Origin of the sequence: Novosphingobium sp. (assembly GCF_041905565.1) — a bacterium.
Lineage (GTDB): Bacteria > Pseudomonadota > Alphaproteobacteria > Sphingomonadales > Sphingomonadaceae > Novosphingobium.
In genome coordinates, this window is sequence record NZ_JAYRKX010000011.1 from 1 (window position 1) to 111712 (window position 111712).

Annotated in this window: 109 protein-coding genes, 3 tRNA genes, 1 pseudogene and 2 riboswitches (1 of these 115 cut by a window edge); of the genes and pseudogenes, 61 read left to right on the plus strand and 52 right to left on the minus strand. The window is 67.3% G+C overall.

Features of this window, described 5'->3' with window-relative positions:
* The first annotated feature begins 125 nt into the window (after nt 1-125).
* Both ACE3N9_RS10055 and ACE3N9_RS10060 read left to right on the plus strand, forming a co-directional pair.
* Nucleotides 126-500, plus strand: coding sequence for a GFA family protein (locus ACE3N9_RS10055; protein ID WP_374283428.1), 375 nt, complete (start codon nt 126-128; stop codon nt 498-500).
* A gap of 106 nt (nt 501-606) precedes the next feature.
* Nucleotides 607-2931, plus strand: a complete 2325-nt coding sequence (locus ACE3N9_RS10060) for a putative bifunctional diguanylate cyclase/phosphodiesterase (RefSeq protein WP_374283660.1) — start codon at nt 607-609, stop codon at nt 2929-2931.
* A gap of 206 nt (nt 2932-3137) precedes the next feature.
* Here ACE3N9_RS10060 and purQ read toward each other — a convergent pair whose 3' ends face one another.
* The 4 genes from purQ to ACE3N9_RS10080 form a co-directional block, all read right to left on the minus strand.
* Nucleotides 3138-3809 (minus strand): phosphoribosylformylglycinamidine synthase subunit PurQ, encoded by a 672-nt coding sequence (gene purQ / locus ACE3N9_RS10065; protein WP_374283662.1) that lies wholly within the window; start codon nt 3807-3809, stop codon nt 3138-3140.
* 5 nt (nt 3810-3814) lie between these two features.
* Nucleotides 3815-4051 (minus strand): phosphoribosylformylglycinamidine synthase subunit PurS, encoded by a 237-nt coding sequence (gene purS / locus ACE3N9_RS10070; protein ID WP_374283430.1) that lies wholly within the window; start codon nt 4049-4051, stop codon nt 3815-3817.
* A 118-nt stretch (nt 4052-4169) separates the two neighbouring features.
* Nucleotides 4170-4889 (minus strand): N-acetylmuramidase domain-containing protein, encoded by a 720-nt coding sequence (locus tag ACE3N9_RS10075; RefSeq protein ID WP_374283432.1) that lies wholly within the window; start codon nt 4887-4889, stop codon nt 4170-4172.
* Nucleotides 4890-4990: 101 nt separating this feature from the next.
* A complete protein-coding gene (locus tag ACE3N9_RS10080) occupies nt 4991-5662 on the minus strand; it encodes a winged helix-turn-helix domain-containing protein (RefSeq protein WP_374283434.1) in 672 nt (223 codons plus the stop codon).
* A 262-nt stretch (nt 5663-5924) separates the two neighbouring features.
* Between ACE3N9_RS10080 and ACE3N9_RS10085 the strand changes: the two genes are divergently transcribed.
* The 12 genes from ACE3N9_RS10085 (at nt 5925) to ACE3N9_RS10140 (ending at nt 19377) form a co-directional block, all read left to right on the plus strand.
* Nucleotides 5925-8297: a TonB-dependent receptor gene (locus ACE3N9_RS10085; RefSeq protein WP_374283436.1), complete on the plus strand. Its 2373-nt coding sequence runs from the start codon at nt 5925-5927 to the stop codon at nt 8295-8297.
* 110 nt (nt 8298-8407) lie between these two features.
* Nucleotides 8408-9616 carry a parallel beta-helix domain-containing protein gene (locus tag ACE3N9_RS10090; RefSeq protein WP_374283438.1) on the plus strand — a complete coding sequence of 403 codons (1209 nt, stop codon included), beginning with the start codon at nt 8408-8410 and terminating at the stop codon, nt 9614-9616.
* Nucleotides 9613-10602: an SO2930 family diheme c-type cytochrome gene (locus ACE3N9_RS10095; protein WP_374283439.1), complete on the plus strand. Its 990-nt coding sequence runs from the start codon at nt 9613-9615 to the stop codon at nt 10600-10602. Before ACE3N9_RS10090 ends, ACE3N9_RS10095 begins: the two co-directional genes overlap by 4 nt.
* Nucleotides 10599-11561 (plus strand): alpha/beta fold hydrolase, encoded by a 963-nt coding sequence (locus tag ACE3N9_RS10100; protein WP_374283441.1) that lies wholly within the window; start codon nt 10599-10601, stop codon nt 11559-11561. Before ACE3N9_RS10095 ends, ACE3N9_RS10100 begins: the two co-directional genes overlap by 4 nt.
* Nucleotides 11562-11635: 74 nt before the next feature.
* Entirely contained in the window at nt 11636-12331 is a 696-nt protein-coding gene (locus ACE3N9_RS10105; RefSeq protein WP_374283443.1) for an aspartate/glutamate racemase family protein, read from the plus strand.
* A gap of 8 nt (nt 12332-12339) precedes the next feature.
* A complete protein-coding gene (locus ACE3N9_RS10110; protein ID WP_374283445.1) occupies nt 12340-13500 on the plus strand; it encodes a deoxyguanosinetriphosphate triphosphohydrolase in 1161 nt (386 codons plus the stop codon).
* Nucleotides 13493-14176, plus strand: a complete 684-nt coding sequence (locus tag ACE3N9_RS10115; RefSeq protein WP_374283448.1) for an NAD(P)H-binding protein — start codon at nt 13493-13495, stop codon at nt 14174-14176. The genes ACE3N9_RS10110 and ACE3N9_RS10115 overlap by 8 nt, the downstream gene beginning before the upstream one ends.
* A gap of 75 nt (nt 14177-14251) precedes the next feature.
* Nucleotides 14252-14345: riboswitch (glycine riboswitch) on the plus strand.
* Nucleotides 14346-14449, plus strand: a riboswitch (glycine riboswitch).
* 33 nt (nt 14450-14482) lie between these two features.
* On the plus strand, nt 14483-15616 hold the full coding sequence (gene gcvT / locus ACE3N9_RS10120; RefSeq protein WP_374283450.1) for a glycine cleavage system aminomethyltransferase GcvT: 1134 nt from the start codon (nt 14483-14485) through the stop codon (nt 15614-15616).
* A gap of 12 nt (nt 15617-15628) precedes the next feature.
* Nucleotides 15629-16000 (plus strand): glycine cleavage system protein GcvH, encoded by a 372-nt coding sequence (gcvH, locus tag ACE3N9_RS10125; protein ID WP_374283452.1) that lies wholly within the window; start codon nt 15629-15631, stop codon nt 15998-16000.
* Between the two features lie 4 nt (nt 16001-16004).
* A complete protein-coding gene (gene gcvPA, locus ACE3N9_RS10130) occupies nt 16005-17363 on the plus strand; it encodes an aminomethyl-transferring glycine dehydrogenase subunit GcvPA (protein WP_374283454.1) in 1359 nt (452 codons plus the stop codon).
* Nucleotides 17360-18922, plus strand: coding sequence for an aminomethyl-transferring glycine dehydrogenase subunit GcvPB (gene gcvPB / locus ACE3N9_RS10135; RefSeq protein WP_374283456.1), 1563 nt, complete (start codon nt 17360-17362; stop codon nt 18920-18922). Before gcvPA ends, gcvPB begins: the two co-directional genes overlap by 4 nt.
* A complete protein-coding gene (locus ACE3N9_RS10140) occupies nt 18919-19377 on the plus strand; it encodes an ABA4-like family protein (RefSeq protein ID WP_374283458.1) in 459 nt (152 codons plus the stop codon). Before gcvPB ends, ACE3N9_RS10140 begins: the two co-directional genes overlap by 4 nt.
* Before the next feature lie 6 nt (nt 19378-19383).
* Here ACE3N9_RS10140 and ACE3N9_RS10145 read toward each other — a convergent pair whose 3' ends face one another.
* On the minus strand, nt 19384-19518 hold the full coding sequence (locus ACE3N9_RS10145; protein WP_374283460.1) for an entericidin A/B family lipoprotein: 135 nt from the start codon (nt 19516-19518) through the stop codon (nt 19384-19386).
* A gap of 69 nt (nt 19519-19587) precedes the next feature.
* Nucleotides 19588-20493 carry a DMT family transporter gene (locus ACE3N9_RS10150; protein WP_374283462.1) on the minus strand — a complete coding sequence of 302 codons (906 nt, stop codon included), beginning with the start codon at nt 20491-20493 and terminating at the stop codon, nt 19588-19590.
* Nucleotides 20494-20512: 19 nt separating this feature from the next.
* Between ACE3N9_RS10150 and ACE3N9_RS10155 the strand changes: the two genes are divergently transcribed.
* Entirely contained in the window at nt 20513-20758 is a 246-nt protein-coding gene (locus ACE3N9_RS10155) for a hypothetical protein (RefSeq protein ID WP_374283464.1), read from the plus strand.
* 42 nt (nt 20759-20800) lie between these two features.
* Here the strand turns inward: ACE3N9_RS10155 and ACE3N9_RS10160 are convergent, their stop codons facing one another.
* The 6 genes from ACE3N9_RS10160 to ACE3N9_RS10185 all read right to left on the minus strand — a co-directional run bounded on the left by ACE3N9_RS10160 (nt 20801) and on the right by ACE3N9_RS10185 (nt 27947).
* Nucleotides 20801-22324 carry a CpaF family protein gene (locus ACE3N9_RS10160; RefSeq protein WP_374283466.1) on the minus strand — a complete coding sequence of 508 codons (1524 nt, stop codon included), beginning with the start codon at nt 22322-22324 and terminating at the stop codon, nt 20801-20803.
* A gap of 132 nt (nt 22325-22456) precedes the next feature.
* Entirely contained in the window at nt 22457-23254 is a 798-nt protein-coding gene (locus ACE3N9_RS10165) for a methyltransferase domain-containing protein (RefSeq protein WP_374283469.1), read from the minus strand.
* A complete protein-coding gene (locus tag ACE3N9_RS10170) occupies nt 23254-24402 on the minus strand; it encodes a glycosyltransferase (protein WP_374283471.1) in 1149 nt (382 codons plus the stop codon). Before ACE3N9_RS10170 ends, ACE3N9_RS10165 begins: the two co-directional genes overlap by 1 nt.
* Nucleotides 24399-25295 carry a hypothetical protein gene (locus ACE3N9_RS10175; protein WP_374283473.1) on the minus strand — a complete coding sequence of 299 codons (897 nt, stop codon included), beginning with the start codon at nt 25293-25295 and terminating at the stop codon, nt 24399-24401. The genes ACE3N9_RS10170 and ACE3N9_RS10175 overlap by 4 nt, the downstream gene beginning before the upstream one ends.
* A 1-nt stretch (nt 25296) precedes the next feature.
* Nucleotides 25297-26949 (minus strand): hypothetical protein, encoded by a 1653-nt coding sequence (locus tag ACE3N9_RS10180; RefSeq protein ID WP_374283475.1) that lies wholly within the window; start codon nt 26947-26949, stop codon nt 25297-25299.
* Nucleotides 26946-27947 (minus strand): glycosyltransferase family 2 protein, encoded by a 1002-nt coding sequence (locus ACE3N9_RS10185; protein ID WP_374283476.1) that lies wholly within the window; start codon nt 27945-27947, stop codon nt 26946-26948. The genes ACE3N9_RS10180 and ACE3N9_RS10185 overlap by 4 nt, the downstream gene beginning before the upstream one ends.
* A gap of 146 nt (nt 27948-28093) precedes the next feature.
* Here ACE3N9_RS10185 and ACE3N9_RS10190 point away from each other — a divergent pair, with 146 nt between their 5' ends.
* From ACE3N9_RS10190 to ACE3N9_RS10200, 3 genes are read left to right on the plus strand one after another with little or no spacing between them, the layout of a single operon-like run.
* Nucleotides 28094-28993: a DMT family transporter gene (locus ACE3N9_RS10190; RefSeq protein WP_374283477.1), complete on the plus strand. Its 900-nt coding sequence runs from the start codon at nt 28094-28096 to the stop codon at nt 28991-28993.
* Nucleotides 28994-29052: 59 nt separating this feature from the next.
* Complete coding sequence (locus ACE3N9_RS10195; protein WP_374283664.1) at nt 29053-29292, plus strand: HNH endonuclease; 240 nt, start codon at nt 29053-29055, stop codon at nt 29290-29292.
* Between the two features lie 55 nt (nt 29293-29347).
* Complete coding sequence (locus tag ACE3N9_RS10200; protein ID WP_374283479.1) at nt 29348-30658, plus strand: sulfatase-like hydrolase/transferase; 1311 nt, start codon at nt 29348-29350, stop codon at nt 30656-30658.
* Here the strand turns inward: ACE3N9_RS10200 and ACE3N9_RS10205 are convergent.
* The 7 genes from ACE3N9_RS10205 to ACE3N9_RS10235 all read right to left on the minus strand — a co-directional run bounded on the left by ACE3N9_RS10205 (nt 30655) and on the right by ACE3N9_RS10235 (nt 37326).
* Nucleotides 30655-32127 carry a hypothetical protein gene (locus ACE3N9_RS10205; protein ID WP_374283481.1) on the minus strand — a complete coding sequence of 491 codons (1473 nt, stop codon included), beginning with the start codon at nt 32125-32127 and terminating at the stop codon, nt 30655-30657. The genes ACE3N9_RS10200 and ACE3N9_RS10205 overlap by 4 nt on opposite strands.
* Nucleotides 32128-32241: 114 nt before the next feature.
* Nucleotides 32242-32499 (minus strand): ATP synthase F1 subunit epsilon, encoded by a 258-nt coding sequence (locus ACE3N9_RS10210; RefSeq protein WP_374283483.1) that lies wholly within the window; start codon nt 32497-32499, stop codon nt 32242-32244.
* Complete coding sequence (locus tag ACE3N9_RS10215; protein WP_374283485.1) at nt 32499-32765, minus strand: hypothetical protein; 267 nt, start codon at nt 32763-32765, stop codon at nt 32499-32501. The genes ACE3N9_RS10210 and ACE3N9_RS10215 overlap by 1 nt, the downstream gene beginning before the upstream one ends.
* A 59-nt stretch (nt 32766-32824) precedes the next feature.
* Nucleotides 32825-34315, minus strand: a complete 1491-nt coding sequence (atpD, locus tag ACE3N9_RS10220) for a F0F1 ATP synthase subunit beta (RefSeq protein WP_374283487.1) — start codon at nt 34313-34315, stop codon at nt 32825-32827.
* A gap of 24 nt (nt 34316-34339) precedes the next feature.
* Nucleotides 34340-35215 carry a F0F1 ATP synthase subunit gamma gene (locus ACE3N9_RS10225; protein ID WP_374283489.1) on the minus strand — a complete coding sequence of 292 codons (876 nt, stop codon included), beginning with the start codon at nt 35213-35215 and terminating at the stop codon, nt 34340-34342.
* Nucleotides 35216-35238: 23 nt separating this feature from the next.
* A complete protein-coding gene (atpA, locus tag ACE3N9_RS10230) occupies nt 35239-36768 on the minus strand; it encodes a F0F1 ATP synthase subunit alpha (protein ID WP_374283666.1) in 1530 nt (509 codons plus the stop codon).
* A gap of 3 nt (nt 36769-36771) precedes the next feature.
* Nucleotides 36772-37326, minus strand: a complete 555-nt coding sequence (locus tag ACE3N9_RS10235; RefSeq protein WP_374283491.1) for a F0F1 ATP synthase subunit delta — start codon at nt 37324-37326, stop codon at nt 36772-36774.
* Between the two features lie 159 nt (nt 37327-37485).
* Here ACE3N9_RS10235 and ACE3N9_RS10240 point away from each other — a divergent pair, with 159 nt between their 5' ends.
* From ACE3N9_RS10240 to ACE3N9_RS10260, 5 genes are all read left to right on the plus strand, one after another.
* Nucleotides 37486-38166: a dienelactone hydrolase family protein gene (locus ACE3N9_RS10240; protein WP_374283493.1), complete on the plus strand. Its 681-nt coding sequence runs from the start codon at nt 37486-37488 to the stop codon at nt 38164-38166.
* A 1-nt stretch (nt 38167) separates the two neighbouring features.
* On the plus strand, nt 38168-38893 hold the full coding sequence (locus ACE3N9_RS10245) for a type 1 glutamine amidotransferase domain-containing protein (protein WP_374283495.1): 726 nt from the start codon (nt 38168-38170) through the stop codon (nt 38891-38893).
* Nucleotides 38894-38959: 66 nt separating this feature from the next.
* Nucleotides 38960-40009 (plus strand): bifunctional transcriptional activator/DNA repair enzyme AdaA, encoded by a 1050-nt coding sequence (locus ACE3N9_RS10250; protein WP_374283497.1) that lies wholly within the window; start codon nt 38960-38962, stop codon nt 40007-40009.
* Nucleotides 40010-40061: 52 nt separating this feature from the next.
* Nucleotides 40062-40961 carry a lysostaphin resistance A-like protein gene (locus tag ACE3N9_RS10255; protein ID WP_374283499.1) on the plus strand — a complete coding sequence of 300 codons (900 nt, stop codon included), beginning with the start codon at nt 40062-40064 and terminating at the stop codon, nt 40959-40961.
* Nucleotides 40958-41458, plus strand: coding sequence for a hypothetical protein (locus ACE3N9_RS10260; RefSeq protein ID WP_374283501.1), 501 nt, complete (start codon nt 40958-40960; stop codon nt 41456-41458). The genes ACE3N9_RS10255 and ACE3N9_RS10260 overlap by 4 nt, the downstream gene beginning before the upstream one ends.
* Nucleotides 41459-41568: 110 nt before the next feature.
* Here ACE3N9_RS10260 and ACE3N9_RS10265 read toward each other — a convergent pair whose 3' ends face one another.
* Nucleotides 41569-43734, minus strand: coding sequence for a primosomal protein N' (locus ACE3N9_RS10265; RefSeq protein WP_374283503.1), 2166 nt, complete (start codon nt 43732-43734; stop codon nt 41569-41571).
* A 90-nt stretch (nt 43735-43824) separates the two neighbouring features.
* Here ACE3N9_RS10265 and fsa point away from each other — a divergent pair, with 90 nt between their 5' ends.
* From fsa to ACE3N9_RS10305, 8 genes are all read left to right on the plus strand, one after another.
* A complete protein-coding gene (fsa, locus tag ACE3N9_RS10270) occupies nt 43825-44475 on the plus strand; it encodes a fructose-6-phosphate aldolase (protein WP_374283505.1) in 651 nt (216 codons plus the stop codon).
* Between the two features lie 71 nt (nt 44476-44546).
* Entirely contained in the window at nt 44547-46361 is a 1815-nt protein-coding gene (gene cobT / locus ACE3N9_RS10275; protein WP_374283508.1) for a cobaltochelatase subunit CobT, read from the plus strand.
* Between the two features lie 132 nt (nt 46362-46493).
* Complete coding sequence (locus tag ACE3N9_RS10280; protein WP_374283510.1) at nt 46494-47201, plus strand: hypothetical protein; 708 nt, start codon at nt 46494-46496, stop codon at nt 47199-47201.
* A gap of 79 nt (nt 47202-47280) precedes the next feature.
* Nucleotides 47281-47958: a nitroreductase gene (locus tag ACE3N9_RS10285; protein ID WP_374283512.1), complete on the plus strand. Its 678-nt coding sequence runs from the start codon at nt 47281-47283 to the stop codon at nt 47956-47958.
* Nucleotides 47959-47967: 9 nt separating this feature from the next.
* On the plus strand, nt 47968-48639 hold the full coding sequence (locus tag ACE3N9_RS10290) for a nitroreductase (protein WP_374283514.1): 672 nt from the start codon (nt 47968-47970) through the stop codon (nt 48637-48639).
* Nucleotides 48640-48687: 48 nt separating this feature from the next.
* On the plus strand, nt 48688-50157 hold the full coding sequence (gene cysS, locus ACE3N9_RS10295) for a cysteine--tRNA ligase (RefSeq protein WP_374283516.1): 1470 nt from the start codon (nt 48688-48690) through the stop codon (nt 50155-50157).
* Nucleotides 50154-50654 carry a DUF3828 domain-containing protein gene (locus ACE3N9_RS10300; protein ID WP_374283518.1) on the plus strand — a complete coding sequence of 167 codons (501 nt, stop codon included), beginning with the start codon at nt 50154-50156 and terminating at the stop codon, nt 50652-50654. Before cysS ends, ACE3N9_RS10300 begins: the two co-directional genes overlap by 4 nt.
* Before the next feature lie 52 nt (nt 50655-50706).
* Complete coding sequence (locus tag ACE3N9_RS10305; protein ID WP_374283520.1) at nt 50707-51645, plus strand: D-2-hydroxyacid dehydrogenase; 939 nt, start codon at nt 50707-50709, stop codon at nt 51643-51645.
* A 135-nt stretch (nt 51646-51780) separates the two neighbouring features.
* Here ACE3N9_RS10305 and ACE3N9_RS10310 read toward each other — a convergent pair whose 3' ends face one another.
* Together ACE3N9_RS10310 and ACE3N9_RS10315 are read right to left on the minus strand one after the other, a co-directional pair.
* Nucleotides 51781-52164 carry a hypothetical protein gene (locus ACE3N9_RS10310; protein WP_374283521.1) on the minus strand — a complete coding sequence of 128 codons (384 nt, stop codon included), beginning with the start codon at nt 52162-52164 and terminating at the stop codon, nt 51781-51783.
* Nucleotides 52154-52342 carry a hypothetical protein gene (locus ACE3N9_RS10315; RefSeq protein WP_374283668.1) on the minus strand — a complete coding sequence of 63 codons (189 nt, stop codon included), beginning with the start codon at nt 52340-52342 and terminating at the stop codon, nt 52154-52156. Before ACE3N9_RS10315 ends, ACE3N9_RS10310 begins: the two co-directional genes overlap by 11 nt.
* Before the next feature lie 115 nt (nt 52343-52457).
* Here ACE3N9_RS10315 and ACE3N9_RS10320 point away from each other — a divergent pair, with 115 nt between their 5' ends.
* Together ACE3N9_RS10320 and ACE3N9_RS10325 are read left to right on the plus strand one after the other, a co-directional pair.
* Complete coding sequence (locus tag ACE3N9_RS10320; RefSeq protein WP_374283523.1) at nt 52458-53108, plus strand: helix-turn-helix transcriptional regulator; 651 nt, start codon at nt 52458-52460, stop codon at nt 53106-53108.
* A 41-nt stretch (nt 53109-53149) separates the two neighbouring features.
* Entirely contained in the window at nt 53150-53818 is a 669-nt protein-coding gene (locus tag ACE3N9_RS10325) for an MBL fold metallo-hydrolase (RefSeq protein WP_374283525.1), read from the plus strand.
* Between the two features lie 40 nt (nt 53819-53858).
* Here ACE3N9_RS10325 and ACE3N9_RS10330 read toward each other — a convergent pair whose 3' ends face one another.
* Nucleotides 53859-54251 carry an MAPEG family protein gene (locus tag ACE3N9_RS10330; protein WP_374283527.1) on the minus strand — a complete coding sequence of 131 codons (393 nt, stop codon included), beginning with the start codon at nt 54249-54251 and terminating at the stop codon, nt 53859-53861.
* 166 nt (nt 54252-54417) lie between these two features.
* Between ACE3N9_RS10330 and rpmF the strand changes: the two genes are divergently transcribed.
* The 6 genes from rpmF (at nt 54418) to ACE3N9_RS10360 (ending at nt 58985) form a co-directional block, all read left to right on the plus strand.
* A complete protein-coding gene (gene rpmF, locus ACE3N9_RS10335) occupies nt 54418-54597 on the plus strand; it encodes a 50S ribosomal protein L32 (protein ID WP_374283529.1) in 180 nt (59 codons plus the stop codon).
* 30 nt (nt 54598-54627) lie between these two features.
* Entirely contained in the window at nt 54628-55683 is a 1056-nt protein-coding gene (gene plsX / locus ACE3N9_RS10340) for a phosphate acyltransferase PlsX (RefSeq protein WP_374283531.1), read from the plus strand.
* Nucleotides 55680-56648 carry a beta-ketoacyl-ACP synthase III gene (locus ACE3N9_RS10345; protein WP_374283533.1) on the plus strand — a complete coding sequence of 323 codons (969 nt, stop codon included), beginning with the start codon at nt 55680-55682 and terminating at the stop codon, nt 56646-56648. The genes plsX and ACE3N9_RS10345 overlap by 4 nt, the downstream gene beginning before the upstream one ends.
* A 108-nt stretch (nt 56649-56756) precedes the next feature.
* Complete coding sequence (locus ACE3N9_RS10350; protein WP_374283535.1) at nt 56757-57053, plus strand: integration host factor subunit alpha; 297 nt, start codon at nt 56757-56759, stop codon at nt 57051-57053.
* Entirely contained in the window at nt 57050-57487 is a 438-nt protein-coding gene (locus ACE3N9_RS10355; RefSeq protein ID WP_374283537.1) for a MerR family transcriptional regulator, read from the plus strand. Before ACE3N9_RS10350 ends, ACE3N9_RS10355 begins: the two co-directional genes overlap by 4 nt.
* Nucleotides 57488-57551: 64 nt before the next feature.
* Nucleotides 57552-58985 carry an NAD-dependent succinate-semialdehyde dehydrogenase gene (locus ACE3N9_RS10360; protein ID WP_374283539.1) on the plus strand — a complete coding sequence of 478 codons (1434 nt, stop codon included), beginning with the start codon at nt 57552-57554 and terminating at the stop codon, nt 58983-58985.
* 11 nt (nt 58986-58996) lie between these two features.
* On the opposite strand, the gene ACE3N9_RS10365 is transcribed toward ACE3N9_RS10360, so the two are convergent.
* Nucleotides 58997-59539: a histidine phosphatase family protein gene (locus ACE3N9_RS10365; protein ID WP_374283541.1), complete on the minus strand. Its 543-nt coding sequence runs from the start codon at nt 59537-59539 to the stop codon at nt 58997-58999.
* Nucleotides 59536-62247: an ATP-dependent DNA helicase gene (locus ACE3N9_RS10370; RefSeq protein ID WP_374283543.1), complete on the minus strand. Its 2712-nt coding sequence runs from the start codon at nt 62245-62247 to the stop codon at nt 59536-59538. The genes ACE3N9_RS10365 and ACE3N9_RS10370 overlap by 4 nt, the downstream gene beginning before the upstream one ends.
* A gap of 86 nt (nt 62248-62333) precedes the next feature.
* Here ACE3N9_RS10370 and ACE3N9_RS10375 point away from each other — a divergent pair, with 86 nt between their 5' ends.
* Complete coding sequence (locus ACE3N9_RS10375) at nt 62334-63347, plus strand: adenosine deaminase (protein ID WP_374283545.1); 1014 nt, start codon at nt 62334-62336, stop codon at nt 63345-63347.
* On the plus strand, nt 63344-63901 hold the full coding sequence (locus ACE3N9_RS10380; RefSeq protein WP_374283547.1) for a phosphoribosyltransferase: 558 nt from the start codon (nt 63344-63346) through the stop codon (nt 63899-63901). Before ACE3N9_RS10375 ends, ACE3N9_RS10380 begins: the two co-directional genes overlap by 4 nt.
* A 143-nt stretch (nt 63902-64044) precedes the next feature.
* Here the strand turns inward: ACE3N9_RS10380 and ACE3N9_RS10385 are convergent, their stop codons facing one another.
* The 3 genes from ACE3N9_RS10385 to ACE3N9_RS10395 all read right to left on the minus strand — a co-directional run bounded on the left by ACE3N9_RS10385 (nt 64045) and on the right by ACE3N9_RS10395 (nt 66886).
* The gene (locus tag ACE3N9_RS10385; protein ID WP_374283549.1) at nt 64045-64344 is read right to left on the minus strand and encodes a GIY-YIG nuclease family protein; all 300 of its coding nucleotides are present in this window, start codon (nt 64342-64344) and stop codon (nt 64045-64047) included.
* 222 nt (nt 64345-64566) lie between these two features.
* Nucleotides 64567-65178 (minus strand): hypothetical protein, encoded by a 612-nt coding sequence (locus tag ACE3N9_RS10390; RefSeq protein ID WP_374283551.1) that lies wholly within the window; start codon nt 65176-65178, stop codon nt 64567-64569.
* 4 nt (nt 65179-65182) lie between these two features.
* The gene (locus ACE3N9_RS10395; protein ID WP_374283553.1) at nt 65183-66886 is read right to left on the minus strand and encodes an amidohydrolase; all 1704 of its coding nucleotides are present in this window, start codon (nt 66884-66886) and stop codon (nt 65183-65185) included.
* A gap of 142 nt (nt 66887-67028) precedes the next feature.
* On the opposite strand from ACE3N9_RS10395, the gene ACE3N9_RS10400 reads away from it, so the two are divergent.
* From ACE3N9_RS10400 to ACE3N9_RS10410, 3 genes are all read left to right on the plus strand, one after another.
* On the plus strand, nt 67029-67826 hold the full coding sequence (locus tag ACE3N9_RS10400) for a hypothetical protein (RefSeq protein ID WP_374283554.1): 798 nt from the start codon (nt 67029-67031) through the stop codon (nt 67824-67826).
* Between the two features lie 184 nt (nt 67827-68010).
* Nucleotides 68011-68835, plus strand: coding sequence for a flagellin (locus ACE3N9_RS10405; RefSeq protein ID WP_374283556.1), 825 nt, complete (start codon nt 68011-68013; stop codon nt 68833-68835).
* Nucleotides 68836-69072: 237 nt separating this feature from the next.
* Nucleotides 69073-70665 (plus strand): lysine--tRNA ligase, encoded by a 1593-nt coding sequence (locus ACE3N9_RS10410; RefSeq protein WP_374283558.1) that lies wholly within the window; start codon nt 69073-69075, stop codon nt 70663-70665.
* Here ACE3N9_RS10410 and ACE3N9_RS10415 read toward each other — a convergent pair.
* Both ACE3N9_RS10415 and ACE3N9_RS10420 read right to left on the minus strand, forming a co-directional pair.
* Entirely contained in the window at nt 70662-72482 is a 1821-nt protein-coding gene (locus ACE3N9_RS10415) for a DUF885 family protein (RefSeq protein WP_374283561.1), read from the minus strand. The genes ACE3N9_RS10410 and ACE3N9_RS10415 overlap by 4 nt on opposite strands.
* A 7-nt stretch (nt 72483-72489) precedes the next feature.
* A complete protein-coding gene (locus ACE3N9_RS10420) occupies nt 72490-73197 on the minus strand; it encodes a prolyl hydroxylase family protein (RefSeq protein ID WP_374283563.1) in 708 nt (235 codons plus the stop codon).
* Nucleotides 73198-73284: 87 nt separating this feature from the next.
* On the opposite strand from ACE3N9_RS10420, the gene ACE3N9_RS10425 reads away from it, so the two are divergent.
* Nucleotides 73285-73842, plus strand: a complete 558-nt coding sequence (locus ACE3N9_RS10425; protein ID WP_374283565.1) for a cytochrome b — start codon at nt 73285-73287, stop codon at nt 73840-73842.
* 76 nt (nt 73843-73918) lie between these two features.
* Here ACE3N9_RS10425 and ACE3N9_RS10430 read toward each other — a convergent pair whose 3' ends face one another.
* Nucleotides 73919-74941, minus strand: a complete 1023-nt coding sequence (locus ACE3N9_RS10430; protein WP_374283567.1) for an RcnB family protein — start codon at nt 74939-74941, stop codon at nt 73919-73921.
* 131 nt (nt 74942-75072) lie between these two features.
* Complete coding sequence (gene ettA, locus ACE3N9_RS10435) at nt 75073-76746, minus strand: energy-dependent translational throttle protein EttA (RefSeq protein WP_374283569.1); 1674 nt, start codon at nt 76744-76746, stop codon at nt 75073-75075.
* 307 nt (nt 76747-77053) lie between these two features.
* Here ettA and ACE3N9_RS10440 point away from each other — a divergent pair, with 307 nt between their 5' ends.
* Nucleotides 77054-79708, plus strand: coding sequence for a TonB-dependent receptor (locus tag ACE3N9_RS10440; protein WP_374283572.1), 2655 nt, complete (start codon nt 77054-77056; stop codon nt 79706-79708).
* A gap of 110 nt (nt 79709-79818) precedes the next feature.
* Entirely contained in the window at nt 79819-81153 is a 1335-nt protein-coding gene (locus ACE3N9_RS10445; protein ID WP_374283574.1) for a M28 family peptidase, read from the plus strand.
* Nucleotides 81154-81166: 13 nt separating this feature from the next.
* On the opposite strand, the gene ACE3N9_RS10450 is transcribed toward ACE3N9_RS10445, so the two are convergent.
* From ACE3N9_RS10450 to ACE3N9_RS10470, 5 genes are all read right to left on the minus strand, one after another.
* Complete coding sequence (locus ACE3N9_RS10450) at nt 81167-82189, minus strand: hypothetical protein (protein WP_374283576.1); 1023 nt, start codon at nt 82187-82189, stop codon at nt 81167-81169.
* Nucleotides 82190-82264: 75 nt separating this feature from the next.
* Nucleotides 82265-82975, minus strand: coding sequence for a trans-aconitate 2-methyltransferase (locus tag ACE3N9_RS10455; RefSeq protein WP_374283578.1), 711 nt, complete (start codon nt 82973-82975; stop codon nt 82265-82267).
* A 69-nt stretch (nt 82976-83044) separates the two neighbouring features.
* Nucleotides 83045-84202, minus strand: coding sequence for an efflux RND transporter periplasmic adaptor subunit (locus ACE3N9_RS10460; RefSeq protein WP_374283580.1), 1158 nt, complete (start codon nt 84200-84202; stop codon nt 83045-83047).
* On the minus strand, nt 84199-86562 hold the full coding sequence (locus tag ACE3N9_RS10465) for an ABC transporter permease (protein WP_374283581.1): 2364 nt from the start codon (nt 86560-86562) through the stop codon (nt 84199-84201). The genes ACE3N9_RS10460 and ACE3N9_RS10465 overlap by 4 nt, the downstream gene beginning before the upstream one ends.
* Nucleotides 86559-87299 carry an ABC transporter ATP-binding protein gene (locus ACE3N9_RS10470; RefSeq protein ID WP_374283583.1) on the minus strand — a complete coding sequence of 247 codons (741 nt, stop codon included), beginning with the start codon at nt 87297-87299 and terminating at the stop codon, nt 86559-86561. Before ACE3N9_RS10470 ends, ACE3N9_RS10465 begins: the two co-directional genes overlap by 4 nt.
* Nucleotides 87300-87427: 128 nt before the next feature.
* On the opposite strand from ACE3N9_RS10470, the gene ACE3N9_RS10475 reads away from it, so the two are divergent.
* Together ACE3N9_RS10475 and ACE3N9_RS10480 are read left to right on the plus strand one after the other, a co-directional pair.
* Nucleotides 87428-88915, plus strand: coding sequence for a thymidine phosphorylase family protein (locus ACE3N9_RS10475; RefSeq protein ID WP_374283585.1), 1488 nt, complete (start codon nt 87428-87430; stop codon nt 88913-88915).
* Nucleotides 88912-89805, plus strand: a complete 894-nt coding sequence (locus ACE3N9_RS10480; protein WP_374283587.1) for a ribose-phosphate diphosphokinase — start codon at nt 88912-88914, stop codon at nt 89803-89805. The genes ACE3N9_RS10475 and ACE3N9_RS10480 overlap by 4 nt, the downstream gene beginning before the upstream one ends.
* A 262-nt stretch (nt 89806-90067) precedes the next feature.
* Here ACE3N9_RS10480 and ACE3N9_RS10485 read toward each other — a convergent pair whose 3' ends face one another.
* From ACE3N9_RS10485 to ACE3N9_RS10500, 4 genes and pseudogenes are all read right to left on the minus strand, one after another.
* The gene (locus ACE3N9_RS10485; RefSeq protein ID WP_374283589.1) at nt 90068-90619 is read right to left on the minus strand and encodes a hypothetical protein; all 552 of its coding nucleotides are present in this window, start codon (nt 90617-90619) and stop codon (nt 90068-90070) included.
* Nucleotides 90620-90723: 104 nt separating this feature from the next.
* A complete protein-coding gene (locus tag ACE3N9_RS10490) occupies nt 90724-90909 on the minus strand; it encodes a YezD family protein (RefSeq protein ID WP_374283591.1) in 186 nt (61 codons plus the stop codon).
* A gap of 109 nt (nt 90910-91018) precedes the next feature.
* Nucleotides 91019-91255: pseudogene (locus ACE3N9_RS10495) on the minus strand (pyridoxal-phosphate dependent enzyme); the annotation flags it as partial.
* Nucleotides 91252-91902 carry an RBBP9/YdeN family alpha/beta hydrolase gene (locus tag ACE3N9_RS10500; RefSeq protein WP_374283593.1) on the minus strand — a complete coding sequence of 217 codons (651 nt, stop codon included), beginning with the start codon at nt 91900-91902 and terminating at the stop codon, nt 91252-91254. The pseudogene ACE3N9_RS10495 and the gene ACE3N9_RS10500, both read right to left, overlap by 4 nt.
* A gap of 412 nt (nt 91903-92314) precedes the next feature.
* On the opposite strand from ACE3N9_RS10500, the gene ACE3N9_RS10505 reads away from it, so the two are divergent.
* Nucleotides 92315-92503, plus strand: a complete 189-nt coding sequence (locus ACE3N9_RS10505) for a hypothetical protein (RefSeq protein ID WP_374283595.1) — start codon at nt 92315-92317, stop codon at nt 92501-92503.
* Between the two features lie 12 nt (nt 92504-92515).
* Here the strand turns inward: ACE3N9_RS10505 and ACE3N9_RS10510 are convergent, their stop codons facing one another.
* Complete coding sequence (locus ACE3N9_RS10510) at nt 92516-93496, minus strand: rhodanese-related sulfurtransferase (protein WP_374283597.1); 981 nt, start codon at nt 93494-93496, stop codon at nt 92516-92518.
* A 98-nt stretch (nt 93497-93594) separates the two neighbouring features.
* On the opposite strand from ACE3N9_RS10510, the gene ACE3N9_RS10515 reads away from it, so the two are divergent.
* A complete protein-coding gene (locus ACE3N9_RS10515; RefSeq protein ID WP_374283599.1) occupies nt 93595-93855 on the plus strand; it encodes a hypothetical protein in 261 nt (86 codons plus the stop codon).
* 25 nt (nt 93856-93880) lie between these two features.
* On the opposite strand, the gene ACE3N9_RS10520 is transcribed toward ACE3N9_RS10515, so the two are convergent.
* From ACE3N9_RS10520 to ACE3N9_RS10535, 4 genes are all read right to left on the minus strand, one after another.
* Nucleotides 93881-93957, minus strand: a tRNA-Pro gene (locus ACE3N9_RS10520).
* 42 nt (nt 93958-93999) lie between these two features.
* A tRNA-Ile gene (locus ACE3N9_RS10525) sits at nt 94000-94075 on the minus strand.
* Nucleotides 94076-94129: 54 nt separating this feature from the next.
* The gene (locus tag ACE3N9_RS10530; RefSeq protein ID WP_374283600.1) at nt 94130-95134 is read right to left on the minus strand and encodes a polysaccharide deacetylase family protein; all 1005 of its coding nucleotides are present in this window, start codon (nt 95132-95134) and stop codon (nt 94130-94132) included.
* A gap of 24 nt (nt 95135-95158) precedes the next feature.
* Nucleotides 95159-96913 carry a sensor histidine kinase gene (locus ACE3N9_RS10535; protein WP_374283602.1) on the minus strand — a complete coding sequence of 585 codons (1755 nt, stop codon included), beginning with the start codon at nt 96911-96913 and terminating at the stop codon, nt 95159-95161.
* Nucleotides 96914-97116: 203 nt separating this feature from the next.
* Here ACE3N9_RS10535 and ACE3N9_RS10540 point away from each other — a divergent pair, with 203 nt between their 5' ends.
* Nucleotides 97117-97581: an Lrp/AsnC family transcriptional regulator gene (locus ACE3N9_RS10540; RefSeq protein WP_374283604.1), complete on the plus strand. Its 465-nt coding sequence runs from the start codon at nt 97117-97119 to the stop codon at nt 97579-97581.
* 69 nt (nt 97582-97650) lie between these two features.
* Here ACE3N9_RS10540 and ACE3N9_RS10545 read toward each other — a convergent pair whose 3' ends face one another.
* Nucleotides 97651-99045 carry a serine hydrolase domain-containing protein gene (locus ACE3N9_RS10545; protein ID WP_374283606.1) on the minus strand — a complete coding sequence of 465 codons (1395 nt, stop codon included), beginning with the start codon at nt 99043-99045 and terminating at the stop codon, nt 97651-97653.
* 175 nt (nt 99046-99220) lie between these two features.
* On the opposite strand from ACE3N9_RS10545, the gene ACE3N9_RS10550 reads away from it, so the two are divergent.
* Together ACE3N9_RS10550 and ACE3N9_RS10555 are read left to right on the plus strand one after the other, a co-directional pair.
* Nucleotides 99221-99868, plus strand: a complete 648-nt coding sequence (locus ACE3N9_RS10550; RefSeq protein ID WP_374283608.1) for a DUF47 domain-containing protein — start codon at nt 99221-99223, stop codon at nt 99866-99868.
* 27 nt (nt 99869-99895) lie between these two features.
* Nucleotides 99896-100894, plus strand: coding sequence for an anion permease (locus ACE3N9_RS10555; RefSeq protein ID WP_374283610.1), 999 nt, complete (start codon nt 99896-99898; stop codon nt 100892-100894).
* 203 nt (nt 100895-101097) lie between these two features.
* Here the strand turns inward: ACE3N9_RS10555 and ACE3N9_RS10560 are convergent, their stop codons facing one another.
* The 3 genes from ACE3N9_RS10560 to ACE3N9_RS10570 are packed head-to-tail and all read right to left on the minus strand — an operon-like array spanning nt 101098 to nt 103753.
* On the minus strand, nt 101098-102504 hold the full coding sequence (locus ACE3N9_RS10560) for an SPOR domain-containing protein (protein ID WP_374283612.1): 1407 nt from the start codon (nt 102502-102504) through the stop codon (nt 101098-101100).
* Between the two features lie 24 nt (nt 102505-102528).
* A complete protein-coding gene (locus tag ACE3N9_RS10565; RefSeq protein WP_374283614.1) occupies nt 102529-103017 on the minus strand; it encodes a hypothetical protein in 489 nt (162 codons plus the stop codon).
* Between the two features lie 16 nt (nt 103018-103033).
* Nucleotides 103034-103753: an AAA family ATPase gene (locus ACE3N9_RS10570; protein ID WP_374283616.1), complete on the minus strand. Its 720-nt coding sequence runs from the start codon at nt 103751-103753 to the stop codon at nt 103034-103036.
* A gap of 243 nt (nt 103754-103996) precedes the next feature.
* Here ACE3N9_RS10570 and ACE3N9_RS10575 point away from each other — a divergent pair, with 243 nt between their 5' ends.
* Both ACE3N9_RS10575 and ACE3N9_RS10580 read left to right on the plus strand, forming a co-directional pair.
* Nucleotides 103997-105127 (plus strand): SPOR domain-containing protein, encoded by a 1131-nt coding sequence (locus ACE3N9_RS10575; RefSeq protein ID WP_374283618.1) that lies wholly within the window; start codon nt 103997-103999, stop codon nt 105125-105127.
* 4 nt (nt 105128-105131) lie between these two features.
* A complete protein-coding gene (locus ACE3N9_RS10580) occupies nt 105132-106373 on the plus strand; it encodes a DUF418 domain-containing protein (protein ID WP_374283620.1) in 1242 nt (413 codons plus the stop codon).
* Here ACE3N9_RS10580 and der read toward each other — a convergent pair.
* Nucleotides 106363-107736, minus strand: a complete 1374-nt coding sequence (der, locus tag ACE3N9_RS10585) for a ribosome biogenesis GTPase Der (RefSeq protein WP_374283623.1) — start codon at nt 107734-107736, stop codon at nt 106363-106365. The genes ACE3N9_RS10580 and der overlap by 11 nt on opposite strands.
* A 148-nt stretch (nt 107737-107884) precedes the next feature.
* Between der and ACE3N9_RS10590 the strand changes: the two genes are divergently transcribed.
* The gene (locus tag ACE3N9_RS10590; protein WP_374283625.1) at nt 107885-108502 is read left to right on the plus strand and encodes a CHAP domain-containing protein; all 618 of its coding nucleotides are present in this window, start codon (nt 107885-107887) and stop codon (nt 108500-108502) included.
* A gap of 4 nt (nt 108503-108506) precedes the next feature.
* Here the strand turns inward: ACE3N9_RS10590 and ACE3N9_RS10595 are convergent, their stop codons facing one another.
* A complete protein-coding gene (locus ACE3N9_RS10595; protein WP_374283627.1) occupies nt 108507-108794 on the minus strand; it encodes a DUF3297 family protein in 288 nt (95 codons plus the stop codon).
* 76 nt (nt 108795-108870) lie between these two features.
* Between ACE3N9_RS10595 and ACE3N9_RS10600 the strand changes: the two genes are divergently transcribed.
* From ACE3N9_RS10600 to ACE3N9_RS10615, 4 genes are all read left to right on the plus strand, one after another.
* Nucleotides 108871-108945 (plus strand) — tRNA-Val (locus ACE3N9_RS10600).
* 52 nt (nt 108946-108997) lie between these two features.
* Entirely contained in the window at nt 108998-110275 is a 1278-nt protein-coding gene (serS, locus tag ACE3N9_RS10605; RefSeq protein WP_374283629.1) for a serine--tRNA ligase, read from the plus strand.
* Nucleotides 110275-111036 carry a 5'/3'-nucleotidase SurE gene (gene surE, locus ACE3N9_RS10610; RefSeq protein WP_374283631.1) on the plus strand — a complete coding sequence of 254 codons (762 nt, stop codon included), beginning with the start codon at nt 110275-110277 and terminating at the stop codon, nt 111034-111036. The genes serS and surE overlap by 1 nt, the downstream gene beginning before the upstream one ends.
* On the plus strand, nt 111036-111712 hold the 5' portion of the coding sequence (locus ACE3N9_RS10615; RefSeq protein WP_374283633.1) for a peptidoglycan DD-metalloendopeptidase family protein. It continues 166 nt past the right edge of the window; the window shows 677 of its 843 coding nt (coding positions 1-677); it begins with the start codon at nt 111036-111038; its stop codon lies beyond the right edge, outside the window. Before surE ends, ACE3N9_RS10615 begins: the two co-directional genes overlap by 1 nt.

Here is a 111712-nt window from a genome sequence, read left to right on the forward strand (position 1 = left end):
GTCCACCCGCTGATCGCGCCGCTGGTCTATGCCGTGCCGGTGCAACTGCTGGCCTATCACGTCGCCTGCGTGAAAGGCACCGACGTCGACCAGCCGCGCAACCTGGCCAAATCGGTGACCGTGGAATGAAGGTTGCGGGCGGCTGCCACTGCGGCGCAGTGCGCTTTGCCGCCGAAGTCGCGCCGGATGCTACCTTGCTCGATTGCAACTGCTCGATCTGCGACAAGACCGGATTCCTGCATCTGATTGTTCCGCATGGCGATTTCACGCTGCTGTCGGGGGCGGAGGCACTGGCGTCCTACCGCTTTGGAACCGGCGCGGCGGAGCACCTGTTCTGCCGCCACTGCGGGATCAAGAGCTTCTACCAGCCGCGCTCGCACCCTGATGCGTGGAGCGTCAATTTCCGCTGTCTCGATCACGGTCATGGGCTGGTTCCGGCAGTGCGCCGCTTCGATGGCCGCAATTGGGAAGCGGCGCGCGCCGGGCTGCAACCGGGCTAGGTATTTCGCCCCATGCTTTACGCGGCGCTAACACTTTGCCGCTAGTCCTGCGCGGGTGAACAAAGCCACGTCGCCTTCCCATGCGCTGCCGCGCGATCTGAAGACCATGGCCGTGCTGGGCCTTGCCGACCCCGTCGACGGGGATTGGGGGCGCCTGCGCGGCATGCAGTATTCCAGCCTGGCCCGCGTCACCCGGCTGCGCATTGCCGCGCATGCGGTGGCCGCGCTGGGTGTGTTCAGGCTCTATTTCAGTTCGGTGCACATCGCCGGGCTGCTCGGCTGGCTGATCCTGCTGGGCGCCAGCCTGGTGCACGGCGCACGGATCGATTCGGCCCTGGTCGATGCCGACCGCCGCCGGATGTCGCGCGACGAAGTCAACAAGCAGAGCATCAGCTCGATCTTCAATGCCCTGATCTGGGTCGCGCCGATGGCCTTCTTCGCGCCTTATGGCGGGCCGACCGAACAGCTTGAGCTGTGGGCGATCAGCGCCATGCTGATGACCATGGCGGCGGTGGTGATGCCGGCCGTGCCGCTTTCGAACCTGATCTTCGCGGGGATCGTGGCGAGCGGCTCGCTGGTCGCCTTCCTGCTGGACGGCGCGTTCGAAATGGCGCTGGTGTCGCTGCTGTTCGGCGGGCTGGTGGTGCTGGGCGCGGTCGAGAATGCCCGCGCCTTCTTGATCGCGCGGATTGCCGAAGCAGCGATGGCCGAACGCAACGAGGTCGTCTCGCTGCTGCTCAAGGAATTCGAAGAAGGCGAAGCTGACTGGCTGTGGCAGATCGACACTTCGCGCAGGGTCCGCTCGGTCAGCCCGCGCTTTGCCTTTGCGCTGGGCAAGTCGGCCGAGGAAATCGACGGCAAGCCGTTCATCCAGATGATCGCCGGACCGGCCTGGGAAACGGGCCAGTTCCCTTCCAGCCTGCATGACCTGGCCGAACGGCTGAAGCGCCGTGAAAGCTTTTCGGAACTGCTGGTGCGGGTCCACATCAACGGCGAACAGCGCTGGTGGGAGCTTTCGGGCACCCCCAAGCTGGACGAGAACGGCAATTTCGAAGGCTTCCGCGGGGTCGGCTCGGACGTGACCGAGCAGCGCGAAAGCAGCGAAAAGATCGCGCACATGGCGCGCTATGACACGCTGACCGGCCTGCCCAACCGCATGATGGTGACCGAGGCGCTGGGCGAGGCGATGCGCTATGCCGATCAGTGGCGCACGCGCTGTGCCTTCCTGATGATCGACCTCGACCGCTTCAAGGCGGTCAACGATACCCTGGGCCACCAGGTGGGCGACCAGTTGCTGGCGCGCGTGTCGGAACGGCTCAAGGGCCTGGTGTCTAGCAACGAGCTGTGCGGCCGGCTGGGCGGGGACGAGTTCGCAGTGGTGATCCGCGATGCGTCCGATCCGACCCGCGTGACCCGTGTTGCCCAGGCGCTGATCGAGCTGCTCAGCCGGCCCTACGAGGTCGACCACCACACGCTCTATATCGGCGCCTCTGTCGGTTCGGCGATCGGCCCGCGCGACGGTTCGACCGTCGAGACGCTGATGCGCAACGCGGACCTCGCGCTCTATCGCTCCAAGGAGGAAGGGGGCGGGATGCATTTCGGCTACGAGCCGACCCTGCATGCCCATGCCGAGGAACGCCGTAAGCTGGAATTCTCGCTGCGCCGCGCGCTCGAAAAGAACGAATTCGTGCTCAACTACCAGCCGGTGGTCGATGCCAAGGATGAAACCGTGGTCAGCTTCGAGGCGCTGCTGCGCTGGCACAGCGACGAGCATGGCTTCGTCAGCCCGGCAAAGTTCATTCCGCTCGCCGAGGACACCCGCCTGATCGTGCCGATCGGCGAATGGGTGCTGCGCGAAGCCTGCCGCGAGGCGACCCGCTGGCCCTCGACGGTCAAGGTGGCGGTCAACGTGTCGGGCGAACAGCTGCTCGATCCGGGGTTCATTCCCAGCGTCGTCGGTGCGCTCAGTTCCAGCGGGCTGCCGGCGCAGCGACTGGAAATCGAAGTTACCGAAAGCATCTTCGTGCGCGATGCCACGGCCGCGCGCCAGGCGTTGGAACAGATCATGTCGCTGGGCTGCGGGATCGCGCTCGACGATTTCGGCACGGGCTATTCCAGCCTGGCCTACATCCGCAACCTGCGCTTCTCGACGATCAAGATCGACCGCACCTTCGTGCAGGGCGCGGCGGCCGACAACCCGGAAAGCCTGGCGATCATCCGCGCCGTGGTGGCCATGGCCGAAAGCCTGGAAATGTCGACCACTGCGGAAGGCGTCGAAACCGAACGGGAACTGGGGATCATCCGCGGCCTGGGTTGCCGCAAGATCCAGGGCTACTACTTTGGCCGCCCGATGCCGGCCGCCGATGCGCTGGGGCTGTTTGCCAAGCCGCAGATGCAGGCCGTGCGCGTGGTGGGCGGCAACGCGGCCTAGCTTTCCGCCTGACGGCGGTGCGGCAAAGCCATCCGGCTTTTCCTGGCCTGGCCGGCCCACTCCCCCGGCCCAACCACCCGTTCAAGGTACCCTGTGGGTGGTTGGGCCGGGGGAGTGGGCCGGTCAAGCCAAGCCCTTTGCGGAGGCAAAGGGCGCACCCAACAAGAAATCCGGACGGCCTGTCCGCATTGCCGTGAGGCGGAAAACTACGCCCCGATCAGGCCCTTGATCGCGCTTTCGAACAGCGCGCGGCCGTCGCTGCCGCCCTGTTCGGGCTCGATCATGCGTTCGGGGTGGGGCATCATGCCCAGCACGTTGCCGGCATCGTTCAGCACCCCGGCGATGTCGCGGGCCGAGCCGTTGACGCTTTCGGCATAGCGGAAGGCGACGCGGCCTTCGCCTTCGAGCCGGTCGAGCGTGGCGTCATCGGCGAAATAGTTGCCATCGTGGTGGGCAACCGGCACCGTGATCTGCTGGCCCTGCGTATAGCCGCTGGTGAACAGGCTCTGGCTGTTGGCGACGGTCAGCTGCACGTCGCGGCAGACGAAGTTCATGCCCGCGTTGCGCAGCAGCGCGCCGGGCAGCAGGCCGCTTTCGGTCAGCACCTGGAAGCCGTTGCACACGCCCAGCACCGGCACGCCGCGGTTCGCGGCTTCGATCACCGCGCGCATGATCGGGCTGCGCGCCGCCATCGCCCCGCTGCGCAGGTAATCGCCATAGGAAAAGCCGCCGGGCAGGGCGATGAAATCGAGCCGGTCTGGCAGCGCGGCATCGCCGTGCCAGACCCGGTGCGGCGCAGTGCCGGAGATCTTCTCGAGCGCGTCCGCCATATCGCGGTCGCAGTTCGAGCCAGGGAAGGTGATGACTGCGGAGCGCAGGCCGCTCATGCCGCGACCCTTTCGATCCGGTAGTTTTCGATCACCATGTTGGCCAGCAGCTGGCGGGCCATGGTGTCGAGCTGGTCGTCGGTGACGGTATCGTCGACTTCGAGTTCCAGCATCTTGCCGGCGCGCACGTCCTTGACGCCGTGGATGCCCAGGCCTTCGATCGCGTGATGGATCGCGCGGCCCTGCGGGTCGAGCACGCCGTTCTTGAGGCTGACGAAAACGCGGACCTTCATGGCACGGGCCTTTCAAGGAATGGGGCAGGGGATTCGACCGCGCCTATGCCGCCACTCGCGCGCGGGAGCAAGGCGGAACGGGCCGCACTGCACAGGATTCGGGCCGGGTGGGGCTGGTTCAGTCGCGCGGCAGGGCCAGCAGCGCATCCTGCTGGCCCCATGCGTCGGCCAGCCGGGGACCCAGGCTCTCGCCATCGGCGCCAATCGCCAGGGCGAACTTCTTCCACTGGTGACCGCGCACCAGGTCAAGCCAGCCGTTCGATTCGGCGTAGTCGAACAGGCCCAGCACCTGCCAGCGTTCGTCGGCATTGAACGCGGCGTGCAGCGCTGCGGCATCGCCATAGCCGCAATCGGCGTGGTTGAAGCCCAGGATCTGCGCCGCGCCCAGGCGGCTGGCCATCGCGGCCGCATCGGTCCCGCCCAGCCGCGCGGCCAGGGCGAAGGCAGCCCGCTCGCGCGGCTGGCCGGAATGGACCGCGCGCCATTCGGCCCCGGCGGATTCGCGCATCCGGTGATTGGCGGCTGCCCGCCCGCTTGTGCCGGCGTGCCCGCCGAACTGGAAATGAGCGTCGAACGCGGCCGTGTTGGCGCGGCCCCAGCGGCGGAAGAACTGGTCCACTTCGAACCGCAGCGCGGCCTGGCCCGGCACGAAGGTGCGCCCGGCACTGGTCACGTGCCAGGCTGCCAGCAGCGCGGCCGCGTCAATCGCGGTCACGCTGGACAGCTGCTGAAGCAAGCCGCCGACCCGGTTGTAGCTGCGCGCCAGCGCCCCCGCGGGACTATCCGGCAGCGGCAGGCGATAGGGCCTGGCGGGAACCAGCGGTGCTGCGATCAGCAAGGGCTGATCCTTGAAATACATGGACAATCCGATCCGGCAGGGGCTTGGCGGATCGAACCTAGCACCTGTGCCGGGTGGGCGAAGTGACGCAGGTCACAGTTTCAGCCGGGCAGCGAATCCAGCACATAGCCCAGCGAGCGTACGGTGCGCAGTGGGTCGGGCACGCCCTGTGCGGCCAGCGCCCGGCGCAGGCGGCCGATCCACACGTCGACCGTGCGATCGTCGATCCCGGCGGTGTCCTTGCCGATTCGCTCGATCAGGGCGGCGCGGCTGAACACCTGGTCCGGATGCGCGATGAAATGGGCCAGCAGGCGAAATTCGTTCGGGCGTAGCGGCACGGGCGCGCCGCGCCAGCGGGCCTGGTGGGCGGCCAGATCCAGCGTCAGCCCGCCGTGGGCCAGACGCCGCGCCGTGGGTGAGGGCACGTCGCGAACCTCTGTCCGGTCGATCCGTTCGACCAGCCGGGCGGGGCTGAGCGGGCCGACCATGTAATCATCCGCCCCGGCGCGCAGCGCGCGGCGCTTGTCCTCGGGATCGGGGGCTTCCAGCACCATGGTGATGTGGCCGTGCCGGGTGGCGCGCGCTTCGCGCAGGCGGCGGACCATCTCCAGCCCGGAAATGTCGGGCAGCAGCCAGTCGACAAAGCACCACAGCGGCCCCTCCAGCGGCTCGCCCGGCAATTCGCTGCCCAGCGGCACAGCGCGAAGGTCGGGCCGCGCCCGGGCCAGGCCGCCCAGCAGTGCGGGATCGGGAGAGGTGAGAAGGACAGTCATCGGCACGGTCGCAGCAGGCAAGTGGACGGGAAACGGCACCCTCGATGGGCGCTTTCCATGACGCTTTGATGACGTCCGCGCGTCAGCCCCTTGTTGTCATGCCGACGTCGCAGGCGTGTCGTCATACTGTCAGAAAAGCGTCGTGGCACTGCAACTCGCCGGGCCTAGCCGCTGCCCCGGCAACCGACACATTGCGCGACTCACTTCGGAGCGCGCCACCATTGCCCGGCTGCTGTGATGCATACCAATGAGGGACCCAATAATGACCCGCTCCGTTTCCAGGACTTCCGTTTCGCTCGGTGCGCTGGCGCTGCTTCAGGTGGCCACTGCCGCCCACGCCAGCGCGGTCGAAGAAGCCGCCGCCGAGGGCGCGATCGACAACACCGGCCTGACCGAAATCGTTGTCACCGCGACCAAGCGCGAAACCAACCTCCAGCAGACCCCTATCGCCATCGCGGTGATGGATGACGAGATGATCAAGAAGCGGCACGTGCAGAGCCTGCTCGACCTGGCCGATGGCGGCGTGCCCAGCCTGCGCATTGCGACCTACGAATCGCGCCAGTCGGCGCTGACTGTGGGGATTCGCGGGATCGTTCCGGGCGATGCCAACCAGCCGGCGCGCGAACAGGGCGTGGGTGTCTATATCGACGGGATCTACCTGGGCCGCCAGCATGGCTTGAACGCCGCGCTGTTCGATGTCGAGCGGATCGAAGTGCTCAAGGGCCCGCAGGGCACGCTGTTTGGCCGCAACACCGAAGGCGGCGCGCTTAACGTGGTGAGCAAGGCCCCGACCGGCGAATTCGGCGGGCGCGTGGCTGCGGGTGTCGGCAACTTTGGCAGCTATAGCGGCGCCCTGCATGTCAACCTGCCCGAATTCGCTGGCCTGTCGTTCAAGCTGGATGGGGTGGTCGATCACCAGGACGCGACCACCCGGAATCCGCTGCAGGGGCAGCTGGGGTGGAACTACCACCACCGCTATGGCGGCCGCGTTGCGGCGCGCTGGAAGCCGGCCGACAACTTCACCGCCGACCTTGCCTTCGACATCAGCCAGGACGACAACACGCCGTTCTACAGCCAGCTGATCAATTACAATCCCAACAACTATCCGGTGGCGACGCTGGCGGAAATCGTGGCCAACGGCAATCGCCTTCCCAGCGGCAAGATCGCTCCGCTGCCCGGTCTGGTCACCGTGACCGCCGACCGCGTCGACAGCGCCGATATCGGCGTGCCGCAGCAGGCCAGCGTCGACAAGGCCAAGGGCTTTTCGGCCAACCTGCGCTGGAAGGTGGCTGACGGGATCGAGCTGCGCTCGCTGACGGCGTGGCGCACGGTCAAGGCCGATCAGTGGGACAATTCGGGCGGCGCGCACCGCAGCCCGGCGTTCCTGCCGAACGGCAACTTCGCGCGCTACAGCCTGTCGGTACTCGACCAGAACCAGTTCAGCCAGGAACTCCAGGCGGTCGGCGGCTTCGGCAATGTCGATTACGTGTTCGGGCTCTACTACTACAACGAGAACGCCGGCGAGGTGGCCGCCACGCCCAACACCAACAAGTGGAATGCGACCGGTACGGGTTACACGATCAACGACGCGAACACCTGGCAGTCGGCCAACTGGTCGATCTCGCGCGCGACGCGGGCCAATTCGAAGAGCTATGCCGCCTATGGCCAGATGACCTGGACCCCGGTGGAGCGTGTGCACCTGACCGCCGGCGGGCGCTTTACCCGCGATGAAAAGGATGGCGCGCTCTACAAACTCAACAACGCCGCTTCGAATTTTCCCTTCGTGTTCAAGGACAACCGCTTCGATCCGCTGGTGATCGCGGCGTGGGATGCGGCTGACGGGGTCAACCTCTATGCCAAGTATGCCACCGGCTACCGGGCGGGCGGGGCCAGCTCGCGATCGGTCAACTTCCGCAGCTTCGGCGCGGAATCGGTGCAGTCCTACGAAGTGGGCGCCAAGACCGAATTCCTTGATCGAAAGGTCCGCCTGAACCTGGCCGGCTACGTGATGGACCGCAAGGACAGCCAGTTCGACTTCGACTATTATATCGTCCAGTCGAACGGCACGGTGCGTCATACCCTGGAAACGGTCAATGCCGCCGGCAAGACCAAGATCCGCGGCATGGAAGCCGATCTGACCGTGCGGCCCACCGACGAGCTGTCGATGGGGCTGTCATATGCCTACACCTGGTGGAAGGTTCCGCCGACCCCCAACCCGCTGGTGGCCGGCAACCCGCTGCAGCCGCTGTTCATCGTCTATACCCCGGCGCATGCGCTGTCCGGTTCGATCGACTATGAATTGCCGCTCAGCGCGTCGAGCGACATGGCGCTCAAGTTGCACCTCGACGGCAACTATTCGTCTCGCGCCTATACCTTCGACAACGAGCCGGTGCAGGCCCAGCCCAGCTTCCTCGTCAATGCCCGCCTCAGCCTGGCGGACATCCCGATGAGCGATGCCGGGCAGAAGCTGACCGTTTCGCTGTGGTCGCGCAACCTGTTCAACGAACAGCACATCTACCGCCGTTCGAATGCCAACCGCGATCCGATCGACGGCAACTATCTGACCGTGCTCGGCGATTATGCCAACTACAACGCGCCGCGCACCTTCGGCGTCGAGGCGACGATCAACTTCTGATCGGCACGCCAATCCCTTCCTCCCTGTGGGGGCGGACAGGTTATCCTGTCCGCCCCTTCTTTTTTGGGCAAAGATTGACTTACACGATTGTCAGTCCATCATCCGGGGCGATGAGGATGACTGCTTTCACGCTCGCTGCGGGCTCGGCGCTGGCCCTGTCCGCTCCCGCCTTTGCCAGGACCATCGATGTTGCGCCGGGCGAGGGGGCGCAGGCGCGCCTGCAGGAAGCGCTGATCGTGGCCCAGCCGGGCGACGTGGTGCAACTGGCCGCAGGCCGCTATGTATTGACCGACGGACTGTCGCTCGACGTTGATGGCGTCACGCTGCGCGGCGCCGGGATGGACGCGAGCGTGCTGGATTTCACCGGCCAGCAGGGCGCGGGCGAGGGGCTGCTGGTGACGTCAGACCAGGTCACCCTGCGCGACTTCGCGGTTGAGAACACCAAGGGCGACGGGATCAAGAGCAAGGGCGCGGACAACGTGGTCTATTACCGCGTCCGCGTGACCTGGACCGGCGGTCCCAAGGAAACCAACGGCGCCTATGGCATCTACCCGGTGTCGAGCACGGGCGTGCTGATCGACGGGTGCAAGGTCTCGGGTGCATCCGACGCGGGGATCTATGTCGGGCAGAGCAAGGCGATCACCGTGCGCCACAACTATGTCGAGCAATCGGTCGCCGGGATCGAGATCGAGAACAGCCGCCAGGCGCTGGTCACCGACAATCTGGTCACCCGCAACACCGGCGGGATCCTGGTGTTCGACCTGCCCAACCTGCCGGTGATGGGCGGCGGTGAAACGGTGATCGCGCATAACCTGGTCGTGGCCAACGATACCGCTAACTTCGCGCCCAAGGGCAATATCGTGGCGGGCGTCCCGCGCGGCACCGGGGTGATGGTGATGGCCAACGATACCGTGCTGGTGAAGGACAACCTGCTGGCCGACAATCCCACCGCGCAGGTGATGGTGGTCGCCTATCCCAACGCGTTCACCGACACGCGCTACAACCCCCTGCCGCGCCGGGTGGTGATCGGCGAAAATCGTATCGTCGGCGGCGGTAACGATCCCGCGCTGGCCGGCGGTGACCAGCTTAAGGCGGCCTTTGGCGGGGCCTTGCCCCCGGTGGTCTGGGACGGGCTGGGCGGCGCAGCCGCGTTGGCGCTGGTTCCGTCGGGGAAGGTGCTGTCGCTGGGGCTGACGAAACAGGGTGAGGGTTTGGACAAGGCGCAGCCCGCGCTGGTCGAAGTGAAGACCGCGCGAGAACTGGTCCTGCCCGGTGCGGGTGGTGCGCCGCCAGCCCTGGCGGCGCGGATCGCGCGGTGAAGGCACTGCTTGCGGCGGCGCTGCTGGCGGGCGCGGCAATTGCCGCGGCCCCGCCGGGCGCGCCGCCGGTCAATGACGCGGCAATCACCGGGGCAGGCTTTCCCGCAACGCTGGCGGACTATGGCTTCTTCGCCGATGGCGCGGCGCAGCGCCCGGCGGCGGGTGTAACCCCTTACCGCCTGCAAACGCCGCTGTGGTCGGACGGCGCCGAGAAGCTGCGCTTCGCCTATGTGCCCAAGGGTGCGCAGGCCCGCGCGCAAGGCGCTGGATTGCTGGATTTTCCAGTCGGTTCGGCCCTGATCAAGTCCTTCAAGCTGGGCGACAAGCTGGTTGAAACCCGCGTGCTGCTGCACCGCGCGGACGGTTGGGTGGCCTTGCCCTATCAATGGAACGCCGATCAGACCGAGGCGCGGCTGGTGCTGGGCGGGGCGCGTCTGCCTTTGACCGCGCCGGGCGGTCAGGCGATTTCCTATGCCATCCCCAATAAGAACCAGTGCAAGGAATGCCATGCCGTCGATGGCGCGGTGACGCCGATCGGGCCGAAGGCGTGGAACCTGTCCGCCGAATGGCTGGCCGGGTTCGCGCGCAGTGGGCGGCTTGATGCGGTGCCCACCGTCGCCCGCCGCGTGCCCTTGTGGGAAGACCGCGACAAGGCCCCGGTGGCGATGGCCGCGCGCGGCTACCTCGAAGCGAACTGCGCGCATTGCCACAATCCGCGCGGGGCAGCGTCCAATTCCGGCCTGTATCTCGGCTGGGACGTGACCGATCCGGTCCAACTGGGGGTGGGCAAGCGCCCGGTCGCGGCGGGACGCGGCGCGGGTAATCTGGAATTCGATGTGGTGCCGGGCGATCCGGCCCATTCGATCCTGGCCTATCGCATGGCCAGCCTGGAAGGCGGCGTGGCCATGCCCGAAGTGGGGCGCAGCGTGGTCGATTCGGCCGGGCAGGCCGTGGTCGAACGTTGGATCAGGGAGATGAAGCGGTGAAGTCGTTCCTGAAGTTCCTTGGCTGGCTGCTACTGGTCACCCTGATCACGCTTTACACCTTCCGCACGCCGGATACCGATCCCAAGGCGATGATCGCCAAGTACGGCGCGGCGCCGTCAAAGTTCCTCAAGCTGCCGGACGGGCTGGTGGTTCACATGCGCGACGAAGGACCGCGCGATGCGCCGGTGCTGCTGCTGCTGCACGGCTCCAATGCCGATCTGCACACCTGGACGCCGTGGGTTGATGCGCTCAAGGATCGCTACCGGGTGATCCGGATCGACCAGATTGGTCACGGCCTGACCGGCACGGATCCCAGGGGCGATTACTCGCCCGCCGGCTTCGCCAATCGGCTGGCGCAAGTGGTCGATGCGCTGGGCCTGCAGAAGTTCGCGCTGGGCGGCAATTCGATGGGCGGAGGCGTGGCGATCCGCTATGCGCTTGACCATCCCGGCCGACTGACCGCGCTGGTGCTGGTCGATGCCGCTGGCGCGCCGGTGACCGAACCGGTCAAGGGCAACATCGGCTTCAAGCTGGCCCGGATGCCCGGCGTGAACCTGATTGCCAAGCAGGTTACCCCGCGCTGGATGATCGAGAAAAGCCTGCGCCAGACGGTTGCCAACCAGGCGGTCGTGACCGACGCGATGGTCGATCGCTATTGGGAATTGCTGCGCTTTCCCGGCAACCGCGCGGCAACCTTTACCCGCATGGCCCTGCCGCGCGTGCCCTACAGCCAGCAGCAGTTCGCCAGCCTGAAGCTGCCGGTGTTGGTGATGTGGGGCGAGCAGGACGCCCTGATACCGCTTTCGTCGGGCAAGCTGATGGCCAGTCTGATCCCCGGCGCCACGCTGATCGCCTATCCCGGAATTGGTCATATCCCGATGGAGGAAGCCGCGCAGCGCAGCGCGGGCGATCTGGTCGGCTGGCTTGCGGCGCACGGGGTGCCGGGCAAGCCCGGCTGAACTGGACGGAAACGCTGCCTTTCTCTAAGGCCCTGCCCGGACAGGGGATGTCATCTCCCGGGGAGTAACGGACTTTGCGCAAACTTGGCCTGATCGGCGGCATGAGCTGGCTGTCGACCCGTACCTACTACGAGCACATCAACAAGCTGGTCCAGGCCCGCGCCGGCCAGCGCGCCAGCGCGCCGCTGCTGATCGAAAGCCTGGATTTCAGCGACCTGGCTCGGCTCTCGACGGCCGAGGAATGGGCCCATGCGGCCGAAGTGCTGGCGGACATCGCAAAGCGGCTGGAAGCGGCCGGGGCGACCGCACTGATCATCGGCGCGAATTCGATGCACAAGGTCTATGACAAGGTCGCCGCCGCCGTCTCGATCCCGATCATCCACATCGCCGAATGCGTTGCCGCTCGGCTGGAAACCAACGGGGTGAAGAAGGCCGCGCTGATCGGCACCCGCAACGTGATGATCGAAAGCTTCTACCGCCAGAAGCTGATCCAGCGCGATATCGAGCTGCTGCCGCCGGAAATGCAGTTTGTCGAAACGCTCGACCGGATCATCTATGATGAACTGCTGCTGGGCAAGGCGTCCCGTCAGGCCGAACGCGAATTGAAGACGATCCTGACCAACCTGCAGCAGGACGGCGCCCAGGCAGTAGTGCTGGGCTGCACCGAGCTGGAAATGATCGTCGACGTCGATGCCAACGTCCTGCCGATCTACGATTGCACCCGCATCCACGCCGAAGCGGCGGTGGACTGGATCATGGGCGAGCACTGAGCGGCACCTTGACCTACGCCCCATACGCCTGTGATCCGGCCAAGTCGCGCGGCCGGGAATTCCCGATCGAGCAGTCGCTCGCGCGCGGGCCGCGTTCGGCCTATCAGCGCGACCGTGACCGGATCGTCCATTCGATCGCCTTTCGCCGGCTGCGCCACAAGACCCAGGTGTTCATCGCGCCCGATGGTGATCATTACCGCGTCCGGCTGACCCACAGCCTGGAAGTGGCCCAGATCGGCCGGGTCATCGCCCGCGCGCTGGGGCTGGACGAGGACCTGACCGAAGCACTGTGCCTGGCCCACGACATCGGCCATCCCCCATTCGGCCATGCCGGCGAGGATGCGCTTGACGCGGCGCTGCACAAGGCTGGCGGGTTCGATCACAACGCCATGGCGCTGCGCACGCTGATGCGGCTGGAAAGCCCTTATTGCGAGCATGAAGGGTTGAACCTTACCTGGGAACTGCTTGAAGGGCTGGCCAAGCACAACGGGCCGCTGGGCATGGTCAACTGGGCCCTGGCGGAACTGGACGCGGCCTATCCGCTGCATCTGACCGAATGGGGCTCGCTGGAAAGCCAGGTCGCGGCGCTGGCCGATGACATCGCCTATGACAACCACGACATCGACGATGGCCTGCGCGCCGGGTTCCTCCAGCTCGACGAGTTGCTGACGCTGGACTTCGTCGCCGATCACTGGCGCGCGATCGAACGCAAATTCCCTTACGCGCCGCAAGACCGGCGCCTGCGCGAACTGGTGCGCAGCCAGATCGGCTGGATGGTCAACGACGTGCTGGGCGAAACCGCCGCCCGCGCGCGGGGGATGACCAGTCCGGCCGACGTGCGCGGGGCAGGGCGGGCCACGGCCGCCTTCTCCACCGCGCTGGCCGAGCAGGAGCGCCGGCTCAAGTCCTTCATGTACGAACGGCTGTACCACCACCCCCAGCAGCTCGCGACGGCCGAGCGCGCCCGCGCGGTGATGGCCGAACTTTATGCCGCCTATGCCCAGGATCCCGGCCTGATGGAGGGTGACTGGCAGGCCCGCCTGCCGGCCGAGGAACCGGCGCGCAGCCGTCACATCGCCGATTACATCGCCGGGATGACCGACCGCTTCGCCATTTCCGCCTTTGCGCGGATCTATGGTCGCATGCCGGAAGGGCTCAGCAATGTCTGACGTGACCCGCATCGCGCTGGTCGGGACTTCGGGGCTCATCGGGCAAAGTCTGATCCGGCTGGCCGTGGGCCGCCGCGACATCCGCATCATCGCCGTCGCCCGGCGCGAAGTGCCGCTGCCGCCTGGCGCGCGGATGGAAGTGCTGGTGGCCGATCCGGCCAACTGGGCCGATGCCATCGCTGCGACCAATGCCAGCGTGCTGGTCAGCGCGCTGGGCACAACCTGGCAGAAAAGCGGCAAGGACGAGGCCGCGTTCCGCAGTGTCGACCAGGATCTGGTGCTGGCCTGCGCCCGCGCCGCCAAGGCCAGCGGGATGCGCCAGATGATCGCGGTCAGCTCGGTCGGGGCGGATGCCGGGGCGAAGAACTTCTACCTGCGGGTCAAGGGCGAGGTTGAGCAGCAACTGGGCAAGGTTGGCCTGCCCCGGCTCGACGTGATCCGCCCCGGTCTGCTGCGCGGCCCCCGCGCCGAACTGCGCCCGGCGGAACGCATCGGCATGGTGCTCAGCCCGCTGGCTGACCTGCTGATGCTGGGCAAGTACCGCAAGTACCGCTCGGTCAAGGCTGACGTGGTGGCGCGGGCCATCGTCGGCCTGAGCAAGGAAAAGGCCGCCGGCCGCTTCGTGTTCGAACACGATGCGATCCTGCGCGCCGCGCGGCGCGGCGAAGCGGCGTAACCGGGCCGCCGTCCGGGGAGGAAATGCCTCAGCCCATTGACTCCACCCGGCGGGCAAGCCATCGCGGCCTCAGTCGCTGACCGCGCGGGAGAGTTCCGGTGATTCGTCACCGGGCGCCGAAGGAGCAACCGCCCCGGAATCTCTCAGGCAAAAGGACCGCGTGGGTCGATAGCGACGCTCTGGAAAGTGTTCCTGCCTTGGCAGGAGCCGCCGAAGGGGTAACCTCGCGTCAGCGGGGGAAAGCTCTCAGGTTTCCGTGACAGAGGGGGCGCCGAATGGCGCCATACCTGTACGGGACCAAAATTAGTGAGCGACACTTACCAAATTGATGAAGCCGAAGCCCCGCAGACCGAGGTGCTGCCGCTGGATGCCTGGCACCGCGCACGCGGCGGCCGGATGGTCGAATTCGCCGGCTACTGGATGCCGGTGCAGTATGAAGGCATCCTGGCCGAACACCTGTGGACGCGCGACAGCGCCGGGCTGTTCGACGTGTCGCACATGGGCCAGCTGTTCGTCAGCGGCGAACATGTGGAAGCCGCGCTGGAAGCAGTCCTGCCGATCGACCTGGAAACGCTGAAGCCGTTCGCCCCGCGCTATTCGATGCTGCTGAACGAGGATGGCGGGATTCTTGATGACCTGATGGTCACGCGCTGGAATTCCGGCTTCTACCTGGTGGTCAACGGCGCAACCAAGTGGGATGATATCGGTCACCTTCGCGAGCATCTGCCCGATGAAGTGACCCTGTCCCACCTCGATGACAATGCCCTGCTGGCGCTGCAGGGGCCCAAGGCCGCCGCGGCGCTGGAACGACTGGTGACCGGCGAATTTCCGCTCTCCGCGCTGACTTTCATGAAGGGAGGCCAGTTCAAGCTGGCGGGTGTCGATGCCTGGATCAGCCGGTCCGGTTATACCGGCGAGGATGGGTTCGAAATCGCCATTCCGGCGGAAAACGCGGCAGAGATTGCCGACCAGCTGTGCGCCCAGCCGGAAGTGAAGCCGATCGGGCTGGGGGCGCGGGATTCGCTGCGGCTCGAAGCCGGGCTGCCGCTCTACGGCCATGACCTGAGCGAAAAGATCAGCCCGGTCGAGGCCGACCTGCTGTTCGCGGTCAACCCGCGCCGCCGCCGCGAAGGTGGCTTCATCGGTGCGGCGCGCGTGCTGGCCGAACTGGCGAACGGCACGCCGCGCAAGCGCATCGGCCTTGCGCTCGAAGGCCGCCAGGCGGCACGCGAAGGCGCGGAAATATTTGCTGGAGATCAGGTGGTTGGCGTGGTTACATCGGGTGGTTTCTCGCCTTCGCTGAACCATCCGATCGCCATGGGCTATGTGGCCCAGGCCCATGCCGCCATCGGCACCGAGTTGTCCATCGACGTGCGTGGCAAGCGTTTGCCCGCGCGCGCCGTGTCCATGCCCTTTGTCCCCCACCGCTACCATCGCTGAGGAGCAGCCGAGATGACCCGTTACTACACCCAGGACCACGAATGGATCGAAGTCTCCGGCAGCGAAGGCACGGTCGGGATCACCGACTATGCCCAGGGCCAGCTGGGTGACATCACATATGTCGACCTGCCCGAAGCCGGCGCCGTGGTGGCCAAGGGCGATGCGCCCTGCGTGGTCGATAGCGTCAAGGCCGCCAGCGACGTCTACTCGCCGGTCAGCGGCACTGTGACCGAAGCCAACCACGCGCTGGTCGATGCGCCCGAGCTGGTCAACACGGAGGCCGAGACCGGCGGCTGGCTGTTCCGCCTGACGCTGAGCGATCCTTCCGAACTGTCCGCCCTGCTGGACCGCGCCGCCTACGACGCTTTCGTCGCGGCACTGTAAGCTGATGCGTTACCTGCCCCTGACCCCCGCCGACCGCGCCGAGATGCTTGGCGTGATCGGCGCGGCCACGGTTGACGAATTGTTCGTCGACGTTCCGGCCGAAGCCCGCCTGTCCGGTCCGATTGCCGGCCTGCCGCACCATGCCAGCGAAATGGCGGTGGAACGCCACATGGCCGCGCTTGCCGCGAAGAATGTGAGCGCCGGAGCGGTGCCGTTTTTCCTGGGGGCGGGGGCCTATCGCCACCACATTCCCGCCAGCGTCGATCACCTGATCCAGCGCGGTGAATTCCTGACCGCCTATACCCCCTACCAGCCGGAAATCGCGCAGGGCACCTTGCAGGTCCTGTTCGAATTCCAGACCCAGGTTGCGCGGTTGTTGGGCACGGACGTGGCCAATGCCTCGATGTACGATGGCTCGACCGCTTGCTGGGAAGCCGTGGCCATGGCGGCGCGGATTACCCGGCGCACCCGTGCGGTGCTGTCGGGCGGGCTGCACCCGCACTATGTCGCCACGGTGCAGACCATGGCGCGCTTTACTGGCGACGTGATCGACAGCCGCGTGCCGGAACTGTCTGCCGCGCCGGACGACGACGCGCTGATCGCGGCGATCACGCCAGACACCAGCTGCGTGGTGGTGCAATACCCCGACGTACTGGGCCGGATCCCCGATCTGGCGAAGATCGCCGCTGCCGCGCAGGGCGCAGGCGCGCTGCTGATCGCGGTGGTGACCGAGCCGGTCGCGCTGGGGCTGATCGAGGCACCGGGCCAGCTGGGCGCGGACATCGTGGTGGGCGAGGGCCAGGCGCTGGGCGTCGGCCTGCAATTCGGCGGGCCTTACCTTGGCCTGTTCGGCTGCCGCGACAAGTATGTCCGGCAGATGCCCGGACGGCTGTGTGGGCAGACCGTGGACGCCGAGGGCAAGCGCGGCTTCGTGCTGACCCTGTCGACGCGCGAGCAGCATATCCGGCGCGAGAAGGCGACCAGCAATATCTGCACCAATGCAGGGCTTTGCGCGCTGGCATTCAGCATTCACATGACCTTGCTGGGCGGCGACGGGCTGGCCCGCATGGCCCGCGCGAGCCACGCCCGCGCCCGTCAGGCGGCGGAGCGGCTGGCCAGGGTGCCGGGGGTGAGCGTTCTCAACAGCGCCTATGTCAACGAGTTTACCGTGCTGCTGCCATCCGACGCGCGCGAGGCGGTGCGCCGCATGGCTGACCGGCAGGTGCTGGGCGGGGTTTCGCTCGGCCGGCTCTATCCGGGAGCCGATGCCCTGGCGAGCGCGCTGCTGGTTGCGACCAGCGAATGCACCACGGTGGAAGATATCGAAGCGCTGGGACAGGCGCTGGAAGGAGTGCTGGCATGAACGCCCCGAACATGGCCGGATGGCGCCCGACGATGGGCGACGGCGCGGTGAGCGCCAGCCCTACCGCCAGCGGTGACAAGGCGCTGCTGCTGGAAGAACCGCTGATCTTCGAATTGGGCCGTCCCGGCACCTGCGGGGTCGACATCGACGAGGCCGACCTGCCGCCGATGGACGCCCTGGCCTCGTTCCTGCGCGCCGCGCCGCCCGCATTGCCCGGCCTGACCGAGCCCGAGGCGGTGCGCCACTACACCCGCCTTTCGCGTCAGAACTACGCGATTGACCTGGGCCCGTTCCCGCTGGGATCGTGCACCATGAAGCACAACCCGCGCCTCAACGAAAAGGTCGCGCGGCTGCCCGGCTTTGCCGACGTTCACCCGCTGGCCCCGCAGCAGACGGTGCGCGGCGCGCTGGACGTGATCAACCATCTGGCCTTCTGGCTGATCGAGCTGACCGGCATGCACGGCGTGGCGATGAGCCCCAAGGCCGGCGCGCATGGCGAACTGTGCGGCCTGCTCTGCATCAAGGCCGCGATTGCAGCGCGCGGCGAGGATCGCCACGTGATCCTGGTGCCCGAAAGCGCGCACGGGACCAATCCGGCAACTGCCGCCTTTGCGGGCTTCAGCGTGGAAAGCATTCCCGCGACCAGCGACGGTCGCGTCGATCTGGCTGCGCTCAAGGTCAAGCTGGGGCCGCAGGTGGCGGGGGTGATGATCACCAATCCCAACACCTGCGGGCTGTTCGAACGCGACATGAAGGCCATTTCCGACGCGGTCCACGCGGCGGGCGGCTATGTCTATTGCGACGGCGCGAACTTCAACGCGGTGGTTGGCAAGGTGCGTCCGGGCGACCTGGGCATCGATGCGATGCACATCAACCTGCACAAGACCTTTTCCACCCCGCATGGCGGCGGCGGGCCGGGCAGTGGTCCGGTGGTGCTGTCGGCGGCGCTCAGCCCGTTCGGTCCGCTGCCGTTCACCGCGCGCCGCGCCGATGGCAGCGTCGTGCTGATCGAGGAAGAGGACGCCGCGGCCGAACATCCCCACAGCTTCGGACGCATGGCCGCGTTCCATGGGCAGATGGGCATGTTCACCCGCGCGCTGGCCTATATCCTCAGCCACGGCGCGGATGGGCTGAAGCAGGTGGCGGAAGATGCCGTTCTGAACGCCAATTATGTCCTGCGCAGCCTGGAAGACGTGCTGGATGCGCCGTTCGGCGCAGCAGGGCCGTGCATGCACGAAGCGCTGTTCAGCGATGCCGGGCTGGCCGAAGGCTTCTCGACGCTCGACATTGCCAAGGGGCTGATCGACGAAGGGTTCCACCCGATGACGGTCTATTTCCCGCTGGTGGTCCACGGCGCCATGCTGGTCGAACCGACCGAGACCGAAAGCAAGGCCGGGCTGGACCGCTTCATCGGATCCTTGCGTCACGTGGCCGAGCGGGCACGGGCCGGGGACGACAGCCTGCACGGTGCGCCGCACTTTGCCCCCCGTCGCCGGCTTGACGAAACGCTGGCGGCGCGCAAACCCGTACTGGTCTGGAAGGATCAGGCGGGAGAATGACGATGTGGCCAGCACTGTTCAGTTTAACCAACCTGGTGGCCATGGCGGCCTGGGTGGTGCTGGCCTTTTTCCCGCGCAAGCCGCTGGCCCACAGCGTGATCCTGTTCCTGGGCGTCGGGCTGCTGTGCCTGGTCTATGCGGCGTGCTTTGCGGTGGTGCTGGGCGGTCTGGCCGATCCGGTCAGCCAACCCGGGGCGGGACAGCCGGGGTTTGGCTCGATCGCGGCGGTCCAGGCTATATTCCAGAGTCAGGGCGGCACGGTGATCGGCTGGACGCACTACCTGGCGTTCGATCTGTTCACCGGGCTGTGGATCGCGCGCGATGCCGATGCCAAGGGCTTCTCACGCCTGGTCCAGCTGCCGTTCCTGCTGGCGACGTTCCTGACCGGGCCGGTCGGGCTGCTGGCCTGGCTGGCCGTGCGCGAACGCCGCGCCCGGACCACCGGGCGCGGCTAGGCCGCCTTATTCCTTGATAACCTTTTCGCCGGCCTTGCCGACGGATTCGATGTCGCGGCCAACGCCCTTTACCGTGTTGCAGGCAGTGGCGGTCAGCGTCAGCCCGGTGAGGGCAAGGGCAGTGATCAAGGTGCGAATCATGCACGGTCTCCTTTGCCGATATATTAGCGCGCAATTCTGAACGCAGGGCAGCAATCGCGCGGCACCTGCCTATTCTCCCGCACCGGTGGTCGCAGGGGACACTGCCTTGGCGTGGAGATGTTCGCGCCAGGCGATGATCGCGCCGGCGGCAATGATCAGCGGCGCACCCAGCCAGGTGGAGGTGGGCGGCAGGTGATCCCACAGCAGCCAGCCATAGAGCGTGGCCCAGACCAGCGAGGAATAGTCCATCACCACCACGCTGGCGACCTGGCCATAGCGCAGCGCCGCAGTCAGCAACAGCTGCCCGAAGCAGCCGAGCAGCCCGCCCAGCAGGAGCAGCCCCCATTGCAGCGGGGTGTGCTGGGCTGCGAAGAATGGCAGGCCCAGCGCCAGCACCGGCGCTGACAGCGCGGCGAACCAGAACACGACCGACAGCGGTTCCTCGGTCCGGCCAAGGTCGCGCACCTGGATCGAGATGATTGCGACCATCAGCCCCGCCATCAGCCCCACCGCCGCGCCCAGCGGTGGAAAGTGGCTGTGCCCGGGCTGGGCGATGATCACCACCCCGGCAAAGCCCAACGCCACGGCCACCCAGCGCACCGGGCCAACCCGTTCCCTGAGCACTATCGCCGACAGGATCACCGCGAAGATCGGGGTGGTGAAGCCCAGTGTGGTCGCTTCGGCCAGCGGCAGCAGCAGCGGCGCGCCGAAAGTAAAGAACATGCCGGTCATGCCGGTCATCGCCCGGCGGAAATGGGTCGGCAGGCGCTGCGTCTTCAGCCGATCGAGTTGCCCGCGCGCAGCCAGCCAGCCGCCGATCAGGAACACGGTGGGGACCTGCCGCCAGAACAGCATTTCCGGAAAGCTGACCCCGCTTTCGACCGTGTACTTGACCACCGCCATCAGCGAGGCAAGCATCACCACTGCGAGCAGGCGCAGGCCAAGGGCCAGGATCGGACGCTGGACAGGATGCATCCTTCCCCCTTACCGGGGCATGATGCTGCCGCAAGGTCCGATTACCGACTTCCTGAACCACGACTGGGTGCAGTTCTGGCTGCTGCCGGGCCTGACCGCGCTGGCACTGGCGATCTGGGCCGGAATTGCCGACCGCCGGCGCCTGCGCCGCAACCGGCCCGACGCAGTGGGCTGGATGCCGTGGCAGGGCATTGGTTTCTGGAGCAGCTTTGCGGCCCTGCTGCTACTGGGCGCGGCGCTGCGCGGCTGGCTCACCACGCCGTAGCGAGCCGGTGATGCCCTGTGCCGCAACGCGCAAACGAAGTCCTTACAGGCAGGCTTCCAGGAAGGCTTGGTCGAAGCCGAACTGGCGGGCCTTTTCCAGGGTGTAGGGACGCAGGCCCGAGGCGCGGAATTCGCCGATGATCTTGCCGTCGTCGGTTTCGTCGAGATACTCGAACTTGAACAGCGACTGGGTGACGATCACGTCGCCTTCCATCCCGATCACCTCGGTGATTTCGGTGGTGCGGCGCGAACCGTCGCGCAGGCGCTTTACCTGGACGATCAGGTCGACCGATTCGGCGATCTGGCGCGAAATGGCTTCCTTGGGGATCTTGATGTCGCCCATCAGGATCATGTTTTCCATACGGCCCAGGCATTCGCGCGGGTTGTTGGCGTGCAGCGTACACATCGAGCCGTCGTGGCCAGTGTTCATCGCGGCGAGCAGGTCGAAACATTCCGCGCCGCGAATTTCGCCCAGGATGATCCGGTCCGGACGCATACGCAGGGCGTTCTTGACGAGGTCGCCGATGGTGATCGCGCCCTGGCCTTCCAGGTTAGGCGGGCGGGTTTCCAGCGGCAGCCAGTGCGGCTGTTGCAGGCGCAGTTCCGCCGCGTCCTCGATGGTCAGAACGCGTTCGCCCGGGTCGATCATCTTCGACAGGGCGTTGAGCATGGTGGTCTTGCCCGAACCCGTACCGCCCGAGATGACGATGTTCATCCGGCAGGCGCCGGCGATCTTCAGCGCGGTTGCCATCTTGTCGCTCATCGACCCGAAGTCGCGCAGCATGTCGATGGTGATCGGCTTTTCGGAAAACTTACGAATCGAGATCGCGGTGCCGCGCAGCGAAAGCGGCGGCACGATAACGTTGACGCGGCTGCCGTCCTTGAGACGCGCGTCGCACAGCGGGGTGGTCTGGTCGACGCGGCGGCCGACCTGGTTGACGATGCGCTGAGCGATCTGGAACAGGTGCTGTTCATCGCGGAACCGGATCGGCGCGATCTGCAGCTTGCCCTTCTTTTCGATGTAGGTCTGCTCGGGCCCGTTGACCATGATGTCCGACACGTCGGGATCGTTGAGCAGTTCTTCGAGCGGTCCGAAGCCGAGCAATTCGTCGATCAGCACCTTTTCCAGCGCGAACTGTTCGCGCCGGTTGAGGGTGACTTTCAGTTCCGCCAGAACTTCCATGATGATCGGGCGGAATTCCTCGGACAGTTCGTCCTTGGTCAGCGTAGCCGCCGCTTCGGGATCGACGCGTTCGAGCAGGCGCGGCAGCACCTGTTCCTTGATCTTGTGAACCGACGCTTCAAAGCCCTGCGCTTCGTAGTTCGCCTCGGCAATGCCGTTGACCCGGTCTTGCAGGCGGGTCATCGCATCGGCTTTGAGGTTATCCGCGCCGCCGCCAATCGGGGGCAGCGGCTGGGCCGCTTCCTCGCCGGGCAGGGGAGGGAACTGGTCGCCACCGGGGCGGGCGGCATCGATCCCGCCCTTCATCGGACGCGCCACGCCGAATTGCGGCCGGGCGCCCGGCGCCATGCCTCCTACTCCGCTGCGTCGACCGAATGCACTCATCGCGGTTTACCCTTGAACTGTCGTTCTTCTAGTGCCGGGGGCATGGATACCCTTCGGCTTATCGGAATGGTGAATAGGTCGGAAACTTTGAATTTTTCCTAATATGCGGACCATTCGCACAAGTCGCTGATTTCACGGCCGAGTTGCGACCATCAGGTAGCCATCGCCGAATCCCGTGCCCAGAAATGGGCGCTGCGCGAGGCAGGCGGCGGCCATGATCGCGCGGCCCACGGGCGAGCGCTGGTAACCGAACAGGCGCAGTTCGGAGCGCCGGTCGGTCCCGCTGGCGGCGGTTGCTCCGGCCATGTCCTGCGCGCCGCCGGCATAGTCCTGCCCGCGCATCGCGCGGTTGCCCAGCCAGTGCGTGAAATTGGCCAGCGGAAAGCCATAGCATTCCAGCCGCTGCACTTTCAGCCCGGCCGCCTGCGCCAGTTCCAGCATGTCGGCCTTGTCATAACGGCGATAGTGCCCGATCCACGCGTCGCGCGGGCTCCACATCGCGCGGTGGGCCGGCATTGACAACACGGCGGTCCCGCCGGGCTTCAGCCAGCTGACCCATTGCCGCAGCGCTTCCACATCATGCTCGATATGTTCGAGCACGTCGAACGACAGGAGCGTATCAAAGCTGCCTTCCCAGCCGTCCTGCGGGCCGTCGCTGATCCGCGCCCCGGGAAAGCCGGCCAGCATCTGCCCGGCCACGTCCAGCGCATCGGGCGAGGTTTCGATGCCGTGGCATTCGTGTCTTCGCACCGCCAGTTCGCGCAGCAGCGCGCCCGATCCGCAGCCGACTTCGACCACCCGGCCCACCGGCAGGTGGCGGATCGCCGCCAGCGCCCGGTCGCGCCGCAGGACAAAGCGCGGGGCGGGCACCCAGCGGCCTTCCAGCACGGCGCCGTACTGGCGGTCCACGGTTACTTGGCTGGTGGTCATCACAGGGGCTCCGTAGCCTGGCAGAACTGGGCGCGCACCGTGCGCACATCGACAATCGGCATGGCAGCCCGGGCGGCAGCGTGGATCGCCGCAGCGCCGCCCGGTTGGCGCAGGTCCCGCGCCAGGTCCGTCAGCGCAGCGGCCAGAGCTGCTGGATCGCCCGGCGGAACCAGCCGCACGGCCGGGCCGGGCTGCGCGATTTCGCGGATCGCCGGGCCGTCCATGGTTACCAGCGGGCGGCCCACGGCCAGGATCTGGAACACCTTGTTCGGGATCACCCGCGCCGCCTTGCCATCGGGCGCGAACACGCCAAGGCAGATCGCGCTCTGTTCGATCAGCGCGGGCAGATGAGCATAGTCGACCCACTCGATGCGTTCTACGCTGCGCAGACCCAGCCGGGCGATCAGCGCGTCGATCCGGGGTTGCTCCTGACCCGTGCCGACAATGGTGAAGTGCAGCGGGGGAGCGGCAGCATCCCGTTCGATCCGGGTGATCGCTTCGACGATGGTATCCAGTCCGTGCAGCGGGATGAACTGGCCATAGAACAGCACGCGCAGTGGCTCGACCGGCGGCGGCGTGGCGGCGCGGCGGAACAGGTCCTGCTCCGCACCGACCCAGAATGCGCCGAGCCTTGCGGCTGGCAGGTGGTAGAGCGCGCCGACATGATCGGCATGGGCGCGGGTATCGAGCAGCACCAGGTCGGCGGCGCGGGTAGAGAGCCATTCGCTGGCGTACAGCAACCGCGCCGCGATCCCGCCCGGGCGCAGCAGGCCCCGGTCGATCACCGCGGTGTCGTAAAGCGAAATGAACATGTCCCAGCAGATCTTTGCGCCGCGCAGCCGGGCGAACGGCCACAGCACCAGCACGTCGAGATTGCCGGGATAGGGCACCACCACCACCCGGTGCGCCGGCGCGCGCAGGTAGGCCAGGATCAGCGCCGGATAGGCCAACAGCCAGCGCAGCAACACCGCCAGCCTGGCCCGCAGGCCGCGCAGCTGGCTTTTGTCCTCGATCCCTTGCCACGGATTGCGGTGGCAGACCGGCACGTCCGGATCGTCCTGCCGCAGCGCTTCGACCAGCATCCGAACGCGCGGCTTGCCGGTATCGAAAGTGCCCCAGACCAGCCGGTGATGCGCGGGGCGGGTCATTGCGCGGGTTCCTGCCGCCAGTGCAGCGTCGCCAGCGCGAACAGGGCGCTCGCCGCCAGCAGGATCACCCGGTCGAGCCCTACGGCGAGGAACCCGGCGGCAGGCGCGACCGCGACCCAGCCGGCCGCGCCCGCGGCAAAGCTTTCGCTGATGCCCAGCCCGGCCGGGGCGATCGAAGCGGCGGAACCGGCGATATTGGCCAGCGCGAAGGGCAGCGTATCGCCGAGCGGCAAGGCCACGCCCAGGCACAGGAAAGCCAGTTGCAGCCGCACCGCCAGCAGTGCCAGTCCGGCCAGGCGGTGTCCCAGGTTGAGCAGCGCGGTGCGCCAATCGGCCATCCGCGCCAGCCCCAGGCAGGATGCAAGCGTGCCTGCCAGCCCGGCCAGCGCCAGCAGTGGCCCTCCAAAGGCGTCGTGGCCGATCAGCGTCAGCCCGCAGCCCAGCGCGGCGAGCGAAATCCACATCACCGCCGCCAGCAGCACCAGCGCCCAGCTTTGCGCCGGGCGCGCGCCGCCGGCCATCAGGGCCCCGGCGCGGACCAGCGCGCCGCCCGGGATTGGCAGGATTTCGGCCAGCGTGGCATAGCTGGATTGCGCGGTGGCGCGGCGCAGCGGGATATGCATCCCGGCACCACGCGCCAGCAGCGTCATTCCGATCCCGCCGTAGAGCAGCGACAGTGGGGTGAGCAGCAGTTGCGCCAGCAGCGGGCCAGGCCGCAGATCAGCGGGAGAGACGCCAAGGTGGCGGAACGACAGCCACGACCCGCCGATGAACAGGCCCGCACCCAGCAAGGTTAGCGGCAGCCGCCAGGCCTGCGCGCCGTCACGCAGCCGCGCGCGCCACATGAGTGCGCGCTGCGTCAGGTTGGGCAGGGCGGGGGCGCGGTCCATCATGTCAGTAGGGCAGCAGATAGGGCGGGGCGGGGGGCGGCGTGGCCGGGGCCTTGATCCGATCCCCCCACAGCAGCCGCAGGGGCGCGGTGCGCGGGGCGATGGTGTGCGGGCCGCGCGTCAGTTCGAACACCGTGCCGGGGGCGCGGGCGATGCCGTCTACCGTCACTGGTTGCGCGGCGTGGAGCGTGTAGGGGCCGGGCACTTCGACCGTGATCGTCATGCTGTCACCTGCGGGCACATCAAACCCGGCCAGCCACAGCGGCCCCCACAGGTTGACATAGACGCGGCGCAGCAGTGCCAGGTCTTGCGGCAGGAAATCGCCCACCGGCTGGCGGCTGCGCAGCGCGGCGGTGAAGGCGTCCTTGTTTTCCAGCACCAGCGGCACGGGCCGGGCGGCCAGCGTGTCGCTGAGGCTGGATTCCTGCCCTTTCAGGTACTGTTCAGTGCCCCAGGGGGTCATGAACACGTTGGCCTTGGGCATCGCGCCCAGCATGGCGAAACCGTCGAAATAGGCCGGATGCTGGGGCAGCAGGCGCTCGCCCGCGTTGACCAGTGCGCGCTGGCGCTGGATGATCGCGCGGTCTTCCACCGCCCACAGCGCGAGGGCCAGGCCGCCCAGCAGCAGCGCGATCCGCGCCGCACCGTAACGCGGCAGCGCCCGATCCAGCACGATTGCCAGCGCGGCGCAGACCGGGGCGAGCATGAACACGAAGTAATAGGGCGCGGTGTTGTGATAGAACAGCAGCGTCGCCAGCGGCAGGAACAGTCCCGCCAGGGCGGCCTTTTCCGCTGCGGGGCGCACATCACCGCGCAGCACCATGGGAAAGCAAAGCGCCAGCAGCGTGACGAGTGGCGCAATCGCCATACCCTTCAGGTGGTGCTGCCAATAGGGCGGTAGGCCAAGGCCGAACATCTTGCTGCCCGCGCGGCTGACCACGGCGCGCGCTTCGCCATCGGCGGCGGCGCCCAGCGTGCTCGCATGCAGGGCGTAGACCAGCGCGAAAGCGGCGGCAGCGGCCAGCGCAATGGCGCCCAGCCGCACCAGCATGGCCGAGCTGCGTCCCGCTTCGGTCCAGCGCAGCCAGGCAATGCCGGCGAACACCGGGGCATAGAGCACCGCCTTGATCGTCAGCACGGTGGCCGTGCCCAGCAGCAGGCCGATCGCGGCGATCGCGCTCCAGTTCAGCCGCGCGCGCAGCAGTGCCAGCGCGGCCAACATCAGCAGCGCCGCGGCCGGACTATCGAACCGGAACGAGGCGGCGTGCTGGAACACATAGCCGCCCCCGGCATAGGACAGCACGGCCAGCCAAGCGGCCTGACGGCTGGCAAAGCGGGTGGCCACGCCGAACAGGCAGGCCAGCGTCACAGCTTCGCAGCCCAGCATGAACAGGCGGATGACCACGATGTGATCGATCCCGTCGCCGGGCAGCACGGTCACCCAAGCGAAAGCGCGGGTGTAGAGCGTCTGCAAGGGTTCGGCCAAGGCCCCGGCAACCAGCCGGTGGACCTGGCTGTAATGGAAGAATTCGTCCTCGTTGATCGCGCGCTGGAACACCATGGCCAGCTGCAGCGCCAGGACCAGCGCCAGCATTACCAGCGTCAGGCCGCTGCCTTTGGCGGGCGGCGGCGCGGGGCTGGACGGCGCGGGCGTCACGCGGCCCGGTCGGTGTTCTGAACGGGGCTTGCGGGCGCTTGCGGCTCAAGCCGGGCGACCTGTTCCTCCAGCTGGCGAACGTGTTTCAGCGTCGCTTCGAGCAGCTTGCGGTTGGCGCCGATCAGGTCGGCCAGCACGCCCATCAGCCCGGTCAGGACTCCCAGCACCAGCAGCGAGCCGCCCAGCACCAGCGATTGCACGTGGCCCTGGCCATCGCCCGTGGCCCAGAAATAGAGGAAGCGCAGGATCGGCAGCAGCCCGACCAGGCTCACCGCCGCGCCGATCAGCGCGAAGGTGCGCAGCGGGTTGTAGGTGGCATAGGCCCGCGCCATGGTCATCAGCTGGCGCGAAATGAACTGCGGGATCGAAGTGAACAGCCGCGACGGGCGCACCGCCGCATGGGTGCGGATCGGCACCGAAACGATCTTCAGCCGCTTGCGCCCGGCCTGGATCAGCATGTCGGTGGTATAGGAAAACTCGGTGGTGATGGTGATGCGCTGGGCAGCGGTGCGACTGATCGCGCGGAACCCGCTGACCGCGTCGGTCACCTCGGTGCGCGACAGGCGGCGCACCACCGAACTGCCCATGCGCTGGAGCAGGCGCTTGAACGGCCCGAAATGCGCGTTGTTGGCGACGCCGCGATCTCCGATCACGATGTCCGCCTCGCGCGCGACGATCGGCGCGACCAGCTTGGCGATGTCGGCGCCTTCGTATTGTCCGTCGGCATCGGTGTTGACCACGATGTCGGCCCCGGCGGCCAGCGCGGCGTCCAGTCCGCTCTGGAACGCGGCGGCCAGGCCCCGGTTGCGGCGGTGGCGGACCACGTGCTGCACCCCGAAGCGGCGCGCGACCTCGGCGGTGCCGTCGTGGCTGCCATCGTCGATCACCAGCACTTCGATCTGGTCGACGCCCGGGATCCGCCGGGGCAGGGCCACCAGCGTATCGGGCAGGTTTTCCGCCTCGTTGAAGCACGGGATCTGGATGATCAGCTTGGTCATGGGCCCCCGCCGACGCCCTTTCCTGATGGGTGCCGGTGACACCTTGTTAAGGATAAGTCGTAAACAGCGGGTAAAGGTTTGCGCGCCCCTCTGGCATCCAGCTGCACGGCGGCCTAGGACAGCGGGCAGAGCAGGGGGAAGCTGACTTGCGCCGCGCTGAAACCACCGGATTGCTGTATGCCTTGGCGGGGTTCGCCCTGCTTTCGTGCGGGGATGCGGTGGTCAAGACCATGTCCGGGCAGTGGGCGCCGACCGCCATCGCGATGACCCGCTACGTGCTGGGCGCCGTGGGGCTGGGCGCGGTGCTGCTGTGGCGCGAAGGGCCGCGAGCGTTCATCATGCCGGCGCCCGGCGCACAGATCCTGCGCGGCGCGGCGGTGGCGCTGGCGACGGTCGGGTTCTTTTCCGCGATCTTCGTGCTGCCGCTGGCCACTGCCACTTCGATCACCTTTACCAGCCCGATGCTGACCGCGCTGCTCGCCGCGCTGCTGCTGGGCGAACCGGCGCGGCGCGAAACGGTGATCGCCTCGATCATCGCGTTCATCGGCGTGCTGGTGGTGCTGCGGCCCAATTTCCTGACCGCCGGGTGGGCGGCGCTGCTGCCGCTGCTGTCGGCCCTGGGGATGAGCGTGCTGATGATCGGCAACCGCTTCGTTGCGGGCAAGGGATCGGCGCTGGCGATGCAGTTCTTCGTCGCGGCGATCGCCTCACCGTTTCTGATCCTTGCCACCACAGGCCTGCATTTCAGCGGGATCGAGCGGTTTGCCGTGCACTGGCCGCATTGGAGCGTGCTGGCCCGCTGCGCGCTGGTCGCCTGTTCGGCCACTTGCGCGCACTGGTTGATCTTCATGGGCACGACCCGCGCCGGGGCGGCCACGGTTGCGCCGATGACCTATGTCCAACTGCTGGTCGCGACGCTGGCCGGGTGGCTGATGTTCGACAACCATCCCGATGCGATGAGCCTGCTGGGCGCGGCGATCATTATCGGCGCAGGGCTGTATCTGTGGCGGGCAGGCCGTGTGCGCGAAGTGGCAGGGACCGATTGAAGGACAAGGCCGAGACCGGCGCGCCTGCCATCAAGCGCTGCTGGCTGTGCGAACGGCCAATGGGCGCGGTGACCGAATGGCACCACCCCGTCCCGAAAAGCCGCAAGGGCCGCGATGTGGTGCGGGTCCACGCGATCTGCCACCAGGCGATCCACGCCAATTTCAGCAATGCCGAACTGCACCGTATCGGGCTCGCGGTGGAACGCCTGCGCGAACATGCCCAGATGGCAAGGTTCCTGGCCTGGGTGGCGAACAAGGATCCCGATTTCCACGCCCGCACCGCCAGCCGCCGCCGCTAACCCGCCCTTAACCATGCCGGGCTAGGCAGGCGGGGCAATTGCAGAGGCGCGTGGCTTGAAACTTCCGGTCCTTCATGGCTTCCCGTGGCTTTGGGCGCTGGCCTGGCTGGTTGTACCCAACCTTGCGGTGATCCTGATGTGGCCGGTCGGCGGGCCGCCGATGGGGCGCTATCTGCTGGGCTTCGGTCTGTTCGCGCTGGCCGCTTCGCTGCTGCCCTGGCTGGGGGCGCGCCGCGCGGTGCTGACCCTGCTGCCGCTGGCCATGGCCACGGTCTATGTCGGCGCGGTGTTCAATATCACGCTCTACAATTACGAGCTGTTGCTGCCCTTCCTGCGCGAAGTGCGCCCGCTGCGCTCGCCCGAATACGCGCTGGGCGCGCTGGTAGTGGCGGGGGCGATGGCGGCGGGCTGGTGGCTCGCACCGCGCAGTCCGCGCCTGTCTGGCCTGCGTCACTGGGCGCTGGCCCTGCTCGCCGTGCTGGGCATGACCAATATCGACAATATCGCGACCGCGCGCACCGCGGGCAGCTATGTCGGGCTGCCGCAGGCCGGCGCGCCGTTCGATTCCGCGATCCGCGCCGCCGGGCTGGACCAGCCGGGGCCGCGCCGCCGCCACCTGGTGGTGGTGCTGGTTGAAGCGCTGGGCCTGCCCACCAACCCGCGCGAACGCGCCCTGTTCGAGGCGGACTGGAACCGCCCGGAATGGCGCGGCCGCTATGATGTGACGCGCGGCAGCGTGCCCTATCACGGCTCGACCACGGCGGGTGAACTGCGCGAGCTGTGCGGCGTCTGGGCGGACTACCGCGTTACCGACTTCGACAAGATCGACTGCCTGCCAGAACGCTACGCCCGCGCCGGTTACCGCACCGAGGCGCTGCACGGCTTCGATGGCAGCTTCTTCGAACGCACCCAGTGGTGGCCCAAGCTGGGCTTCCAGCATCGCGCCTTCGGTGCGGACCTGCGGGCCGAGGGTGCGCAGGGCTGCGGCGGGGTTTTCCCGGGAGCCTGCGATGCCAGCGTGCCGCCGCTGCTGGCCCAGCGCCTGCGCACGGCCAAGGCGCCGCAGCTGCTCTACTGGGTCACGCTCAATTCGCACCTGCCGGTGCTGGCCGATCGGGCCCTGGGCACCGACAATTGCACGTTCGGCGGTGCGGCGCTGGCCGATGGCCCGCCGATGCTGTGCCGCCTGTTCCTGACCCATCACCGCGTGTCCGAAGCCCTGACCCACATGGCGTTGGACCCGGCGCTGCCGCCCACCGACATCCTGATCGTCGGCGATCACATGCCGCCGTTCTTCCAGCGCGATGCGCGGGTGAAGTTCGATGGCGCGCGGGTGCCCTGGGTACTGCTGAAAGCGCGCAACTAGCCGCCCGCGCGGCAATCGCCATGGACCTCCAGCGTGTAGGTCCGGAACACCTCGCGCCACGGACGACGCAGCCACAGCTGGCAATGCTGCGCGGCATAGGCGCGCACCAACGGTGCGGTGCGCTGGTTTTCTTCCTCGGCCGGCCAATCGGCAAACACGATCACCACGCTGGGCTGCCAGCGCAGGATGCGCTCCACCTCGGCTCGGGTGTCGAGCCGGCTGGCGTTGTCCTCGGGCGGAAAATAGAGGTGGAAGTTGTCGAGCAGGGGGCTGGGTGGATAGCTGCCCAGCCGGTTGTAGAGCGACATCGGCCCCTGGTAGACGAACAGCCGCGGCTGCGGATCGCGCGCCCGGATCTCGGCTTCCAGCGCGGCAATTGCGGCGCGTGACTGGGCGCGATCGGTAAGGTTGAAGGCCGGCCCCACCGCCAGGCAATAGAGCACCGCGAGCGCCCCTGCGCCAAGGCCCCACAACTCGTGCCGCAGCGCCCGCGCCGCTGCGATGCACAGCGGCACCAGCAGGGGCAGGGCATAGTGTTCGTAGTAATTGGGCACGGCGGCCACGCCGATCAGGCCCGCCAGCACCCAGCCGGCCAGGAAGCCGCGCCCCTCGCGCCCCGGACCGCGCGGCCAGGAGATGCCGATCGCGGCGGCCAGCACAATCGGCCAGCCCATGAACAGCAGCCGTCCGGCGCGGGCCAATTGGTCGCCGGTGGGGTTGTTCTCCTTGCGCAGGTTGGCGTCGATCATCGCGTCGCGCAGTTCCGGGAAATGACCCAGTGCGACAAAGGCCAGCGCGAACAGGGCAAAGGGCGCGATCCCCGCCAGCGCCAGCCGCGCGGCGGGCAGCAGCGCGGCCCGGCCCGATTGGCGCAGTTGCCAGACGGCCCACAGGCCCAGGAACCCGGCCTCGAACAGCGCGGTCTGCTTGTAGGTGATCGCAAACCCCGCGCTGGCCATCGCCAGCAGCGCGCCCGGGGGCGTGCGCCCTTCGCGCAAGGCTGGCCCGGCGCGCAGCACCAGCAGCGCCGCCAGCGCCATCCACAGGTTGTAGAAAACCGGGGTCTGCCCGCTGCCTCCGCCGAACATCGGCAGCGCGGCCAGATAGAGCGTCGCCCCGACCATGGCACCGGTGCGGCTGGCAAAGCGCAGCGCGATCGTGCGGATGCACCAGGCCGTGGCGGCTGCAAACAGCAGCGCGGGGATCTGGTAGGCCAGCGGCGAATTGCCGAGGGCCGCCAGCAGGTAATAGGTCAGGAACAGCCCCGGTCCCTTGCGGTCCCACACATCGACATAAGGCAGAAGCCCGTCGTGCAGGTGCTGCCCGGCGGCGAAGTAGAACAGCTCGTCATTGAAATAGCCGGCATCGCCCAATGCCGACCAGCGGGTCAGCAGGGCAAAGGCCAGCAGCCAGCCGGCTTCGGCCCATGCGGTCCAGCGCGGCGGGGGAGCGGGCGGGGCTGCGTCCATTCGTGCATGGTTGCCCGCTGCGCGGCGGGGTTTCAACCGGCGGCAAACCGTTAGCCACAAATGAAAAGGGCGGCCCCGCAAGGCCGCCCCGTTTCTTTGCCAGTGGCGCCGGGCTTAGTCGGCGACCTTTTCGGCCAGCACAGTGAGGCCATTGGCACCCACTTCGGCAAAGCCGCCCTGGACCAGGATTTCTTCCGGCTGGCCGTTCTCGGTCTTGTAGACCTTGATCGCGCCATCGCGGACGGTCGACATGAAGGGCGCATGGCCCTCCAGCACGCCGAACTCGCCCTCGGTGCCGGGGACGATCACCATGTGAACGTCCTCGGACCGCACGAGCCGCGCCGGCGTGACGAGTTCGAAGTGGAGAGCCATTATTTCTTTCCTACCGAAGCAGCTGTAGCTGCATCAATTTCACCTGTCATTCGACCGAGAAACCAGATCGCGCAATCTCGGTTCAACGCAAGTGCAGCCAAGTTAGACATGCCCTCGCGTTCTTCAAGCGCTAACAACGCCGCACCAAAGCTTTCAAGCTTTGATTGATCACTCGTCTCACGAAAAGCTGTGAGACATTTCTCAGCAACGCGGAAGCTCTGCTCTAATGACGTTTGATCTTTAATGAAGTCCGGCAACTCCTTCATTGACCCGGTGTCTGTTGGACTACCAACAGACGAGGCCAGAAGGAGAATTGCCGTTAGCATCAGGCTTCCTCGGCCAGCTTCTTGGCCTTGGCGACCGCTTCGTCGATCCCGCCGACCATGTAGAAGGCGGCTTCGGGCAGGTGGTCGTATTCGCCGTCCACAACCGCCTTGAACGAGGCCACGGTGTCTTCCACCTGGACGAACTTGCCCGGGATGTTGGTGAACACTTCGGCGACGTGGAACGGCTGCGACAGGAAGCGCTGGATCTTGCGCGCGCGGGCGACGGTGAGCTTATCTTCTTCCGAAAGCTCGTCCATGCCCAGGATCGCGATGATGTCCTGCAGCGACTTGTACTTCTGCAGCGTTTCCTGAACGCGGCGGGCAACGTCGTAGTGCTCCTGGCCGACAACGGCCGGGGTCAGCACGCGGCTGGTCGAGTCCAGCGGGTCCACCGCCGGATAGATGCCGAGTTCCGAGATCGCGCGCGATAGGGTGGTCGTGGCGTCAAGGTGCGCGAACGAGGTGGCCGGCGCAGGGTCGGTAAGGTCGTCCGCGGGAACGTAGATCGCCTGGACCGAGGTGATCGAACCCTTGGTGGTCGAGGTGATGCGTTCCTGCAACGCGCCCATGTCGGTCGCCAGGGTCGGCTGGTAGCCCACCGCCGAAGGAATACGGCCGAGCAGCGCCGACACTTCCGAACCGGCCTGGGTGAAGCGGAAGATGTTGTCCACGAAGAACAGCACGTCCTGGCCTTCCTGGTCGCGGAAGTATTCAGCCATGGTCAGGCCCGAGAGCGCAACGCGGGCACGGGCGCCCGGGGGTTCGTTCATCTGGCCGAACACGAGCGCCACCTTCGACCCATCGGGGGTCGGGTTGCCATCGGCGTCCTTGGCGATAACGCCGGCGTCGAGGAATTCGTGGTAGAGGTCGTTACCTTCGCGGGTGCGTTCACCGACGCCTGCGAAGACCGACACGCCGCCGTGACCCTTGGCGATGTTGTTGATCAGTTCCTGGATCAGCACGGTCTTGCCCACGCCGGCGCCGCCGAACAGGCCGATCTTGCCGCCCTTCGCGTAGGGAGCGAGCAAGTCGATGACCTTGATGCCGGTGACCAGAATCGCCGCTTCGGTCGACTGTTCGACGAATTCGGGGGCCTTGGCGTGGATCGGGGCGCGCATGTCAGTATCGACCGGGCCGCGTTCGTCGATCGGATCGCCGACGACGTTGAGGATGCGGCCCAGCGTGCGCGGGCCAACCGGGACCGAAATCTGCGCGCCGGTGCTCGACACCGGCTGACCGCGGGTCAGGCCGTCGGTCGCGTCCATCGCGATGGTGCGCACGGTGTTTTCACCCAGGTGCTGCGCCACTTCGAGGACCAGGCGGTTGCCGTTGTTCTCGGTTTCGAGCGCCGAAAGGATCGCCGGCAGTTCGCCTTCGAAGGTGACGTCGACGACGGCGCCGATCACCTGGCTGATCTTGCCGCTGGCGGTGCTGGCGGCGGCCTTGGGGGCAGCCTTCTTGCGGGTCGTGGTCTTGGCTTCGGTTGCCATGTCTCGTTCCTTGCCTTGGATCTCTTAGAGCGCTTCCGCGCCCGCGATAATTTCGATGAGTTCGGTGGTGATCGCGGCCTGGCGGCTGCGGTTGTACTGGATGGTCAGCTTGTTGATCAGGTCACCCGCGTTGCGCGTGGCATTGTCCATCGCGGTCATCGAGGCGCCCTGTTCGCTGGCCTGGTTTTCCAGCAGTGCCCCGAACAGCTGGGTGCGCAGGTAGCGCGGCAGCAGTTCGGCCAGGATCGCTTCCTCTTCCGGCTCGTATTCGACCACGGCGCCGGCATCGGCGGCCACGGCCTTGGGCGCGGGAACGGGGATGATCTGGACCTTGGTCGGGTCCTGGGCCAGCGCGCTCTTGAAAGTCGAGAAGAACAGGTGCGCGACGTCGAACTTGCCGGCGTCGTACAGCGCAACCAGCTCGTTCGCGATCTTTTCGGCTTCCTCGAAACCCGGTTCGCGCACGTCGGTGGTGTCGAACGAGGCCAGCACGGCGTTCAGATAGTTGCGCCGGATCACCGCGCGGCCCTTGCGGCCGACGAGGTAGAACAGCACCGTCTTGCCCGCAGCTTCAAGGCTGCGCGCCTCGGCCAGGGCGGCCTTGACGATGTTCGAGTTGAACGCGCCGCACAGCCCCTTGTCGGAGTTGGCGACCACCAGCAGGTGGACCTGGTCCTTGCCGGTGCCGGCGAGCAGCCGTGGGCTGTTTTCGCTGACGGTGATCTTGCTGGCGAGCGAGCCCATCACTTCGGCCAGGCGCGCCGCATAGGGACGCGCGGCTTCGGCATTGGCCTGCGCCCGGCGCAGCTTTGCAGCTGCGACCATCTGCTTGGCCTTGGTGATCTTCTGGGTCGACTTGACCGAGTTGATCCGCCCTTTGAGTTCCTTAAGCGAGGCCATGAAGCCTTACCCTTTCAATCGGATCAGGCGAACTGCTTCGCGAAAGCGTCGAGCGCGGCAACGGTGCCCTTCTTGGCATCATCGCCAAAGTCGCGGCTGTCGCGGATCAGCTTGAGCACATCGGCGTGCTTGTCGCGCATGAAGCTGAGCATTTCGGCTTCGTAGCGGGTCACGTCCGAGGTGGCGATGCCATCGAGGTAGCCGTTGGTGCCGGCGAAGATCGACACGGTCTGCTCTTCGAACGGCAGCGGGCTGAACTGGGCCTGCTTGAGCAGTTCCGTCAGGCGCGCGCCGCGGTTGAGCAGCTTCTGGGTCGAAGCGTCGAGGTCCGAACCGAACTGCGCGAAGGCCGCCATTTCGCGGTACTGCGCCAGCTCGAGCTTGATCGAGCCCGACACCTTCTTCATCGCCTTGGTCTGGGCGGCGCCGCCGACGCGGCTGACCGACAGACCGACGTTGATCGCCGGGCGGACGCCCTGGTAGAACAGGCCGGTTTCAAGGAAGATCTGGCCGTCGGTGATCGAGATCACGTTGGTCGGAATGTAGGCCGACACGTCGCCCGCCTGGGTTTCGATGATCGGCAGCGCGGTCAGCGAACCGCCGCCCTGGCTGTCGTTCATCTTGGCCGCACGTTCGAGCAGGCGGCTGTGGAGATAGAACACGTCGCCCGGATAGGCTTCGCGGCCCGGCGGGCGGCGCAGCAGCAGCGACATCTGGCGATAGGCGACGGCCTGCTTCGAAAGGTCGTCATACACGATCACGGCGTGCATGCCGTTGTCGCGGAAGAATTCGCCCATGGTCGCGCCGGTGTAGGGCGCGAGGTACTGCAGCGGGGCGGGTTCCGAGGCGGTCGCGGCGACCACGATCGAATATTCCATCGCGCCGTTTTCTTCGAGCTGGCGGACGATCTGCGCCACGGTCGAGCGCTTCTGGCCGACGGCGACGTAGATGCAGTACAGCTTCTTGCCTTCGTCGGTGCCCTGGTTGACTTCCTTCTGATTGATGAAGGTGTCGATCGCCACGGCGGTCTTGCCGGTCTGGCGGTCACCGATGATCAGTTCGCGCTGGCCGCGGCCCACGGGCACCAGGGCGTCAATCGCCTTGAGGCCGGTCTGGACGGGTTCGTTGACCGACTGGCGCGGGATGATGCCCGGCGCCTTGACTTCGACGCGCTGGCGCGAGGCGGCTTCGATCGGGCCCTTGCCGTCGATCGGGTTGCCGAGGGCGTCGACCACGCGGCCGAGCAGGCCCTTGCCGACGGGGACGTCCACGATGGTGCCGGTCCGCTTGACGACGTCGCCTTCGCGGATTTCGCTGTCCGAACCGAAGATCACGACGCCGACGTTGTCGGTTTCGAGGTTCAGGGTCATGCCCTTCACGCCGTTGGCGAATTCGACCATTTCACCGGCCTGGACCTGGTCCAGACCGTGGATGCGGGCGATACCGTCACCCACCGAGAGAACCGACCCGACTTCCGAGACCTGGGCGTCGGTGCCGAAGCTGGCGATCTGGTCCTTGATGACCTTCGAGATTTCAGCGGCGCGGATATCCATCATTCAGCCTTTCATCGCGTTCGCGAGAGTGTTCAAACGGGTGCGGATCGACGAATCGATCTGGGTCGAGCCGATCCTGACGACGAGGCCGCCGAGCAACTCGGGATCGACCTTGGCAGTCAGTTTCACGTCCTTGCCTTCGCGCGCCTTGAGCTTGTCGGCCAGGGCCTTGAGCTGGGCGGCGGAGAGGGGATGGGCGCTGGTCACTTCGGCGTTCACCTCGCCGCGGGCGGCGGCGGCGATCGCGGCGAAGGCGCGGATCACGTCGGGCAGCACGGCCAGGCGGCGGTTGCCCGCCAGCACGCCAAGGAAATTCTGCGTCAGCGGCGACAGCTTGAGCAGCTTGCCGACCGCTTCCATCGCCCTGGAGGCGGCATCGCGGGTGACGCGCGGATTGCGAATCAGCGCGGCCAGATCGGCGGATTCGGCGATCGCCTGACCCAGACCGGCCAGGTCGGATTCGACAGCGGTAACCTTGCCGCCTTCGCTGGCCAGGTCATACAGCGCAGAGGCGTAACGCCCTTGCAAACTTGCGGTAATGCCGCCGGAATTCTCCACGCGCCTTGGTTCCTTGCATCGGATGCGTTGACGGGGCGACCGCCACGCTGAAAGGTGACTTCGCCCCTTGAGACGGGGGCGCGCATAGCGACGATTGCGGTGCGATGCAAGCTGGGGCTAGGACATTCTCGGATACGAAAGCGGGACATGGGGATGACGATGGGCGAAACAATCCGGATCACGATGGGGGATGGCTTCGAAATGCCGTGCTACCACGCCGTTCCCGCGGGCGAGCGGCGCGGTGGCCTGGTGCTGGTCCAGGAAATCTTCGGCGTGACCGACCATATCCGCGAGTTGTGCGACGAATATGCCCAGGACGGCTATGAAGTGGTCAGCCCCGGCCTGTTCGAGCGAATCGAGCCAGGCTGCGCGCTGGGCTATTCCGGGGCGGACTGGGAACGGGCGATCAAGATCGCGCGCGAGCAGCACGACTGGGAGCGCGGGCTGGACGATACCCGCCGCGTGATCGCCTGGCTCAAGGCGCGGGGCGGCCCCACCTTCATTGTCGGCTATTGCTTTGGCGGCTCGGTTGCCTGGCGCATGGCCCAGACCTGCGAGGATGTGGATGCGGCCAGCTGCTATTACGGCGGCTACATCGCCACCCGCTTTGCCGATGAGGCGCCGCGCTGCGCCACGATCTGCCATTTCGGGCGCTACGATCCGCTGGTCGATTTCGCCCCGGTGCAAGAACTGATCGAGAAGCAGCACCAGACTGCACAGATCTTCGTCTACGAGGCCGGGCACGGGTTCAATTCCGATCGCCGCAAGGACTACCACCCCGAAAGCGCGGACCTCGCCAAGGAACGCACCTTGATGCTGTTCCGCGCGCTCGGCGGCTGAAGTGGCCGCGCTGCTGATCGTCCTGCCGCAGGCCGATTTCGATCCGGCGGAGGTTGCCTTGCCCTGGCTGGTCTGGACCCGCGCCGGGCATGACGTGGCCTTTGCTACCGAGACCGGGGCGGCGGCAGCCTGCGATCCGGTGACGCTGACCGGGGCCGGGTTGCCGCGACTGGCCCGCTTCCTGCGGGCGCGCGATTCGGCAATTGCGGCCTATGCGGAGATGATCGCGGACTCTGCCTATCTGTCCCCTCTGCGCTGGGACGCTGTGCGGCCTGGCGATTTCGCGGCGCTGCATTTTCCCGGGGGGCATGCTCCGGGGATGAAGCCCTATTGCGAATCGGGCGAGGTGATGCGGCTGGCCCGCACCGCCTTTGCGGCGAACCAGCCGGTCAGCGCGGTGTGCCACGGCGTGCTGCCGCTGGCCCGCGCCGGAGTGCTGGCCGGGCGGCGCACCACCGCGCTGACCGCGCCGCTGGAGGCCGTGGCGGTCTGGCTGACCCGCGCGGCCTTGCCGGGGCACTACCGGACCTATCCCGAAAGCGTCGAACACGAGGTGCGCCGCCTGATCGGTCCGGCCGGGCGGTTCGAGCGCGGTCCGCTGGCGCCGCGCTATGCCGATGCGGGCAGCCCTGACGCGGGCTTCGTCGTGCGCGACGGCGCTTACCTGTCGGCGCGCTGGCCGGGCGATGCCTGGACACTGGCGCGGCGCATGCTCGACCTGCTTTGAACGCAACATGCGGGACGCGCGCTTGCGGCACGCGGGATAGGGCTTGCGTCAGGAAGGAGCCCTGCAATGACTGACGCCATGATCGACCCCGACGAGTGCTGGACCGCCGTGCTGGCGCGCGACCGCAGTTATGACGGGCGCTTCGTGACCGGGGTGCTGTCCACCGGGATCTATTGCCGCCCCAGCTGCGCGGCGCGCCATCCGGCGCGCGGCAACGTGCGCTTCTTTGCCACCAGCGCCGAGGCGCGGGCAGCGGGGCTGCGGCCGTGCAAACGCTGCCTGCCTGATGACGTGGCGCGTGACGAGCGCGCCGTGCTGGCCGCCATCGCCGCGATCAAGGCGGCGGAGCAGCCGCTGGCGCTGGCCGCGCTGGCGGTGGAAACCGGCTATTCACCCACCCACTTCCAGCGCGTGTTCACCCGCCACACCGGCCTGTCGCCCGCCGCCTATGCCCGGGCGCTGATGGCCGAGCGTGCGCGCGAGGCCTTGACCGGCGAGGGGCAGGTGACCGAGGCAATCTATGCGGCGGGCTATTCCGGGCCGTCGCGGTTCTATGATGCCAACAGGGAGCGGCTGGGCATGACGCCATCGGCCTGGGCAAACGGGGGCAGGGGGGTGACGATCCACTGGGCCGTGGTGGAGACCAGTCTGGGCGCGATGCTGGTCGCCGCGACCGCCAAAGGCGTATGCCGCCTGTCGTTCGATGAAGGGCGCGCAGCGCTGGAAACGCGTTTTCCCAATGCCGAACTGGTCGAGGGCGGGGCGGACTTCGCGGCGCTGCTGGAGCAGGTGGTGGCAGCCGTGGAAGCGCCCGGCGATTTCTCGCACATCCCGCTCGACGTGAAGGGCACCGCGTTCCAGGAGGCGGTCTGGCGCGAACTGCAACGCATCCCGCCGGGCGAGACGCGCACTTATGCCGAGCTGGCGGCGGCGGCGGGCAAGCCACGCGCCGTGCGCGCGGCGGGCAGCGCCAACGGGGCCAACAACGTCGCCGTGCTGATCCCCTGCCACCGCGTGATCCGCACCGGCGGGGCGCTGGGCGGCTATGCCTATGGGCTGGAGATCAAGCGCAAGCTGCTGGAAAAGGAAGGCGCGGTCCTGCCGCTCGGCGATTGACCTGCCCGGTCCCGGCTGTATTGTTTGGGCAATACAGTTTAGGGGAGCTTTAATGACCGTGATCCAGCCGCGCCGGGGCCTGGCCCTGCGCATCCTGCGCTATCCGCTGACCTTGCTGGTGCTGGGCTTCGTGCTGTTTACAGTGATCTATGGGCTGGTCGCGGTGGGGGCGGGCACGACGCCGGGCCTGCGCGGTTCGCCGCTCCAGCCGCTGGCGGTGCTGGCGGGCGCGGCGCTGGCGGTGTGGCTCTACAAGCTGTTCCAGCGCTTCGTCGAAACGCGCGAGGATGCGGAATTCGCGCTGGCCGGGGCGGGGGCGGAACTGGGCCGGGGGCTGGGGATCGGCTTCGTGCTGTTCTGCGCGGTGGTGCTGGTCACTTGCCTGGCCGGGGGCATGCGGATCCATGGGCTGGGCCATGGGATCGGCGCGCTGTGGCCGATGCTGACGATGGCGATCATTTCCGGCCTGTTCGAGGAACTGCTGTTTCGCGGCATCGCCTTTCGCCAGCTTGAAGCGCTGCTGGGCAGCTGGGCGGCGCTGGCCCTGACTTCGGCCTTCTTTGGCCTCGCCCATATCGGCAATTCCGGAGCCAGCTGGTTCGCCGCCTTCGCCATCGCGGTCGAGGCCGGAGTGCTGCTCGGCGCGGCCTATATGCTGACCCGGCGGCTGTGGCTGGCGGTGGGGATCCACGCCGCCTGGAACTTTACCCAGGGCTGGGTGTTCTCGGTGCCGGTATCGGGGGGCAGGGCGGCCAAGGGACTGCTCGAAACCAGCTTTGCCGGGCCGGACTGGCTGACCGGCGGGGCCTTTGGCCTCGAAGCCTCGGTCGTGGCGCTGGTGCTGGCCACGGCAACCGGACTGTGGCTGCTGCGCCGCACTGTCCAAAGTGACGGGTTGATCGCGCCGGCCTGGCAGCGCAAGCTGGGGCAAAATACGGGAGAAAGCGAATGACCATGCCCTTGCCCGCCGGTGCGCCGGCCACTCTGCGCGAAGCCTTTGCCCATATCGGCACCGTCACCACGCCCAGCGTGCTGGACATGAAGGTCATGGCCCTGACCGAGGCGGCGGCGATGACGCTTTACTATAAGACCGCCGAAGGGACCGACAATGCGGCGGTCGCCGCGCTGCTTCAGGCCAATGGGCGCGAGGAATTCCTTCACGCCCAGCGCGCGGCCATGGCGGTGAAGGCGGTTTCGGGCGAGGATTTCTTCCCCCCGCTGGCTGAAGACAACCCCTATCTCGCCGATGGCGCCGCGCCGTTCGCCCCGGTGACCAAGGCTGCGCTGACCGGCCTGGCTCAGGGCGAGTTCGGCGGCGAGGCGCTGTATGAAAAGTGGGCGGCCAATATCGACAATGCCGAAGCGGCCCGCCTGTTCCGCCTCAACGGCAAGGAAGAGACCGATCACGGCAACCGCCTGATGCAGGCCGCCGCGCTGCTGCCGGATTGATCCATTTTCCCGCGTCATTGCGAGCGTAGCGAAGCAATCCAGAGCGGTGGCGCTGTTCGCCCCTGGATTGCTTCGTCGCTGCGCTCCTCGCAATGACGAGACTGTTTGCTTCAAACGAAGCTATACGGATCGATGTCCACGCCCACCCGCACGCCGGACGGGAAGGTCAGCTGTCCCAGCCAGTCGCGGATCACCTTCTGCACCTGCGCGCTGCGCCGGGCGTTGATCAGCAGGCGGTAGCGATAGCGTCCGCGCAGCAGCGCCAGCGGGGCGGGAGCGGGGCCGAGCACCATCACGTCCGGCAGGTTGGGGCGCAGCGCACCGATTGCGCGGGCGGCCTCGCGCGCTTCCTTTTCATCTTCTGACGAAACGATGATCGCGGCCCAGCGGCCGAACGGCGGCGCGCCGGCTTCGCGCCGTGCCTCGGCCTCGGCGGCGTAGAAGGCGTCGCGGTCGCCCGCCACCAGCGCGGCGATCACCGCGGCTTCGGGGTGGCGGGTCTGGATCAGCACTTCGCCCGGCTTTTCGCCGCGCCCCGCGCGCCCGGCCACCTGCGCGACCTGTTGGTAGGTGCGTTCCGCCGCGCGCAGATCGCCGCCTTCCAGCCCCAGGTCGGCATCGACCACGCCGACCAGCGTCAATTCGGGAAAGTGATAGCCCTTGGTCACCAACTGGGTGCCGATGATCACGTCGATCGCCTTGCCTTCGGCCTTGGCGACGAATTCGGCGATCTTTTCCGGGCTGTTCAGCGTGTCGGAAGTGACCACCGCCAGCCGCGCTTCGGGAAACAGTTCGGCCACTTCATCGGCGATGCGCTCCACCCCGGGGCCGCAGGCGACCAGGCAATCGGGAGTGTGGCATTCGGGGCATTCCTCGGGCACCGGCACCTGATGCCCGCAGTGGTGGCAGGCCATCCGCCGCGACAGGCGGTGTTCGACCAGCCAGGCGGTGCAATTGGGGCACTGGAAGCGGTAGCCGCAGTGCCGGCACAGCGTGAGCGGGGCATAGCCGCGCCGGTTGAGGAACAGCAGCGACTGCTCGCCCTTGAGCAGGCGGTCCTTGATCTCGTCGACCAGCCGGGGGGATAGCCAGCGCCCACGTTCGGGCGCCTCGATCCGCAGGTCGACCACTTGCACATCAGGCAGCAGCGCGCCGCCGAACCGGCTGGGCAGGTCGATCTTCCGGTAAGTGCCGGCCTCGGCCAGTTGCAGCGATTCGAGCGCCGGGGTGGCGCTGGCCAGGATCACCGGGATCTGTTCGAACCGGGCGCGGATCACCGCCACGTCGCGGGCGTTGTAGCGCACCCCGTCATCCTGCTTGAAGCTGACCTCGTGCGCTTCGTCGACCACGATCAGCCCCAGCCGGGCATAAGGCATGAACAGCGCCGAGCGCGCGCCGACCACCACTTGTGCCTGGCCGTTGACGATCGCGCGCCAGGCGCGGCGGCGCTCGCTCTGCTTCAGGTTGGAATGCCACAGCACCGGCGGCGCGCCGAAGCGCGCTTCGAACCGGCGCAGGAAATTCTCGGTCAGGGCGATTTCTGGCAGCAGCACCAGCACCTGCTCGCGCCGGCGCAGGGCCTGGGCGATCGCTTCGAAATAGCATTCGGTCTTGCCCGATCCGGTCACCCCGTCGAGCAGGAACGGCTGGAAGCCGTGGCCGTCCACCGCCGCGATGAATTCGTCCGCTGCCGCGCGCTGCTGCTCGCTTAGCTCCGGCTGGACGAAATCGGGGTTGGCGCGGGGGTAGGGCCGGTCAAGGTCGACCGTCACCGGCTCGAGCAGCCCGGCGCCCAGCATGCCGCGCAGCACGCCTTCCGAAACGCTGGCCAGTTCCGCCAGCTCGCGGATGCTGGCCTGCTCGCCGTGCAGCGCATCCAATGCGGCGGCGCGCTGCGGGGTGAGGCGCGCGGGCTCCGCCCCGGTCAGGCGGTATTCGGTAGCCGTGCCGCCGCCGCGCAGCGCCGCCATCGAGCCCAGCGCCATGCGCGCCACGGCGTTGAGCGGGGCGACATAGTAATCCGCGCACCATTCGATCAGCCGCCGCAGCGCGGCCGGGAAGGGCGGCACCGGCAGCACTTCCAGCAGCGGGCGCAGCTTGGCATCGGGCACTTCGGCGCCGTCCAGCCGGTCCGGCTCCCACACCACCCCCAGCACCTGGCGCGGCCCCAGCGGCGCGATCACCACGCTGCCCAGGTCCACCGCCATGCCATCGGGCACCCGGTAGTCGAGCACGTTCAGCACGGGATTGAACACGAGGAGTCGGACGCGGCGCATTGACTTGGGCTATATGGGGGCAAGGGGCTTGGTGCCAGCGCCGATAGGTGGCTATAGGCAGGATGAATCGCCAGCAGGAGCGCAGCCGCCGTGAAATTCTTTGCCGACACCGCCGAAATCGCCGACATCAAGGAACTGGCTGCTACCGGCCTGCTCGACGGGGTGACCACCAATCCCAGCCTGATCGCCAAGTCGGGCCGCGATTTCATGGAAGTGACGCGGGAAATCTGCGCCCTGGTCGATGGCCCGGTCAGCGCCGAAGTGGTCGCGCTCGACCACGCAGGCATGATGCGCGAGGCCGAAGTGCTGCGCAAGCTGGCCGACAACGTCTGCATCAAGGTGCCGCTGACCATCGATGGCCTGAAGACCTGCAAGGCGCTGACCAGCGACGGCACCATGGTCAACGTCACGCTGTGCTTTTCCGCCAACCAGGCGCTGCTCGCGGCCAAGGCCGGGGCAAGCTTCGTTTCGCCCTTCGTCGGCCGGCACGATGACAACGGCTTCGACGGGATGCAGCTGATCAGCGACATCCGCCTGATTTACGACAACTACAACTTCGCCACCGAAATCCTTGTCGCCTCGGTCCGTCACGGCGTCCACGTGCTCGAAGCGGCCAAGATCGGCGCCGATGTGATGACCGCCCCCCCGGCGGTGATCAAGGGGCTGTTCAAGCACATCCTGACCGACAAGGGGATCGAGGGCTTCCTGGCCGACTGGGCCAAGACCGGCCAGTCGATCTGAACGCGGTCGATTTGAAGTTGATCTGGCGCACCAACCCGGCAAAAGCGGGTCAAGGCTGACACAAGGCAGGCATGTCCGACGAATCCCCCCTCGACCGCTTCAAGAGCGTGCTGACCGGCGCCAGCCGCGCGATTGCGCACGAGCCTGAGGTCGAGGTGGCGTGGACTGCCGACAGCCCGGTGGTCAACGGCAAGAACTTTCGCATCCCCATGCCGGGCCGCAGCCTGCCGCGCGACCAGGCGATGGAAGCGCGCGGCTTTGCCGACAGCTTCGCGCTGAAGGTCAAGCACCACGACGAGGCGCTGCACGCCCGCCATGCCCCGAGCGAACCATCCGCCCGCGCCTGCTATGACGCGGTCGAGGCGGTGCGGTACGAGGCGCTGGGCGCCAATGCCTATGCCGGGATGCGCGCCAACCTCGATGCGGCGACCATGGTGCGCCTTGGCGGCGATCCGATCACCCGCGCCAGCCGCCCTGATGAAGTGCCCTTGCAGGCCGCGCTGGGGCTGCTGCTGCGCGAACACCTCACCGGCCAGCCGGTGCCCGAGGCCGCGAAGCAGGGCGTCGACATGCTGCGCGGCTGGATCGGCGACAAGGCGGGCCAGGATTTCGATGCCCTGGCGCTGTCGATCGACGATCAGCAGGCGTTCCAGAAGCTGACGCTGGACATGCTCCAGCACCTTGAACTGACCCGCGCCGATCCGATGGAGCCGGACACCGAGGAGGGCGAGGACCAGGACGGCGAGGACGACGCCGAGGACCAGCCCGACGACGGCGAAAGCCAGCAGGACCAGAGCCCGGCCGAAGCCGCCGCCGAACCGAGCGAAGGCGAGGACGACGGCGAGGGCGAGGCCGAGCGCCAGATGGAGGAGGAGACCTCCGAAGGCGAAGCCGGCGACGAGGGTGAGGAGGGGATGCTCCCCACCCGGCCCAACCGCCCGTGGACCGACCTGCCCGCCAATTTCGACTACAAGGCCTATACTGAGCAGTTCGACGAGATCATCGCCGCACAGGACCTGTGCGACGAGGACGAGCTGACCCGGCTGCGCGCTTACCTGGACGCGCAATTGAAGGGCTTGCAGGGCATTGTCACCAAGCTGGCCAACCGCCTGCAGCGCCGCCTGATGGCGCAGCAGAACCGCAGCTGGGCGTTTGACCAGGAAGAAGGCCTGCTCGATGCTGCGCGGCTGGCCCGCGTGGTGATCAGCCCCGGCCATTCGCTGTCCTACAAGATCGAACGCGACGTCGAGTTCAAGGACACCATCGTCACCCTGCTGATCGACAATTCCGGCTCGATGCGCGGCCGCCCGATCTCGATCGCGGCGATCAGCGCCGACGTGCTGGCCCGCACGCTGGAACGCTGCGGGGTCAAGACCGAGATCCTGGGCTTCACCACCCGCGCGTGGAAGGGCGGGCAAAGCCGCGAGTCCTGGCTGGCTGGCGGCAAGCCGGCGCACCCGGGCCGCCTCAACGACCTGCGCCACATCGTCTACAAGAAGGCGGACGAGCCCTATCGCCGCGCCCGCAAGAACCTCGGCCTGATGATGCGCGAGGGGCTGCTCAAGGAAAACATCGACGGCGAAGCGCTGCTCTGGGCGCACACCCGGATGCTCGCCCGGCCCGAGGACCGCCGCATCCTGATGGTCATTTCCGACGGCGCGCCGGTCGATGACAGCACGCTCAGCGTCAACAGCGCGGGCTATCTCGAACAGCACCTGCGCAAGGTGATCGACTGGATCGAAAAGCAGTCCCCGGTGCAGCTGGTGGCGATCGGCATCGGCCACGATGTGACCCGCTATTACCGCCGCGCGGTGACCATCATGGACGTCGAACAGCTGGGCGGGACGATGATCGAACAGCTGGCCAGCCTGTTTGAGGACGAATAGTCGGGTGGGATTTGGCTAAGGGCTTAGATCATTTCGTGGCCTTTTTGTGCCAGATACCAATCTTTCATTTGCATTAAACAATTACCTGATTATGCTCGTAAACTGATCTAAAATTTGATTAGTGAGGGGCTTATGCGGAATATTGCTCTGCTTGGATTGGCGATTTCAGCTGCTGGCTGCTCAAGCACTCCTGCTCCAAATTATACCCCTGTGACGGTGGCAGTGAGCTTCCCTGAAATTGGCAAGGATTCAGTTGTCTCGCTTGGGGAGGATATGCTTAAGCAGGGGTTTTATACAGAGACTGATGGTGTAGAGACTCTTGGTGAAAACAATATCAAGGGCTATAAAATTAGTTCAGGTTTCTACCCTTTGATCTCTGAAGATAAAGATAATACCTATCATTCATTTGGAATTTCAAGGGGCTTGGATGGTCAGGGGTTTCTTATTTCGGGAAATGACTTCCTGGGGCTTCCATTGGCTATTCCGCAGTCAATTCGATTTTCAAAGAGCAAGCAAGAGACGTGTGTAATAGTCGGAGGATTGAATTCTCCTGTCTGCGATACTGAGCGCAATTTCACGAGAACGAGGAAGCCTGCGCTGTCGGAGCGGGACTTTCAGCAGACTCTTATTTATAGTGGTCGAGTTGGGGGAAAAATAAAGATAGGTTATAGAGAGAATTCTGGTGGATATGCTCGAACTGCTTTCTCTAACGAGGCTGAATATGATCTCTCCATTTCGGACGAGATTGCTTATCGTGGTGCGCGAATAAAGGTGTTGGAAGCTGACAATTTGAAGATTCGGTATGTTGTTCTCTCGAATTTCAACGCGGCTAAGCGATAGGCTTGTTGTCCGGCTGGGAGTGTTGCGCAATTGAACTTTGTGTCTTGACCAAGGCATTTAATCGCCCGATTAAATCCATATGACCCAATCGACCTCTGTTACCGACGCCGTCCTGTCGCGCCGCTCCGTCCGTGCCTTCAGTGACAAGCCCGTTCCCCTCGACGTGATCCGCCAGGTGATGGACACCGCGCGGTGGGCGCCTTCGGGGTGCAACTTCCAGCCGTGGGAAGGCGCGATCCTGACCGGCGCGCCGCTGCGCGAATTGCAGGCCAAGATGGCCGCCAGCCCGCCGCAGGATCCCAAGGAATATTCGTGGAGCGATCCCGAAGTCCTGCCCGAGTGCCTGGCGCGCCTGCACCAGGTTGGCGCCGACATGTATGCCGCGCTCAACGTCGAACGTTCGGACAAGGCCGGGCGCGCCGATTTCATGGCCCGCAACACCGTGTCGTTCGATGCCCCGGCCGTGCTGATGGTCTATTTCCCGCGCGTGATGGGCGCGCCGCAGTGGTCGGACGTGGGCATGTGGCTGCAGACGATCATGCTGCTGCTGCGCGAGGCCGGGCTGGACAGCTGCCCGCAGGAATTCCTTTCCCTTCACGCCAAGCTGATCAAGGAATACCTGGGCGTTTCGGACGAAAGCCACATCTTCTTCTGCGGCATCGCCATCGGCTACCGCGACGAGGAAGACCCGGTGAACCACTTTGACCGCAAGCGCGAGCCGCTGGACGGCAAGGTCAAGTTCCTCGGTTTTGAATAAGGGATCATCATGAACGTTTCCGACGCTGTCGCCAGCCGCCGCTCGATCCGGCAGTTCCTTGACCGGCCGGTCGATCAGGCGGTGCTGCGCCGTGTGCTGGAAAAGGCGCAGAACGCGCCGTCGGGCGGCAACACCCAGCCGTGGAACGCGGTGATGATCACGGGTGAGCCGCTCGACCGGCTGAAAGCGCTGGTCGCCGATACGATCCCGCAGGGCAGCAAGGCCTATTCGGCTGAATATCCGGTCTATCCTGCCGAACTGGAAGGCCGCTATGCCGCCAGCCGGTTCGGGGTGGGCGAAGCGATGTATGCCTCGCTCGGCATCCCGCGCGAGGACAAGGCCCAGCGGCTCGGCATGTTCCGCAAGAACTTCCGCGCCTTCGACGCTCCGGTGCTGATGCTGGTCCACACCCCGCGCTACATGGGGCTGCCGCAATGGTCGGACATCGGCATGTGGCTGCAGACGGTGCTGCTGCTGCTGCGCGAGGAAGGGCTGGACAGCTGCGCGCAGGAAGCCTGGGCCGTCTACCAGAAGCAGGTCCGCGAAGTGGTGGCGCTGCCTGACGATCACATCTTCTTCTGCGGCGTGGCGATCGGCTGGGGCGACCGCGACGCGGCAATCAACGGCTTCCCCGTCCCGCGCGAGTCGCTGGACAACGTGGTGCGCTGGGAAGGGTTCTGATCCGACCCGGCTTGCCCGCGCGGGCGCGCCGACCTATGGCCTGCGGCCATGACTGACCTGCGCCTTTTCAACAGCCTGACCCGCCAAGTGGAACCGTTCCAGCCCGTCCATCCGGGCGAGGCACGGGTCTATACCTGCGGGCCGACGGTCTACAATTACCCGCACATCGGCAACATGCGCGCCTATGTCTTTGCCGACGTGCTGGGCCGCACGCTCAGCTTCAACGGCTACAAGCTGACCCACGTGATCAACATCACCGATGTGGGCCACCTGACCGACGATGCCGACGCGGGCGAGGACAAGATGGAAAAGATGGCCGCGCAGCGCGCGCAGTCGATCTGGGACATCGCCCGCCACTATACCGAAGCCTACTGGGCCGACATCAAGGCGCTGAACATCCGCCAGCCCGCGCAGTGGACCATCGCCACCGAATTCGTGCCGCAGATGATCGACTTTGCGAAGTCGATCGCCGATAAGCACTGCTACGAGCTCGACAGCGGCCTGTACTTCGACGTGTCGACCGTGGCTGACTATGCGCTCCTTGCTGGCCGGACGAAGCTAGATCAGCTTCAGGAATCCGAAGAAGCGCACATGCGAATTGATCCAGTGAAGGATAAGCGCAACGCCGCCGACTTCGCGATCTGGCGCAAGACCCCGCCGGGCGAAAAGCGCCAGATGGAATGGGACAGCCCGTGGGGCCGCGGCGCGCCGGGCTGGCATCTGGAATGCTCGGTCATGTCGGGGCAGGTGCTGGGCTTTCCGTTCGACATCCACACCGGCGGGATCGACCACCGCGAAATCCACCATCCCAACGAGATCGCCCAGAACCAGGCGTTCTGCTGCACCAATGGCCTGGACGTGCCGGCCAATTCGGGCGCGCGGATCTGGATGCACAACAACTTCCTGGTCGAACGCAGCGGCAAGATGAGCAAGTCGAGCGGCGAGTTCCTGCGGCTGCAACTGCTGATCGACAAGGGCTATCACCCGCTGGCCTACCGCATGCTGTGCCTGCAGGCGCATTACCGCAGCGAGCTGGAATTCAGCTGGGAAGGGCTGGGGGCGGCGCTGGTTCGTTTGAAGCGGCTGGTGCTGGCCGTGGCGGGCCTGCGCGGGCAGGGGGCTGAACCTGCAGCCGCGCCGGGTGCGCGCTTTGCTCCCTATCTTGAGCGGTTTGCCGCCGCCGTCGCCGACGATCTCAACACGCCGGTCGCGCTGACCGTGCTGGAGGAAGTTGCCGCGCTGAAGAAGGTCGATGCCGGGGAAAAGCTCGCCGCGCTGGCCGCGATGGACGCGGTGCTGGGGCTGGACCTGCTGGCGCTGGACCGCGCGGTCTTGCGCATTCGCCCCAAGGCCGCCACCATCACCGAGGACGAGATCGAGACCGCGCTGGCCGCCCGCAAGGCGGCGCGCGCGGACAAGGATTTCGCCCGCTCCGATGCGCTGCGCGATGACCTCGCCGCGCGCGGGGTGGAGGTGATGGACGGCGATCCGCTGGGCTGGGAATGGAAACTGGGATGATACGCACGATCAGGGCCTTGCTCTTGCCGCTTGCCGCCGCAGCCCTGATCTCCGCCAGTCCCGCCGGCCCGGCGCCCGCCCAGGTCGATGCACTGCTGCTCAAGGCCTATGGCGGGTACAAGAGTGCCAGCCTGGATGGTCCGGCCGATTGGCAGAAGCCGGTCTACAGCGCGGAAACCGCCGCGCTGATTCGGGACTGGCAGAAGCGGGTCGATGACAACCTGACCTCGCTCTCCGATTTTAGCTGGTTTTGCGATTGCCAGGACTGGGACGAGAAGAAGTTCCGCTGGACCCGCCTGTCGCTGCGCGCGCTGGGGCCGAACCGGGCCGAAGTGAAACTGCGCGTCAACGCCGGCTGGGACAACTGGTCGAACCAGCGCTTGGTGCTGGTCCGGCAGGGCGGCCGCTGGCTGATCGACGATCTGTTCAGCGACAGCGTGCCCACCGGGATCAAGGCCATCCTGCGCGAGGAACTGGCCGCCAAGCCGGGCGCATGACGCCAGCGGCGACGATACCTCCACCGATGCTCGATCAGTTCAGGAAAATGCCATGACCGTTACCGTGCTCAACGCCATGCTCAAGCCCTGGCTCGAAGGGCGGTTGCCTGATTGGGTCGAGCCGCGCTGGTATGCGAACAAGGACGAGGTCTTCGCGCTGGCCCCCGAGGCCGAAATCGGCTGGTTCGACATGTATACCAAGGCCGATGTGGTCAAGGTCGTGACCATGGCCGAACGGATGCGCTGGCTCAACACCGGCTATGCCGGGCTGGACTTCTTCCCGCTGGAGCTGATGGCCGAACGCGGGGTGCAGCTGACCAACGGGGCGGGGATCAACGCGATCACTATCGCCGAATACGTGGTCATGGGCATGCTGTCCTTCGCCAAGGACTATCCCGCCGTGCTGCGCGCGCAGGCGCGGGGCGAATGGCTCAAGGATTCGCCCGGCAAGCGCGAGCTGTTCGAAAGCAAGGCGCTGATCCTGGGGCACGGCGCGATCGGGCAGGAGATCGACACGCGGCTGGCCGCCTTCGGGGTCGAGGTGGCGAAGGTCCGCCGCACGCCCGGGCCGGGCACGCTAGGCCCGGACGAATGGCGCGCGCGTCTGGGCGAATTCGACTGGGTGATCCTGGCGGTGCCCCAGACCCCCGAAACCGAAGGGATGATCGGCGCGGCGGAACTGGCGGCGATGAAGCGCGATGCGGTGCTGGTCAACATCGCCCGCGGCGGTGTGGTCGATCAGGAGGCGCTGGTCGCGGCCTTGCAGGAACGGCGGATCGGCGGGGCGTTCCTTGACGTGACCACGCCCGAGCCGCTGCCCGAGGGGCACCCGCTGTGGAGCCTCGATAACGCGGTGGTCACCATGCACCTGTCGGGCCGGGCGCAGACCCGGATGTACGAACGCGCCGCCCAGCGCTTCCTGCGCAACCTGCCGCGCTTCCGGTCTGGCGAACCGCTGGAGGCCGAAGCGGATCTGACGCGCGGCTATTGACCCGGTGCGGTTGAACCAGCAGTTCACTGTGCAACGCAAATCCGCGAACTGCTTGCTTGGGCAGGCCACCGGCTGCACTTCGTCCGGTCAGGTCTGGCATCTTGGCTTCCAGTCTAACAGGCTGGAGCTAGCCTGTTAGGCATCCTCAAGCAGCAGCAGTTCGGTCTGCACTTCCAGCATCGGCTGGGGCAGGGCGGTGTGCTGCACGGTGATCACCGCCGCATCCGCCACCAGCTGGCGCGGAATGGTGAACTCGTGCTCGGCCAGCGCGTCGATGAAGCCTTCGCCCGCTTCGACCGCCCCGGCCCCGGTGAAGCGCAGGGTCACGCGGTGGCGCGTGCCCGCAAAAGTCGCGCTGGCCCAGGCCCGTTCGCTGTGGCTGATCAGCTCTGCCTGCCCATCGGCCAGTTCCATCAGTGCCGACAAGAGGTGCAGCCAGGTGCCGCGCCGCTTGCCCTGGCCGGTCGGGCCGGTCAGCACCTGGCGCATCGTCTGCATGGCGGCGGGATCAATTTGCACTGGCTTGCTCCTTATAGATGTTCATGAAATGTTCCACGCGCTTCGCTGTACCGGGACGGGGCACGCGGCCATTGCGCAGGTCGGCGACAAAGCGCGGGTCCTGCGCGGCGAGCCGGCCGAACTTGGTCCACGGCATTCCGGTTTCGCGCAGGAAGCGCTCGATCCGGCGAATCAACATGGGCATTTCCCTCCTGTCTCTGGCCATTCCGACGACGAATCGCCGTTGGAATAATCCTTTTGTTCCGGGTGAAATCCTACTTGTCTAGGAAAAATACATCGTGTAGCGATGATTTATGGTTACTCACGATCCACGCGCGCGTTTGCTTGAACTTGCCACCGAGCGGGGCGCCAGCCTGTCCAGCCTGTCGGAACTGATTGGCCGGAACAGCACGTATTTGCAGCAATTTATCCGCAAGGGCAGCCCGCGCAAGCTGGAGGAGACCGATCGGCGAACGCTGGCGCGGTTCCTTGGTGTGGACGAATCGGAACTGGGCGCGCCCGAGGAAAATTCTTCGCTTCCCATGGTAAAGCCGGCGCGGGGTGACTGGATCGATGTGCCGCGCCTGCCGCTGGGCGCGTCGGCCGGGCCGGGCGCGCTGGCGCTGGAGGAAGCGCCGATCGGCGCGTTCCGGTTTGCCGCGCGCTGGCTGCGCGAACAGGGGCTCGATCCGGCGATGCTCTCGGCCATCCGGGTCGAGGGCGATTCGATGGAAGCCACCCTGCGCGACGGTGACGAGATCCTGGTCGATCGTAGCCCGCGCCCCTTGCGCGATGGCATCCACGTGGTTCGCACCGGTGATGCGCTGCTGGTCAAGCGGCTCGACACCAGCCGCGCGGGCCTGCTCGCGCTGGTCAGCGACAACCCCGCCTACCGCACCATCGAACTCCCGCGCGAGGAGGTGAAGGTGATCGGCCGGGTGGTGTGGAAGAGCGGTCGGCTCTAGCCGGGATTGCAAAGCGCGCGATCCCGCGCCAAATCCTGCGCATGACCGATCAACAGAGCGAACCGCCGCTGCGCGTGGGGATCATCCCCGTCACCCCGCTGGAACAGAACTGCACCCTGCTGTGGTGCACCAAGACGATGCGCGGGGCGCTGTGCGATGTCGGGGGCGATCTCGACAAGGTGCGTGCCGTGGTCGCCAAGGTCGGCGTCACGATCGAGAAGCTGCTCGTCACCCATGGCCACATGGACCATTGCGGCGTGACCGGGATCTATGCCCGTGAACTGGGCGTGCCGATCGAAGGACCGCACAAGGACGACATCTTCTGGCTGGACCGGCTGGAAGAATCGGGCCGGCAGTACCAGATGCCGGCGGAAAACTTCGTGCCGGACCGCTGGCTGGAGGACGGCGACAAGGTCTCCGTGGGCGAGGTCGAGCTGGATGTGATCCATTGCCCCGGCCACACCCCCGGGCACGTGGTGTTCCACTATCCCGAAGGGCACATCGCGATTGTCGGGGACGTCATTTTCCAGGGCTCGATCGGGCGGACCGACTTTCCCATGGGCAATCACCAGCAGCTGATCGATTCGATCACGCAGAAGCTGTGGCCGCTGGGCAACGACACCACCTTCGTGCCCGGGCATGGTCCCAACAGCACCTTTGGCCGCGAACGGCAGACCAATGGCTTCGTCAGCGACTATGCGCTGAGCTGAGCGAACGGCCCCCGCTGCGCGAAGCGGGGGCCGAATCCCCTCACAGCTTGCCCAGCACCACCAGCACGGCGGCGATGGCCAGACCCAGCTGGGTCAGCATGGTGATGATCGTGCCGGCGGTGCGGCCGGCAGCTAGGCCGGTGCCATCCATGCCCAGGCCATGCGCGACGCGGCCCAGCATGAACACCGCGCCGACCGGCGCGAGCCAGGCGCCGCCCTTGCCGGCCAGTTCGATCCCCGCGATCAGCAGCAGCACCCACGGGGTGTTTTCCACAAAGTTGAGCTGCGCGCGCATACGGCGTTCCAGCAGATCGTTGCCGCCCGTGCCGATGCTGATCCCCGCCTTGGCGCGGACCTGGCCGCAGCGCAGCGCCAGCCAGAAGTTGATGACGGCCGCTGCGGCGGCCAGTGAAAGGGTGGTGGTCAGCAACATTGTTCTCTCCCCTGTTGGGCCAGAATGATGGCCCGGCGATGCCATTGGTCCGAGGGAGCTTGCAACGCGCCACAGAATCTGTATAGGCGCGCCTTCGCTCCGCCCGGCCCTTGTGGCCCAGCGCGGCCTTCTTAGACGTCTAGAATTTGCAGGAACAGGTGCCGCAATGGCTGTCCCCAAAAGAAAAACCTCGCCGTCCCGCCGGGGCATGCGCCGCAGCCACGATGCGCTGAAGGTCGAAGCATTCCATGAATGCCCGAACTGTGGCGAACTGAAGCGTCCGCACAACCTGTGCCCGGCCTGCGGCCACTACAACGGTCGCGAGATCGTCGCTGTCGGGCTCTAAGCCCACCGCAAGTCCCAGGGGGTTAAGCGCATGAGCCTGCCGCGTATCGCAGTAGACGCGATGGGCGGCGATGAAGGCGTGCGCGTGATGGTCGAGGGCGCGGCGCTTGCGCGTCGCCGCCACGACCGTTTCAAGTTCCTGCTCGTCGGAGACGAGGAGCGGATCAAGTCCGCGCTGGACAACCACCCGAACCTGCGTGCCGCGGCGGAAATCCTCCACGCGCCCGACGTTGTCAGCGGCGAGGAAAAGCCGACCCAGGCTTTGCGCCGCGCCAAGACCACGTCGATGGGTCTGGCGATCAACGCGGTCAAACAGGGCGATGCTGGCGCTGCCGTCAGTGCCGGCAACACCGGCGCGCTGATGGCCATGGCCAAGCTGGCGCTGCGGACCATGCCGGGGATCGATCGGCCCGCCCTGTCGGCCTTGCTGCCGACGCTGGGTGATACCGACCTGGTCATGCTCGACCTTGGCGCCAACACCGAATGCGATGCCCGCAATCTGGTGCAGTTCGCGGTAATGGGCGCGGCCTATGCCCGGATCGTCACGGGCCATGATGCGCCGCGCGTCCGGCTGCTCAACATCGGCACCGAGGAAACCAAGGGCACCGGCCAGTTGCAGGAAGCCGCCGCGATCCTCAAGAACGCGGCTGATGACCTGTCGATCCTGTTCGATGGCTATATCGAAGCGGACAAGCTGGGCCGCGGCGATGTGGACGTGGTGGTGACCGACGGATTTTCCGGCAACATCGCGCTCAAGGCCGTGGAAGGCACCGCCCGGTTCGTGGCCGACCTGCTGCGCCGCGCCTTTGCCAGTTCGCTGCGCTCGAAGTTCGGCTTCCTGGTCAGCCGTCCGGCGACCGAGTTGCTCAAGCACCACCTCGATCCCAACAACCACAACGGCGCGGTCTTCCTGGGGCTGAACGGTGTGGTGGTGAAAAGCCACGGTTCGGCCAGTGCGCTGGGTGTGGCCAATGCCGTGGCGGTGACCGCGCGGCTGCTCGAGGAAAACCTGACCGAGCGGATCACCGCCGACCTGGCGCGCCTTGGCGCCGAAAATCTCCGCAAGAGCCCGAAGGCTGCCGAATGACCCTGCGTTCCGTCCTGATCGGCACCGGCTCTGCCCTGCCGAAGCGTGCCGTGCCCAACGCCGAAATGGCGCAAATGGTCGATACCAGCGACGAATGGATCGTCGAGCGGACCGGCATCCGCAACCGTTACATCGCGGGCGAGGGGGAAACCACTTCCAGCCTTGCCACTGACGCGGCGCGGGCCGCGCTTGAAGCTGCCGGGCTCGAAGGCAAGGACATCGGCCTGATCGTGCTGGCCACGGCCACCCCGGACCAGACCTTCCCCGCCACGGCAACCATCGTCCAGGACGCGATCGGCGCGAACGGGGGCATGGCCTTCGACGTCGCCGCGGTCTGCTCGGGCTTCCTCTATGGCGTGGGGGTGGCCGATGCGATGCTGCGCAGCGGCATGGCCAGGCGCGCGCTGGTGATCGGCGCGGAAACCTTCAGCCGGATCCTCGATTGGGAAGACCGCACCACCTGCGTATTGTTCGGTGACGGCGCCGGCGCGGTCGTGCTCGAAGCGCGGGACGTCGCCGAAGACGGCCCCGGCATCCTGGCCACCAAGCTCCACGCCGATGGTGCGCACAACGAGCTGCTCTACGTCGATGGCGGCCCCTCGACCACGCAGACCGTCGGCCACGTGCGGATGAAGGGGCGCGAAGTGTTCCGCCACGCCGTGGTCAACCTGGCCGACGTGCTGGGTTCGGTGCTGGCCGAAGTCGGCCTGACCTCGGCCGATATCGACTGGGTCGTGCCGCATCAGGCCAACCAGCGCATCCTCGATGCAACCGCCCGGAAGCTGGGCCTGGCACCCGAACGGGTGGTGGTGACGGTCGATCGTCATGCCAACACTTCGGCCGCCTCGGTGCCGCTCGCGCTGGACACCGCAGTGCGCGATGGCCGGATCAAGCCGGGGGACCTGGTCGTACTCGAAGCGATGGGCGGCGGTTTCACCTGGGGCGCCGCATTGCTGCGGGTCTGAGTGGTTGATACCTGCTTTAGGAATTGCGTCGATTTCATTGCAATCGCGCGATCATTCACTATTCTCTCGACTCAGTGGTCGCGCCACTAGCATTGGGGGAAGCGCTGCATGCGCTCGATGAACACTCTGACCCGGGCCGACCTGGCCGAAGCCATCAACCGCAAGGTGGGCCTGTCGCGCTCCGAATCGCTCGGCATGGTCGAAGCGATCCTCGACATGATGTCCGGCGCCCTGGAAAACGGCGAAAACGTCAAGATTTCCGGCTTCGGCACCTTCCTGCTGCGCGACAAGGGCCAGCGCATCGGCCGTAATCCCAAGACCGGGATCGAAGTGCCGATCACGCCGCGCCGCGTGCTCACTTTCCGTGCCAGCCAGATGCTGAAAGACCGGATCGCCAAGGGGTGAGCGCAGGGGAGGACCTGTTCTCCCGTCCCGAGGAGCCCCCGCGCTTTGCCGATGGCAAGGACGAGGGGGCCCTGCGCACCATCGGCGAAGTCGCCAAGGCGCTGGGCATCCGCCCGCACGTGCTGCGTTATTGGGAAGAACAGTTCCCGATGCTGAAGCCGCTCAAGCGCAGTGGCGGCCGCCGCTATTACCGCCCCGAAGACGTGACCCTGGTCGAAACCATCGACCGGCTGGTCCACCGTGAAGGCTATACGCTGAAAGGCGCGAAGCAGGCGCTGCGAAGCGGCGCGGCCAGGGCGGCAGCCAAGCCTGCCCCGGCCACCGCCGCCGCGCCGGTGCAGGCCGCGCCCGCTCCGGCTGGAAACGCCTTTGCCTATCGCGCGCGGCTGATCGCGCTGCGGACAACCCTGGTCCAGGCGCTGCACGACAGCTGATCGGCGCTCGCCAAATCCGGTTTCACTGGTTACCACATCGCCTTGCATTCAAGTGAGGCTTGCCATGACCTACGACTATAACGCCGATCTCGCCCTGTTCATCGGCAGCGGCTGGAAGATCGGCGAAGGGCGCGATCTGTTTCCGGTGGTCGATCCGGCGCGCGGCGAAACCATTGCCGAAGTGCCGCTGGCCACGCCCGCCGACCTGGACGAGGCGCTCGCCACGGCCGATGCCAAGTTCCAAGAATGGCGCAGCGTCGCGCCCGAAGCGCGCGCCGCCGTGTTGCGCAAGGCGGCGGCACTGCTGCGCGAACGCGCCGACGTGATCGGCCGGACCCTGACGCTGGAACAGGGCAAGCCCTTTGCCGAAGCCCGCGCCGAAGCGATCAGCAGCGCCAGCTTCTTCGACTGGTGCGCCGAGGAAGCGGTGCGGATCTATGGCCGCGTCCTGCCGCGCCCCAGCGGCCAGCGCTCGATCGTGATTCGCCAGCCGGTCGGGCCGGTCGCGGCGTTCAGTCCGTGGAACTTCCCGGTCTACCTGATGGCGAAAAAGCTGGCGCCGGCGCTCGCGGTGGGCTGCTCGGTGATTGCCAAGCCGCCCGAGGAAACCCCCGGCTGCACCGGCATGTTGCTGCGCTGCCTGCTGGACGGGGGTCTGCCCGCTGGCGTGGTGCAACTGGTCCACGGCGTGCCCGATGCGGTCAGCCGCCACCTGCTTGCCTCGCCGGTGATCCGCAAGATCAGCTTCACCGGTTCGGTCCCGGTCGGCAGGCACCTGATGCGGCTGGCAGCGGACGGCTTGAAGCGGGTGACGATGGAACTGGGCGGCCATGCCCCCGTGCTGGTGTTCGACGACTGCGACCTTGAAAAGACGCTCGACATGTTGGTGCCGCAGAAGTTCCGCAACGCCGGGCAGGTCTGCGTCAGCCCGACGCGGTTCTATGTCCAGGAAGGGATCTACTCGGCCTTCGTCGAAGGTTTCGCCGCGCGCACCGCGCAGGTCACGACCGGGCACGGGCTGGATGCCGAAACGAAGATGGGCCCGCTCGCCAATGTCCGCCGTCCGCAGGCGATTGCCGCGCTGGTCGAGGATGCCGAGGCCAAGGGCGCGCGGGTCATGGCCGGGGGCAAGCGCGGGAACGCGGGTTTCTTCTTCCAGCCGACCCTGCTGGCTGACGTGCCCGACAGCGCCGACATCATGAGCAACGAACCCTTCGGCCCGGTGGCTGTGGCCGCGCCGTTCAGCACGCTGGACGATGCGATCGCCAAGGCCAACCGCCTGCCTTATGGCCTCGCCGCCTTCGCCTTTACCGAGAACATGCGCCAGGCCAACCTGCTGGGCGATGCCATTGAAAGCGGCATGGTCGGGATCAACACCTTCGCGATCAGCACGGCCGACGCCCCGTTTGGCGGGGTCAAGGATTCGGGCTTCGGCAGCGAAGGCGGACTGGAAGGGCTGGACAGCTACCTGGTGACCAAGGCGATCCACACCGCCTGAGCGCGGCTGGATCAGGCCAGCTGCGGCCCCAGCGCCGGATCAAGGTCGCGCGGGCGGACCAGGTGGACCAGCCGGGCGCAATTGTCCTTGAGATCGGCCCAGCGGTCGATGTTCAGTTCGAGCACGGCAAAGGCGGCGGTGGGGAACTTTGCCTCGACCACGTCGCGCAGCGGGCTGGAACCGTCATCGGGCACCAGGTCGAAAATCAGGTCTTCCAGCCCCGGATTGTGCCCGACCATCAGCACCGCGCCGGGATCGCCGTCCAACTCGCGCAGCAGGTCGGCCAGGGTGGCGCTGCTGGCGAGGTAGACGCGCCGGTCCCAGTTGACCGCGATCGGGCGCGCTGCTGCGGCCGAGGCGATCTCGATCGTTTCGGCGCAGCGGATCGCCGGGCTGGCGATCACCCGGTCCCAGGCCACGCCGTGATCGCGGATGTGGCGGCCCATCGTTTCCGCGCCCTTGCGCCCGCGCTCGTTGAGCGGACGGTCGAAATCGCGCGCGCGCGGATCGTGCCAGTCGGACTTGGCGTGGCGGAACAGGCCGAGGATCTTCACGGGAGACTCTCTGTGGTTGCGGGCTTGCCGTAAGCACCAGCGGACACCCGTTGTAAAGCCTCGTCCAGTGACAATCGCGTGACGGGCGTGCCCGGGGGAAATGCGGAGAGCAGGCGGCTGGGAAAGGCCGATGACAGGATCACGAAATGGCCGTGATCCTCGCGGCTGCGGATCAGCCGCCCGAAGGCCTGGGCGAGCCGCGCGCGGATGATCCGGTCGTCATAGGCACTGCCGCCACCCGCGAGCCGCCGCGCGCGGTGGAGGATCGACGGCTTGGGCCAGGGGACCTGTTCCATCACCACCAGCCGCAGCGAATGGCCCGGCACGTCCACCCCGTCGCGCAGCGCGTCGGTGCCGAGCAGCGAGGCGTGGGGATCATCGCGGAAAATGTCGACCAGCGTGCCGGTGTCGATCGGATCGACATGCTGGGCGTAAAGCGGCAGCCCGCCGCGCGCCAGCCGGTCGGCAATCCGGCCATGCACCGCGCGCAGACGGCGGATCGCGGTGAACAGGCCCAGCGCCCCGCCGCGCGAGGCTTCGATCAGGCGGCCATAGGCCCCGGCAAGCGCGGAGACATCGCCCTTGGGCACGTCGGTCACGATCAGCACTTCGGCCTGGGCGGCATAGTCGAACGGGCTGTCGAAGCTCGACAGGCGCGGGGCCAGCCCTAGCGAGGGCGCGCCGCTGCGGGTTACAGCGGCGTCCCAATCGTCCGCGTCCTTCAGCGTCGCGCTGGTCAGCATCACGCCGTGCGCCGGTTCCAGCACGACCTTGGCGAAGGGCTTCATCGGGTCGAGCCAGCGGCGGTGGATGCCGACGTCGAATTCGCGCGCATCGCCGCGCTCGACCGCCAGCCAGTCGACATATTCGGGATCGGCCGGGCCGCCCAGCCGCTCCAGCAGCGCTTCCCAGGCCGCCAGCAGGTCGATCCGCCAGGCGAGCGAGTGGCGCGCCCCTTCGATCCGGGCGCGGCCGGGGCCGTCGAGCCAGTCGGGCGGTTCGGCCATGATCGCTTCCAGCCGCAGACCCAGCCGGATCAGCGGGATGCGCAGCTCCGCCAGCGCGGCCTGGGCCGCCCCGGCGCGCTCGATGAACGCCCCGTCGAGCTGCGCGGCCTCGGTCTCCAGGCCATAGCCGGCTTCCTGCCCGCCGCTTTCGTCGCGAGCGTAAACGCAGGCGCGCACGGCGGCGAGCAGCTCCTCCAGCGGGCCGGACGCCGCGTTCTCGTTCAAGCGTTGCAGCCAGCCATCGCCGGGCAGCGCCTCGGCCGCATGGCGCGCGGCGGCAATCGCCTTGCCGCCGGCTTCGTCATAGCTGGCGACATCGGCGAGCCGCGCGGACAGGCCGCGCCGCCGCCCTTTCGCGCCGCGTTCCGGGCCGATCACCCAGCGGCGCAGCTCGATCGTTTCCGCGCCGGTCAGTGCGGCGGCGAAGGTCGAATCCGCGGCTTCGAACACGTGGTGGCCTTCGTCGAACACGATCCGCGTCGGGCGCTGGGCGGCGTCGCGTCCGCGCGCGGCGTTGACCATGACCAGCGCATGGTTGGCGATCACCAGGTCGGCCTGGGCGCTGGCCCGCGCGGCGCGCTCGATGAAGCATTTGCGGTAGTGCGGGCAGCCGGCATAGACGCACTCGCCGCGCCGGTCGGTCAGCGCGGCGATCCCGCGCTGGCGGAACAGCGTGCCGAGCCAGCCGGGCAGATCGCCGCCGATCATGTCACCGTCCTGGCTGTAGGCGGCCCAACGCGCGACCAGCTGCGCCATGATCGCTGCGCGCCCGGAAAAGCCGCCTTGCAGCGCGTCTTCCAGGTTGAGCAGGCACAGGTAGTTCTCGCGCCCCTTGCGCACCACCACGGGCAGGCTGCCATCGGCGCGGCGTTCGGCCCAGGCGCGGCGGCTTTCGCGGCGCAGCTGGCGTTGCAGCGCCTTGGTATAGGTCGACACCCAGACCGTCCCGCCCGATTGCTCGGCCCAGAGCGAAGCCGGGGCAAGATAGCCCAGCGTCTTGCCGATCCCGGTGCCGGCCTGGGCCAGCAGCAGGTGCGGCAGCGCCTCGTGGCGGCGCGGGGCAAAGACGTGGGCGGCCTCGGCGGCATAGGCGCGCTGGGCGGGGCGGGCTTCGGCCCCGCTGCCGGTCAGCTGGGCAAGGCGCGCCGCGACGGCCTCTGGATCGATCTGGACCTGCGCGGGCTGGGGGCGTTCAGGCGCTTCGTCCCATTCGGGCAGGCGGGCGAACAGCCAGCGTTCCGCCTTGTCCGGGCGGGGCAGGCGCGGGGTAAGCAGCGGCGCCCAGGGCCAGCGCAGCCGGATCAGGTTCTGCAGCGCGCTCCACGCCCCTTCGCGCGCCTGCCAGGCGGGATCGGCGCAGCAGGCCAGCAACGCTTCGGCGGCCTGTTGCAGCAGCAGCGGCACCCCGTCGTCACCCGCCGGTTCGGGCAGGTCGATCGCGTGGGCCAGCCCCTTGGGCGTCGGCACCACGAAGCGCGCGGGGTGGATGAAGGCGAACAGTTCGAGCAGGTCGAGCCCCGACAGGTCGGGATAGCCCAGCCGGCTGGCGACCAGCGGCGCGTTGAGCAGCAGCAGCGGGGTATCGGCAGCCGCGACGATCGCATCGCCCTTGCCCACGCCGCGCGTGTTGCCCGCGCCGTCGCGCAGCCAGCAGCCGCCGTGGCTGGCGTGGAGCGCGGGGAGGGGCAGGGCTTCGGCCATGGCCCAGCGTTAGAACGGAACTGGAACGCGGGGCAAGGGGCAGGCGGGCGGTTGACCACATGCGCGGCTTGGCCCAGCCTGCCCAAATGCTGACCCCCGAACTCGAATCCCTGATCGCCCGGCTGCCCAAGGCGGAACTGCACCTGCACATCGAAGGATCGCTGGAGCCGGAGCTGTTGTTTGAACTCGCCGGGCGGAACGGGGTGGAAATTCCGTTCCGGACGGTGGAGGAGGTGCGGGCGGCTTACCGGTTTTCCAACCTGCAGGATTTCCTGGATATTTATTACCAGGGCATGGCGGTGCTGCGGAACGAGCAGGACTTTTTCGACCTCACCTGGGCCTACCTTGAGCGCGCGAAAAGCGACCAGGTCCGCCATGTCGAGATCTTTTTCGACCCCCAGGGACACACCATGCGCGGCGTCGCGTTCGACACGGTGCTGAGCGGGATCGAGCGCGCGCTCAAAGCGGGCGAGCGCGAGCTGGGCATCACCTACCGGTTGATCATGTGCTTCCTGCGCCACCTGAGCGAGGAGGACGCCTTCACCGCGCTCGACGAAGCCATGCCGCACCTGCCCCGCATCCACGGCGTCGGGCTCGATTCGTCCGAGCTGGGCCACCCGCCCGCCAAGTTCGCCCGGGTCTTCGCCCGGGCGCGCGAGCTGGGGCTGCATGTCGTCGCCCACGCCGGTGAGGAAGGGCCGAGCGAATATGTGTCCGAGGCGCTGGACCTGCTGCAGGTCGAGCGGATCGACCACGGCAACCGCGCGCTGGAAGACCCCGCGCTGGTCCGCCGCATTGCCGACGCGGGGCTGACCCTCACCGTCTGCCCGCTGTCCAACCTGCGGCTCTGCGTGATCGCCGACATGGCGCATAGCCCGGTGGCGCGGATGCTGGAGCAGGGCCTGAAAGCGACGATCAATTCCGACGATCCGGCCTATTTCGGCGGCTACGTCAACGACAACTACCGCGCGGTCACGGCGGCGCTGGGTCTGTCGGCGGCGCAGATCGTCCAGCTGGCGGAAAACAGCTTTACCGGGTCGTTCCTGCCGCCCGACGATGTTGCCCGCCATCTGGCCGCCCTGCGCGAGGCCGCGCGATGAGCGTGGCCAAGACCTGGCTTTCCGCCGACGCGCTGCTGATCGACAGCTACCGCCTCGCCAACCGGATCATCGATGCGGGGTTTCGCCCCACGCACATCGTCGGCGTGTGGCGCGGCGGCGCGCCGATCGGCATCGCGGTGCAGGAACTGCTCGAATACAATGGGATCGAGGCCGACCACATCGCGATCCGCACCAGCAGCTATGCCGGGATCGACCAGCAGAAGGAAGTGCGGGTCTATGCGCTGGGCTACCTCGTCGACACGCTCAGCCCCGATGACCGCCTGCTGGTGATCGACGACGTGTTCGACTCCGGCCGCTCGATCGAAGCCTTCCTGCGCGAGCTTAAAGCCCGCTGCCGCGCCAACATGCCGCAAACGGTGAAGATCGCCACGGTCTATTACAAACCCAGCCGCAACAAGACCGCGCTGAAGCCCGATTTCTACGTCCACGAAACCGAGGACTGGCTGGTCTTCCCGCATGAGATCAGCGGCCTGAGCAAAGCCGAAATTCGCGCCTACAAGCCGGGGGCCGAGGAGATTTTGCGGGAGAGGTAGGGGGCATTCCGGCGCGGCGGTGTTGACCGCCGAAGCTAAGCTGGACCCCGGGTCAAGCCCGGGGTGACGGTGGGGAGATTCAGATTACCTCGTCACCCCGGGCTTGACCCGGGGTCCAGCTGTTCTTCCAGCGCGACGCCCGTTCAGGCGAGCTGCTCATAAAGATCCGCCCAGTCCGGGTTCGCGCGTTCGATCAATTCGAACTTCCACTCGCGGCGCCAGCGCTTGAGCCGTTTTTCATGGGCGATGCAGTCCTCGATCCTGTCGCCGACCTCGGCCCAGACCAGCCGGTCCAACTGGTGCCGCGCGCAAAAATCAGAGCCGGTGCCCTGGCGGTGCTGTTCGATCCGGGCGGGCAGGTCTGCCGTCACGCCGACATAGATGGTGCCGCGATAGCGGTTGGCCATGATGTAGACCCAGCCGCCGGTTCTGCTTCGCTCCATGGCGCGAGGAAAAGGCAAGCTGGACCCCGGGTCAAGCCCGGGGTGACGGTGGGGGGAAACGAATTGGTTGTTCTGACAATAAACCCAACATTGCCGCACTAAAACCCCGTCACCCCGGACTTGATCCGGGGTCCAGCTGTTCCTTGCGACGTTACCGTTCGCCGATAGCTTGCAGAAGAAAAGCCTGGCCCTGGGTCAAGCCCGGGGTGACGCAACAAGGAGCTATCCCCCCTCGCTCTCCGCCGCTTTCCTGGCCCGCACCGCTTCCAGCAGCAGGCGTTCCAGCCGGGCCGAATCCGGCACGCCGAGCAGGGTGAAGGCGTTGGTGCGGTGGTCGCGGCCGCGGTCGATGAACTGGGTGGTGGCGATGGTCAGGCGGCCATAGCCATCCGCGCCGTGCTGGGCGGTGATCTGGCCGACCTGTTCGATCGGCAGGGTTTCAACGCGCGATGATTTGCCCGCGTAGAGCCGGAGCACGCGCGCGTCGGTCAGGGCATAGACGGTGCTGCGCGCGCGTAGCAGCAGGCGGAAGGGCGTGGCCAGCATGCCCAGCCCGATCAGGATGAACGGCACCCCGAACATCGGGAACAGCCAGCCGAACACCCCGGTTTCCGCCCCGCTGCGCAGCGGGAGGCTGGCCAGCCAGGTCCAGCCCACCGCAAACGCGGTCCACGGGATCGCGAACAGCCAGATCAGGAACACCATCCACTGCCGGCTCGGGCGGGGCTGGGCGCGCCACAGCACGCGTTCGCCCGGCAGCAATTGCGCGCGCAGAGCAGCCTCGAACTGCGGCGGCAGGATCTGCGGCAACAGGCCGGAGGGCAGGCCGTCCATCAGCCTATTGCCCGCGCGCCCACACGGTTTGCCCTTCCTTCACCGTCCGCAGTACCTTGATGCCGCGGATCTGGCCCACCGGCGTGGTCAGCGGGTTCTTGTCGATCACCACGAAGTCGGCCAGCAGCCCGGCCTTGATCCGGCCCTTGCGGCCTTCCTCGAACACTTGCCAGGCGGGGCCGGTGGTCAGCATCTGCAGGCCCTGCCAGGCGGACAGGCGCTGATCGGCTCCGCTGACCACGCCGGTCAGCGACTGGCGGGCCATGCTGGACCACAGCTGGGTAAAGGGACCAAGCGGGGTGACCGGCGCGTCCGAATGGTTCGAGGCGTGCAGCCCGGCCTTCAGCGCCGACTGGAACGGGCTGATGAAATCGACCACTTCGGCCGGGAAATTGCTGCGGTGGATATCGGCAAAGTAATAGGTGTGGTTGCTGAAATAGGCCGGGCCGACCCCGATCCGGACATAGTCCTTCAGCTGGTCCGGGCGCTGGAACTGCGAATGGATCACCACCGGGCGGGCGTTGTCCCTGGCCTTGATCCCGGCGGCGTCGAAGCCCTTCACCGCCATGTCGATCGCCGCATCGCCATTGGCGTGGACGAACAGCTGCCAGCCCTTGGCGCGCACCTGCTTTGCCTCAGCGTTGAACTGGTCCTGGGTCATGTTCGACGTGCCGTGCCACGGGTGGTGGCCATCGGGGGCGCCGTTCCGGTAATCCTTGGTGAAATAGGCCGTGCGTGCCTGGGGCGAGCCATCGAGCACGAACTTGATCCCCTGCAGCTTCACGTGGCCGGAATAGCTGCCGAACTTCAGCTCGGGATGCTTGTCCAGCGCGGGCAGGTTCTGGCTGGTCGGCAGCATCGCCAGGTCCAGCTTGAGCCGGCTGGCCGCCGCCGCCCCGGTCAGGAACTGCACGTCGGGCCAGCTCGATGCGCCGTCTTGCATATGGGTGAAGCCATTGCTGGCATATTTCAGCTGGGCTGCGTCCATTGCCGCCAGTTTCTGTTCCTGGCTGAGCTGCGGCAGTTTCATGTAGACCGGATAGGCGGCGTTTTCGAAGAACACCCCGGTCAGCTTGCCCGCGCTGTCGCGCAGGGTGATGCCGCCCGGCGGGTTGGGCGTATCCTCGGTGATCCCGGCGGCGGCCATCGCCGCGCTGTTCACCGCCAGGCCGTGCCCGGTGAAGTGGACCAGAACCACCTTGAAATCGCCCAGCGTGTCCAGCTCGGCGCGGGTCAGGTGGCGCTTTTCGGCCAGCTTGCCCTCGTCATAGTTCCACGCCACCACCCAGCCGCCGGGCTGGATGCCGCGCTTGGCAATGCCTGTTTTCAGCGCGGCAATCACCTCGGCCACGTCGCGCACCGGCGCCTCGGGATCGCCCAGGTCCACGCCGCTGGCAACCTGCATCGCCATGGCGAAGTGCGAATGGGCATCGACGAAGCCGGGCAGCATGGTCGCGCCCTTGAGGTCGTGGTCGGCGGCGTCCTTGCCGGCAATGCGGCGGGCCTGCGCTTCGGTCCCGGCGTAGACGATCCTGCCGCCGCGTTCGACCACGGCCTGCACGGTCTGCGGGCGGTTGCCGTCCATGGTCAGGATCGGTCCGCCATGCCACAGGGAGGCCGGGGCAGGGGCGGGGGCATCCTTGGCGGCCAGCGGGGTGGACATGGCCAGCGCCAGCAGCAGGGCGCCGGACGGGATCAGCTTCGACATGGGACTATGGGCTCCTCTCCGCCCGGCACAGTGATACAGCGCGGCGCGGCGCGCAAGGCGCGGCGATGCCAAGCCCCCTTGCGGGCGGGGCGGGAATGTCCTTTCATGTGCCTGGGCGTGCTGATCAAATTCGGAGAATTGCATGCTGCGTCCCGCGCTCGCCCTGATCCTGTCCCTCTCGCTCACCGCCCCGGCGCTGGCGGCGCCGGGCACGTTCCTGCGCGAACAGCGCGCCGTGACCATCGGCGGCGCGGCCGAAACGTGGCAGCTGGTCTGGCAGGGCAAGCCGCGTTCGATCTGCGGGCCGGAAGATGTCGAAACGGCGATCACCTGTCCGTGCACCGGCTTTGCCTATGGCGAAGTGGGCAAGCTGGCGCTGGTGCGCCAGCGCGGCGGGCAGGAAGTGGACCGGATGGACCTGGGCCAGCTGTTCAGCGAGCTTCCGGCCGACAATACGGACGGGCTGGCGGCGATGCCGTGGCGGCCGGTGGCGCCGAAGGATTTCGACCGCGCGGCGGACGGCGCATCGCCCGCGTTCCTGGCCGAAGTGGCTCGCCGCCCGGGGCCGCGCGTGATGAAGCTGGCCGACTATGACCGTGATGGCACGGCCAGCGAGTTCCTGGTCCAGGTCGCCGCAGGTCCCTGCGGCCACACCGAGTTCGCCGCCGTGGGGGTAGCCAAGGCCAGCGGCAAGCTGCACGCCCTGTCGAGCAAGGCCAATCCCGGCGCGCCGCTGGTCCTGCCGGCGGCGGCGTGGCGCGCCTTGCTGGGGGCCAAGCCGGCCCGGGTGGTCAACTATCCTTGTGGCGATCACGGCGCCGAGCAGCAGGAGGAACTGGCCATTTCGGCGCGGGGCGGGACGATCAGCGCGGCGCGCGTCCTGCGCCAGTGCAGCGATTCCGGCGCGGCCGGGGCCGAACTGGCGCGCGAGCCGCTGTGACGCGAAAATATTTTCTCCTCCCTTAAACAGCGCAAGATCAGCACTTTGGCGGCGCATTTGGGGCATTTCCAAACGCGCCGTTAACCATGCGGATTAAAATCTGCCGACGCCTGCCGGTCTTTCCCCCAGCAGCGGTTCATGGCCCATACCGGCCCCACCCGCTCAACTGTGAAGGGGAAGTACAATGGCTGTCATCAACACCAATATCAGTGCCATCCGGGCGGCCAACGCCTCGGTCGCGGCTGACAAGATGCTGGGCGTCGCGATGGAGCGCCTGTCGACCGGCAAGCGCATCAACGGCGCCAAGGACGACGCGGCGGGGCTGGCGATTTCCACCACCATGACCGCGCAGGTTCGCGGCATGAACCAGGGCATCCGTAACGCGAACGACGGCATCTCGCTGTCGCAGACCGCGGACGGGGCGCTGAACGAAGTTTCCAACATGCTCCAGCGCGTGCGCGAACTGGCCGTGCAGTCGGCCTCGGGCACCTACCAGACCTCGGACCGCACCTACATGCAGTCGGAAGTCACCGCGCTGACCGAGCAGATCGACGATGTGCTGACCAACACCAAGTTCAACGGCAACGCGCTGTTTTCCAAGACGGCGGGCACGGACGTGACTTTCGACATCCAGGTCGGGGCGGATTCGGGTGAAACGATCACGCTCACCTCGCTGGCGATCGATGGCACCAACATCGACGCGACCGCGCTGGATGTGACCACCGCTGCGCTGGCCGATACGACGATCTCGAATGTCGACCTGGCCCTGGCCGACGTCAACGCCAGCCGCGCCGGGATCGGTGCGGGGCAGAACCGGCTGGAATCGGTGGTCAACAACCTGACCAGCAATTCGACCAACCTGTCGGACGCCCGCAGCCGGATCGCCGATGCCGACTATTCGGCCGAAACGACCGCGATGGCCAAGGCCCAGATCCTCAGCCAGGCCTCGACCGCGATGATCGCCCAGGCCAACCAGAGCCAGCAGAACGTGATGTCGCTGCTGCGCTAAGCGGTCTCTCCAGCAGCATCACCGGCCCGCTCCCCCGGCCCGGCCACCCGCTCAAGGTACCCTATGGGTGGCCGGGCCGGGGGAGTGGGCCGGTGATGCCCGCTTCGGCCCCGCCGAAGCACAAGTGCGCCAAACCCGGCTCTTCCCGTCATGGGGGCATGATGCCGCCGTCCCGCCCTGCGCGGGGCGGCGGTTTTGCTTGCCTTGGCGCGCCACATCGGGAAAAGGCGCGGGGCTATGACCGACGCTGAACTTCACGCCGCCGCCCAGGTGTCCAAGGCCTGGCCCTTCGAGGAAGCCCGCAAGCTGCTGAAGCGCTTCCCGGACGGGAAACCGGGGGGTGAGCCCGTGCTGTTCGAAACCGGCTATGGTCCGTCGGGCCTGCCGCACATCGGCACGTTCCAGGAAGTGCTGCGCACCACGCTGGTGCGCCGCGCCTATGACGTGCTGAGCGGCGGCGCGCCGACCCGGCTGGTCGCCTTCAGCGATGACATGGACGGGCTGCGCAAGGTGCCGGACAACATCCCCAACCAGGGGCTGCTGACGGCCTATCTGGGCCATCCGCTCAGCCGGATTCCCGATCCCTTCAACAAGTACGAAAGCTTCGCGCACCACAACAACGCGATGCTGCGCGAATTCCTTGACCGCTTCGGGTTCGACTATGAATTCGTCTCGGCCAGCGATCGCTACAATTCGGGCGGGTTCGACGATGCGCTGCGCGGCGTGCTGCGCAATTTCGGCGCGATCATGGACGTGATGCTGCCGACCCTGCGCGAGGAACGCCGCAAGACCTATTCGCCGGTCCTGCCGGTCAGCCCCAAGACCCACCAGGTGCTGCAGGTGCCGGTCGAAGTGGTTGACGCCGAAGCCGGGATCGTCCGCTTCGAGGATCACGGCGAAATGGTCGAAAGCTGCATCCTGGGCGGCAATGCCAAGCTGCAGTGGAAGGTCGACTGGGCGATGCGCTGGGTCGCGCTGGGCGTCGATTACGAGATGTGCGGCAAGGACCTGACCGATTCCGTGCGCGAAAGCGGCAAGATCGCCCGTGTGCTCGGCGGCCGCGCCCCGGAAGGCCTGATCTACGAGCTGTTCCTCGACGAGAAGGGCGAGAAGATCTCGAAGTCCAAGGGCAACGGCCTGACTATCGACCAGTGGCTGACCTATGGCAGCGAGGAAAGCCTGGGCCTCTACCTCTTCCGCGAACCCAAGAGCGCCAAGCAGCTCCATGTCGGCGTGATCCCGCGCGCGGTCGATGAATACTGGCAGTTCCGCGAAAAGCTGGCCAGCCAGCCGATCGAGCAGCAGCTGGGCAACCCGGCCTGGCACCTGCTGCGCACCAACGGCTACCACGGCGGCGCGGGTGACCGGCTGCCGGTGACCTACGGCCTGCTGCTCAACCTGGTCGGCGTGCTGGGCCGCCATGCGACCCGCGACCAGGTGTGGTCATACCTCGCCAACTATGTCGAGGATGCGACGCCCGAGGCTCATCCCGAAGTGGAAGTGCTGGTCGAAGCCGCACTCGCCTACAACCGCGATTTCATCGCCCCCACGCTGCACCGCCGCAAGCCCGATGCGAACGAGGCTCTGGCCCTGACCGCACTGGACGAGGAACTGGCCGCGACCAGCGACGATGCCACGGGCGAGGAACTGCAGAACATCGTCTACGAGATCGGCAAGGACCCGCATTACGGGTTCGAGCAGCTGCGTGACTGGTTCAAGTGCCTGTATGAAACCCTGCTTGGTTCCAGCCAGGGGCCGCGCATGGGCAGCTTCATCGCGCTGTACGGCATTGCCAACACCCGCAAGCTGATCGCCGAGGCGCTCGCTTAACTCCCGCCGCCGGCCGCGATCCAGCGGTTGAGCTTGGCTTCCAGCACCGGCAGCGGCAGTGCGCCGCTGCCCAGCACCTGGGCGTGGAACTGGCGCAGGTCGAACCGCGCGCCCAGTGCGGCTTCGGCCTTGCGCCGCAGCCGCTGGATCGTCAGCGCGCCGACCTTGTAGCTCAGCGCCTGGGCCGGCCAGGCGATATAGCGTTCCACTTCGGCGGTGGCGTCGCTGCGGCCCATGCCGCTGTTGGCCAGCATGTAATCGATCGCCGCCTCGCGGCTCCAGCCCCTGGCATGGATTCCGGTATCGACCACCAGCCGCATCGCCCGCAGCATCTCGTCGTCCAGCGTGCCCCAGTGCTGCAGCGGATCGGCATAGAGGCCCATTTCGTGGCCGAGCGTTTCGGCATAGAGCGCCCAGCCTTCGACATAGGCGTTGTTGCCGCCGAACCGCTGGAAATCGGGCAGGCTCTTGTCCTCTTGCGCCAGGCTGATCTGGAAATGATGCCCCGGCGCGCCTTCGTGCAGGTACAGCGTGGTGATCCCGGTCAGGAACCGGCTGGGCAGGTCATAGGTGTTGTAGAAGAACACGCCCGCGCGGATCCCGTCGGCGCTGCCTTCGTGATAACTGCCCCCGGCGTCATAGCGGCCGCGATAGTCGGGGTAGGGCTGGATTTCGAGCGGAGTGCGCGGCAGGCGCAGGAACAGGCGCGGGGCCTGCTGCGCCACCGCCCGGGCAACGCGAGCATAGCCATCGGCCAGGTCCTGCGTGCTGCGCGGATGATAGCGCGGATCGCTGCGAATATGTTCGAAGAAGCTCTTGAGATCGCCCGAATAACCCAGCTGCGTCTTGACCTGCTCCATCTCGCGCTGGATCCGCGCCACTTCGGCCAGGCCGAGGCGGTGGACCGCTTCGGGTTCCAGCGGCAGGGTGGTCTCTTTCTCGATCAGGCGGCGGTACAGCCCCGCGCCGCCCTTCATTGCCGACAGGCCCACCGCCTCGCGCGCGGCGGGCAGGTATTCATCGTTGAGGAAGGCGCGCAGGCGGCGATAGGCGGGCAGCACCTCGTCTTGCAGCGCGGCGGCCCAGGCGCTGCGCAGCTGGGCGCGGTGCGCTTCCGGCACGGCATCGGGGAACTGGGCGACGGGGGAATAGAGCGGTGATTGCTCAAGCGGCTGGGCCAGCAGCGCGTCGATCTGGGCGATCATGTTGCGGGTGGTCAGTTTCGTGTCGACCACGCCGCTGTCCAGCCCCTGGCGAAAGCGCAATTCGGCATTGGCGAACATCACCGGGGCCATCCGCAGCACGGCCAGGTTGCGCCAGTAATCCGCCTCGCTGGCGTAACGCACCGCGCCGCCCGCCGCCATGATCGCGGGGAATTCCACCTGCAGCCCGCCAAAATGATCCATCGGCCGAACCGCGGTCAGCGCGATCATGTCGGGCGAAAACCACTCCAGCTGCTCGCGCTTGGCATCGAGGAACACGTCATAGGAAATCTGCCGGTCGGGATTTAGCCGCCGCCGGTCGATCCGGCGCAGCGCGGCCAGGCTCTGCTGGGCCGAGGCGCGGCCCAGCCGCAGCTGTTCATCAGTGAACACCCGGCGCAGCTCGCCCGGCTGCACTTCGGCCCCCTGGTACAGCAGTTGCAGTGGATCGAGCCCCTGTTCGCGCCGCTGATCGTCGCGGAACAGCGCCAGCAGGCGAGCTTCGTCGCTGATCGCGGCCTGGGCGGCGGGCGCGCGCCGAACGTCGGCTTGCGCGGGCAGCGGGGCCAGCAGCAGTGCCGCCAGCAGCAGCCGCCAGGAGATGCGCCCCTTCACCAACCGGTCAGCCCCACCTGCGGGTGCGATACCACTTGGTGATGATATATTTGGTGCCGCGCACCACCGGCCGCCCGGCGTGGATCGTGTCCTGGTTGAGCGAGCCGTCCGGGCAGGCGTTGTTCCACACGATCAGCGCGCCCTGCTGCGGGGCGATGGTCACGCCGATGTTGGGAAAGTGGGTTTCGCCGCCTTCCTCGACATCGTTGAGGTAGATCATCGCGGTAAAGCAGCGCTGCCCACCGCGCTTGGCTTCCTGCTTCCAGTAGGGCGCCTTGGTCCAGAACCAGTCCATGTGTTCGCGAAATTCCTGGCCCGGGTCATAGCGCTGGCCCTGGATCGTCTCGCCGCATTCGTGCGGCAGGCCCAGCGTGTCGTCGATCCGGCGTTCGATCATCTGCACGAAGGGATCATTGCGGTTGACGTCGCCGGAATAGCTGGTGCGGTAGGCCCCCTCATAGCCATTGCCCTGGTCGAGCAGGTCCGATGGCCGCGCCGATCCATCGACCAGCTGGATCAGCCGGGCGCATTCATCCTGGCTGACGAATTGGGGGATGGCCCAGATCTCCGCCGCTTCCACCGGCACCTTCTGGGCCAGCGGTTCGGCTGCCAGCCGCCGGCGCACTTGCGCGCCGGCGCGCAGCAGCGCCAGTTTGTCCGGGTTGGGGCAGGGCGGATAGCGCAGCGGTTGGTAGGCGGGCGGGCTGGAAGTCATGTCGCTTCCTGACTACCGCGCGCGCCGCGCGGGGCAAGCGCAAAAGCCGCTTGCCGACCGCGCGCGATTGCGCCAGTTTCGCGCGTCATGGCAAACGATAACATTCAGGCCGCCCGCTATGGGCTTGGCGCTGTCGTCCTGCATTGGCTGATCGCGCTGGCGATCGCCGCCAACTATGTCCTGGCCTGGATGGCCGAGGATCTGCCCAAGGAAGACCGGATGGCCCTGATGGGCAATCACAAGGCGCTGGGCATCGCCATCCTGCTGCTGACGGTGCTGCGCATCGTCTGGCGGCTGGTGCACAAGGCGCCGCCGCTGGTCGAAACGCTGAAGGCATGGGAAGCGGCGCTGTCGCGGGTCACCCATGCCGCGCTCTATTTCGTCATGCTGGCAGTGCCGCTGGCGGGCTGGGGGCTGCATTCATCCGCCAGCCAGGGCAAGGCGGTGGGCATGTTCGGCCTGTTCGACTTTCCGGCCATGCCGGTTGGCTCCGACAAGCCGACCATCGGCATGTTCCATGAATTGCACGAAGTGTTCGCCACGCTGATGTTGGCGCTGATGATCCTGCACGTGCTCGCTGCGCTCAAGCACCAGTTCCTCGACAAGGATGGCACCCTGCGGCGCATGGCGCCGTGGATGCCCTGACCCGGTCAGGCCGGGAAGCGCAAAAAAGGCAAGGCCCCCGCCGCGCTGGCGGGGGCCTTGTTCGTCGGGTGAGGGCTTACCAGAAGAAGTCGTTGATCACGTCCACCACTTCGCCGCTGTAGATGTTCACCAGCAGCGCATCGTCATAGTAGCGCACCCAGCGGTAGGGGCCGTAGACATCGGGCAGGCGGTACTGCCACGGATCGTTGATCCAGTAGTTCTGGCTGAAGAACAGCGAATCCAGGAAGAACCCGATGCTCAGCCGGCGGTACGAATAACCGCGATAGGGCGAATAGTAGGGCTGCAGCCGGTAGATCTGCGGGTTGCCCCGGCGATAGCTGTGCCAGTCATACCGGCTGTTGCTGCGCCAGCGGTTGTCCCAGCGGCGGTAGTCCTGGTTGTAGCTATAGCGCGAGCCGTTCCACCCCCGGTTGCCATTCCAGGTGTTGCCGCGGTTCCAGTCGTTGCCGCGCCAGCGGTCGCCATCGCGGCTGCGCTCGCGGTTGCCGTCGCGGGTGCGGTAGTTGTCGCGATTGCCGTCGCGATTGCCGCCGCTCCAGCCGCTGCGATTTTCCGCCGGGCGGTTCCAGCCCGCGCCGCCGCGATTGTCCTGGGCGCCGTTCCAGCGCTGCTGCGGGGCAGGGGCGGGCGCCGGGGCCGGAGCGGGATCGACCCGGCCCGTGCGGCCGCCATCCCAGCCGCCGCGATTGCCGCCGCCGCTCTGGCCGTTCCAGCCGCCGCGCTGTCCCCGGTCGCCCAGGTTCGCGCCGGGAGGCGGGGCCACGACCGGCGCCGGTGCCGGAATGGGTGCGGCGACCGGGCGCGGCGCGGCTTCGGGCCGGGCCCAGCCGCCGCGGTTGCCGCCATCCCCGTTGCCGTTACCGGCCCAGCTGCGCTCGGGCATGGGCTGCGGGGCAGGGCGCTGCCAGCCGCTGGCGCCGATGTTGCCGGGCGCCTCGCGCGCTTCGCCGCCGCGGCCGCGCCAGCCGCCGCGATCCTCGCCGCCCGGTTCCGCCGCTGCGGCGATCCCCGGCAGCACCATGGCCGCCAGGGCCAGCGCGAGGGCGCTGCGGCGGCCGGTCTTTGCAAGCTTGTTCACGGCCATGGCCGCATCTCCATCCACTGCGCCGCACCAACGGCGGCGACCTTGGATGGAGTGCTAGGCGATTCGCGCTGTCGCGAAGGTGAATGGCTCGGTAAGCCTTTTGTTCATCTTCGCGGCGCTTTGGCTTAACGCGTCAGCTTCTTGTAGGCCAGCGCGGTCGGGCGGTCGGCAGCGTCGCCCAGGCGGCGGCGCTTGTCTTCCTCATAGGCGGCGAAGTTGCCTTCGAACCATTCGACGTGGCTGTTGCCTTCGAACGCCAGGATATGGGTGGCCAGGCGGTCAAGGAAGAAGCGGTCGTGGCTGATGACCACGGCGCAGCCGGCGAAATTTTCGATCGCGTCTTCCAGCGCGGCAAGCGTTTCGACGTCAAGGTCGTTGGTCGGTTCGTCGAGCAGGAGGACGTTGCCACCCTCCTTCAGCATCTTGGCCATGTGGACGCGGTTGCGTTCACCGCCCGACAGTTTGCCGACGTTCTTCTGCTGGTCGGCGCCCTTGAAGTTGAACGCGCCGACATAGGCGCGGGTCGACATGTCCTGGCCGTTGACCTTCATGTAGTCGAGCCCGTCCGAGATTTCCTCCCAGACGTTGTTCTTGGGGTTGAGGTGGTCGCGGCTCTGGTCGACATAGCCCAGGTGCACCGTCTGGCCGATCTCGATCGTGCCGCTGTCGGGCGTTTCCTTGCCGGTGATGATCTTGAACAGGGTCGACTTGCCGGCGCCGTTCGGGCCGATCACGCCCACGATCCCGCCCGGAGGCAGCATGAACGAGAGGTTTTCGAACAGCAGCTTGTCGCCGTAGGCCTTCGAGATGTTCTTCACCTCGATCACCTTGCCGCCCAGGCGCTCGGGCACCTGGATGACGATCTGGGCCTTGCCGACGGGGCGGTTGTCCTGTGCGTTCTGCAGTTCCTCGAACTTGCGGATACGCGCTTTCGACTTGGTCTGGCGGGCCGCCGGGGTCTGGCGGATCCATTCCAGTTCGCGCTGCAGCGCCTTCTGCTTGCCGCTTTCCTCGCGGTCTTCCTGCTCAAGCCGCTTGGCCTTCTTCTCGAGGTAGGTCGAGTAGTTGCCTTCATACGGGAAGTAGCGGCCGCGATCGAGTTCGAGAATCCAGCCGACCACGTTGTCGAGGAAGTAGCGGTCGTGGGTGATCATCAGCACCGCGCCGGCATAGTCCTTGAGGTGGTTTTCCAGCCATTCGACGCTTTCGGCGTCAAGGTGGTTGGTCGGTTCGTCCAGCAGCAGGATGTCGGGCTTCTGGATCAGCAGGCGGGTCAGCGCGATGCGGCGCTTTTCACCGCCCGACAGGCTTTCCACGCTCCAGTCGCCCGGCGGGCAGCGCAGCGCTTCCATCGCGATTTCGAGCTGGTTGTCGAGCGTCCAGCCGTCGACCGCGTCGATCTTGTCCTGAAGCTCTGCCATTTCGGCGCCGAGCGCGTCGAAATCGGCGTCTTCCTCGGCCATTTCCATGCCGATCTGGTTGAACCGTTCAACCATGTCGGCCGTGCCGCGCGCGCCGTCCTTGACGTTTTCCAGCACGGTCTTGGTGGGGTCGAGCTCGGGTTCCTGTTCAAGGTAGCCGACAGTGATGTTCTCGCCCGGCCAGGCTTCGCCGGTATAGTCCTTGTCGATCCCGGCCATGATCTTGATCAGGGTCGATTTGCCCGCGCCGTTCGGGCCGACGATGCCGATCTTGGCACCCTGGTAGAACTGCAGGTTGATGTTGCTGAGCACCGGCTTTTGCGCACCGGGGAAGGTCTTGGTCATGTCCTTCATCACGAAGGCGTACTGGGCGGCCATGGGCGGTCCTTGAAGTTATGCAAGTTGCGGGTTTGCCGCGCCTCTACAGGGCGGCGCGCACCGGGGCAAGCACGACGCGCGCGGGCGGGCAGGGGGCAGGGCTGGCCCAGCCTGGCAAGGGTGGCAGCCGTGCCACAGTCGGAACAAATTGCGCCATGGCCCCTTTCCACGCGCTTCAAGCTGTGGTTGGGGCAGCGGGCCAGGAGGGGTCCCCCATTTAGCCCCTGAACCTTGGGAGGAAGATATGCGAATCAAGTTACTTACGGCGTTCATTGCCGGAACGTCCGCTTTTGCCTGGGCTCCGGCCATGGCGCAGGATGCCGCACCGCAGGCCGATGTGGTCGAAACGGGCGACGCGGACGAAATCATCGTCACCGCCACCCGCCGCAGCGAAGTGCTGTCGGACGTGCCGATCGCGGTTTCGGCCGTCACCGGCGAAGCGCTGGAAAAGACCGGCGCGACCGACGTGCGCGCGCTCAACCAGGTTGCCCCGTCGCTGCTCGTCTCGGGCGCGACCAGCGAAGTGAACTTCACCGCGCGCATCCGCGGCATCGGCACGGTCGGTGAAAACGCCGGCCTCGAAAGCTCGGTCGGCCTGTTCATCGACGGCGTCTATCGCAGCCGCACCGGCGTCGGCCTGACCGAACTGGGCGACATCGAACGCGTCGAAGTGCTGCGCGGGCCGCAGGGCACGCTGTTCGGCCGCAACTCCACCGCGGGCCTGATCAACATCGTCACCAAGGGTCCGGACCTCTCGGGTTTCCAGGCCAAGGGTTCGGCCACCTATGGCAACTACGATTACTGGCGCGTCGATGGCGCGGTGAACGCTCCGCTGAGCGAAACCATCGCCGCCCGCCTCGACGGCGTGTGGATGAAGCGCGACGGCTACCTCAAGCAGGCCACTCCGGGCGAACCGCGTCCCAACGACCGCAACCGCTTCCTGCTGCGCGGCCAGCTGCTGTTCCAGCCGAATGACGACATGAAGCTGCGTCTGATCGCCGATTACGGCGAACACGATGAAAACTGCTGCGCCGGCGTGCTGATGTCGCCGGTGCGCAGCCTGGCGCGCGGGACCGACGGGTTCCCGGTGTCTTCGGCCAACACCCTGCTGCCGCTGCTGCAGGCGCTGGGCGCGAACTACCAGATCCCGACCAATGGCGAGCTGCTGCTGCGCCAGACCGCGACGACCAAGGGCGTGCCCTACCGCGCTGACAGCAAGGACTGGGGCGTTTCGGGCGAACTCAGCTGGAAGCTGGGCGAGATCAACGTGACCGCGATCACCGCCTATCGCAACTACCTGAACCAGCAGGGCCAGGACGGCGATTTCCAGGCGATGGACATCCTGCGCCGCGAAGACCTGGACCGCCACTTCCGCCTGTTCACCCAGGAACTGCGCGTTCAGGGCGAAGCGCTCGACGGGCGCCTGAACTGGCTGTTCGGCGGCTACTACGCCAACGAAAAGCTGTTCGTGGACGACGACATCAAGTACGGTGCGGACTACGAACGCTATGCCAACTGCCTGGCGGCTTCGGCGCTTTCGGCGGCCAACCTCAACCCGGCTTCGGCCACCTGCTCGAACCTGCCGGTCACCAGCTGGCCGGGCTTCCAGGGGCTGGCCACGCTGACCGGTTCGGCGCGGCTCAACGGCACGGGCAACAACGGCGCCAACTTCTTCCAGCAGAGCGAAAACTATGCGTTCTTCACGCATAACACCTTCGACCTGGTCGAAGACAAGCTGAAGCTGACCCTGGGCGCGCGTTACACGCACGAAACCAAGGACCTGACCGGGCAGTCGAATTTCACCAATTCGCTGTGCCCGGCAATCCTGGCCACCCCGTTCCAGAGCCTCGCCTCGATCGCCTGCGTGATCAACGGCGCGGCGGTGTCGCTGCCCAAGGGCAGCGCCGGCACCCACTTTGGCGAAGGCCAGTGGACCGGCACCGCGGTGCTCAGCTACAAGCCGACCGACGACCTGCTGGTCTATGGCTCGGCCTCGAAGGGCTACAAGGCCGGTGGCTTCAACCTCGACTATTCGGCATTGGATCGTCCGTGCAGCATTGTTGGCGGTTCGGCTGCCCAGAATGCGGCCTGCGTCGCCACGCTGGCGCGTCCGGCGCTGACCCCGGGCAATGCCCGGCCCGAAGCGACCGACCTGCAGTTCGCCAGCGAAAAGGTCGATGCCTTCGAAGTGGGCGTGAAGTACAACGGGCGCGGGTTCGACCTGAACGTCGCCGCGTTCTACCAGCGCTACAGCAACTACCAGCTGAACACCTACAACGGCGTGAACTTCGAAGTCACCAACATCCAGGCCTGCAAGGACAGCCTGGCCGGGGCTGATATCGATGGTTCGGCCGCCACGGGTGCCTGCGCCGCCAACCGGCTCAAGCCGGGCGTGACTTCGAAGGGCTTCGAAATCGAAGCCTTCCTGAAGCCGGCCCGCAACTTCGGTGTCAACCTGGGCTTCACCTATGCCGACACCAAGTATGCCAAGGACCTCGTCGGTACGGCTGGCCGTCCGCTAAGCCCGGTGCTGTTCCAGCTGCCCGGCCGTGCGGTGTCGAACGCGCCCAAGTACGTGATGACCGCCGGTGTCAGCTGGACCCCGGACATCGGCAGCACGGGCCTGACCGGGCTGGTCTATTTCGACACCCGTATGCAGAGCGATACCAACACCGGTTCGGACCTGGACATGGAAAAGATCCAGGACGCCTATGCCCTGTTCAACGGGCGCATCGGCATCTACGGCCCGAACAAGCGTTGGGGCGTGGAACTGTGGGGCCAGAACCTGCTCAACAAGAAGTACCAGATGATCGGCGCCGACATGCCGCTACAGGGCAGCGGGACGTTCAACGCGGTCGCTTCGCCGGCCTCGACCGGCCTGGCGGGCACTGCGAACCAGCTGTTCGAGGGCTTCGCGGGCGAACCGCGCACCTGGGGCGCGACGGTGAAGTTCAGCTACTAAGCCTGGCTGACCGCACCTGAACAGGGGCCGGCGGGAGCGATCCCGCCGGCCCTTTGTCTTTTCGACCAGCGGCGCTTGCCTTGGCCCATGTGGGGCAATAGGCCGGGGGGATGAACACTGCATTCCTGCGCGCCGCCGCCCTGTCCGCCCTGGTCCTGTCCACCGCCGCCCGGGCAGATGAACCGCAAACCACCGCCTGGCGCATCCTGGCCGACCTGACGACCGAGATCGGCCCGCGCCTGCCCGGCTCCCCGCGCGAGGCTGCCGCGCGCGACTGGGCGGTTGCCCGCCTGTCGGCGCTGGGGCTGGCCAATGTCCGCAGCGAAGCCTTCCCGATCCAGGGCTGGGTCCGGGGCGAAGAAACCGCCCGGCTGACCGCGCCTTACCCGCAGGCACTGCACATCACCGCGCTGGGCAATTCCGCGCCGACCCCGGCGGGCGGAATCAGCGGCGAACTGGTCTATTTCCCCTCGTTCCAGGCGCTCCAGGCCGCGCCGGATGGTGCGCTCAAGGGCAAGATCGCCTTCATCGACCACGCGATGCGCGCCAACCAGGACGGCTCGGGCTATGGCCCCTATGGCCAGGCGCGGCGGCAGGGGCCCAGCGTGGCCGCGGCCAAGGGCGCGGTGGCGGTGGTGATCCGCTCGATCGGGACCGACCACGTTCGCAACCCGCACACCGGGGTGACCAACTTTGCCAAGGGCGCGGCGGCGATCCCCGCCGGGGCAGTGTCCAACCCGGACGCCGATCTGATCGCCCGCGTTGCCCGCAGCGGCAAGCCGATGCAGCTTGCCCTGACCTTGACCGGCAAGCCCCAGGCCAACCTGCCGTCGGGCAATGTCATCGCCGAAGTGCCGGGGCGCGATCCGTCGCTGCCGGCGATCCTGCTCGGCTGCCATCTCGACAGCTGGGATCTGGGCACCGGGGCGATCGACGATGCTTCGGGCTGCGCGATCATCACCGATGCCGCGCTGCGCCTGCGCGCGCAGGGCCAGCCGCTGCGCACGGTGCGGCTGCTGTGGGCGGGATCTGAGGAACTGGGCGGGTTCGGCGGGCAGGCCTATGCCGCCGCCCATGCCGACCAGCCGCACGCCCTGGCGATGGAAAGCGATTTCGGCGCCGACCGGGTGTGGCGCGTGCGCTTCCGCCTGGCCGAGGCGAACCGCCCGCTGGCCGACCGCGTGGCCGCTGCTCTGGCGCCGCTGGGGATCGTGCGCGGCAATACCGTGGCCAATGGCGGCACCGACGTCGAACCGATGATCGAGCGCCAGAAGCTGGCGGTGATCGACCTCGACCAGGACGGCACCCGTTATTTCGACCTGCACCACACGCCCGACGACACGCTGGACAAGGTCGATCCGGTGCAGCTGGAACAGAACGTCCAGGCCTGGACCGCCGTGCTGGGGATCGTCGCGAACGAGCCGGGGCCGCTCGGCGGTCTGTAGGTCGCGGGAGCGCTCAGCCGGTGCGGATCGCCCGCACCAGCTGGCCGCCGGCGCGCGGCAGCAGGGCATAGCCGGCAAACCACATCGGCATCACGGTAAAGCCCCAGTAGAAATTGTCGCTGCGCGCGAACAGCATCAGCATCAGCGCATAGCCGCCCAGCAGCAGCTGCGCGAACAGTCCGCCGCGCCCGGCCAGCGCCATCCAGCCCAGCGCCGGCAGCAGCGCCAGCAGCAGCGCCAGCGGCTGCGGCAGCACCTGCCAGACCGAGGTATAGGCTACCCCCATCAGGAACCCGCGCAGGCCCAGCCCGCCGCTCCACCCCGGCGAAACGATGTCGCCCGGCCGCACGGTTTGCAGCTGGAAATAGGCGTGGACCGCCATGAACGCGGCGAACAGGCCGATCAGCGCCAGCCAGCGCCCGGCCACGCGCCATTCGCGCCGCAGCGCGGCAAAGGCCAGGGCCAGCAGCGCATAGGGCAGCGCCAATTCGCGCAGCAGCAGCGCCGCGCCGACCGCCGCGAGCTCGGCCCGGGGCAGGCCCCGCAGCCGGCAGGCCAGCGCGATCGACAGCAGCAGGCCGACCCACGGTTCGGTCCCTGCCAGCAGCCCGACATTGGCAATTGCCAGGCTGGCCAGTGCGATCCCGGCCAGCGCGCCCCAGCGCTCCGCCGGGCTGACCAGCGCGCGCAGCGCCGCCGCCCAGGCGATCAGCGCGCCGGCGACCAGGCCAAAGGCCAGCGCCTGCATCATGGGCCAGCCCAGCCGCGCCGCCAGCACGAACAGCGTCGGCTCGCGCACGGTGACGAAGGGCCTCAGCGGATAGGCATGGGCGCGGTGCGTTTCTGCCGCCGCCTCGTGATAGGGCGCGCCGCTGGCGACCCGCGCGGTGATGTCGCGGAACAGCTGCAGGTCGGTGTATTCCTGCGTGCTGACGACGTTCGGGGCCTGGGGCGGGGCGGCAAAGCACCAGGCGCAGGCCAGCAGGAACAGGCCCAGCACCAGCAGGGCAAGCGGTCGGGGCAGGCGTTCCAGCATCAGGACTTCTTGCAAATTTATGCACTGTGGGCAAACCAAAGGCTGCAACAGCCTAAAGTGAGGGATAGCTGCGCCTTAGCTGTCGGCCAGCTTGCGGAACAGCACCAGTCGTTCGCGTGCGCCGTTGATCCGGCGGTTGTCCGGGCCATAGAGCAGGACCAGCGCCTCGTCCTCGCCCATCAGCAGCGGATCGGCTTCGTAGCGCGTGGCCAGCGGGGTATCGGCCAGGCGGAACTGCTGGTTGTAGAGCGCCAGCCAGCCGCCCACCGCAAGATGCCGGTCCAGCATGGCAAGGCCGTCCACAAAACGGGAGAACGGCAGCACCGCGGCGCAGCTGTCGGGTCGGGCGGCTTCAAGGTCACCGTGGCGGAACACCGCCATGGCCAGCACCGCGTCGAACTGCGCGCCCGGCTCGGGTGCCCCGGCGCAGACGTAGGTGCTGCGCGGATCGGGATCGGCTGCGCGGGCGCGGACGATCATCACCCGGTTGAGGTCGAGCCCGGTGATCTTTGCTGCCGGCATCCAGCGGCGCAGCGCGCGCACTTCCGCCCCGCTGGAGCAGCCGAACGAGAGGATGCGCGGTTCGGCAATCGGCGCGAGGTGCTGGGCCAGCATATCGAATACCGCCGGATAGCGATCTTCGCCGGTCTGGGTGTAGGGTTGCAGCAGCTGCCCGGCCGCACTGCGGCGCAGGCGGGCGATTTCGCGGTATTCGGGGCGCAGCAGGCAGCGCAGCCAGTGCGCCGCGCGGCGCGCGCCCGGCAGCCGCTTCAAGCGTTCGCGCAAGGCTGAAGGCGGCTGGTCCGGCATCGCGCGCTGCATGTCACAGCTTGGCCGCGCGGGGAAGCGTGTTGCTCAGCGCGGGGCAACCCGCGCGCCGTCCTTGACGCTGTTGCCGGGGTTCAGCACCAGCACCTGGTCCGCCGCGAGGCCATCCAGCACTTCGCCGAATTCATTGTTGATGTGGCCCAGCTTGACCGCGCGTTCGCGGGCGCGGCTGCGTTCCACCACCAGCACCCGCCAGCCGCCGTCCGCCCCGCGATAGAGCGCGCCGATCGGCACGCGCAGCGCATCGTCCTTGCGCCACAGGATCACCGTGGCGTCCAGCTGGTAGCCATGCCCCAGCCGCGCCGCCTGCGGCAGGCTGGCGGCATCGAAAGCGACGATCAGGTTGACCCGCTGTTCCTCGATCCCCAGCGCCGAAACCTTCAATTTGCCGAACGGTTCGATCCGCAGCACCCGCCCGGTCAGCGGCGCATCGCCGCCCCACTGGGTGATTTCCACCGGATCGCCCGGCTTGACCCGCACCGCCTCGCGGCTGAGCAGGTCGACCACCACTTCGATCCGGGCGGGATCGCCGATCGTCATCAGGGGCGTGCCCTCAGCCACCACGCCGGCGCTTTCGGTGATGACCGACAGCACCGCGCCACTGGCCGGCGCGCGCACGTCCACCGGGTTGCCGCCGCCCGCGCCGCTGACCGGGCGGGCCTGAGCGTGGATCCGGGCAATTTCGGCGCGGGCCTGGGCGAGCGCGGCCTGGGCGCCAATAACGCGGGTGCGCGCGGCTTCCAGCTGGGCGCGCGGCAGGAACCCTCGCCGGGCTAGTTCCTCGGCCCGGGTCAGGTCGCGGCGGGCCTGGGCGAGAGTGGCGGCCGCGCCGCCTTCGGCAGCACGCGCGGCGGCCAGGGCTGCGCCGAGATCGGCCGTGGTGCGCGGATCGAGCGGGGCCGAGGGACGCCCGGTGATCCGCGTGATCAGTGTGCCGCGCGTCACGCTATCGCCCACTTCCAGCTCGATCCGCGAAAGGTAACCGCTGACCGGTGCGGAGACGACGTAGAATTCGTGCGCGCGGGTCACGCCATCGTCGGTGATCCCCACCGCCATCGGCCCGCGCGTGACCCGTGCGGTATCGACCGCGCTGGCCGTGGGCCAGAAGGCAAAGGCCAGCCCCGCTGCCAGCAGGGCCACGATCAGCAGCGCCCAGCGCCAGCGTTTGAACAGATCCGCCATCATTCGCGCGCCTTCAGCACCCGCACCATGTCAAGCCGCTGGACCCGCCGGGCAACGGTGGCAGCGGTGCCCATGGCGGCGATCAGCACGATCACCACCGACCAGCCATAGCTGGCGCGCGAGGGCGCAAAGGGCAGGCGGAACAGATCGGAGCTGAACATCGCGGTCATCAACTGGGCCATGCCATAGCCGATCACGCAGCCGAATGGCACCGAAACCACCACCAGCAGCGCCAGTTCGCCCAGCAGCACCAGCCCCACTTCGCTGCGGAAATAGCCCAGCACGCGCAGCGTCGCCAATTCGTGCGCGCGTTCCGAAAACAGGATCCGCGCGCTGTTATAGACCACGCCGACCGCGATGGCCGAGGCAAAGGCGATGTAGAAGCTGATCATGGTCAGCATGTTCTCGTCGATCATTTCCTCGAACTTTTCCAGCGCGGCAGTCTTTTCGGTCACGCCCAGCACCAAGGGCATGGCCATGAGCCGGGTCAGGATGGCATCGCGCGCGGCGGGGTCGATCCGCAGCAGCGCGGCGCCTGCCGGGGCGCCGTCACGGGCCAGCGCCTCGAGCGTCGCTTCGGCGGCATAGGCACGCTCGCCAATGAATTCGTCGACCACGCTGGCCACCGGCAGCACCTCGCGCGCGCGGCGGCCGCCCAGCATGGTCACTTCCACCCGGTCGCCGCTGCGCACGGCCAGCTTGTCGGCCAGCTGGCGGCTCAGCATCAGGCCCGCCACAGGCATGGGCAGCATCTGCCCGTCGCGGTCGATCCGCAGGCTGAGCTGCGTATCGGCGCGGGTCGCCTCGATCGCGGTGCGCTCGGTGCGGCTGCCGTGGGTGATGGTGGCTGGCACGGCGCGGACGGGTTCGACCCGCAGCACGCCGGGTAGCTGCGCCAGCGCAAACAGCACGTCCTCGCTCCGCGGTTCGGTGAAAGTCACGGTCAGGTCCTGGCGCTGGGCGCGGAAGAAGAACGCATCGAGCATGGTCGTGCTCGAATCGGCGAACTGGGTGGTGGCGAACAGCAGCCCGCCCGACAGCGCCACGCCCAGCACGGTGATCGCCGAACGCCCCGGCCAGCGGGCGATGTGCCGCACGATCATGTGGCCGATTGCGGTGAAGCCCGCCGCCTTGCCCAGCCGTTCGACCAGTCCGGCGCGGTAGACCGGCGGGGGCGGGGGCGACATCGCCACCGCCGGGTTGAGCGCGGCGACCGCGCGCATTCCCCCCAGCGCGCCCAGCGCCGCCGCCGCCAATGACAGCGCCCCCGCCGCCAGGATCACCGAAGGCGCAACGTGGTAGAACAGGAACGGGAAGCGATAGTAGCGCGCATAGATCTCGGTCATCGCGCTGCCCATCCAGATCCCCCCCGCCGCGCCCAGCGCGGTCGCCAGCACGGCGATGGCCAGCGCGAATTTCAGGTAATGCAGCGCGATTGCCCAGTCGGAATAGCCGAACGCCTTGATCAGCCCGATCTGGGTGCGTTCGGTGCGGATCATCCGCCCCAGCACGATATAGACCAGGAACACCGCGACCAGCAGGAACACCGGCGGGATCACCTTGGTCATCGCGTTCAGCTGCATCAGCTCGTTTTCGAGGAAGGCGTGGCTCTGCTGGTCCCTGCGGCCATGCGCGCCGCTGCCGCCATAGGGCGCGAGCAGGGTATCGACCGCGCGGATCACTTCGGCTTCGGACGCGCCGCGCTCCAGCGTCAGGGCTACGCTGTTGATCGCCTCGGTCCGGTCGGTGCTGGCCTCCAGCGCCTTGCGGCCGATCCAGAACACGCCGAAGCGGGTATCGTCGGGGATGATGTCGCCCGGGGCCAGGGCATAGATGTAATCGGGCGCCAGCCCCACGCCGACGATCCGCAGGGTCTGCTTGCGGCCATAGACCAGCGCCTCGATCCGGCTGCCCAGCGCAAGGCCGTTGGCCGAGACGAAGGCCTCGTCCGCCACCACTTCGCCGGGGCTGCCGGGCTGGGGCAGGCGGCCCGCGCGCAGGGTCAGCCGGTTAAGCCGGTTGCCGCCCGCTTCCTCCACCCCGTTCAGCAGCGCGCGGACCGGGGCGGCGCGGCCCGGAAAGTCCAGCGTGGCATATTGCTGGATCGTCCCTTCGGCGCTGCGCACCCCCGGAATTGCGGCCAGCCGGGCGACCACGCTGCGCGGCGCGCGGGTCATGCCGGCAAAGACATCGGCGAACTGGTTGCGCGCATAATAGGCATCGCGCGTGTCCTTGAGCGAGCGGTGTACCCCAACCGACATGACGAAAGTGGCGCAGGCCGCCGCCAGCACCAGCGCGATGGCCAACACCTGCCCGCGCATTTGCCACAGGTCGCGCAGAAGTTTGAGGTCGAGCGCTTTCACCAGCTGATCCCGGCGGGATCGGCGGGCTGGGCGTTGACTTCGATCCGCGCGATCCGGCCATCGAGGAAATGGACCACCCGGTGCGCCATGGCGGCAATCCCGGCGTTGTGGGTGATGATCACCACGCTGGTGCCCAGGTCCCGGTTGGCGCGGGCGAGCGTTTCCAGCACCCTGATCCCGGTCGCGCTGTCGAGCGCGCCGGTCGGCTCGTCGCAGAGCAATACGGCGGGCTGCTTGGCAATCGCGCGGGCCACGGCGACGCGCTGCTGCTCGCCGCCGGAAAGCTGGGCGGGATAGTGGTCGCGCCGGTCGGCCAGTCCGACCAGCTCCAGCGCCTGGCCCGCCGCCATCGGGTGTTCGGCAATGTCGGTTACCAGCCGCACGTTCTCCTCGGCGGTCAGGCTGGGGATCAGGTTGTAGAACTGGAAGATGAAGCCGACATGGGCGCGGCGGAACCGGGTGAGGGCGGCATCATCGAGCGCGGTCAGCTCGCTGTCGCCGTAATGCAGCGTGCCGGTGCTGGGCCGGTCCAGCCCGCCAACGATGTTGAGCAGGGTCGACTTGCCGCTGCCCGAAGGGCCCAGCAGCACCAGGATTTCGCCCGCCGGAATATCCAGGTCCACCCCGCGCAGCGCCTGCACTTCGGTCTCGCCGGTCTGGTAGACCTTGCCCAGGCCGCGTGCGCGAAATGCCAGACCCGCCGCGCCCGGCTGTGCATCTGTGCTGCCTTCGCTCATGGCCGGATCGCCCCTTGCTGCCGCAGGCCGCACCATGCCTGCACGGGCCATCGTCGGGCATTGCGCGAGAACAAACAAGTCTGGCGAAAATACGATATAAGCGGGCCTGCTGCACAAGGGAGCAATGGATGTTCAGGATTCGCGCGGTCGCGATTGATACCTATCCGGAAAACACCGCGTTCCTGCCCCGCAACGACAGCGGCTATGGCGCGGAGCAGTTCCAGGCGCTGCGCAAGATCGAGATCTGCCACGACGGCACCAGCATCCTGGCGACCCTGGCGATCATGGACGATGAACACCTGCTGCAACGCGGCGAGATTGGCCTGGGTGAACAGGCGTTCCGCCGCCTCGGCCTGCCCGAAGGAACCGAGGTGACCATCGCCCAGGCCAAGCCGCCCGCCAGCCTTGAGGCGGTGCGGCGCAAGATCGGCGGCGATACCCTGACCGACGATGAAATCGCCGCGATCATCCGCGATGTCGCCCGGCATCTCTATTCGCCGATGGAAATCGCCGCGTTCCTGGTCGCCTGCGCGGCGTTCATGACCACGGATGAGACCCTGGCCCTGACCCGGGCGATGGCCAATGTCGGCAACCGGCTGAAATGGGATGCGCCGCTGGTGGTGGACAAGCACTGCATCGGCGGCATCCCCGGCAACCGCACCTCGATGATCGTGGTGCCGATCGTCGCCGCGCACGGGCTGATCATTCCCAAGACCTCGTCGCGCGCGATCACTTCGCCCTCGGGCACGTCCGACACGATGGAGGTGCTGGCCAACGTCGATATCTCGGTCGAACGGATGCAGGAGATCGTCGCGCGCGAAAACGCGGTGCTGGCCTGGGGCGGGCGGGTGAACCTGTCGCCTGCGGATGACGTGCTGATCTCGGTCGAACGCCCACTGCGGATTGACACCTACGAACAGATGGTCGCCTCGATCCTGTCGAAGAAGCTGGCGGCGGGATCGACCCACCTGGTGATCGACATTCCGGTTGGCCCCAGCGCCAAGGTGCGCAGCCACAACGAGGCGGTGCGGCTGCGCAAGCTGTTCGAATATGTCGCGGGCAAGGTCGGCATCACCATCGACGTGGTGCTGACCGATGGGTCGCAGCCGATCGGGCGCGGGATCGGCCCGGTGCTCGAAGCGCGCGACGTGATGGCGGTGCTGCGCGGCGAGCCGAACGCCCCGGCCGACCTGCGCGACCGCGCGGTGATGCTGGCCGGGCGGGTGCTCGATTTCGATCCGCGCATCGAGGGCGGGCAGGGTCATGCCCGCGCGCTCGAACTGCTCGAATCCGGCGCGGCGCTGGCGGCGATGGAGCGGCTGATCCTGGCCCAGGGGCCGCAGCAACAGTCGATGCCGCTGGGGCAGCTGACCCACGAGGTGCCCGCGCCGCGTGATGGCCGCGTGACCGCGATCGATTGCCACCTGATTGCCCGCATCGCCCGGCTGGCCGGGGCGCCGATGGAAAAGGGCGCAGGGATCGACCTGCTGTGCAAGGTTGGCGATGCGGTGGGGGCGGGGCAGGCGCTCTACCGCATCCACGCGACGTCGCAGACCGGGCTGAACTTCGCATGCGAGCTGGCGGGCGAAGCCTCGGGCTATACGGTGGCGGCGTGAACGCGGCGGTCCATCACTTCGCGCACGATGACGGCCCGGCGCGGCGATTGGCCGAGGCGCTCGGCCTGCCGGTCCATGCAATCGCGCATCGCCGCTTTCCCGATGGCGAAAGCCTGGTGCAGGTTGAACCCGGCGGGGGCGAGGGGACGGCGCTGCTCTATTGCCCGCTCGACGATCCTGACGCGCGGATCATGCCGCTGCTGCTCGCCGCCTCGGCCCTACGCGATCAGGGCGCGGCGCGGCTGGTGCTGGTCGCGCCCTATCTGGGCTACATGCGCCAGGACTGCGCCTTTGCGCCCGGCCAGGCAGTGTCGCAGCGGGTGATCGGCACCCTGATCGCGCAGACGTTCGACGCCCTTGTCACGGTCGATCCGCACCTGCACCGCACGTCCTGCCTGGACGCGGTGGTGCCAGGGATCGAGGCGCTGAGCCTTTCGGCAGCGCCGGCCATCGCCGGGGCGATTGCCGCGATGGTCACGCCCGATACCGTGCTGGTCGGCCCGGACGCGGAATCGCGCCCCTGGGTCCAGTCGGTCGCCGCGCCGGCGGGGCTCGACCTGATCGTCGGCACCAAGCAGCGCCGCGGCGACCGCGCGGTGGAAATCACCCTGGAGGAAGCCGGCAAGGTCGCGGGCCGCCCGGCACTGCTGGTCGATGACGTGATTTCAAGTGGCGGCACGCTGATCGCCTGCGCCAAGGCGCTGCGCGCGGCTGGGGCGACCAGCATCGGCGCCGTCGCCAGCCACTGCCTGGCAAGCGAGGCTGATCTTGCCGCCCTGGCCGCCGCCGGGATCGCCCCGGTGCTGGCCTGCGACAGCGTGCCCGGCCCGGTCGCGACGATCCCGCTGGCCCCGGTTCTGGCCGCCGCGATCCGGCAGAGCCTGCTTTAGGGTCAGGACCCATAAACCGCACCTTCGAGGTTTGAGTCAAAATGGCCTGTCGCGAGGAGAGAAGGCGCGGGAATATGTCGATATTTCAAGACTTCTCGACGCTGCGAGAGGCAATTGTGGCCAAATCCCTGCGGGACGGCAGAATGGCTTCCATCTCGAACGAAAATTCCCTTGGAAAGGCAACCAGCCTTCCCGGCGGGAATTTCCGCCCGATATGTTCGCCATTCTGCCGCCTCGAAGGTGCGGTTTATGGGTCCTGACCCTAGGGCAAGCGCGGCGGCGGGGGCGGCGATACCAGGCTGAATTCGTTGAACAGGACTACGGGGGACAGCCAGTCGTTCCAGAAATGGCATTCCTCGTCGGGCAGGCCCTGGTCGATCGTGCGGTCGATGTCGATCAGTAGCCGCGCGCGGCGCTGCGCCGTGCCGACCAGCGGCAGGATCGCGGCGAACTGGTCCGGCGGCAGGTACAGGTGGATCGCGTAATGATCCGGCGCCACGGCGGCCAGCGCGCCGCGCTGTCCGTTCAGCGCGATGCTCTGGAACAGGTCGGGGTAGAGCCCGGGATAGCTCGCCTCCGGCAGGGCCTCGAACACCTCGAGGTAGCCGGGCAGTTCGGCCAGGTGGCGCTCCAACCGTTCGAGCCACATCGGCGATGTGCTGGACAGATCGGCCATGATGCTGCGCGACATCGCGCCAGTGGCATAGAAATCGGCCCGCAACCGGATTTCCGACAAGTCGAACAGCGGCGCGCGGCCAATCGCCGGACCATCGGTTACGCGCCAGTCGCTTTGCTCATTCGGGAACTCTGACATGGCCGGATCGGTAGGGCATTCGCGGCGCGGGCGAAACCCCAGTTACTGCCATGGCTCAGCCCCGTTCCGCCAGCGCGCGCCTGGCGGTCATCGTTACGGACAGGTCAGCCGAAGCGCTGCATTTCAGTGACGTCGAGCTGCACCACCTTGCCTTCGTGCACGGTCAGCACAACCTGGCCAAAGCGCAGCGTGTCGAGCGCCGCGCGGACAGCCGCCAGCGTTTCGGCGTGGCGGTCAGCGCCGGGCGAAGCCGGGGGGCGGGCGATGGAAAGGGTCGGCTTGTCAGCCATGGCGGGTACTCCAGTGGGCGGAACGGTCAATCGGTGGGCAGGAAATCCCGGCCAGCAGCCTGTCCTCGCGCGCGGAACGGGGGGTCCAGGTCCTGGCCTCGCCGGGTTCGAGCAGGGCAAGGCCGACGCCGGGGTTACCCGACGCCGGCTCGATGATCGTGGCCACCGGGGCAAGCTCGCCACTTGCCTCGGCAGCCTCGATCATGGCGGGCGCGATCCGGTCCTTGATCGACCCGCCGGGGTTGCTCCGTTCGTTCTTCACCCGGACCTGGGCATCGGGAAACAGCCGCGCCAGCCGGACATGCGGCGTGCGGCCAAGCGTTTCAGGCACGGATGCGGCCTTCACAGCGCGATCTCCACCTGGGGCGGCTGGGCCAGGCCCGGCAGGCTGCGCACCCTGGGCACTTCGGCATGGACGAAGCGGCGCAGCAATTGCTGCAGCAGGAACTGGCCGAAAGGCCAGTCATCCAGCCCGGATTCGGCGTTGATGTGGCCAACCCGCCCGGCATCGGCAAAATTGCTGCCCCACGAGCGCGCGAGGCGGCGCGACGTGCGATAGCCCATGAAGGGATCGTTCTGGCTGGCAACCAGGATCGAGGGGAACGACAGCGGCTCGGCCGGGGTGGGTGCGAACGGGGCGATGCGTTCATCCAGCGGGAAGAAATCGACTTCGGGCGGCGCCACCAGCAGCGCGCCCAGCACGTTGCTGTCCGGCCCGGGGCGTTCCAGCTGCGCCCACCAGGCCACGGCCAGGCAGCCCAGGCTGTGCGCGGCCAGCACCACTGGCCGCCCGGCCTGGCCGATCGCGAGGTTGAGCTGGTTGACCCAGGTGTTGCGATGCGGGCGGTCCCACATCCCCAGCTCGACGCGCTGGCAATCGCTGCGCTGCTGTTCCCACCGGGTCTGCCAGTGGTCGGGGCCGCTGTTGTTCAGGCCGGGAACGGTCAGGACCAGCGGGGTACGGGCAGGATCGGGCAATCCGGCATTGGCCATCGGGCAACTCCATGAAGTGCTGGGGCCGGTCGACTTGGATTACGTTCCGACAGACCTGCTATTTATGTCAATTGAATTAGTAGACAATAGACTGGCGGTGAACCGTGGGACTGCTTCGACGAAGCGTGCGAACGCGGCATGTGGCCGGAAAGAGCTTGACCTTGACCTTGCGGGTGGTGGGGCAGGATCGCCCAGGGTAAATGGCTTGCGGCGTCAGACGATCAGTCCGAAAGCGCCCATGGCGCCGCCTGCCGTCATTGGAAATTGGTGTGCATGCGCATCGCTTCACCTCATCGTTTGTGAGGGGAACGGGACGCCTGGGGTTATCGCCCCAGCATCGCGCGCTTTGGCAGTTGGTAACGCGGAGCAAGCTGCATCGCGATCAAAAGCCGCGGTCCGGGCCCTGTTGCGCGTGGCTGGACGTGCGCTCGATACGCGGTTCAAGCAGGGCATCGCGCTGGCGGCCTTCGCTGCGCTGGCGCGGCTGGCCGCCGTGGCCGCAATCCTGATCTTGCGGGTCCGGCTGGGCCTGATCCGGGTGCTGGGGGTGATGATGGCGCTGGGCCTGGCGCGGCATTTCACCGGACTTGCCAGCGCCTAATGGGTCCTGACCCTAGGGCCGGGCGCGTTGCGCCCCCTGGCCGGCCTGGCTGGATCCAACATGGCTTTCCCCTCGGGCAAGCGCCAATTGCTCCTGCCGGTAGCGCTCCCGGGCGGATGCGCGCTGCTGCTCGGTCCGTTCCGAATGGCATGTCGCGCAGCTGACGCCCGTCTCGTAGAGCGGCGACTGGCGGTCCTCCTCGCTCATCGGACGGCGACATGCGCGGCAAAGGGTATGGCTGCCCTCGGCCAGGCCGTGGCCGACCGCCACCCGTTCGTCGAAGACAAAGCATTCCCCGTGCCAGAGGCTCTCGTCCTCGGGCACCGTTTCCAGGTATTTGAGAATGCCGCCCTTGAGGTGGAACACATCGGCGACGCCTTCCTGCTTGAGAAGGGCCGTCGATTTCTCGCAGCGAATCCCGCCGGTGCAGAACATCGCGACTTTCGGTTGCTGGCCCTGGCCCAGCAGCGCTTCGCGGTGTTGGCGAAACCATTCGGGAAACTGGCGAAATGTGGTCGTGCCCGGGTCGATCGCACCGGCAAAGCTGCCGATCGCGATTTCATAGTCGTTGCGCGTGTCGATCACGATGGTTGCGGGGTCGAGGATCAGCGCATTCCATGCGCCCGGCTCGACATAGGTCCCGACACTGGCGCGCGGATCGATATCCGGTTCGCCCATGGTTACAATCTCGCGCTTCAGCCGGACCTTCAGGCGATGGAAGGGCATGACCATGGCGGACGACAGCTTGACATCGAGGTCCGCGCAATCGGGGAGCGACCGGAGATGCTCCAGCACCCGATCAATCGCCGCCGGGGTGCCGGCGATCGTGCCGTTGATGCCCTCCGGCGCCAGCAGCAGCGTGCCGCGCACCCCCTGCTCACGGCACAGGCGTTCGATTCCGGCGCGCAGGGCCGCGCAATCGTCGAAGCGGGTAAAACGGTAAAGTGCCGCCACGCTCAGCGGCGGCGTCGACGATTCCAATCGGTCATCCATGCGGTCCCCATAGATCGGCTCGAGCGATCCGTCAGCCCATCGCGCGCAGCCGAATTGTGGTTGCCGCGCCCCCTGGCAAGAGGCACGGGTGATGGGCCATGAAGAAGAAGCGCCGCTACCTCACCGCGACCATGCCGGATGGCTATGAAAAGACCATCGGGCCGACCACCGACAGCTTTACGCACTATTGGCGGATCGTGGCCGAGCTTGAGAACGGCAAAACCGAGGTGTTCTGGGGTCACGCCCGTTCGCTGAACGAAGCCCGCCGCAAGCGTGCCCCGGCCGAGGAGGCATCGAAGATGCGCGGATGGAAGAGTTTCACCTTCGAAATCGTCGAACTGGTGGCAACGCCGGCGTGACTGCTGCCGCCAAGGCATTGAACGATGGTCGGGGAGACAGGATTCGAACCTGCGACCCTCTGCTCCCAAAGCAGATGCGCTACCAGGCTGCGCTACTCCCCGACCCTGGTTCTCGTCGCGGCCCGGCCCCGAAGGGCTGGTTGCTGGTGGGCCCGGCAGGATTCGAACCCGCGACCTAGCCGTTATGAGCGGCCAGCTCTAACCGCTGAGCTACAGGCCCGTCCCCAGCCAATGCCCTTGCCGGACAGCGGCGGCCCTAGCTTGCCCGGGGCGCTTAGGCAAGCTCCACAGCCGCCATCAGTTCGGCCACGCTGGCCGGGCGCACGCCGCGCTGGGCGAGGTAGGCAAAGGCGCCGCGCCACCAGTCATACAGCGCGTCCAGATCGTCCTCACTGCGGACATAGGGGGTGAAACCGGGGGCGAGCGAGGGGCTGTGGAACGAGAACACCAGCACTGGCAGGCGTTCATCCAGCGCGATGTCGATCCCGCGGATCGCTTCGTCCAGAGTTACCCCTTCGGGGGTCAGCGGGATGCGTTCGAGCATGCCGATTCGCGCCAGCGCGCCGCGCAGGCGCGGCACGCGCCACATCTTGGGGTAAAGCCACGGCCCCAACTGGCGCAGCAGGCCCCAATAGACCGAGGTCAGCGGCAGTTCCATCAGCCCGGCCTGGCGGTCCAGCCAATAGGGCGTAACCGGAAATTCGCGGAAATTGGGGCCGCCCCCGGCGCTGTAATCGAACCGCGCGCGCACTGAGGTGTCGATCGCGATCCTGCCTTCGGCCAGAATCCCGGCGGAGTTGGGGCCAACGCCGTAGCGTCCGGCGCGGTAGATCAGCGGATCGGTGCCGAAATTGGCCTTGATCGCATCGCGCAGGCGCATGAATTTTTCGCGTTCGAGCGCAGGCGGCAGGTTGCCGGCAAAGGTGTTGTGCTCAACCACCTCCTCGTCGAACGGGGGGCTGACCCACGGGTGCAGCTGGACGCCCACTTCGGCCCGCCCAGCCGCAATCGCGCCGCGCAGGATATCCCCCGCCAAGGGGGAGGTGGCGATCGGATAGTCCACCAGGTAGATCGGGCAAACGCCCTGACCTTCGCAGAATTCCTGGAACCGGGCCAGCCGGGCGATCGAATGAAGGGTATAGCCTTCGCGCTGGATCGGGCGGGTCCAGTCGAATTCTTCCTCGGTATCGACGGTCAGGATGAAGCGCTGGCCAAAACCGGGGGCGAACCGCACCGGTTCGGCATTGGCGGGCAAGTCCGTGATCCGGGTCTGCGCCACCTTCTTAAATTCCCCTGTCAGTTGTTAACCGGCAGCGTCGCGGCCGGACCTATCGCTATGATCCGAAGCGTTCGCGGTCAACCCCGGCAGTTCCAGTCGCAGCCGGTCGTCGCGCCGTTCAAGGCTGCCGCCGGCGGCGCGGGCTTCGGCCCGGACCAGCCGCAGGGCAAAGCCAATGCCGAACACGCCCGCCGTGATCACCTGGGGCACGGCGCCGACGGCGGCGGCAAATAGGGCGGCATCGTCCATCCGGGCCAGCGCGGCGGGCAATTGCACGCTCAGCCGCAGGCCCGCGCCCTTGCGCCGCAGTCGCAGCTTGAGCATTTCGCCGGGTGCGGCGCTGCCGGCCAGGGTCGCCAGCAGGCGCCAGACCATGCGTTCAACCTCGATCCGCTCCAGCGCGACGGGCATCGTTCCATCCTCGATCCGCGCGTTAAAGCCGCTGCCGCGCGAGCGGGTGTGCGCGGCTAGCTGGGCCACAGTTGCGCCGACCGATGCGGAAAAATCGGTTTCGCCGACCTCCGGGGCCAGCGCGCCGCTGTCCAGCTTGGCCAGCCGTTCCAGTTCCTCGAACGCGGCCAGCATCCGCGCGGCATCGCCCGCGATGCCGGCCGCCAGGGCGCGGTATTCGTGCGGAGTGGGGCCGAACAGCTGCTGCTGGATCACTTCGGCAAAGCCCTGGATCGCGTTAACCGGGGTGCGCAATTCGTGGAGCATCTGGCGCAGGCGGTCGGCCTCGCTGTCGCGCACCGGCGGGTTGGCGGCGAGCGGCGCGGCACCGGATGCGGGGCGGCGCATGCGCCCGCGATAGCCGGTAAAGCGCCCGGTCAGCGGATCGAACCCCGGGGCTGCGTCGATCCGCCAGGTCCCGGCAATCGCCCGCGCACCGTCCAGCTGGACCATGACCGCGCGCAGCGGCTGGCGGCGGTGCAGCGCGTCGCGCAGCGAGGCGGCGGCGCCGCTGTGATCAAGCGCCAGTCCAACCGTCATCGGCGCCACGCCGGGATCGGCCCAGACGATCCGCCCAGCGGCATCGGTGGCGAAATCGAACGCGCGCGGCTCGCCCGGCACGTGCAGCACGTGGTCCTCACCCAGCGGCAGGCGCGGGGAATCCCCGGCCGGGCCGGCTTCGACCACCTGGCGGGAACGGCGATAGGCTTCGATCCGCTTGACCAGCGCGCCGATGCTGTCCTCGCCCCGGGCGGGCGGGGGCGGCAGAACCTCGGCCTCGGGCGGCGGGGCAGGCGCGGCTGTGGGCTGCGCGGTGGCTTCGGCGGGCCGGGGCGCCGGCTGAGCGGCAGCATCTGCGGCCACCTCTGCGGCGGCAGGCAGGCCGCGTTCGCGGATGCCAAGCCGGGCCAGCAGATCGCGCGCCTGCGGCCCAAGGTCCTGGCGGCGGTGCATTTCGGCGCGGGCCGTGGGGGGCAGGGCGGGGATCAGGTCAAGCCACTGTTCCTCGCTCAACCGGGCGCGGGCGAGGGCGCTGGCGGTGACCTGGCTTTCGCCGCCGGCCAGCACGGCCAGCAGCCGGGGCGAATGCAGCCGCAGCCCCTGATCGTTCAGGATCGCGGCGCGCTCGGCCGCGGGCAACTGGCGCGACAGATCGGCGAGGCGAGCATAGGCGGCATCGAGCTGCGGCCCTTGCGCATCGGCAGGCAGGGTACCGAGCAGATCGACCAGCTGGCGGTACTGCGCGCGCGCGCCGACCCCTCCGTCAGCGCGCAGGCGCAGCACGGTGGCCAGGCGGTCGTCAAACAGCATCGCGGCTCCACTCGTCACGGTTGGCCCCCTTGCGGCGGATGCGCGGGGGCAGCTCGGCATACCAGACGTGGAGGATTGGGAAAGCGCGCGCGATTGATGCGTTGCAAAGCGGGACAATTGCGATATGAAACAATAAAATTATCGGCTTGCGGCATAGATTGCTGTGAATATTGCCCTGTCCGGGCATTGTGCTGCGCGATCCGATGTAAAAAGGTGGGCAAATGGCAAATCTCGATTCCATCGACCGGCGCTTGCTCGCCGAGCTGCAGGACGAGGGGCGGGTGACCAATGTCGAATTGGCCAACCGCGTCGGACTGACCGCGCCCCCATGCCTGCGCCGGGTCCGCGCGCTTGAGGAATCGGGCGTTATTCGCGGCTATCACGCCGATCTCGACGCATCGAAACTGGGTTTCGCGATCACCGTTTTCGCGATGGTCAGCCTGAAAAGCCAGGCCGAGGATTCGCTGCGCCAGTTCGAGGAAGCGATGCGCGACCTGCCCGAAGTGCGCGAGTGCCACATGCTGAACGGCGAGATCGACTTCATCCTCAAGATCGTCAGCAAGGACCTGCAAAGTTTCCAGGAATTCCTGACCAGCAAGCTGACCCCGGCCCCGAACGTCGCCAGCGTCAAGACCAGCCTGACGATCCGCACCGCCAAGCAGATGCCCGGCGTGCCGCTGGAATAGGGTGAGTTCTTGCTTGGTGCGCTGACTCGCCTTGCGCGATCAGCTTGGCTTGGCCGGCCCGCTCCCCACTTAATCCGGCATCACGATAAACTGTTCCCAGCGGCCCTGTTCGCCCGGTTCGGCATAGGTGCTGAGCAGCAGCTTCTTCTGTCCGAACTGCAGCGCGAACACGCGGTTGACGAAGCCGCCGCGCATCCGCGGCGGGCGGGTGGGGCCAATCGCGGTGAGCGGGCCGAGCGCTTTCAGACTGGCGGAATAATCGCCCAAGGTCTGCGCATTGAAGTAATGGCGCGCGTTGGACGTGAAGCGAGCGGGATCGAACCGCCCGGCGATCAGCGCGCGCAGCGTGGCGCGGGCATCGGCCGTGCGCAGCGCCTCGTTCGCATCCGTGGCGGGCGAACGCGGCAGCACCACTTCGGCGATGCGGTGGGTCAATTCGTCCTGCACGTCGGCGAAATCGGCATTGGTCAGCACGACCACGGCCACGCCGTCGTCGATCCACACCGAATTCTGCGACAGGAAGCCAACCGATTCGCCGCCGTGATCGACCACGCGGCGCCCGCCGACCAGGTGGGTGGCCACCCCCAGGCCATAGCCGCTGGCCGTGCCATCGGCGAGCCGCACCGGGCGTTCCATTTCCTCCCAGTCCTCGCGCGGGAGCAGGCGGCGCTCGATCCGGGCCTGGTTCCAGATGGCCAGTTCCGCCGCGGTCATCGACAGTTCGCCCGCCGCCCACAGCCAGCCCCGCGCAGGCGGCGTGGCAGCGCGCACCGGGCCCAGCGCGTTGCGGTGGTAGCCCTGGGGAAAGCCTGGGCCATTGGTATCGTCCATCGCGTGCGGGCGAATCCCCAGCGGATCGAAGATCCGTTCCCGCAGTTGCTGCATCAGCGGCTTGCCGCCGACCTGCTCGGCGATCAGCCCGGCCACGACATAACCGGTGTTGGAATACTGCCGCCGCGTGCCCGGTTCATAGTCCAGCGGCTTCATTGCCCAGCGCCGGACGATGTCCTGCGGCGACACGGGCTGCGCCATGTCGGCAAAGCTGTAGTCCTGCGGCCAATAGTCCTGCAGGCCGGAGGTATGGGCCAGCAGCATGCGCAGCGTGATGCGGTCCGCGCCCGAAACGTCGGGCAACCAGCGGGCAACCTTGTCGTCCAGGCGAAGTTTGCCGTCGTTCTCCAGCATCATCAGCAAGGCTGCCAGGAACTGCTTGGAATTGGACGCGATCTGGTAGGGCAGGTCGGTGCGGGCCTGGGGGATCGCTTCGGACGCCTTGCCCCAGGCCTTGTCGAGCACCAGTTCGCCGCCGCGCACCACCGCGACCTGGGCCGATGGTACACCGGTGCGGGCCAGCGCCTGGGTGACCGCGCGGTCGATCTCGGCGGCCTCGTCGCCGGTCAGGGGTTGGGCCAGCACGGGGCTGGGCAGGGCAACCAGGGCGAGCAGCAGGGCAGAGTGACGCATTCTGCGGCGGTAGGGCAGCCGGCGGCCAGCGGCAAGCGCAGCGCGGCGTGCGACTGCGGATAGCCGCGCTGGCAGGCCGCCCTGTGGACAGGGCACGGCCGCAGGCAAGTTCCCCCTGTCGAATCTGTCGCACTGCTGTCATAGGCGTGTCACGAATTCCTGAGGGGGAAGTACAATGTTTGGTTGGTTCCAGCGGCTGCTGCCGCATTCGGGCGATTTCTTCGTGCTGTTCGAACGCCACGCCGCCGCGCTGAACGGCGCGGCCGATGCACTGGCGCAGCTGACTGCCGGGCAGGGCGAACGCGACGCCCACCTGCGCACGATCCGCGACCGCGAGCATGACGCGGACGAAGTGATCCGCGAAACGCTGCACGAAGTGCGCCAGACCTTCCTGACCCCGTTCGATCGCGGCGCAATCACCGCGCTGATCGGGTCGATGGACGATACCATCGACGAGATGAACCGCTCCGCCTCGGCGATCGAACTGCTCGAAGTCACCACGTTCGACCCGCAGATGAAGCAGATCGGCGTGCTGGTGCAGGATGCCGCCCGCCTGATCGCCGAAGCCATGCCGCTACTGCGCGATGTGGAACGCAACGGCCGCCGCCTCCACGCACTGACCGCCAAGCTGGTCAAGCTGGAAGGCGAAGTCGATGTGCTGCACGATACCGGGATGCGCAATGCCTTCCAGGCGCAAAAGGCCAAGCCCGATCCGCTGGCCTTCATGGTCGCGCGCGAGATCTACAAGAACCTCGAACGCATCGCCGACGCCTTTGAAGACGTCGCGAACGAAATCGACAGCCTGGTCATCGACCACGGCTGAGGCCGCCCACATTTCAGGAGTACGGCAATGCACGAGCTTGCCTTTCCATTGCTGGTCGGCCTGATCATCATCGCGCTGGCCTTCGATTTCCTCAACGGCCTGCATGATGCAGCCAATTCGATCGCCACGGTGGTATCCACCCGGCTGCTTTCGCCGGTCTGGGCGGTGGTCTTCGCCGCCTTCGGCAACTTCGCCGCCTATTGGCTGGTGCCGCTGCACGTTGCCGATACCATCGGCAAGGGCATCATCAACAAGGACATGGTCACCCCCGGCGTGGTGTTCGGCGCGCTCATCGGGGCGATGTTCTGGAACGTGGTGACCTGGCTCAAGGGCATTCCGTCCAGTTCCAGCCACGCGCTGCTGGGCGGGCTGCTGGGGGCGGGGATCGTCCACGGCGGGTTCGACGCGGTCGAAAGCAAGAAGACCCTGGAAACGATCTTCGCGATCTTCCTGTCGCCGATGATCGGCTTTGCCCTGGCCATGCTGATGGTGCTGCTGACCAGCTGGCTGTTCAAGGGGTTCCAGCCGCGCCGCGCCGAAGGGGTGTTCAAGACACTGCACATCTTCTCGTCAGCGGCCTATTCGATCAGCCACGGCGGCAATGATGCGCAGAAGACCATGGGGATCATCACGGTCCTGCTTTATTCCACCGGCAATCTGGGCGGAGAATATCACATCCCGACCTGGGTGGTGATTTCCTGCTACCTGGCGATTTCGCTGGGCACGCTGTCGGGCGGGTGGAAGATCATCAAGACCATGGGGACCAAGATCACCAAGCTGAACCACCATACGGGCTTCTGTGCCAGCACGGCGGGGTCGATCGTGGTGTTCAGCGCCAGCATCATGGGCATTCCGGTGTCCACTACCCACGCCATCACCGGCAGTGTGATCGGCACCGGCGCCGCGCGCAAGGCCAGCGCCGTGCGCTGGGGCGTGGCGGGCCGGGTGGTGACGGCCTGGTTCATCACCATCCCGGCCAGCGCGGCTGTGGGCGCGGTGTTCTATGAACTGACCCGGATGTTCTGATCCACGTGCCGCTGCGGCGGTGCGATGATCCTGCAGGGGCCGGGGCTGCGATCATGCGCCCCGGCTCTTTCGCGTTCACGATCCGCATTGACCAGAAGGTGGGGCTGCGGCGGCTAAACGACTTGACCATGCGCAGGCCGCCCATGCGAAAACGGGCCCGCCAAATGGCAGGCCCGCTCGCTGTTGTCTCGGAATAGCTGCGCTTAGCGGCGCCGGGCCAGACCCGGACCGACCGGCGCTTTGGCGGGAGCCTTGGCACGGGCCATCATCGGCGCGGCCGCCGGGCGGGCCAGCGGTGCCGGGCGCACGGTCGAATAGGCAAAGCAGACCCCGCCGCGTGCCTTGACCGTGCCGCACAGGCCCGTGGCCGAACGGTTGTCGAAGCCGGCGGCGGCGACGCGCCAGAAGTTGCGGCCGCGCACTTTGGCCGGGGTGACCACCATCTTGAAACGGCGCAGTTCCGGGTTCTTGGCGGCATAGATCCCCCAGGCGCGGCGGGCGCCCTGCGGGCTGGAGAAGCTGCCGAGCTGGACCGCGTGATTGCCGCCGGCAACCGGGGCAACGGCCACCGCGCGCACCGGCTGGCGCTGCGGGGCGGCCTTGGCCGGAACCTTGTAGGCCATCGCCGGGCGCACTTCGGGCACGGCAGCGGGGGCAGGGGCGGCTTCGGCAAAGGTGGCGGCGAAGCTGCGTTCGGCCGGGGCCGGGGCGGGCGCCGCGACCGGAGCGCCAACCGGGGCATACTGCGCGAGGTTCGCGGCCGCTTCGGGCGCGGCGGCGGGCAGTTCGGCCGGGGCGGCCGGAGCCGGGGCCGGGGCCTTGGCCGCCAGCACGGCACCGCTCTGTTCGGCGGCCAGCTGTTCGGCCGGGGGATTGTCGGCCAGCGCCAGCGCGGTCGGCTGGCCCGGATCGGCGCGCAGCGGCGCGTTGATCAGGCCGGCAATGCGCAGGCGCGCGTCTTCGGGCTTGGCGCGTTCGGCCCAGCTGCCCAGGCGCGCGTCTAGCTGGTCGGCCGGCACGTCCATCGCGGCCATGATCCGCGCGTCGCGCCAGCGCCCGTCCAGCGCATAGGCATAGGCCAGGTTCTGGCGGACCTTGGCGCTGGCATCGCCGGCACGCAGGGCATCGGCCAGGATCGCCACGCCGCGGCTGGTTTCGCCCGACAGCGCCAGGGCCAGGCCCAGGTCGGCGGCAGGGATCGCATCGCGCCAGTCATCGAGGATCGCCACCGCGTCGCGCGGCTTGCCCGCAGCGATGTTCGACAGCGCCAGCCCCAGCGCGGTGCGCGACGAATTGTCGCCCAGCTTCATCGCATCGTTGAAGCTGGTCGCAGCCGATTCGAACCGCCCGGCCTTGAGATAGGCATGGCCCAGCAGTGCCCGGTAGGCCGGTTCGCGCAGGTTGCCGGCCACCAGGGTTTCAGCCAGCTGGATCGCCTTGTCGACCTGGCCCTTGGCCAGCGCGATCTGGGCTGCCTGGGCGGTCTTGTCCGGGCTGGGCTTGGCCGTGGCGGTCTGGCTCATTCCGGCGCCGGCAATGGCCAGTGCGGCAATCGCCCCGGCAATACCGAGGGGCAGGATCTTGCTGCGGACAATGGTCGACGAGGTCATGGGAAGTCTCCCTTTCTGAAACAGTTAGCTGCGGCGCTTGGCGGCAACTTGCGCGGCGAGCGCGGCGATGTCGGGCAATTCGTCAAGCAGGCGGTCGAGCGCTTCGGTCACCAGCTGCTGGGCGCTGCGGTTACGCACCGCGCAGGCCAGCCGCAGCTTGAGGTGGCGATCGGCATCGACCCGCAGCGTGAAGGCAGCGCGGCGACCGCTTTCCAGCGCGGACTTGCGCGGCTGGGCGACGCGGCGGGCCACGGCCTGCTGCTGGCGCACCACTTCGGGGACGGCCGGCGGCGGCAGCGGCGCGCTGGGTTCGAGCGCTACCACGTCGGCCACGCCGGGCGGCGGGGCGGCGGGTTGATCGTGGCCCATGTCGTTCCAGCCCAGGTCATCGAACTGGTGGGGCGGAACTTCGTGGGTGATCGGCGCAAGCTGCGGACGCATTGCCGGGCGCGCGCCGCCCTTGCGGGCGAGCAGGCTCGGGCTGAGCGAGGCGAGAGGTTTCGGTTCGGACATGCCCCCCAGCACTCCGTCACGAACCCGCGACGCGGCGGCCGAAGCCGCCCGCCGGGCGATGGACCCCGGGCATCACCGCCACGCTGCTGGGCGCGGCGAAGACGGTGCGGCGGAAGTTCTTTTCCAGCCGGTCCGAAATGTAGTTCCACAGCGCCGTCACTTCGGCGGCGGAACGGCCATTGGGATCGACTTCCATCACCGTGCGGCCATCGATCATCGAGGCGGCGAAATCGGTGCGGTGATGCAGGGTAACCGGGGCCACGGTGCCGTGCTGCGACAGCGCGACAGCCGCTTCGGAGGTGATCTTGGCCTTGGGCGTGGCGGCGTTGACCACGAAGATCAGCGGTTTGCCCGCACGTTCGCACAGGTCGACCGTGGCGCCCACGGCGCGCAGGTCGTGCGGGCTGGGGCGGGTCGGCACGACGATCAGTTCGGCCACCGAGATCACGCTCTGGATCGCCATGGTGATCGCGGGCGGGGTATCGATCACCGCCAGCTTGAAGCCTTGTTGGCGCAGCACCGCCAGGTCCGCCGCGAGGCGGGCGACCGTGGTCTGGGCAAAGGCGGGAAATTCCGCCTCGCGCTCGTTCCACCAATCGGCCAGCGAACCCTGAGGGTCGATATCGATCAGCACCACCGGGCCAGCCCCGGCAAGCTGGGCCTGCACGGCCAGGTGCCCGGACAAGGTCGTCTTGCCCGATCCACCCTTCTGAGAAGCCAAAGCCAGTACGCGCACAGCAGTCCCCCTAAAAACCAGCAATTCCAGTTCCACTTGCCCCGGGGGATCGCAGATCGTTCCTAATTTTGGGTTAACAGTGGCTCTGCCAGAAAGCCCCTGCTGATGGCGCCGGGGGGATAAATCCTTTGCTAACCACTTGTTCAGTATGCCAGTTAAGTATGTTCGGGAGCCGGATCAGGACTGTGGGGGCGGTAAGCGCCCGGCGATGGTTACGATCGGCCAGGCGACGGGAAATTTTCGATGGCGCGTGAATATTTTCAGCTCGGCCTTCTGCTTGCGGCCGTAAGCCTGCCGGCCAGCGTCGCGCTGGCCGATAACAAGGCCGGAGTCGATGCCTGGTCGCGTGGTGATTTCACCGCCGCGGTGCGCGAATGGCAGGGCGATGTCGCCCGCGGCGATGCCGATGCGATGTACAACCTTGCCCAGGCCTACAAGTGGGGCAAGGGGGTCAAGCAGGACATGGCCAAGGCCGAGGAACTGTATGGCAAGGCGGCCACGCTGGGCCATCTCCAGGCGTCCGACAGCTACGGCCTGTTCCTGTTCCAGCGCGGTCAGCGCCTGCAGGCCTTGCCCTATATCCGGGCGGCGGCCGATCGCGGCGATCCGCGCGCGCAGTACCTGCTGGGGCTGGCGCACTATAATGGCGAGAACGTGCAGCGCGATCCGGTGCGGGCCTATGCCCTGGTCAGCCTGGCGCAGCAGCAGGGGCTGGAAGCGGCACAGACCGCGCTGACCCAGATGGACAAGTATCTCCCGATGGACCAGCGCCAGCAGGCCGTGGCTCTGGCCGCACAGCTGCAAAGCGATGCCGATTCGACGCGGGCCCGTCAGCTTGCCGCGGTTGACCTTGGGGCGACTGTATCGTCCACCCCGCCGGGAACTGCTGAACCTGTGGTGCCGGTGCGCGGTCCGACCGTGGCTGCCGCCAATGATGCCGTCGCCGCCGCTGCGCGGGTTGCCGCTGGCGGATCGCCGGGCACTGCCGGGGCGGACTATGCCCGCCCGCAGGTGGCCCCGCCGCCGACGCGCCCGGTGGTGGTGCATCAGGGGCCGCCGCCCGGGCAGTTGCCGGGCATCGCCGCGCCCCGACCCGTGCCGCCGCCAATCGCCGCGCCTGCGCCTGCGCCCGCGCCAGCGGCGGGCGGCGCCTGGCGGGTCCAGCTGGGCGCGTTCGGCCAGCCGGCCAATGCCGATGCGCTGTGGAACAAGTTGAAGGGCCGGCCGGAACTGGCGGGCCATCCCCGCCTCAACGTCAAGGCCGGCGCGGTGATCAAGCTGCAGGCGGGCGGGTTCGCCAGCGAAGCGGCGGCGCGCGCGGCGTGCAGCCGGCTCGGCGCCAGCGGGCAGACCTGCATCGCCGTGAAGAGCTGACGCGATGGCTGATGCGGCGCGCGAACGGATCGCCGCGCTCGACCTGATTCGGGGCGTTGCCGTGCTGGGCATCCTGGCGGTCAATATCGCCGGGTTCGCCGGGCCGCCTTCGGCCACCTACACGCCGTCGATCCCCGTGCCCGCAAGTGCGGCGGACGAATGGGCCTTTGCCGCCATGTTCTGGCTGTTCGAAGGCAAGATGCGCGCGCTGTTCAGTCTGCTGTTCGGCGCGAGCATGCTGTTGTTCGTCGAGCGCGCGGACGAACAGGGCCGCGATGGCCAGGCGCTGCAACTGCGCCGCTTGGGCTGGCTGGCTCTGTTCGGCTATCTCCATTTCCTGTTGCTGTGGTGGGGCGACATCCTGTTCCTCTATGCCGTGGCCGGAACGATCGCCCTGGCCTTGCGCAAGGCGTCCGCCCCGGCGCTGGTCGGCAGCGGCTTGGCGCTGTTCCTGTTCTGGCAACTCGCCGGCACGGCCCTGTCGCTGAGCGACGCCGCGATCGAGCAGGCGGCGCTGGCCCGCCCGGACGACGCCGCGCTGCAACAGCGGATCGCCGCGATCAAGGCCCCCTACCGTGCGCAGGACGCCGCCGACATGGCCGAAGCACGCCGCAACTGGGGCGCGCAGGTGACAGCCAAATTGACCGAACGCCCGTTCTATCCGCTGCGGGTCACCCTGTTCGCGATCGGCGAGACGCTGCCCTACATGCTGCTGGGCATGGCGCTGCTGCGCACCGGGTTCTTTTCCGGCCAATGGCCGGCGCGGCGATTGCGACAGATCGTGCTGGCCGGGTTGGGGCTGGGCGGGGCGGTCAGCCTGTGGGCCGCCCTGTGGGCGCGCGCGGCGCACTTTCCCGAAATGACCATGCGGCTGCTTGTCAACTATGCCCTGGGCCTGCCGCACCTGGCCATGGCGCTGGGCTATGCGGCACTGCTGATGCTGGCCGCGGCGCGCCTGACGCGCAGCCGGCCCGGGCATTTGCTGATGGCGGCGGGGCGAATGGCGTTCAGCAATTACCTTGGCACCAGCCTGGTAATGGGCGCGCTGTTCTATGGCTGGGGGCTGGGCCTGTTCGCCCGGCATGGCGCGGCGGCGCACTGGCTGTTCGTGCTGCTGGGCTGGGTGCTGATGCTGGCCTGGAGCACGCCATGGCTGGCGCGCTTCCGGCAAGGCCCGCTCGAATGGCTGTGGCGCAGCGCCACCGAGTGGCGGGCGCAACCACTGCGGCGGCGCGCTACTTCTTGAACGGGTTCTTCGGCATCCGCAGCGTCAGGCGCACCGGCACCGAATCGAACCCGAGGTCGCGGCGCAGGCTGTTGACCAGGTAGCGTTCGTAGCTGCCCGGTAGCTGATCGAGCCGGGTGCCGAACAGCACGAAGCTGGGCGGACGCACGCGGGCCTGGGTGATGTAGCGCAGCTTGATCCGCTTGCCGCCGGGGGCCGGGGGCGGGTTCTTGGCCAGGGCATCGTCGAACCAGCGGTTGAGCAGCGCGGTCGGCACGCGCTTCGACCAGGCTTCGCGCAATTCGAAGGCGGCCTTGATCAGCTGGTCCAGCCCCTTGCCGGTGCGGGCCGAAACGGCCAGCAGCGGCAGGCCCTTGACCTGGCTCAGCCCGTCGTCAAGCGCGGCGCGGATACCGTTGAACAGGCCGCTGGCATTGTCGGCCACGTCCCACTTGTTGATCGCGACAATCAGCGCGCGGCCTTCTTCCAGCACCATGCTGGCGATCTTGAGGTCCTGGTGTTCCAGCCCGCGCGTGGCATCGAGCAGCAGCACGACCACTTCGGCAAAGTCCACCGCGCGGCGGGCGTCGGCGACCGACAGCTTTTCGAGCTTTTCGACCACCTGCGCCTTCTTGCGCATGCCGGCCGTGTCGATCAGGCGGACGGGGCGCTCTTCGCCCGTGTCGGGATCGGTCCAGGTCCAGTCGACCGCAATCGAATCGCGGGTGATCCCGGCCTCGGGCCCGGTCAGCAGCCGGTCTTCATGCAGCAGGGCGTTGATCAGCGTGCTCTTGCCGGCGTTGGGCCGGCCGACGATCGCCAGCTTGAGCGGGCCGGTGAGGGCTTCCTCATCTTCCTCGGCAAACTCGTCCTCGTCCTGCTGCTTGTCGTCAAGATAAGGCAGCAGCGCCTCGAACAGGTCGCTTATACCTTCGCCGTGTTCGGCCGAGAAAGGCACCGGATCGCCCAGGCCCAGGGCATAGGATTCAAGGATTCCCGGCTGGCCCGCGCGGCCTTCGGCCTTGTTCGCCAGCAGGATCACCGGCACCGACTGTTCGCGCAGCCAGCGGCCGATTTCCTCGTCCAGCGGGGTCAGCCCGGCGCGGGCATCGATCACGAACAGGGCGACATCGGCGCCGTGCAGGCTCGCCTCGGTCTGCTTGCGCATGCGGCCGGGCAGGCTCGACGGGTCCTCGTCTTCCCAGCCGGCGGTATCAACCACGGTGAAATCCAGCCCCAGCAAGTGAGCCTCGCCGAACCGGCGGTCGCGGGTCACGCCGGGCTGATCATCGACCAGCGCCAGCTTCTTGCCCACCAGCCGGTTGAACAAGGTGCTTTTGCCCACGTTGGGACGTCCAATGATAATCACTTGTGGGAGGGCCATGACATGCCCCTGACCGTACTGGCGGCAATTTGCAAGCCGCAGGGCAAAATCTTGCGGCCTTGTTAACCAAACCGGCTATGTTGGCCCTAACCTTGTCGTGGCATTTACCTAGCCCATGACGGGACACAATCGCATGATGGCGGCCGTGATGGCAGGAGCCCTGGGTGCGCTGGCCGCGGGGGCAGGGCCAGTGGCGGCGCGCGGCATCGCGCTCGACGACAGCGCCATGGTTTCGGGCGGGGGCAGCAGCATGTTGCCGCCCTACCTGCAATGCGTGCCTTATGCCCGGCAGGTGTCCGGCATCATGATCTTCGGCGATGCCCACACCTGGTGGGAGCAAGCCGCCGGTCGCTATTCGCGGGGCACCATGCCCCGGGTCGGCGCGGTGATGGCGTTCAAGCCGCACGGCAATTCCACACTGGGCCATGTCGCTGCCGTCAGCCGGATCATCGATTCGCGCACGATCCTGATCCGCCATGCCAACTGGAGCCCGATCAACGGCCGGCGCGGCCAGATCGAGGACGATGTCCGCGCGATCGACGTGTCGGAAGACAACGACTGGAGCGAGGTGCGCGTGTGGTACGCGCCGATCCAGGCCCTGGGCGGAACCCACTGGCCGGTGCAGGGCTTCATCTACAAGGGCAAGCCGCCCAAGGGCGAACGCCCGATCCTGACGCGCCCGCTGACTTTCGCCAAGAGCGACAAGCCTGCCGCCCGCAGCGCTGATCCGATCGGCGATCTGATCAGCGCCAGGCTGGGGATCTGATCGTTCAGGCCTTGGCCACGGGCGGATTATCGCCCAGGTCTTCGTACCAGGCTTCGACCGGGCCGTTCAGCTTGATGGTCAGCGGCTGACCCTTGCGGTCCATGGTCTTGCCAGCCTGGACGCGCACCCAGCCTTCGGAAATGCAATATTCCTCGACATTGGTGCGGACCACGCCCTTGAATCGGATGCCCACGCCGCGCTGCAGCTTTTCGGCATCGAAATGCGGGCTGCGCGGGTTGATCGCCAGGTGATCGGGGGGCACGTCGGGGCCGGAATTGGTTTCTTCGCTCATGAAAGCGCCCTTAGATGCTCATCGGCGCTTGTCAATTCGAACAGACCGCTTTAAGGGCGCGCTTCCCGACGGAAGTGGGCGCGTAGCTCAGCGGTAGAGCACACCCTTCACACGGGTGGGGTCACAGGTTCAATCCCTGTCGCGCCCACCACTTCCTCCTCTCCTTGAAAGCAGTGGCGCTTGCGGGCATAGGCCTGCGCACCATGCATGACATCAAGTCCATCCGAGAGAACCCCGCAGCCTTTGACGCCGGCCTGGCCCGGCGCGGGCTGGAGCCCCAATCCGCCGCAATACTTGCGCTCGACAGTGAACGGCGCGCGGTGGCGACCCGGATGCAGGAATCGCAAAGCCGCCGCAACGATGCCTCGAAGGCGATCGGCGCGGCGATGGGGCGGGGCGACAAGGACGAGGCGGAACGGCTGAAAGCCGAAGTCGCCGCGCTCAAGGACACGCTGCCCACGCTGGAAGCCGAGGACCGCGATCTGCTCGCCCGGCTGAACGATACCCTGGCGCGAATCCCCAACCTGCCCGCCGCTGATACCCCCGATGGGGCGGACGAGGGCGACAATGTCGAAGTCAGCCGCTGGGGCACGCCGCGCAGCTTTGCCTTCACCCCGCGCGAACATGCCGACATCGGCCCGGCGCTGGGCCTGGACTTCGAAACCGCCGCGGCGATGAGCGGCGCGCGATTTACCTTCCTGCGCGGGGCGATGGCGCGGCTGCACCGCGCGCTGGGCCAGTTCATGCTCGACATGCAGACCACCCAGGCGGGCTATACCGAATGCAACCCGCCGGTAATGGTCCGCGACGAGGCGATGTACGGCACCGACAAACTGCCCAAGTTTGCCGATGACCTGTTCCGCACCACCGATGATCGCTGGCTGATCCCCACCGCTGAGGTCAGCCTGACCAGCTCGGTCATGGGCCAGCTGCTCGACGAGGCGGCACTGCCGATCCGCATGACCGCGCTGACCCTGTGCTTCCGCAGCGAAGCTGGCGCCGCCGGCAAGGATACGCGCGGCTTCATCCGGCAGCACCAGTTCGAAAAGTGCGAGCTGGTCAGCGTGGTTCGCCCCGAGGACAGCGCGGCCGAGCATGAGCGCATGACCGGCGCTGCCGAAGCAGTGCTTCAGGCGCTGAAACTGCCCTATCGCAAGGTGCTGCTGTGCACCGGCGACATGGGTTTCGGCGCACGCAAGACCTTTGACCTTGAAGTCTGGCTGCCCGGCCAGAACGCTTACCGCGAGATTTCGTCCTGTTCGAACTGCGGCGATTTCCAGGCGCGGCGGATGAACGCGCGCTATCGGCCCGAAGGGCAGAAGGGCACCGAATTCGTCCACACCCTCAACGGTTCGGGGCTGGCCGTGGGCCGCACCCTGGTGGCGGTGCTGGAAAACTACCAGCAGGAAGACGGCTCGGTCACCGTGCCCGATGCGCTGCGCTCCTACATGGGCGGGATCGACGCGCTGGTGCCCGCCTGATGCGTATCCTGCTGACCAACGACGACGGCATTTTTGCCCCCGGCCTTGAAGTGCTGGAGCGGATCGCCCGCCAGTTTTCGGACGACGTGTGGATCTGCGCCCCGGCGGAGGAACAGTCCGGGGCAGGGCACTCGCTCACGCTCGGCCGTCCGGTGCGGCTGCGCCAGCACGGCGAGCGGCGCTTTTCGGTGTCCGGCACGCCGACCGATTCGGTGATGATGGCGCTGCGCAAGGTCATGCCGGGCAAGCCTGACCTGATCCTGTCGGGCGTTAACCGCGGCGCGAACCTGGGCGATGACGTGACCTATTCGGGCACTGTTTCCGCCGCGATTGAAGGGGCGCTGGCCGGGATCCGCTCGATCGCCCTGAGCCAGGTCTATGCGAAGGAAGGGATGGGCGATGACGTGCCTTTCGCCGCCGCCGAAGCCTGGGGCGTGCGGGCGATTGCCCCGCTGCTCGACGCGCCGTTCGCCGAACGCACCCTGGTCAACATCAACTTTCCGCCGATCGCGGCCGAAGCGGTGCAGGGGATCCGGGTGGTTCGTCAGGGATTTCATGACTATGCGCGCGGATCGGTGGTTGAAGGGACCGATCCGAGAGGTTACCAGTACTTCTGGTTCGGACTGCACGGGATTGAACACACCCCCGGGCACCAGACCGACCTTGAAGCGATCCAGGATGGGTATATTTCGGTGACGCCGCTGCAATTGGACCTGACGCACGGCGCCTCGCTCGCCGATCTGGCGGGGCGCTTCGCCTGATGCGCCGCGCGGCCGCCCTGCTGGCTGCGGGCGCGCTGCTGCTGATCGCCGCCGCCGATCCCGATCCAAGGACCGAGACCAGCCACCTGGTCAAGCCGGGCGAGACGCTGGGCGGGATCGCCGCCCGGGCCGAAGTGCCGCGCGTGCTGATCATCGAGGCGAATGGCCTGCAACCACCCTATGTGGTCAAGGCCGGGCAGAAACTGGTCATCCCGCGCCGCCGCAGCCACACGGTCAAGGATGGTGAAACCGGCTTTTCGATCGCCATGGACTATGGCGTGCCGTGGTCGGCCATCGCCGCCGCCAACGCGCTCGATCCCAAGGCTGCGGTCAAGCCGGGACAGAAGCTGGCGATCCCGACCTTGGCCAAGGGCGTGCCCGTTCCCGCGCCCGTTCAAACGCCTGCCAAGCCTGTCGCCGCGCCGAAGCTTGACCTTGACGATGCCGATCCGCCGGTCAGCTTCACCTGGCCGCTTGCCGGGCAGGTCCGCCGCGGGTTTGCGGCGCGCGGTGCCAAGGGCGGCTACCATGACGGGATTGACGTGCTCGCTGCCCGGGGCCTGGCCGTGCGGGCCAGTGCGGCCGGCACCGTGATCTTCGCGGGTGATGGGCCGAAGGAATACGGCAAGACCGTGATCCTGCACCACGGCAAGCGCTGGACCACGGTCTATTCCTA

Coding starts and splice junctions, on each gene's coding strand:
- ACE3N9_RS10205 (WP_374283481.1), bottom strand. CDS start 32,127: ATGGACGCAGCCCCGCCCGCTCCCCCGCCGCGCTGGACCGCATGGGCC.
- ACE3N9_RS10370 (WP_374283543.1), bottom strand. CDS start 62,247: ATGGCCGAAGCCCTGCCCCTCCCCGCGCTCCACGCCAGCCACGGCGGC.
- ACE3N9_RS10460 (WP_374283580.1), bottom strand. CDS start 84,202: ATGATGGCGGATCTGTTCAAACGCTGGCGCTGGGCGCTGCTGATCGTG.
- ACE3N9_RS10300 (WP_374283518.1), top strand. CDS start 50,154: ATGATACGCACGATCAGGGCCTTGCTCTTGCCGCTTGCCGCCGCAGCC.
- ACE3N9_RS10150 (WP_374283462.1), bottom strand. CDS start 20,493: ATGCATCCTGTCCAGCGTCCGATCCTGGCCCTTGGCCTGCGCCTGCTC.
- ACE3N9_RS10240 (WP_374283493.1), top strand. CDS start 37,486: ATGGGCGAAACAATCCGGATCACGATGGGGGATGGCTTCGAAATGCCG.
- ACE3N9_RS10545 (WP_374283606.1), bottom strand. CDS start 99,045: ATGCGTCACTCTGCCCTGCTGCTCGCCCTGGTTGCCCTGCCCAGCCCC.
- ACE3N9_RS10165 (WP_374283469.1), bottom strand. CDS start 23,254: ATGACCACCAGCCAAGTAACCGTGGACCGCCAGTACGGCGCCGTGCTG.
- ACE3N9_RS10470 (WP_374283583.1), bottom strand. CDS start 87,299: ATGAGCGAAGGCAGCACAGATGCACAGCCGGGCGCGGCGGGTCTGGCA.
- serS (WP_374283629.1), top strand. CDS start 108,998: ATGCATGACATCAAGTCCATCCGAGAGAACCCCGCAGCCTTTGACGCC.
- ACE3N9_RS10345 (WP_374283533.1), top strand. CDS start 55,680: ATGACCCTGCGTTCCGTCCTGATCGGCACCGGCTCTGCCCTGCCGAAG.
- ACE3N9_RS10540 (WP_374283604.1), top strand. CDS start 97,117: ATGGCAAATCTCGATTCCATCGACCGGCGCTTGCTCGCCGAGCTGCAG.
- ACE3N9_RS10060 (WP_374283660.1), top strand. CDS start 607: ATGGCCGTGCTGGGCCTTGCCGACCCCGTCGACGGGGATTGGGGGCGC.
- ACE3N9_RS10225 (WP_374283489.1), bottom strand. CDS start 35,215: ATGGCCTCGCTTAAGGAACTCAAAGGGCGGATCAACTCGGTCAAGTCG.
- ACE3N9_RS10255 (WP_374283499.1), top strand. CDS start 40,062: ATGACCGTGATCCAGCCGCGCCGGGGCCTGGCCCTGCGCATCCTGCGC.
- rpmF (WP_374283529.1), top strand. CDS start 54,418: ATGGCTGTCCCCAAAAGAAAAACCTCGCCGTCCCGCCGGGGCATGCGC.
- der (WP_374283623.1), bottom strand. CDS start 107,736: ATGGCCCTCCCACAAGTGATTATCATTGGACGTCCCAACGTGGGCAAA.
- atpD (WP_374283487.1), bottom strand. CDS start 34,315: ATGGCAACCGAAGCCAAGACCACGACCCGCAAGAAGGCTGCCCCCAAG.
- ACE3N9_RS10515 (WP_374283599.1), top strand. CDS start 93,595: ATGAAGAAGAAGCGCCGCTACCTCACCGCGACCATGCCGGATGGCTAT.
- ACE3N9_RS10090 (WP_374283438.1), top strand. CDS start 8,408: ATGAGGATGACTGCTTTCACGCTCGCTGCGGGCTCGGCGCTGGCCCTG.
- atpA (WP_374283666.1), bottom strand. CDS start 36,768: ATGGATATCCGCGCCGCTGAAATCTCGAAGGTCATCAAGGACCAGATC.
- ACE3N9_RS10140 (WP_374283458.1), top strand. CDS start 18,919: ATGACGATGTGGCCAGCACTGTTCAGTTTAACCAACCTGGTGGCCATG.
- ACE3N9_RS10580 (WP_374283620.1), top strand. CDS start 105,132: ATGGCTGATGCGGCGCGCGAACGGATCGCCGCGCTCGACCTGATTCGG.
- ACE3N9_RS10160 (WP_374283466.1), bottom strand. CDS start 22,324: ATGAGTGCATTCGGTCGACGCAGCGGAGTAGGAGGCATGGCGCCGGGC.
- ACE3N9_RS10550 (WP_374283608.1), top strand. CDS start 99,221: ATGTTTGGTTGGTTCCAGCGGCTGCTGCCGCATTCGGGCGATTTCTTC.
- ACE3N9_RS10400 (WP_374283554.1), top strand. CDS start 67,029: ATGCTGCGTCCCGCGCTCGCCCTGATCCTGTCCCTCTCGCTCACCGCC.
- ACE3N9_RS10405 (WP_374283556.1), top strand. CDS start 68,011: ATGGCTGTCATCAACACCAATATCAGTGCCATCCGGGCGGCCAACGCC.
- ACE3N9_RS10265 (WP_374283503.1), bottom strand. CDS start 43,734: ATGCGCCGCGTCCGACTCCTCGTGTTCAATCCCGTGCTGAACGTGCTC.
- ACE3N9_RS10260 (WP_374283501.1), top strand. CDS start 40,958: ATGACCATGCCCTTGCCCGCCGGTGCGCCGGCCACTCTGCGCGAAGCC.
- ACE3N9_RS10595 (WP_374283627.1), bottom strand. CDS start 108,794: ATGAGCGAAGAAACCAATTCCGGCCCCGACGTGCCCCCCGATCACCTG.
- ACE3N9_RS10395 (WP_374283553.1), bottom strand. CDS start 66,886: ATGTCGAAGCTGATCCCGTCCGGCGCCCTGCTGCTGGCGCTGGCCATG.
- ACE3N9_RS10450 (WP_374283576.1), bottom strand. CDS start 82,189: ATGCTGGAACGCCTGCCCCGACCGCTTGCCCTGCTGGTGCTGGGCCTG.
- ACE3N9_RS10445 (WP_374283574.1), top strand. CDS start 79,819: ATGAACACTGCATTCCTGCGCGCCGCCGCCCTGTCCGCCCTGGTCCTG.
- plsX (WP_374283531.1), top strand. CDS start 54,628: ATGAGCCTGCCGCGTATCGCAGTAGACGCGATGGGCGGCGATGAAGGC.
- surE (WP_374283631.1), top strand. CDS start 110,275: ATGCGTATCCTGCTGACCAACGACGACGGCATTTTTGCCCCCGGCCTT.
- ACE3N9_RS10215 (WP_374283485.1), bottom strand. CDS start 32,765: ATGAAGGAGTTGCCGGACTTCATTAAAGATCAAACGTCATTAGAGCAG.
- ACE3N9_RS10330 (WP_374283527.1), bottom strand. CDS start 54,251: ATGTTGCTGACCACCACCCTTTCACTGGCCGCCGCAGCGGCCGTCATC.
- ACE3N9_RS10440 (WP_374283572.1), top strand. CDS start 77,054: ATGGCGCAGGATGCCGCACCGCAGGCCGATGTGGTCGAAACGGGCGAC.
- ACE3N9_RS10565 (WP_374283614.1), bottom strand. CDS start 103,017: ATGTCCGAACCGAAACCTCTCGCCTCGCTCAGCCCGAGCCTGCTCGCC.
- ACE3N9_RS10315 (WP_374283668.1), bottom strand. CDS start 52,342: ATGTTGATTCGCCGGATCGAGCGCTTCCTGCGCGAAACCGGAATGCCG.
- ACE3N9_RS10145 (WP_374283460.1), bottom strand. CDS start 19,518: ATGATTCGCACCTTGATCACTGCCCTTGCCCTCACCGGGCTGACGCTG.
- ACE3N9_RS10155 (WP_374283464.1), top strand. CDS start 20,513: ATGATGCTGCCGCAAGGTCCGATTACCGACTTCCTGAACCACGACTGG.
- ACE3N9_RS10350 (WP_374283535.1), top strand. CDS start 56,757: ATGCGCTCGATGAACACTCTGACCCGGGCCGACCTGGCCGAAGCCATC.
- ACE3N9_RS10210 (WP_374283483.1), bottom strand. CDS start 32,499: ATGGCTCTCCACTTCGAACTCGTCACGCCGGCGCGGCTCGTGCGGTCC.
- ACE3N9_RS10085 (WP_374283436.1), top strand. CDS start 5,925: ATGACCCGCTCCGTTTCCAGGACTTCCGTTTCGCTCGGTGCGCTGGCG.
- ACE3N9_RS10080 (WP_374283434.1), bottom strand. CDS start 5,662: ATGACTGTCCTTCTCACCTCTCCCGATCCCGCACTGCTGGGCGGCCTG.
- ACE3N9_RS10420 (WP_374283563.1), bottom strand. CDS start 73,197: ATGACTTCCAGCCCGCCCGCCTACCAACCGCTGCGCTATCCGCCCTGC.
- ACE3N9_RS10500 (WP_374283593.1), bottom strand. CDS start 91,902: ATGGCCAATGCCGGATTGCCCGATCCTGCCCGTACCCCGCTGGTCCTG.
- ACE3N9_RS10290 (WP_374283514.1), top strand. CDS start 47,968: ATGAACGTTTCCGACGCTGTCGCCAGCCGCCGCTCGATCCGGCAGTTC.
- ACE3N9_RS10280 (WP_374283510.1), top strand. CDS start 46,494: ATGCGGAATATTGCTCTGCTTGGATTGGCGATTTCAGCTGCTGGCTGC.
- ACE3N9_RS10475 (WP_374283585.1), top strand. CDS start 87,428: ATGTTCAGGATTCGCGCGGTCGCGATTGATACCTATCCGGAAAACACC.
- ACE3N9_RS10055 (WP_374283428.1), top strand. CDS start 126: ATGAAGGTTGCGGGCGGCTGCCACTGCGGCGCAGTGCGCTTTGCCGCC.
- cysS (WP_374283516.1), top strand. CDS start 48,688: ATGACTGACCTGCGCCTTTTCAACAGCCTGACCCGCCAAGTGGAACCG.
- ACE3N9_RS10425 (WP_374283565.1), top strand. CDS start 73,285: ATGGCAAACGATAACATTCAGGCCGCCCGCTATGGGCTTGGCGCTGTC.
- ACE3N9_RS10555 (WP_374283610.1), top strand. CDS start 99,896: ATGCACGAGCTTGCCTTTCCATTGCTGGTCGGCCTGATCATCATCGCG.
- ACE3N9_RS10115 (WP_374283448.1), top strand. CDS start 13,493: ATGTCTGACGTGACCCGCATCGCGCTGGTCGGGACTTCGGGGCTCATC.
- ACE3N9_RS10410 (WP_374283558.1), top strand. CDS start 69,073: ATGACCGACGCTGAACTTCACGCCGCCGCCCAGGTGTCCAAGGCCTGG.
- ACE3N9_RS10250 (WP_374283497.1), top strand. CDS start 38,960: ATGACTGACGCCATGATCGACCCCGACGAGTGCTGGACCGCCGTGCTG.
- ACE3N9_RS10375 (WP_374283545.1), top strand. CDS start 62,334: ATGCTGACCCCCGAACTCGAATCCCTGATCGCCCGGCTGCCCAAGGCG.
- gcvPB (WP_374283456.1), top strand. CDS start 17,360: ATGAACGCCCCGAACATGGCCGGATGGCGCCCGACGATGGGCGACGGC.
- ACE3N9_RS10320 (WP_374283523.1), top strand. CDS start 52,458: ATGGTTACTCACGATCCACGCGCGCGTTTGCTTGAACTTGCCACCGAG.
- ACE3N9_RS10305 (WP_374283520.1), top strand. CDS start 50,707: ATGACCGTTACCGTGCTCAACGCCATGCTCAAGCCCTGGCTCGAAGGG.
- ACE3N9_RS10170 (WP_374283471.1), bottom strand. CDS start 24,402: ATGACCCGCCCCGCGCATCACCGGCTGGTCTGGGGCACTTTCGATACC.
- ACE3N9_RS10185 (WP_374283476.1), bottom strand. CDS start 27,947: ATGACCAAGCTGATCATCCAGATCCCGTGCTTCAACGAGGCGGAAAAC.
- gcvH (WP_374283452.1), top strand. CDS start 15,629: ATGACCCGTTACTACACCCAGGACCACGAATGGATCGAAGTCTCCGGC.
- cobT (WP_374283508.1), top strand. CDS start 44,547: ATGTCCGACGAATCCCCCCTCGACCGCTTCAAGAGCGTGCTGACCGGC.
- ACE3N9_RS10385 (WP_374283549.1), bottom strand. CDS start 64,344: ATGGAGCGAAGCAGAACCGGCGGCTGGGTCTACATCATGGCCAACCGC.
- ACE3N9_RS10325 (WP_374283525.1), top strand. CDS start 53,150: ATGACCGATCAACAGAGCGAACCGCCGCTGCGCGTGGGGATCATCCCC.
- ACE3N9_RS10195 (WP_374283664.1), top strand. CDS start 29,053: ATGGGCGCGGTGACCGAATGGCACCACCCCGTCCCGAAAAGCCGCAAG.
- ACE3N9_RS10510 (WP_374283597.1), bottom strand. CDS start 93,496: ATGGATGACCGATTGGAATCGTCGACGCCGCCGCTGAGCGTGGCGGCA.
- ACE3N9_RS10590 (WP_374283625.1), top strand. CDS start 107,885: ATGGCAGGAGCCCTGGGTGCGCTGGCCGCGGGGGCAGGGCCAGTGGCG.
- ACE3N9_RS10490 (WP_374283591.1), bottom strand. CDS start 90,909: ATGGCTGACAAGCCGACCCTTTCCATCGCCCGCCCCCCGGCTTCGCCC.
- gcvPA (WP_374283454.1), top strand. CDS start 16,005: ATGCGTTACCTGCCCCTGACCCCCGCCGACCGCGCCGAGATGCTTGGC.
- ACE3N9_RS10360 (WP_374283539.1), top strand. CDS start 57,552: ATGACCTACGACTATAACGCCGATCTCGCCCTGTTCATCGGCAGCGGC.
- ACE3N9_RS10575 (WP_374283618.1), top strand. CDS start 103,997: ATGGCGCGTGAATATTTTCAGCTCGGCCTTCTGCTTGCGGCCGTAAGC.
- ACE3N9_RS10175 (WP_374283473.1), bottom strand. CDS start 25,295: ATGATGGACCGCGCCCCCGCCCTGCCCAACCTGACGCAGCGCGCACTC.
- ettA (WP_374283569.1), bottom strand. CDS start 76,746: ATGGCCGCCCAGTACGCCTTCGTGATGAAGGACATGACCAAGACCTTC.
- ACE3N9_RS10380 (WP_374283547.1), top strand. CDS start 63,344: ATGAGCGTGGCCAAGACCTGGCTTTCCGCCGACGCGCTGCTGATCGAC.
- ACE3N9_RS10390 (WP_374283551.1), bottom strand. CDS start 65,178: ATGGACGGCCTGCCCTCCGGCCTGTTGCCGCAGATCCTGCCGCCGCAG.
- ACE3N9_RS10485 (WP_374283589.1), bottom strand. CDS start 90,619: ATGTCAGAGTTCCCGAATGAGCAAAGCGACTGGCGCGTAACCGATGGT.
- purS (WP_374283430.1), bottom strand. CDS start 4,051: ATGAAGGTCCGCGTTTTCGTCAGCCTCAAGAACGGCGTGCTCGACCCG.
- ACE3N9_RS10285 (WP_374283512.1), top strand. CDS start 47,281: ATGACCCAATCGACCTCTGTTACCGACGCCGTCCTGTCGCGCCGCTCC.
- ACE3N9_RS10560 (WP_374283612.1), bottom strand. CDS start 102,504: ATGACCTCGTCGACCATTGTCCGCAGCAAGATCCTGCCCCTCGGTATT.